General features: G+C 60.1%; 94 protein-coding genes and 4 tRNA genes (1 of these 98 only partly in view). 60 read left to right on the forward strand and 38 right to left on the reverse strand.

Going from position 1 to position 102,088, the window contains the following annotated elements:
- On the reverse strand, positions 1 to 741 hold the 5' end (the start) of the coding sequence (locus M6G53_RS08135) for an ABC transporter substrate-binding protein (protein ID WP_253330380.1). It extends 828 nt beyond the left edge of the window; 741 of the gene's 1,569 nt are visible here — the first part of the coding sequence; it begins with the start codon at positions 739 to 741; its stop codon lies beyond the left edge, outside the window.
- Between the two features lie 195 nt (positions 742 to 936).
- The gene (argF, locus tag M6G53_RS08140; protein WP_253330382.1) at positions 937 to 1,956 is read right to left on the reverse strand and encodes an ornithine carbamoyltransferase; all 1,020 of its coding nucleotides are present in this window, start codon (positions 1,954 to 1,956) and stop codon (positions 937 to 939) included.
- 162 nt (positions 1,957 to 2,118) lie between these two features.
- On the opposite strand from argF, the gene rraB reads away from it, so the two are divergent.
- Together rraB and miaE are read left to right on the forward strand one after the other, a co-directional pair.
- Entirely contained in the window at positions 2,119 to 2,544 is a 426-nt protein-coding gene (gene rraB / locus M6G53_RS08145) for a ribonuclease E inhibitor RraB (RefSeq protein ID WP_253330384.1), read from the forward strand.
- Positions 2,545 to 2,721: 177 nt separating this feature from the next.
- A complete protein-coding gene (miaE, locus tag M6G53_RS08150; protein WP_253330386.1) occupies positions 2,722 to 3,486 on the forward strand; it encodes a tRNA isopentenyl-2-thiomethyl-A-37 hydroxylase MiaE in 765 nt (254 codons plus the stop codon).
- Positions 3,487 to 3,501: 15 nt separating this feature from the next.
- Here the strand turns inward: miaE and M6G53_RS08155 are convergent, their stop codons facing one another.
- From M6G53_RS08155 to pepA, 5 genes are all read right to left on the reverse strand, one after another.
- On the reverse strand, positions 3,502 to 5,109 hold the full coding sequence (locus tag M6G53_RS08155) for a GMC family oxidoreductase (RefSeq protein ID WP_253330387.1): 1,608 nt from the start codon (positions 5,107 to 5,109) through the stop codon (positions 3,502 to 3,504).
- A 226-nt stretch (positions 5,110 to 5,335) separates the two neighbouring features.
- Positions 5,336 to 5,839 carry a GNAT family N-acetyltransferase gene (locus tag M6G53_RS08160; RefSeq protein ID WP_004933360.1) on the reverse strand — a complete coding sequence of 168 codons (504 nt, stop codon included), beginning with the start codon at positions 5,837 to 5,839 and terminating at the stop codon, positions 5,336 to 5,338.
- 200 nt (positions 5,840 to 6,039) lie between these two features.
- Complete coding sequence (locus M6G53_RS08165) at positions 6,040 to 8,916, reverse strand: valine--tRNA ligase (protein WP_253330395.1); 2,877 nt, start codon at positions 8,914 to 8,916, stop codon at positions 6,040 to 6,042.
- Between the two features lie 12 nt (positions 8,917 to 8,928).
- Positions 8,929 to 9,378, reverse strand: coding sequence for a DNA polymerase III subunit chi (locus M6G53_RS08170; RefSeq protein ID WP_025305119.1), 450 nt, complete (start codon positions 9,376 to 9,378; stop codon positions 8,929 to 8,931).
- A gap of 84 nt (positions 9,379 to 9,462) precedes the next feature.
- Positions 9,463 to 10,974, reverse strand: a complete 1,512-nt coding sequence (pepA, locus tag M6G53_RS08175; RefSeq protein ID WP_033636874.1) for a leucyl aminopeptidase — start codon at positions 10,972 to 10,974, stop codon at positions 9,463 to 9,465.
- 282 nt (positions 10,975 to 11,256) lie between these two features.
- Between pepA and lptF the strand changes: the two genes are divergently transcribed.
- From lptF to M6G53_RS08220, 9 genes are all read left to right on the forward strand, one after another.
- A complete protein-coding gene (gene lptF, locus M6G53_RS08180; protein ID WP_253330397.1) occupies positions 11,257 to 12,351 on the forward strand; it encodes an LPS export ABC transporter permease LptF in 1,095 nt (364 codons plus the stop codon).
- Positions 12,351 to 13,421, forward strand: a complete 1,071-nt coding sequence (gene lptG / locus M6G53_RS08185) for an LPS export ABC transporter permease LptG (RefSeq protein WP_253330399.1) — start codon at positions 12,351 to 12,353, stop codon at positions 13,419 to 13,421. Before lptF ends, lptG begins: the two co-directional genes overlap by 1 nt.
- Positions 13,422 to 13,556: 135 nt before the next feature.
- Positions 13,557 to 14,276 carry a LuxR family transcriptional regulator gene (locus M6G53_RS08190; RefSeq protein ID WP_253330403.1) on the forward strand — a complete coding sequence of 240 codons (720 nt, stop codon included), beginning with the start codon at positions 13,557 to 13,559 and terminating at the stop codon, positions 14,274 to 14,276.
- 1,056 nt (positions 14,277 to 15,332) lie between these two features.
- A tRNA-Leu gene (locus M6G53_RS08195) sits at positions 15,333 to 15,417 on the forward strand.
- Between the two features lie 213 nt (positions 15,418 to 15,630).
- The gene (locus M6G53_RS08200) at positions 15,631 to 16,152 is read left to right on the forward strand and encodes a type IV secretion protein Rhs (RefSeq protein WP_253330404.1); all 522 of its coding nucleotides are present in this window, start codon (positions 15,631 to 15,633) and stop codon (positions 16,150 to 16,152) included.
- Positions 16,149 to 16,529 carry a putative T6SS immunity periplasmic lipoprotein gene (locus tag M6G53_RS08205; protein ID WP_253330406.1) on the forward strand — a complete coding sequence of 127 codons (381 nt, stop codon included), beginning with the start codon at positions 16,149 to 16,151 and terminating at the stop codon, positions 16,527 to 16,529. The genes M6G53_RS08200 and M6G53_RS08205 overlap by 4 nt, the downstream gene beginning before the upstream one ends.
- 464 nt (positions 16,530 to 16,993) lie before the next feature.
- On the forward strand, positions 16,994 to 18,154 hold the full coding sequence (locus M6G53_RS08210; protein ID WP_436286518.1) for a DNA cytosine methyltransferase: 1,161 nt from the start codon (positions 16,994 to 16,996) through the stop codon (positions 18,152 to 18,154).
- Complete coding sequence (locus M6G53_RS08215; protein WP_253330410.1) at positions 18,135 to 21,113, forward strand: ATP-binding protein; 2,979 nt, start codon at positions 18,135 to 18,137, stop codon at positions 21,111 to 21,113. The genes M6G53_RS08210 and M6G53_RS08215 overlap by 20 nt, the downstream gene beginning before the upstream one ends.
- Position 21,114: 1 nt before the next feature.
- The gene (locus M6G53_RS08220) at positions 21,115 to 22,860 is read left to right on the forward strand and encodes a response regulator receiver domain (protein WP_253330412.1); all 1,746 of its coding nucleotides are present in this window, start codon (positions 21,115 to 21,117) and stop codon (positions 22,858 to 22,860) included.
- A 90-nt stretch (positions 22,861 to 22,950) separates the two neighbouring features.
- On the opposite strand, the gene M6G53_RS08225 is transcribed toward M6G53_RS08220, so the two are convergent.
- The 9 genes from M6G53_RS08225 to M6G53_RS08265 form a co-directional block, all read right to left on the reverse strand.
- Positions 22,951 to 23,340 (reverse strand): hypothetical protein, encoded by a 390-nt coding sequence (locus tag M6G53_RS08225; protein ID WP_253330414.1) that lies wholly within the window; start codon positions 23,338 to 23,340, stop codon positions 22,951 to 22,953.
- Between the two features lie 450 nt (positions 23,341 to 23,790).
- Positions 23,791 to 24,552, reverse strand: a complete 762-nt coding sequence (locus tag M6G53_RS08230; protein WP_253330416.1) for an HNH endonuclease — start codon at positions 24,550 to 24,552, stop codon at positions 23,791 to 23,793.
- A 168-nt stretch (positions 24,553 to 24,720) separates the two neighbouring features.
- Positions 24,721 to 25,029 carry a hypothetical protein gene (locus tag M6G53_RS08235; RefSeq protein WP_149571010.1) on the reverse strand — a complete coding sequence of 103 codons (309 nt, stop codon included), beginning with the start codon at positions 25,027 to 25,029 and terminating at the stop codon, positions 24,721 to 24,723.
- 534 nt (positions 25,030 to 25,563) lie between these two features.
- Positions 25,564 to 26,526: a GTPase gene (gene yjiA, locus M6G53_RS08240; protein ID WP_253330418.1), complete on the reverse strand. Its 963-nt coding sequence runs from the start codon at positions 26,524 to 26,526 to the stop codon at positions 25,564 to 25,566.
- Between the two features lie 21 nt (positions 26,527 to 26,547).
- Positions 26,548 to 26,751, reverse strand: coding sequence for a YbdD/YjiX family protein (locus M6G53_RS08245; protein WP_004953088.1), 204 nt, complete (start codon positions 26,749 to 26,751; stop codon positions 26,548 to 26,550).
- A 214-nt stretch (positions 26,752 to 26,965) separates the two neighbouring features.
- Positions 26,966 to 29,146, reverse strand: a complete 2,181-nt coding sequence (locus tag M6G53_RS08250; RefSeq protein WP_197781081.1) for a carbon starvation CstA family protein — start codon at positions 29,144 to 29,146, stop codon at positions 26,966 to 26,968.
- A gap of 252 nt (positions 29,147 to 29,398) precedes the next feature.
- Positions 29,399 to 30,088, reverse strand: a complete 690-nt coding sequence (locus M6G53_RS08255; protein WP_253330420.1) for a trehalose-6-phosphate synthase — start codon at positions 30,086 to 30,088, stop codon at positions 29,399 to 29,401.
- 13 nt (positions 30,089 to 30,101) lie between these two features.
- Entirely contained in the window at positions 30,102 to 30,512 is a 411-nt protein-coding gene (locus tag M6G53_RS08260) for a GNAT family N-acetyltransferase (RefSeq protein ID WP_253330423.1), read from the reverse strand.
- A gap of 28 nt (positions 30,513 to 30,540) precedes the next feature.
- Positions 30,541 to 31,911 (reverse strand): glutamine synthetase family protein, encoded by a 1,371-nt coding sequence (locus M6G53_RS08265; RefSeq protein ID WP_253330426.1) that lies wholly within the window; start codon positions 31,909 to 31,911, stop codon positions 30,541 to 30,543.
- A 387-nt stretch (positions 31,912 to 32,298) separates the two neighbouring features.
- Here M6G53_RS08265 and M6G53_RS08270 point away from each other — a divergent pair, with 387 nt between their 5' ends.
- Positions 32,299 to 32,598, forward strand: coding sequence for a helix-turn-helix domain-containing protein (locus M6G53_RS08270; protein WP_019453270.1), 300 nt, complete (start codon positions 32,299 to 32,301; stop codon positions 32,596 to 32,598).
- On the opposite strand, the gene M6G53_RS08275 is transcribed toward M6G53_RS08270, so the two are convergent.
- A complete protein-coding gene (locus M6G53_RS08275; RefSeq protein WP_069100376.1) occupies positions 32,588 to 33,505 on the reverse strand; it encodes a LysR family transcriptional regulator in 918 nt (305 codons plus the stop codon). The two genes, M6G53_RS08270 and M6G53_RS08275, sit on opposite strands and share 11 nt — an antisense overlap.
- A gap of 168 nt (positions 33,506 to 33,673) precedes the next feature.
- Here M6G53_RS08275 and M6G53_RS08280 point away from each other — a divergent pair, with 168 nt between their 5' ends.
- Genes M6G53_RS08280 through M6G53_RS08305 form a run of 6 tightly spaced genes read left to right on the forward strand, consistent with a single transcriptional unit; the run spans position 33,674 to position 39,398 of the window.
- Positions 33,674 to 34,372 carry a CoA transferase subunit A gene (locus M6G53_RS08280; RefSeq protein ID WP_253330428.1) on the forward strand — a complete coding sequence of 233 codons (699 nt, stop codon included), beginning with the start codon at positions 33,674 to 33,676 and terminating at the stop codon, positions 34,370 to 34,372.
- Between the two features lie 11 nt (positions 34,373 to 34,383).
- Positions 34,384 to 35,037, forward strand: a complete 654-nt coding sequence (locus M6G53_RS08285; RefSeq protein ID WP_253330430.1) for a CoA transferase subunit B — start codon at positions 34,384 to 34,386, stop codon at positions 35,035 to 35,037.
- A gap of 14 nt (positions 35,038 to 35,051) precedes the next feature.
- On the forward strand, positions 35,052 to 36,236 hold the full coding sequence (locus M6G53_RS08290; RefSeq protein ID WP_193158641.1) for an acetyl-CoA C-acetyltransferase: 1,185 nt from the start codon (positions 35,052 to 35,054) through the stop codon (positions 36,234 to 36,236).
- A gap of 18 nt (positions 36,237 to 36,254) precedes the next feature.
- Entirely contained in the window at positions 36,255 to 37,178 is a 924-nt protein-coding gene (locus M6G53_RS08295) for a 3-hydroxyacyl-CoA dehydrogenase family protein (RefSeq protein WP_060422138.1), read from the forward strand.
- 45 nt (positions 37,179 to 37,223) lie between these two features.
- Positions 37,224 to 38,615 carry a GntP family permease gene (locus M6G53_RS08300; protein WP_253330432.1) on the forward strand — a complete coding sequence of 464 codons (1,392 nt, stop codon included), beginning with the start codon at positions 37,224 to 37,226 and terminating at the stop codon, positions 38,613 to 38,615.
- Positions 38,616 to 38,627: 12 nt separating this feature from the next.
- Positions 38,628 to 39,398: a 3-hydroxybutyrate dehydrogenase gene (locus M6G53_RS08305; RefSeq protein ID WP_253330433.1), complete on the forward strand. Its 771-nt coding sequence runs from the start codon at positions 38,628 to 38,630 to the stop codon at positions 39,396 to 39,398.
- A gap of 37 nt (positions 39,399 to 39,435) precedes the next feature.
- Here the strand turns inward: M6G53_RS08305 and M6G53_RS08310 are convergent, their stop codons facing one another.
- A complete protein-coding gene (locus tag M6G53_RS08310; protein WP_253330435.1) occupies positions 39,436 to 40,257 on the reverse strand; it encodes an AraC family transcriptional regulator in 822 nt (273 codons plus the stop codon).
- A gap of 120 nt (positions 40,258 to 40,377) precedes the next feature.
- Here M6G53_RS08310 and M6G53_RS08315 point away from each other — a divergent pair, with 120 nt between their 5' ends.
- The 8 genes from M6G53_RS08315 to M6G53_RS08350 all read left to right on the forward strand — a co-directional run bounded on the left by M6G53_RS08315 (position 40,378) and on the right by M6G53_RS08350 (position 48,633).
- Complete coding sequence (locus M6G53_RS08315; RefSeq protein ID WP_253330437.1) at positions 40,378 to 40,755, forward strand: hypothetical protein; 378 nt, start codon at positions 40,378 to 40,380, stop codon at positions 40,753 to 40,755.
- A 10-nt stretch (positions 40,756 to 40,765) separates the two neighbouring features.
- A complete protein-coding gene (locus M6G53_RS08320) occupies positions 40,766 to 41,641 on the forward strand; it encodes a helix-turn-helix domain-containing protein (RefSeq protein ID WP_253330439.1) in 876 nt (291 codons plus the stop codon).
- A gap of 232 nt (positions 41,642 to 41,873) precedes the next feature.
- Complete coding sequence (locus M6G53_RS08325; RefSeq protein WP_366519486.1) at positions 41,874 to 42,794, forward strand: L,D-transpeptidase family protein; 921 nt, start codon at positions 41,874 to 41,876, stop codon at positions 42,792 to 42,794.
- Between the two features lie 463 nt (positions 42,795 to 43,257).
- Complete coding sequence (locus M6G53_RS08330; RefSeq protein ID WP_253330441.1) at positions 43,258 to 43,665, forward strand: ExbD/TolR family protein; 408 nt, start codon at positions 43,258 to 43,260, stop codon at positions 43,663 to 43,665.
- A 1-nt stretch (position 43,666) separates the two neighbouring features.
- A complete protein-coding gene (locus tag M6G53_RS08335; RefSeq protein ID WP_253330443.1) occupies positions 43,667 to 44,413 on the forward strand; it encodes an energy transducer TonB family protein in 747 nt (248 codons plus the stop codon).
- A gap of 39 nt (positions 44,414 to 44,452) precedes the next feature.
- Complete coding sequence (locus tag M6G53_RS08340) at positions 44,453 to 46,693, forward strand: TonB-dependent receptor family protein (protein WP_253330445.1); 2,241 nt, start codon at positions 44,453 to 44,455, stop codon at positions 46,691 to 46,693.
- A 46-nt stretch (positions 46,694 to 46,739) separates the two neighbouring features.
- Positions 46,740 to 47,390, forward strand: coding sequence for a MotA/TolQ/ExbB proton channel family protein (locus tag M6G53_RS08345; protein ID WP_253330447.1), 651 nt, complete (start codon positions 46,740 to 46,742; stop codon positions 47,388 to 47,390).
- The gene (locus tag M6G53_RS08350) at positions 47,383 to 48,633 is read left to right on the forward strand and encodes a phospholipase D-like domain-containing protein (RefSeq protein ID WP_253330449.1); all 1,251 of its coding nucleotides are present in this window, start codon (positions 47,383 to 47,385) and stop codon (positions 48,631 to 48,633) included. The genes M6G53_RS08345 and M6G53_RS08350 overlap by 8 nt, the downstream gene beginning before the upstream one ends.
- A gap of 36 nt (positions 48,634 to 48,669) precedes the next feature.
- Here the strand turns inward: M6G53_RS08350 and M6G53_RS08355 are convergent, their stop codons facing one another.
- The 6 genes from M6G53_RS08355 to aptA all read right to left on the reverse strand — a co-directional run bounded on the left by M6G53_RS08355 (position 48,670) and on the right by aptA (position 56,901).
- Positions 48,670 to 49,779 carry a DmpA family aminopeptidase gene (locus M6G53_RS08355; protein WP_253330451.1) on the reverse strand — a complete coding sequence of 370 codons (1,110 nt, stop codon included), beginning with the start codon at positions 49,777 to 49,779 and terminating at the stop codon, positions 48,670 to 48,672.
- 2 nt (positions 49,780 to 49,781) lie between these two features.
- Positions 49,782 to 51,158, reverse strand: a complete 1,377-nt coding sequence (locus tag M6G53_RS08360; protein WP_253330454.1) for an APC family permease — start codon at positions 51,156 to 51,158, stop codon at positions 49,782 to 49,784.
- A gap of 133 nt (positions 51,159 to 51,291) precedes the next feature.
- Positions 51,292 to 52,470, reverse strand: coding sequence for an amidohydrolase (locus M6G53_RS08365; RefSeq protein ID WP_038878371.1), 1,179 nt, complete (start codon positions 52,468 to 52,470; stop codon positions 51,292 to 51,294).
- Between the two features lie 19 nt (positions 52,471 to 52,489).
- Positions 52,490 to 53,782 (reverse strand): MFS transporter, encoded by a 1,293-nt coding sequence (locus M6G53_RS08370; RefSeq protein WP_197658092.1) that lies wholly within the window; start codon positions 53,780 to 53,782, stop codon positions 52,490 to 52,492.
- Between the two features lie 259 nt (positions 53,783 to 54,041).
- Positions 54,042 to 55,550: a CoA-acylating methylmalonate-semialdehyde dehydrogenase gene (locus M6G53_RS08375; RefSeq protein ID WP_084826892.1), complete on the reverse strand. Its 1,509-nt coding sequence runs from the start codon at positions 55,548 to 55,550 to the stop codon at positions 54,042 to 54,044.
- 10 nt (positions 55,551 to 55,560) lie between these two features.
- On the reverse strand, positions 55,561 to 56,901 hold the full coding sequence (gene aptA, locus M6G53_RS08380; RefSeq protein WP_253330458.1) for an omega-aminotransferase AptA: 1,341 nt from the start codon (positions 56,899 to 56,901) through the stop codon (positions 55,561 to 55,563).
- A gap of 135 nt (positions 56,902 to 57,036) precedes the next feature.
- Between aptA and M6G53_RS08385 the strand changes: the two genes are divergently transcribed.
- Positions 57,037 to 57,966 carry a LysR family transcriptional regulator gene (locus M6G53_RS08385; RefSeq protein ID WP_038878382.1) on the forward strand — a complete coding sequence of 310 codons (930 nt, stop codon included), beginning with the start codon at positions 57,037 to 57,039 and terminating at the stop codon, positions 57,964 to 57,966.
- A 259-nt stretch (positions 57,967 to 58,225) separates the two neighbouring features.
- Here M6G53_RS08385 and M6G53_RS08390 read toward each other — a convergent pair whose 3' ends face one another.
- Entirely contained in the window at positions 58,226 to 59,353 is a 1,128-nt protein-coding gene (locus tag M6G53_RS08390; protein ID WP_253330460.1) for an iron-containing alcohol dehydrogenase, read from the reverse strand.
- A gap of 229 nt (positions 59,354 to 59,582) precedes the next feature.
- Here M6G53_RS08390 and M6G53_RS08395 point away from each other — a divergent pair, with 229 nt between their 5' ends.
- From M6G53_RS08395 to M6G53_RS08405, 3 genes are all read left to right on the forward strand, one after another.
- A complete protein-coding gene (locus M6G53_RS08395) occupies positions 59,583 to 60,341 on the forward strand; it encodes a helix-turn-helix transcriptional regulator (RefSeq protein WP_253330462.1) in 759 nt (252 codons plus the stop codon).
- Between the two features lie 220 nt (positions 60,342 to 60,561).
- Entirely contained in the window at positions 60,562 to 61,863 is a 1,302-nt protein-coding gene (locus tag M6G53_RS08400) for an NAD(P)/FAD-dependent oxidoreductase (protein ID WP_253330464.1), read from the forward strand.
- An 18-nt stretch (positions 61,864 to 61,881) separates the two neighbouring features.
- Positions 61,882 to 62,247, forward strand: coding sequence for a cupin domain-containing protein (locus tag M6G53_RS08405; RefSeq protein WP_015376517.1), 366 nt, complete (start codon positions 61,882 to 61,884; stop codon positions 62,245 to 62,247).
- Positions 62,248 to 62,286: 39 nt separating this feature from the next.
- Here the strand turns inward: M6G53_RS08405 and M6G53_RS08410 are convergent, their stop codons facing one another.
- The 4 genes from M6G53_RS08410 to M6G53_RS08425 form a co-directional block, all read right to left on the reverse strand.
- A complete protein-coding gene (locus M6G53_RS08410) occupies positions 62,287 to 63,093 on the reverse strand; it encodes an alpha/beta hydrolase (RefSeq protein WP_253330466.1) in 807 nt (268 codons plus the stop codon).
- A gap of 94 nt (positions 63,094 to 63,187) precedes the next feature.
- Entirely contained in the window at positions 63,188 to 64,300 is a 1,113-nt protein-coding gene (locus M6G53_RS08415) for a class II histone deacetylase (RefSeq protein WP_253330468.1), read from the reverse strand.
- Positions 64,297 to 65,484: an MFS transporter gene (locus M6G53_RS08420; RefSeq protein WP_253330470.1), complete on the reverse strand. Its 1,188-nt coding sequence runs from the start codon at positions 65,482 to 65,484 to the stop codon at positions 64,297 to 64,299. Before M6G53_RS08420 ends, M6G53_RS08415 begins: the two co-directional genes overlap by 4 nt.
- Positions 65,485 to 65,624: 140 nt before the next feature.
- Positions 65,625 to 66,272 carry a helix-turn-helix transcriptional regulator gene (locus M6G53_RS08425; RefSeq protein ID WP_038878402.1) on the reverse strand — a complete coding sequence of 216 codons (648 nt, stop codon included), beginning with the start codon at positions 66,270 to 66,272 and terminating at the stop codon, positions 65,625 to 65,627.
- Between the two features lie 482 nt (positions 66,273 to 66,754).
- On the opposite strand from M6G53_RS08425, the gene M6G53_RS08430 reads away from it, so the two are divergent.
- The 9 genes from M6G53_RS08430 (at position 66,755) to M6G53_RS08470 (ending at position 75,790) form a co-directional block, all read left to right on the forward strand.
- Positions 66,755 to 68,467 carry an arylsulfatase gene (locus tag M6G53_RS08430; protein ID WP_253330472.1) on the forward strand — a complete coding sequence of 571 codons (1,713 nt, stop codon included), beginning with the start codon at positions 66,755 to 66,757 and terminating at the stop codon, positions 68,465 to 68,467.
- On the forward strand, positions 68,464 to 69,648 hold the full coding sequence (locus tag M6G53_RS08435) for an anaerobic sulfatase maturase (protein WP_060426850.1): 1,185 nt from the start codon (positions 68,464 to 68,466) through the stop codon (positions 69,646 to 69,648). Before M6G53_RS08430 ends, M6G53_RS08435 begins: the two co-directional genes overlap by 4 nt.
- Positions 69,649 to 69,777: 129 nt before the next feature.
- Entirely contained in the window at positions 69,778 to 71,271 is a 1,494-nt protein-coding gene (locus M6G53_RS08440; protein WP_033648536.1) for an APC family permease, read from the forward strand.
- Complete coding sequence (locus tag M6G53_RS08445) at positions 71,246 to 71,836, forward strand: DUF3156 family protein (protein ID WP_253330474.1); 591 nt, start codon at positions 71,246 to 71,248, stop codon at positions 71,834 to 71,836. The genes M6G53_RS08440 and M6G53_RS08445 overlap by 26 nt, the downstream gene beginning before the upstream one ends.
- Entirely contained in the window at positions 71,829 to 72,611 is a 783-nt protein-coding gene (locus M6G53_RS08450; RefSeq protein ID WP_253330477.1) for an SDR family NAD(P)-dependent oxidoreductase, read from the forward strand. Before M6G53_RS08445 ends, M6G53_RS08450 begins: the two co-directional genes overlap by 8 nt.
- Before the next feature lie 11 nt (positions 72,612 to 72,622).
- On the forward strand, positions 72,623 to 73,420 hold the full coding sequence (locus tag M6G53_RS08455) for a molybdenum cofactor biosynthesis F family protein (protein WP_049300740.1): 798 nt from the start codon (positions 72,623 to 72,625) through the stop codon (positions 73,418 to 73,420).
- Positions 73,421 to 73,424: 4 nt separating this feature from the next.
- Positions 73,425 to 74,213 carry an SDR family oxidoreductase gene (locus M6G53_RS08460; RefSeq protein ID WP_253330479.1) on the forward strand — a complete coding sequence of 263 codons (789 nt, stop codon included), beginning with the start codon at positions 73,425 to 73,427 and terminating at the stop codon, positions 74,211 to 74,213.
- Between the two features lie 127 nt (positions 74,214 to 74,340).
- A complete protein-coding gene (gene abiEi, locus M6G53_RS08465) occupies positions 74,341 to 74,874 on the forward strand; it encodes a type IV toxin-antitoxin system AbiEi family antitoxin (RefSeq protein ID WP_253330481.1) in 534 nt (177 codons plus the stop codon).
- A complete protein-coding gene (locus M6G53_RS08470) occupies positions 74,867 to 75,790 on the forward strand; it encodes a nucleotidyl transferase AbiEii/AbiGii toxin family protein (protein WP_253330483.1) in 924 nt (307 codons plus the stop codon). Before abiEi ends, M6G53_RS08470 begins: the two co-directional genes overlap by 8 nt.
- 98 nt (positions 75,791 to 75,888) lie before the next feature.
- On the opposite strand, the gene hpaR is transcribed toward M6G53_RS08470, so the two are convergent.
- Positions 75,889 to 76,341, reverse strand: coding sequence for a homoprotocatechuate degradation operon regulator HpaR (gene hpaR / locus M6G53_RS08475; RefSeq protein ID WP_253330485.1), 453 nt, complete (start codon positions 76,339 to 76,341; stop codon positions 75,889 to 75,891).
- 328 nt (positions 76,342 to 76,669) lie between these two features.
- On the opposite strand from hpaR, the gene M6G53_RS08480 reads away from it, so the two are divergent.
- The 11 genes from M6G53_RS08480 (at position 76,670) to hpaC (ending at position 87,086) form a co-directional block, all read left to right on the forward strand.
- Positions 76,670 to 77,302: a fumarylacetoacetate hydrolase family protein gene (locus M6G53_RS08480; RefSeq protein ID WP_253330489.1), complete on the forward strand. Its 633-nt coding sequence runs from the start codon at positions 76,670 to 76,672 to the stop codon at positions 77,300 to 77,302.
- Positions 77,299 to 78,063, forward strand: a complete 765-nt coding sequence (locus M6G53_RS08485; protein WP_253330496.1) for a fumarylacetoacetate hydrolase family protein — start codon at positions 77,299 to 77,301, stop codon at positions 78,061 to 78,063. The genes M6G53_RS08480 and M6G53_RS08485 overlap by 4 nt, the downstream gene beginning before the upstream one ends.
- Entirely contained in the window at positions 78,060 to 79,514 is a 1,455-nt protein-coding gene (gene hpaE, locus M6G53_RS08490; protein WP_253330498.1) for a 5-carboxymethyl-2-hydroxymuconate semialdehyde dehydrogenase, read from the forward strand. Before M6G53_RS08485 ends, hpaE begins: the two co-directional genes overlap by 4 nt.
- A 50-nt stretch (positions 79,515 to 79,564) precedes the next feature.
- Entirely contained in the window at positions 79,565 to 80,422 is an 858-nt protein-coding gene (gene hpaD / locus M6G53_RS08495; protein WP_049202357.1) for a 3,4-dihydroxyphenylacetate 2,3-dioxygenase, read from the forward strand.
- 9 nt (positions 80,423 to 80,431) lie between these two features.
- Complete coding sequence (locus M6G53_RS08500) at positions 80,432 to 80,818, forward strand: 5-carboxymethyl-2-hydroxymuconate Delta-isomerase (RefSeq protein ID WP_004933172.1); 387 nt, start codon at positions 80,432 to 80,434, stop codon at positions 80,816 to 80,818.
- A gap of 14 nt (positions 80,819 to 80,832) precedes the next feature.
- Positions 80,833 to 81,636: a 2-oxo-hept-4-ene-1,7-dioate hydratase gene (gene hpaH, locus M6G53_RS08505; protein WP_004933170.1), complete on the forward strand. Its 804-nt coding sequence runs from the start codon at positions 80,833 to 80,835 to the stop codon at positions 81,634 to 81,636.
- 77 nt (positions 81,637 to 81,713) lie between these two features.
- Positions 81,714 to 82,508, forward strand: a complete 795-nt coding sequence (gene hpaI / locus M6G53_RS08510) for a 4-hydroxy-2-oxoheptanedioate aldolase (RefSeq protein ID WP_253330500.1) — start codon at positions 81,714 to 81,716, stop codon at positions 82,506 to 82,508.
- Between the two features lie 3 nt (positions 82,509 to 82,511).
- A complete protein-coding gene (hpaX, locus tag M6G53_RS08515; RefSeq protein WP_253330503.1) occupies positions 82,512 to 83,882 on the forward strand; it encodes a 4-hydroxyphenylacetate permease in 1,371 nt (456 codons plus the stop codon).
- A gap of 34 nt (positions 83,883 to 83,916) precedes the next feature.
- Entirely contained in the window at positions 83,917 to 84,813 is an 897-nt protein-coding gene (gene hpaA, locus M6G53_RS08520) for a 4-hydroxyphenylacetate catabolism regulatory protein HpaA (RefSeq protein WP_107226716.1), read from the forward strand.
- A gap of 178 nt (positions 84,814 to 84,991) precedes the next feature.
- Positions 84,992 to 86,554 carry a 4-hydroxyphenylacetate 3-monooxygenase, oxygenase component gene (hpaB, locus tag M6G53_RS08525; RefSeq protein WP_047569441.1) on the forward strand — a complete coding sequence of 521 codons (1,563 nt, stop codon included), beginning with the start codon at positions 84,992 to 84,994 and terminating at the stop codon, positions 86,552 to 86,554.
- Between the two features lie 16 nt (positions 86,555 to 86,570).
- On the forward strand, positions 86,571 to 87,086 hold the full coding sequence (hpaC, locus tag M6G53_RS08530; protein WP_004933156.1) for a 4-hydroxyphenylacetate 3-monooxygenase, reductase component: 516 nt from the start codon (positions 86,571 to 86,573) through the stop codon (positions 87,084 to 87,086).
- Between the two features lie 33 nt (positions 87,087 to 87,119).
- Here the strand turns inward: hpaC and ampH are convergent, their stop codons facing one another.
- Both ampH and M6G53_RS08540 read right to left on the reverse strand, forming a co-directional pair.
- Positions 87,120 to 88,262 (reverse strand): D-alanyl-D-alanine-carboxypeptidase/endopeptidase AmpH, encoded by a 1,143-nt coding sequence (gene ampH / locus M6G53_RS08535; RefSeq protein WP_253330505.1) that lies wholly within the window; start codon positions 88,260 to 88,262, stop codon positions 87,120 to 87,122.
- Positions 88,263 to 88,388: 126 nt separating this feature from the next.
- Positions 88,389 to 89,147 (reverse strand): FadR/GntR family transcriptional regulator, encoded by a 759-nt coding sequence (locus M6G53_RS08540; protein ID WP_253330508.1) that lies wholly within the window; start codon positions 89,145 to 89,147, stop codon positions 88,389 to 88,391.
- A 235-nt stretch (positions 89,148 to 89,382) separates the two neighbouring features.
- Here M6G53_RS08540 and M6G53_RS08545 point away from each other — a divergent pair, with 235 nt between their 5' ends.
- The 7 genes from M6G53_RS08545 to fucP are packed head-to-tail and all read left to right on the forward strand — an operon-like array spanning position 89,383 to position 95,544.
- Positions 89,383 to 90,123 (forward strand): SDR family oxidoreductase, encoded by a 741-nt coding sequence (locus tag M6G53_RS08545; protein WP_253330510.1) that lies wholly within the window; start codon positions 89,383 to 89,385, stop codon positions 90,121 to 90,123.
- A gap of 25 nt (positions 90,124 to 90,148) precedes the next feature.
- Positions 90,149 to 90,994, forward strand: a complete 846-nt coding sequence (locus M6G53_RS08550; protein ID WP_253330511.1) for a fumarylacetoacetate hydrolase family protein — start codon at positions 90,149 to 90,151, stop codon at positions 90,992 to 90,994.
- A gap of 14 nt (positions 90,995 to 91,008) precedes the next feature.
- Positions 91,009 to 92,286 (forward strand): L-fuconate dehydratase, encoded by a 1,278-nt coding sequence (locus tag M6G53_RS08555; RefSeq protein ID WP_253330513.1) that lies wholly within the window; start codon positions 91,009 to 91,011, stop codon positions 92,284 to 92,286.
- A gap of 14 nt (positions 92,287 to 92,300) precedes the next feature.
- Entirely contained in the window at positions 92,301 to 93,164 is an 864-nt protein-coding gene (locus M6G53_RS08560; RefSeq protein WP_253330515.1) for an amidohydrolase family protein, read from the forward strand.
- Complete coding sequence (locus tag M6G53_RS08565; RefSeq protein ID WP_253330518.1) at positions 93,142 to 93,918, forward strand: L-fucose dehydrogenase; 777 nt, start codon at positions 93,142 to 93,144, stop codon at positions 93,916 to 93,918. Before M6G53_RS08560 ends, M6G53_RS08565 begins: the two co-directional genes overlap by 23 nt.
- Positions 93,915 to 94,274 carry an L-rhamnose mutarotase gene (locus M6G53_RS08570; RefSeq protein WP_253330520.1) on the forward strand — a complete coding sequence of 120 codons (360 nt, stop codon included), beginning with the start codon at positions 93,915 to 93,917 and terminating at the stop codon, positions 94,272 to 94,274. Before M6G53_RS08565 ends, M6G53_RS08570 begins: the two co-directional genes overlap by 4 nt.
- 40 nt (positions 94,275 to 94,314) lie before the next feature.
- Complete coding sequence (fucP, locus tag M6G53_RS08575; RefSeq protein WP_253330521.1) at positions 94,315 to 95,544, forward strand: L-fucose:H+ symporter permease; 1,230 nt, start codon at positions 94,315 to 94,317, stop codon at positions 95,542 to 95,544.
- A 1-nt stretch (position 95,545) separates the two neighbouring features.
- Here fucP and M6G53_RS08580 read toward each other — a convergent pair whose 3' ends face one another.
- Positions 95,546 to 96,748, reverse strand: a complete 1,203-nt coding sequence (locus M6G53_RS08580; RefSeq protein ID WP_253330523.1) for an MFS transporter — start codon at positions 96,746 to 96,748, stop codon at positions 95,546 to 95,548.
- Between the two features lie 108 nt (positions 96,749 to 96,856).
- On the opposite strand from M6G53_RS08580, the gene M6G53_RS08585 reads away from it, so the two are divergent.
- On the forward strand, positions 96,857 to 97,768 hold the full coding sequence (locus M6G53_RS08585; protein ID WP_253330534.1) for a LysR family transcriptional regulator: 912 nt from the start codon (positions 96,857 to 96,859) through the stop codon (positions 97,766 to 97,768).
- An 8-nt stretch (positions 97,769 to 97,776) separates the two neighbouring features.
- Here M6G53_RS08585 and M6G53_RS08590 read toward each other — a convergent pair whose 3' ends face one another.
- Positions 97,777 to 98,862 carry a GGDEF domain-containing protein gene (locus tag M6G53_RS08590; RefSeq protein ID WP_253330525.1) on the reverse strand — a complete coding sequence of 362 codons (1,086 nt, stop codon included), beginning with the start codon at positions 98,860 to 98,862 and terminating at the stop codon, positions 97,777 to 97,779.
- A gap of 261 nt (positions 98,863 to 99,123) precedes the next feature.
- On the opposite strand from M6G53_RS08590, the gene M6G53_RS08595 reads away from it, so the two are divergent.
- Positions 99,124 to 99,408, forward strand: a complete 285-nt coding sequence (locus tag M6G53_RS08595; RefSeq protein WP_048233751.1) for a DUF1435 domain-containing protein — start codon at positions 99,124 to 99,126, stop codon at positions 99,406 to 99,408.
- 88 nt (positions 99,409 to 99,496) lie between these two features.
- Here the strand turns inward: M6G53_RS08595 and M6G53_RS08600 are convergent.
- The 4 genes from M6G53_RS08600 to M6G53_RS08615 form a co-directional block, all read right to left on the reverse strand.
- A tRNA-Leu gene (locus M6G53_RS08600) sits at positions 99,497 to 99,583 on the reverse strand.
- Positions 99,584 to 99,625: 42 nt separating this feature from the next.
- Positions 99,626 to 99,712: transfer RNA gene (locus tag M6G53_RS08605), tRNA-Leu, on the reverse strand.
- 36 nt (positions 99,713 to 99,748) lie between these two features.
- Positions 99,749 to 99,835 (reverse strand) — tRNA-Leu (locus M6G53_RS08610).
- Positions 99,836 to 99,907: 72 nt separating this feature from the next.
- Complete coding sequence (locus M6G53_RS08615) at positions 99,908 to 100,852, reverse strand: LysR family transcriptional regulator (RefSeq protein WP_253330527.1); 945 nt, start codon at positions 100,850 to 100,852, stop codon at positions 99,908 to 99,910.
- Positions 100,853 to 100,970: 118 nt separating this feature from the next.
- Between M6G53_RS08615 and M6G53_RS08620 the strand changes: the two genes are divergently transcribed.
- The gene (locus M6G53_RS08620; RefSeq protein WP_253330529.1) at positions 100,971 to 101,963 is read left to right on the forward strand and encodes an aldo/keto reductase; all 993 of its coding nucleotides are present in this window, start codon (positions 100,971 to 100,973) and stop codon (positions 101,961 to 101,963) included.
- The last annotated feature ends 125 nt before the right edge of the window (positions 101,964 to 102,088 follow it).

Consider the following 102,088-nt stretch of genomic DNA (forward strand, 5'->3'; position numbering starts at 1 on the left):
GATCAGCAGGCGGCGGGTGGCCGGATCCGGCACGTTTTTAATGATGATGTTTTTCAGCTGCGGCTTGTCGCCCGGCGCGGTGGGGTTGGCGTCCAGCACGATCGCCTGATGCGGCTGATAGACGCGCATCTTGAACGGGCCGCTGCCGGCGGAGTGCATTTTCAGCCAGGCGTTGCCGAAGTCGCCGTCTTTGACGTTGGCCAGCGTTGCCTTGCTGTCGACGATCGAGGCGATCGGCGTCGAGAGGATATTCAGCGCCACCGCCGGGCTGACGTCCGCCGTCCAGCGCAGCTGCACGGTATGTTCGTCGATCTTCTTCAGCTGCGCGTCGATGTTGTCCGGCTGCCAGCCGAGCACGTTGAGGATGAACGCCGGCGATTTGTTCATTTTGACCGCGCGGCTGTAGGAAAAGATCACGTCGTCGGCGGTTAGCGGGTTGCCGGAGGCGAACGCCGCCTGCGGCCGCAGTTTCACCGTCAGCGTTTTGGCCGCCGCATCGCCCTGCCAGCTTTCCGCCAGCACCGGCGCCACCTTGGCCGGATCGTCGCGATCCGCCTGCACCAATCGTTGATACAGGCTGGGCACCGTCTGGATGCTGGAGAGTTCGTTGGCTTCCGCCGGATCGAGGCTGACGATGTCATCCAGCGATTGCACCACCACCAGCGTATTCGGCGGCGTGGCGGCTAACGCGGCGGCGGGCAGGGCGGCGAGCAGGAACAGCGGCAAGAGTTTGGCTTTCATCGGTGTGTATCCCCTGAAGGCGCCGCCAGGCGGCGCTGAGAACGGTTTGTTATCGTTGGTTTTCACGGCGCGGGCGCCGTCGGCCTGTCACGGTAGAACCTTTGCCGGCGGTGGGCAAAGGCCAATCCGCTATTTGATATTCCAGGAATATATTAGCCGCCCTGGCCGGGGGCGCCAGGGCGGAGGGGAGGACTGTCAGAGGGTTTCGCTCAGCGTGGCGACCAGCACCGCCTTGATGGTGTGCAGCCGGTTTTCCGCCTGATCGAACACCACGCTGTGCGCTGATTCGAACACGTCGTCGGTCACTTCCATGCCGCCGTGCAGATCGTACTGCTGCGCCATCTGCTTGCCGAGCGTGGTTTGATCGTCGTGGAACGCCGGCAGGCAGTGCAGGAACTTCACGTTCGGGTTGCCGGTCAGCTTCAGCATCGCCATGTTGACCTGATACGGCCGCAGCAGCGCGATACGCTCCTGCCAGGTCTCTTTCGGTTCGCCCATCGACACCCACACGTCGGTGTAGAGGAAGTCGGCGTCCTGCACCCCTTCGGCGATGTCTTCGGTCAGGGTGAGTTTCGCGCCGGTTTGCTGCGCCAGCGCCTGGCATTCGGCCACCAGCTCCGGCTGCGGCCAGCAGGCCTTCGGCGCCACCAGCCGCAGATCCATGCCCGCCAGCGCGGCGGCTTCCAGCAGCGTGTTGCCCATGTTGTTGCGCGCGTCGCCGATGTACGCCAGTTTCACTTCGCTCAGCGCCTTGCCCGGCAGGTGCTCCTGCACGGTGAGCAGATCCGCCAGCAGTTGGGTGGGGTGGAACTCGTCGGTCAGGCCGTTCCATACCGGCACGCCGGCGTATTCCGCCAGGGTTTCCACCAGCGCCTGGCCGTAGCCGCGATACTGAATACCGTCGTACAGGCGGCCCAGCACCCGGGCGGTGTCTTTCATCGACTCTTTATGGCCGATCTGGCTGCCGCTCGGGCCGAGGTAAGTGACCTGGGCGCCCTGATCGAATGCGGCAACTTCGAAAGAGCATCGCGTGCGGGTCGAGTCTTTTTCGAAGATGAGCGCAATGTTTTTGCCCTGCAGCCGGCGCTGTTCCTGCCCTTGCTTCTTGGCCTGCTTCAGATCGGCCGAAAGCCGCAGCAGCGCCTGCAGCTCGGCGGGGGTGAAATCCATTAACCTCAGAAAGTGACGTTGGTAGAACGCATTGCCGGTGCTCATAGTCCGATTCCCTGATTGTGTAATTGAATTAAAATTCACTTTATATGTATGAATATTCAATTTCAACCCCGGCGAGGAAATCTTTCACGTTTATCGTGGAAGCAATGTCGGCGGTGTGTGAAAATAGAAGGAATGAAGGCCATTTGACTTGAGGATATAGGCATGGCAAACCGCGAATTGCTGGAAGAACAACGTGAAGAGACCCGCCTGATCATCGAAGAACTGCTGGAAGACGGCAGCGATCCGGACGCGCTCTACACCATCGAGCACCATCTGTCCGCCGAGAAATTTGAGGTTCTGGAGCAGGCCGCCGTTGAAGCCTTCAAGCTGGGCTACGAAGTGACCGACGCCGAAGAGCTGGAAGTGGAAGACGGGTCGATGGTGATGTGCTGCGACGTGATCAGCGAAGTCGGCCTGAACGCCGAGCTGATCGACGCTCAGGTCGAGCAGCTGGTGGCGCTGGCGGAACGCTGCGGCGTCAACTACGACGGCTGGGGCACCTACTTCGAAGATCCGAACGGTGAAGACGGTGAGGATGACGAAGACGACGACTACATCGACGAAGACGACGACGGCAAACGCCACTGATTAACCCCGCTTATTCACATGGGCCGGTTTTCGCCGGCCCCTGATATCCCCGTCGTCTTTCAAGCTGCAGCGTTGTTGGCTGCACTCCCTCACCCCAGTCACTTACCTAAGTAAGCTCCTGGGGATGAGTGAGCTGGCCGCCTAGCTGCAACTTGAAATACATAGGGCAATGACGCCATGACATACCAATCCCTGTTAGCCCCGATTTTAAGCTTCCTGCACTGTGAAACGCCCGAGGCCTGGATCGACGCCGCGCGCCGTCCGGAAAACCTGCAGCTGTTGCTGACTGACCACCTGGTGTGCGAGCTGAAGGCCGCGCAGACCGGCATGTGGCTGATCCGCCGCTACGTGGCGGACAAAGAGAGCGGCGACGCGCTGTTGGCGCTGCTGCGCCCTTACGAGGCGTTTCTGCACGAAGCGCAGGGCGCGCCGGACACGCTGTTTCGCCAGGGCCAGTTCACCCGCAAGATCCTGCCGAAAAACGGCTCGGCCTACGGCCAGGATCTGGCGGATCGCATGGTGCTGTTGATCAAGGAAGAGTTGCATCATTTCTCGCAGGTGCTGGAGATCATGCAGACGCGCGGCATTCCGTATCGCAAGATCACCGCCAGCCGCTACGCCAAGGGCATGATCCGCGAGATCCGCACCCACGATCCGGCGACGCTGATCGACAAACTGATCTGCGGTGCCTACATCGAAGCGCGATCCTGCGAACGCTTCGCCAAACTGGCGCCGCACCTGGACGACGAGCTGAACCGCTTTTACGTCTCGCTGCTGCGATCCGAAGCGCGCCACTATCAGGACTACCTGACGCTGGCCGAGCAGATCGCCGGCGGCGACATCAGCGAACGGGTGGCGCATTTCGGCCGCCTCGAAGCTGAACTGATCCTGTCGCCGGACAGCGAACTGCGCTTCCACAGCGGCGTACCCGCCGCCGCCTGACGTTGAGGGGCGCCCCTACTGCGGCGCGCCCAGCAACAGATCCACCGCCTTTTCCGCCAGCATGATGGTCGGCGCATTGGTGTTGCCGCTGGTGAGCTGCGGCATCACCGAGCAGTCGATCACCCGCAGCTGTTCAAAACCGTGCACTCGCAGCTGCGGATCGGTCACCGCGTCCTGCGGCGACGGCCCCATGCGGCAGCTGCCCACCGGGTGATACACCGTCTTGCAGAAGTTGCGCACGAACGCTTCCAGCTGCGCCTCGTCGCGCGTCCACTCCGGCTGCGGCATCAGCAAATCTTTAATCAGCGGCTTCAGCGCCGCGGTTTGCAGGAAACCCAGACCGAACTTCACCGCGCGCACGCTGCCGGCCAAATCGTCCGGGTGGCCGAGGTAGTTGGCGTGCAGCTTAACCGGATCGCGCGGGTTGCTGCTGCGTAGCAGCACTTCGCCGCGCGCCTTCGGCTGCAGGTAGCCGACCTTGAGCGTGAAGCCGTGAATGTTCGGCAGCGGCTCACCGGGCACGTCGTCCCAGCTGTCGAGCATCGGCAGGAAGTGGATCTGCACGTCCGGCCGGCCGTCGCCCTGGCTGTCGGTGAAGGCGGCGCCTTCCAGCACGTTGGACGAGAGCACGCCGCTGCGAAACGCCAGCCACTGCGCGCCGTGGCTCAGCGCCTGCAGGCCGCGATCGGCGCCGAACAGGCTGATCGGCTCGTGGGTGCTGACGTTGATCGACATGTGCAGGTGGTCGTGGAAGTTTTTGCCCACCGGCAGATCCGCCCGCACCTCGATGCCCAGCTGCTGCAGGTGGTCGCGCGGGCCGATGCCGGAGAGCATCAGCAGCTTCGGCGAACCGACCGCGCCGGCGCTGACAATAACCTCTTTGGTGGCGCGCGCGGTGACTTCCGCGCCGCCGTTCTGGCTGTAGACCACGCCGGTGGCGACGTTGCGCTCGAAGGTCAGCCGATGCGCCAGGGCGTTCAGTTTCACCACCAGCCGCCGTTCGTCGCGCACCGCCTTCAGGTAGGTGCGGGCGGTGCTGGCGCGTTCGCCGTTGTGGGTGGTGGTCTGGTAGAAACCGACGCCGTGCTGGCTGTCGCCGTTGAAGTCGTTGCGATAGGGCAGGTTCAGCTCCTGGCCAGCGCGGATAAACGCCATGCTGAGCGGGTGGCGGTAGCGGTTTTCGCTGACCGGCAGCAGCCCGTCGGCGCCGTGGTAGTCGTCCGACAGGCTTTCGTTGGCCTCGGCGCGTTTGAAGTAGGGCAGCACCTCACGGTAGCTCCAGCCGGTGCAGCCGTAGCGGTCGGCCCAGTCGTCGTAGTCCTGCGGCTGGCCGCGCAGGTAGATCATGCCGTTGACCGAACTGCTGCCGCCCAGCACCTTGCCCTGTGCGATCTGCATGCGGCGGTTGTTGGCGTGCGGTTCCGGTTCCGTCTCGTAGGGCCAGCTCTTTTTGGCGATGATCTTGGCCACCCCGGCCGGCATCTTGATGAACAGGTTATTGTCGTCGCCGCCGGCTTCCAGCAGCAGCACCCGCGCCTGGGTGCGGCGGATCAGCTGCGCCGCCAGCACACAGCCGGCGGAACCGGCGCCGACGATGATGTAATCAAAGGTGTTTTCCGACATGACAGCTCTCCGTGCGCGATTGGGATACTGGCAGAGTAGCGCGGGGGAAAAAACGGTCAATTTGCGATCGTTAATTTATTAACGAACTTCACATTAAATTTACATCGTGGTTTTTAACGTCAGTTAATCTGCTTTAAAAACGGCGTTATAGCGAGTTTTACTGATTGATTGCGATATTAATAAAATGGCGCAGCACGCTGCGCCATGATAGAGAGGCGGGGGGCGATTACAGCGTTTTCAGCATGGTGACTTCGCAATCGACGTGGCCGGTGGCGCCCATCGCGTGGTCGATGTGTTCGAAGCCCAGGTGTTCATACAGCGCAACGGCCTGCGTCAGGCTGGCGGTGGTCTCGAGGTAACAACAGCGGAAGCCGTGCTGGCGGGCGAAATCCAGCGCCTGCAGCGCCAGGCGTTTTGCCAATCCCTTGCCGCGCAACACCGGCAGGAAATACATCTTCTGCAATTCGCAAATATCGTCTGCGCCGCCCTGCAGCGGCGCGATGCCGCCGCCGCCGGCGACCTGGCCGTCCACCTCGATCACCCAGTAAGCGCTGCGCGGCAGGCTGTAGAGCTGATACAGAGCGTCCAGATTGGGATCGGAGACGGTATAGCCTTTATCCGCCGTCAGGCCGTGCTCGGCGGAGACTTCGCGAATGACGTGAGCAATGGCGGGATTGTCTTCCGCCGTGATGGGGCGCACCAGCAGGCGCGCCGGGGTTGCTGTTGTCATGTTTACACTCGCCATTGAAAGAGACCACGTTCGTTTTTCGTTTTTATCGCAGCACGAAACGCGCCGGGGGTTATTTCCCGGCGGCGTCCCTGCAGCAGTAATATCTTGTAATAACATCTAACCCGGCCCGGATGCAACGGCGATAAAAAAACAGCGGGGAAGACCCCGCTGTTTTTCAGGCGTTGGCGTGAGCCGGTGGATTACAGCGCGGCGATGGTCGCCTGCTGTTCCTGCAGCTTCACTTTGCCTTCTTTGCAGGCCGCCAGACGATCGCGTTCTTTGGCGACTACCGCTTCCGGCGCGCGCGCCACGAAGCCTTCGTTCGCCAGCTTGCCTTCGATCGAAGCGATTTCCGCATCCAGCTTGCCCATCTCTTTCGCCAGGCGCGCGATCTCGGCGTCCTTGTCGATGAAACCGGCCATCGGGATCAGCAGCTCGGCGCCGTCCACCAGTTTGGTGACGGAGACCGGGCCTTTATCACCGGCCGGCAGCAGCGCGATGGATTCCAGGCGCGCCAGACGGGCGATAAAGCTTTGGTTCTCCTGCACGCGGCGCTGGGCGTCGGCGCTGCAGTTGCGCAGCAGCACGTCGAGCGCTTTGCTTGGCGCGATGTTCATCTCGGCGCGGATGTTGCGCACGGCGATGATGGTTTGCTTGATCCACTCCAGATCGTTCAGCGCCTGCTCGTCTTCCAGCGCGGCGTCGTAGGCCGGGAACGGCTGCAGCATGATGGTGTCTGCGGTCGTGCCGGTCAGCGGCTTCACACGCTGCCAGATGGTTTCGGTGATGAACGGAATGATCGGGTGCGCCAGGCGCAGCAGCGCTTCCAGCACGGTGATCAGCGTGTGGCGGGTGCCTCGCTGTTCCGCTTCGCTGCCGTTGCTCACCACCGGCTTGGTCAGCTCCAGATACCAGTCGCAGAACTGGTTCCAGGTGAATTCGTACAGGATGTTGGCCGCCAGATCGAAGCGGTAGGTGTCCAGCGCTTCGCGGTAGGCTTTCACCGTGCGATTGAATTCGGCCAGGATCCAGCGATCCGCCAGCGACAGCACTTTCTCGCCGCCGTTGAAGCCGCAGTCGTGCGCTTCGGTGTTCATCAGCACGAAGCGGCTGGCGTTCCACAGCTTGTTACAGAAGTTGCGGTAGCCTTCCAGGCGCTTCATGTCCCAGTTGATGTCGCGGCCGGTCGAGGCCAGCGCCGCCAGGGTGAAGCGCAGGGCGTCGGTGCCGTGCGGCTCGATACCGTTCGGGAACTGCTTCTCGGTGCGCTTGCGGATTTTCTCCGCCAGCTGCGGCTGCATCATGTTGCCGGTGCGTTTTTCCAGCAGATCTTCCAGCGAGATGCCGTCGACCATGTCCAGCGGATCGATCACGTTGCCTTTCGACTTGGACATCTTCTGGCCTTCGTCGTCGCGGATAAGACCGGTCATGTAGACGGTCTTGAACGGCACCTGCGGCTTGCCGTTTTCATCCTTGATGAAGTGCATGGTCAGCATGATCATGCGCGCGATCCAGAAGAAGATGATGTCGAAGCCGCTGACCATCACGCTGGTCGGGTGGAAGGTTTTCAGCGCGTCGGTCTGCTCCGGCCAGCCCAGGGTGGAGAAGGTCCACAGGCCGGACGAGAACCAGGTGTCCAGCACGTCTTCGTCTTGGGTCAGCACCACGTCGGCGCCCAGGTTGTTCTCGCTGCGCACTTCTTCTTCGCTGCGGCCCACGTAGACTTTGCCGTTCACGTCATACCAGGCCGGGATGCGGTGGCCCCACCACAGCTGACGCGAGATGCACCAGTCCTGAATGTCACGCATCCAGCTGAAGTACATGTTTTCGTACTGCTTCGGCACGAACTGGATATCGCCCTGTTCGACCGCTTCCACCGCCACTTTGGCCAGCGGCGCGGTGCGCACGTACCATTGGTCGGTCAGCATCGGCTCGATCACCACGCCGCCGCGGTCGCCGTAAGGCACCGTCAGGTCGTGCGGTTTGATTTCGTCCAGCAGGCCCAACTGATCGAAGGCGGCAACCACCGCTTTACGCGCCGCGAAGCGCTCCAGGCCACGGAACTCGGCCGGGATCTCGTTGCAGTAGTCGGTGCAGACTTCGCCCAGGGTGTTGAACACTTCCGCTTCCTGACGGATGTCACCGTCGAAGGTCAGAATGTTGATCATCGGCAGGCCGTGGCGTTTGCCGACTTCGTAGTCGTTGAAATCGTGCGCCGGGGTGATCTTCACGCAGCCGGTGCCTTTTTCCATATCGGCGTGTTCGTCGCCGACGATGCGAATGCGGCGGCCGACCAGCGGCAGAATGATCTCTTTGCCGATCAGGTCTTTATAGCGCGGATCTTCCGGGTTGACCGCCACGCCGGTATCGCCCAGCACGGTTTCCGGACGGGTGGTGGCGACCACCAGGTAGTCTTTGCCCTCGGCGGTTTTCGCGCCGTCGGCCAGCGGGTAGCGCAGGTGCCACATGGAGCCTTTGGACTCGCGGTTTTCCACTTCCAGATCGGAGATGGCGGTGCGCAGCTTCGGATCCCAGTTCACCAGGCGCTTGCCGCGGTAGATCAGGTCTTCTTTGTGCAGACGGACAAACACTTCGCGCACCGCGTTCGACAGGCCTTCGTCCATGGTGAAGCGCTCGCGCTCCCAGTCCACGGAGTTGCCCAGACGGCGCATCTGACGGGTGATGGTGCCGCCGGACTCCGCCTTCCACTGCCAGATTTTGTCGATGAACGCGTCACGGCCGTAGTCGTGGCGGGTTTTGCCTTCTTCCGCGGCGATCTTGCGCTCCACCACCATCTGGGTGGCGATGCCGGCGTGGTCGGTGCCCGCCTGCCACAGGGTGTTTTTACCCTGCATGCGCTGATAGCGAATCATGGTGTCCATGATGGTCTGCTGGAACGCGTGGCCCATGTGCAGGCTGCCGGTGACGTTCGGCGGCGGGATCATGATGCAGAAGCTTTCCTGGCTGGTGTCGCCGTTCGGCTTGAAGTAACCCTGATTCTCCCAATGATCGTACAGCTTCTGTTCGATCTGTTTTGGGTCGTATGCGGTGTCGAGCTGACTGTTTGTCTTTTCCATTCTTTATCGTATTCAGTGAGTTGGCGGCGTAGCCGTGGTCAAATGGAAGCCGACGCTGCGATAGGCCTTGTAACGGTCGCGCGCCAACTGTTTCAGAGTGTCTTCGTAAGGAACGAAGTCTACCACTTCATGGAAAGCGGTAGCAAAATCGGCAAACTGCGGCAGCAGGGCGATCAGCAGATCGCGCGGGGCATTGCCGCGCTTGCCGGGCCAGCACAGTTCCACCGGCGCACCGTAGTGCGGCCCTTCGCCGGCCAGGTTGTGCGGCACGAATTCATGCGGCTCGCGCTGCCACAGCGCTTCGTCCAGCCGCTGGGCCTGCTCCTGGCTCTCGCAGGCGATCAGCACCCGCTTGCCGGAACGGAAGCCGCTGGCGGCAACGGCGCAGGCCACGGCCTCATGGGCGCTGAGCGCGCCAGACGGTTCCGCGTTGTCGAGCAAATAAAACGTCGCCTGTTTCATTAAGGATCCACCGCTGCCGATAAAAAAATGTAGGGGCACAGCATGCTGTGCCCCTTAGGATTATACCTGAATTACCGCTCAGATTTAATCGTCGCCGTTCAGGCCTGCACGGTTGAGCAAGAACTGCGACAGCAGCGCCACCGGGCGGCCGGTCGCGCCCTTGGCTTTACCGGAGCGCCAGGCGGTGCCGGCGATATCCAGGTGCGCCCAGGTGTACTTGCGGGTGAAGCGCGACAGGAAGCAGGCGGCGGTGATGGCGCCGCCAGGGCGGCCACCGATGTTCGCCATGTCGGCGAAGTTGGAGTCCAGCTGCTCGTAGTACTCGTCGGCCATCGGCAGGCGCCAGGCGCGGTCGCCTGCCTGCTCGGAAGCGCCCAGCAGCTCGTGCGCCAGCGGGTTGTGGTTCGACATCAGGCCGGTGATGTGGTGGCCCAGGGCGATCACGCAGGCGCCGGTCAGGGTGGCGATGTCGATCACCAGCTCCGGCTCGAAGCGCTCGACGTAGGTCAGGGTGTCGCACAGTACCAGACGGCCTTCGGCGTCGGTGTTCAGCACCTCGACGGTCTGGCCGGACATGGTGGTCAGCACGTCGCCCGGACGGTATGCCCGGCCGCCCGGCATGTTTTCACAGCCGGCCAGCACGCCGATCACGTTCAGCGGCAGGTTCAGCTCCGCCACCACGCGCATCACGCCGTACACGGTTGCCGCGCCGCACATGTCGTATTTCATCTCGTCCATGCCGTCGGCCGGCTTGATCGAGATGCCGCCGGAGTCGAAGGTCAGCCCTTTACCGACCAGCACGATCGGCTTAGCGTCCGGATTTGGGTTGCCCTTATATTCCATCACCGACATCAATGATTCGTTCTGCGAACCGGCGCCGACCGCCAGATAGGCGTTCATGCCCAGCTCTTTCATCTGCTGTTCGCCGATGACGCGGGTGGTGATGTGGGTGCTGAAGGCGTCCGCCAGCTGGCGGGCCTGCGAGGCCAGGTAGCCGGCGTTACAGATGTTCGGCGGCATGTTGCCGAGATCTTTGGCCGCCTTGATGCCGGAAGCCACCGCCAGGCCGTGCTGGATAGCGCGCTCGCCGCTGGTGAGCTCACGGCGGGTCGGCACGTTGAACACCATTTTGCGCAGCGGACGGCGCGGCTCCACCTTGTTGCTTTTCAGCTGATCGAAGGTGTAGAGCGTCTCTTTGGCGGTTTCTACCGCCTGACGCACTTTCCAGTAGGTGTTGCGGCCTTTCACGTGCAGCTCGGTCAGGAAGCAGACCGCTTCCATCGAGCCGGTGTCGTTGAGGGTATTGATGGTTTTCTGGATCACCTGCTTGTATTGGCGCTCATCGAGCTCGCGCTCTTTGCCGCAGCCGATCAGCAGGATGCGCTCGGAGAGAATGTTGGGCACATGGTGCAGTAGCAGCGTCTGCCCGACCTTGCCTTCCAGTTCGCCACGGCGCAGCAATGCGCTGATATAACCATCACTGATTTTGTCGAGTTGTTCTGCGATAGGGGACAGGCGGCGCGGTTCGAAAACGCCGACTACAATACAGGCACTGCGCTGTTTTTCCGGGCTACCGCTTTTTACACTGAACTCCATGCACTCTCCTGAATCTTAAAGACAAAGGCGGACGCTACGGCTAGAATAACCGACTCCGTAACGATCTCCTGCCATTTGAGTTAACGAATTATGTTAACCTGAACGGCATAAATTGCTCTGTTTTGGCGACTATAAGCAAGTTCCTATAGGACACCCAAACGGCTTGATGTTGTAATACTATTTTAGCTGTGAAGGTTGCCATATGATGAGAATAAATGGCGGATTAACGATGAAATTATCGATTTTCCTGCAAAAAGACAAGTTTTCACAGGCGTAATAAGCGTGATCATCATAAGATATCTGGTACGGGAAACGCTCAAGAGCCAAATCGCCATCCTGTTCATCCTGCTTCTGATCTTCTTTTGTCAGAACCTGGTCAGGGTGCTGGGCGACGCGGTGGACGGCAATATCCCGACAAACTTAGTTCTCTCTCTGCTCGCGTTGGGCGTGCCGAAAATGGCGCAGCTCATCCTGCCTTTGAGCCTGTTTCTCGGCTTGCTGATGACGCTTGGGCGGTTGTATACCGAGAGCGAAATCACCGTTATGCACGCCTGCGGGCTGGGCAAACGCACCCTGATTATCGCCGCCATGATCCTGGCGCTGTTCACCTCTGCGGTCGCGGCGGTGAACGTGTTTTGGGCCGGCCCCTGGGCCTCGCGCTATCAGGACGTGGTGGTGAACGAAGCCAAGGCCAACCCGAGCATCGCCGGGCTGGCGGAAGGGCAGTTCAAACCCTCGCAGGACGGCAACGCGGTGCTGTTTATCGGCAACGTGAAGGGCAGCACCTTCAACGACGTGTTCCTGGCGCAGCTGCGGCCGAACGGCAACCAACGCCCGTCGGTGGTGGTGGCCGAGCACGGCAACATCGTGCAGCAGAAAGACGGCTCGCAGGTGGTGACGCTCGACAAGGGCACCCGCTTTGAAGGCACCGCGCTGCTGCGCGACTTCCGCATTACCGACTTCACCGACTACAAGGCGGTGATTGGCCATCGCACCGTGGCGGCGGACAACACCGAATCCGAACAGATGTCGATGCAGACGCTGTGGGAATCCGACGATCCGGACGCGCGCGCCGAGCTGCACTGGCGCCTGACGCTGGTGGTATCGGTGGCGCTGATGGCGCTGCTGGTGGTGCCGCTCAGCGCGGTGAACCCGCGCCAGGGCCGTGTGCTGAGCATGCTGCCGGCCATCCTGCTGTATCTGATCTTCTTCCTGCTGCAGACCTCGCTGCGCTCCAACGCCGGCAAGGGCAAGCTGGATCCGATGCTGTGGCTGTGGCTGGTTAACGGCGTTTACTTGGCGATCGCGCTGGCGCTGAACCTGTGGGATACCGTGCCGATGCGCAAGCTGCGCGCACGCCTGAGAGGAGCGGCCTGATGTTTGGCGTATTAGACCGTTATATCGGTAAAACGATTTTCAACACCATCATCATGACGCTGTTCATGCTGGTGTCGCTGTCCGGCATCATCAAGTTTGTCGATCAGCTGCGCAAGGTCGGCCAGGGCGAATACACCGCGCTGAGCGCCGGCATGTACACCCTGCTGAGCGTGCCGAAAGACATCGAGATCTTCTTCCCGATGGCGGCGCTGCTCGGCGCGCTGCTCGGCCTGGGCCAACTGGCGACGCGCAGTGAACTGGTGGTGATGCAGGCTTCCGGCTTCACCCGCCTGCAGATCGCCGGCTCGGTGATGAAAACCGCCATTCCGCTGGTGCTGCTGACCATGGCGATCGGCGAGTGGGTGGCGCCGCAGGGCGAGCAGATGGCGCGCAACTATCGTGCCCAGCAGATGTACGGCGGCTCGCTGCTCTCCACCAAGAGCGGGCTGTGGGCGAAGGACGGCAACGATTTCATCTACATCGAGCGCGTCTCCGGCGATAAAGAACTTTCCGGCGTAAACATCTACCACTTCAACGATCAGCGTCGCCTGGAGACGGTGCGCTATGCCGCCACCGCCAGCTTCGAGAAAGGCCTGTGGCAGCTTTCGCAGGTGGACACCTCGGATCTGACCAACCCGAAACAGGTGACCGGTACCCAGACGCTGACCGGCGAATGGAAAACCAACCTGACCCCGGACAAGCTGGGCGTGGTGGCGCTGGATCCGGATTCGCTCTCCATCAGCGGGCTGCACAACTACGTGAAGTACCTGAAGCAGAGCGGCCAGGAATCCAACAAATACCAGCTCAACATGTGGAGAAAAATCTTCTCGCCGCTGTCGGTGGCGGTGATGATGCTGATGGCGCTGTCGTTCATCTTCGGCCCGCTGCGCAGCGTGCCGATGGGTATCCGCGTGGTGACCGGCATCAGCTTCGGCTTCCTGTTCTACGTGCTGGATCAGATCTTCGGCCCGCTGAGCATGGTCTACAGCATGCCGCCGGTGCTGGGCGCGCTGCTGCCGAGCATGCTGTTCCTGCTGATCAGCGTGTATATGCTGCTCAAACGCAAGTAGCGGGGCGAGCGGTAGTGAAGAAAGGCGTGGCCGCGGGGCCGCGCCTTTTTTGTTGGTGCGGCATGCCCCCGCCTGCGGTTTTTGTCGTGTTATAGTCACTTCAGTGGCAATGCAGGGAGAGGGAGCAGGCAGCCAATGGAAGATGAATATAACCTCAGCAACATTATCGGCAAGCGCCTGGAAGCGGCACTTGGGGAGTTGGGCGATCTCCTGTGGGCGTATGTGGTGTTATCCAAAAAAGACATTGCCTGCATCTTTGGCGTCACCAACTACCCGAGTGAATGGGTAAAAAAGTATCAGGAGCAGGGGTTGCAGTACATTGATCCGGTGGTACTCACCGCCCGCAATCGCCTGACCCCCTTCGCCTGGGACGAGCAAATTATGGCTGACGCAGGGCTGCACTTTCCCGAACTGTTCGAGCAGGCCCGCGAGTTTGGCGTGACGCATGGCTATACCTTCGTGCTGCACGATTACAACGACAATCTCGTCACGCTTTCCTTTGCCTTTAGCGCGGAACAGAAAATGGAAGCCATCCAGGCGCTCACCGAGCGTAAAGGCGACATTTCAGTATTGCTGGCCTCGCTGCATGAGTCCTATCTGGCGCTGTCACCACTGTCAGCAAAAAACGCCGCAGCGCTGGAGAGAAACGCCCGTTTTACCGACAGGGAAAACGAGATCCTCTATTGGGCCAGCGTGGGCAAAACCTACCAGGAAACGGCGATGATCCTGGGCATAAAGACCGGCACCATCAAGTTTCATATGTCCAACGTCGTCAAAAAGCTGGGGGTAACGAATGCCCGACATGCCGTGCGCCTGGGGATGGAGCTGCGGCTGATTAAGCCGGTGGAGTACTAAGGCAACGGCTGCGCAGAACTCATCAGCGGGATACGTCTAAAGGGAGAAAATATCGGCTGGCGAGCAGCGTCTTTCGATTCGGGAAATAGCGAGCGTTAACCGGTATTGATTTGGCGCCGTGGCGATTAACGTGAAGGCCGCAATAGCGTATCGGCGGCTCCGAACTCTGCAATTTGAAATAATCACCAGGTTGAACTGATAAAGGTCTAGTAAGGGACTGTACTTTAGTCTAACTAGTTTCGCACCCCTTGAGGCGATACACTTCTCCGGTAATGTTTTGATAAAAAATACAAAAAAAAACCTGACCGCGTAGGGCCAGGTTGCCAATATTGGCCAACACCAGGGAAAATTTTCTTACACCATCTTAAAGCTATTAACTCTGAAGAGGCAAGCGATCTCAGCTGGTTTTTAGGCATTAACCAGCCATTTTGTTAGGTCTGTACGCTATTTTCTGGTGATTTAAGATAAAACTCATCTAATAGAATTACTCTTTCACCTTTGAGAGCACCATTCCGATTTTTTTATTTCCTACCTGATATCCACCAATGAAAAAATAGTGTTCTCGAAATGTTGCGCAACCTGATTCTTTATTGGCTGACACATGGGTATGCAATTATTTGCAGCATTGCCATTGCGGCTGGGGATTATTTTGTTTTTGACTGGCGCTGGGTGAATCAGTGGTGATGGCGGGAGGAATATGTGCCCTTTCGTGTGGCGGGTTCCTGAACCTGTTTCGCTAGTTGGGCGAGCGGCTCTGGCTAGCGGGAGTGAGTGACGTACGGCACATGAATTATCATTACTCTGTGCAACGATGCTGAAACCTGGGATCGGACGGCATCGCGCGTGACGCCTGTTCCTGGATGCTCGTTGCAACAGCCTGTGGATGTAGCATGCTCATCATCAACAGGGTTGTGAAGGGCGCACAGCGGGAAGGCGGGGCGTGCAAACGCGCGTTGCGGCGGTTTTTTCGACACTTAACTCATTGAACAACGGATAAGTGTTGCGTGCTGGTCGCGGGAAGGTATAATTCACCCGTTTTCCGCATACTACTTCAGTGCCGAAGTGGCGAAATCGGTAGACGCAGTTGATTCAAAATCAACCGTAGAGATACGTGCCGGTTCGAGTCCGGCCTTCGGCACCATTAAGTACCGCGCGAACAAGAAGCCACCGAGAGGTGGTTTTTTTGTGCCTGGAATCTGCCTGCCGCAATTACCTACCCACTTTACTCTGTATTGACGTATTTCCCATTTCAGTAAAAACCGGATCTTCCTGATGCTTTCATAAGGCCTATCTGATTGACCTTAAAGGCTAAAATAGCGTTTCATTGAACCCTTTCGGATCAAGGAATTCCAGGATGGAGCCACAACAGGAAGGGAGCACGCGGGCGTTAACGCCGGGCGAAGTCAATCTGGCGCGTTCAGTGTTTGGCAGCACCATTTTCTATCAGACCGTATTGGTTCACTGCGACAGTTACCTGCCGTTTGGGCTACAGAATCAGTACACGGCGATGAGCCCGAATGGGGAGCTGTATTTTCGCAGGGCTTTATACCGACCTGATTTTACGGTGCATCATTTGGCACAGCACCTGTTTATCCACGAGATGGCACATGTTTGGCAGCATCAAAGAGGCATGTGGGTGCGTACCCGTGGGCTTCTCAGTTGGGCGGCGAGCTATCAATATCGGCTCGATCGGTTGCTGTTGCGTGAGTATAGTATGGAACAGCAAGCATCGATAATTGCAGACTATTTCTATCTCAAGAAGTTTGGTGTTAGCGATTTTATCGGTTTATACGGTAGGAATTACTCAGGGATAGTAGACAGAAGTACATTGTCAAAATTTCAACCCATAATCAGAAGCGCAGGGCTGCCACTATGAAAAAATTCCTCTTACTCTTTATTCCTCTTTTTATCTCTGGTTGTCCTATGGGGGATAAAGTCAATTTACGCCCGGCAAAAGCAACGACTGTAGGCAGCAAGATCTGCGTTTTTGTTGATAAGAATGATATGGAAAGAGAGGAGTCCATTCTCAAGGTAGCCATATGGAAGTATGGCAATGATAATTATGTCTATGAAAGATCATATGCAAACACGCCTATTGGATTGGAACCTGGGAAGTGTGTTCCTGGCATCGATGAGTATGATTTTATCCTTGGTGAAGGATACAGTGTTATTGTCAGTACGCCTTTGCATCCGTATGAAGCCGGGTTTATCGTGTGGAAACGGGGTGAGGAGGTTATGTTGGAGCCGTATTAGGTTTTAATATGGTGATATTAATGATAGGTTTCAGATTTGTTATTCTACCCAAAAAATATTTCATAGCGAATGCATTTTGGAACATGGATAAAGACAACTTGCGACAACTAGCATCCATTAATAATTTTTGTATGCTCGGGAGGCAGGAATCGGTTACTCCTTATTATGACTTAATTATATCCAGGGAGTGAACCAAGGTGCAGTGAGATCTACGTTCTAATCTTGATGAGGTTTCATAGTTCGGATATTAATAATACTATTTATTAGCGGAGGCTTTTTAAAATTTAGAAAATTAAGTAAACCTTTATGCACTCAATAGTACAATGAGATCTATTTATACACCATAGTCGTGCAAGATAATCAATGTCTTGATGTTACCTTTGGATTGTGATAGAAGCCTGCATAATGTAAAATCAGTCACAAGAATATGACTGCTTACAAAAGTGAAGGGTAAATTGAACAAAATCAAGGCAATAGATCTTTTTTCAGGTGCGGGAGGCTTTTCGTTAGCAGCTCTGGATCTGGGTATTGAAATTTTAGCTGCAATAGAACTTGATCAAGATGCATGTGATACGTACAGCAGAAATTTAATTCAAAAAAGAGAAAATAGCATAAAATTAATAAACAAGGATATTATGACTATTTCACCTGATGAGTTAATGGATTGCTTAAAACTCAAAGAAAAAGAATTGGATATAATCATTGGTGGGCCACCTTGCCAAGGTTTTTCATCACATAGAATAAAAAATGCTGGTGTAAATGATCCAAGGAACGAATTGTTAATTCGTTACTATGACTTTGTTAAAATATTTCGACCCAAGATATTCCTTGTTGAAAATGTGCCGGGTTTACTTTGGGAAAAGCATAAAGACTACTTAAATAACTTCAAAATGCTTGCGGCTAATAGTGGTTATAAAATAGTCGGGCCATTAAAGCTGAATGCAAAAGATTATGGAGTTCCTCAAAATAGAGGCCGGGTATTTATCTTGGGTCTTAGAGATGACATTTTTCTCAACGAAGGTGATTGGCCACCACCTCCAACTCATTTTAAAGATAAAACCCCTCATTGGATTAATGCTTCTGAGATTTTTGAAAAACCATCACCATCGGTTTTTGAAAGAATTAGTGTTGTTTTAGGTCAAGATGTCACTCAGACATTAAAGTTCAAAAGTCCTCTTAAAGAGGATAAGAGTGACCCGAATAATGTACACATGAACCATGCCGACTATATGATTGAAAGGTTCAATTTAACACCAATTAATGGTAGTCGGGAAGATGTTGATTTTAGATTACCATGTCATTCTAATGGATATTCAGGTCATACAGATGTTTATGGTCGGATAAGGTTGTCAATGCCAGGCCCAACTATAACTACTGGTTGTTTTAATCCCTCAAAAGGACGTTTCCTGCATCCGTGGGATAATCATGGAATTACCGTGAGACATGCGGCACGATTTCAAACATTCCCCGATGATTACATTTTTTCTGGTGGCATCATTAGTCAAGGTAAACAGGTTGGAAATGCTGTTCCTGTGAATCTAGGGAAAATTCTTCTGAAATCTTGTATTGAAATAATAAGCAATAACTCTGAAAGGGATGATAAAAATGCAGATGAGATCTCTTAGCTTTAAAGCGAGAGCAAGGACAATTGAACATCTCGGTAAGGGGCAGATTGCAGATTGCCCAACTGCTGTAAGCGAGCTTTGGAAAAATGCATATGATGCTTATGCAAGAGATGTGGCATTATACACAATAGATGGCGATTATCCTTGCGGAGCCCTTATAGATAACGGTTGCGGAATGTCCTTGCAACAAATTATTGATAATTGGCTTGTTGTTGGCACCGAATCTAAAACGAGAAAGAACACCTTAGAAGAAAATGAGCGGTTCGGATTAGGTATCCGAAAAACTCAAGGAGAAAAAGGGATTGGGCGATTATCTGCTGCTTTTCTATCTCCCGTAACTTTTCTTGTTACTAAGAAAATGGATAATAATTATGTTGCCTTACTAATTGATTGGAGGCTTTTCGAAAACCCGTATCTCTCATTTGACGATGTCACTGTTCCATTCAGAGAGTTTGAAAATATAGATTCTCTCTCTGATGTTTTATCTGGTTTGCTCATTGAACTTAAGAAGAATGTATCCTTTCCCAGCAAAGATGAAGATGAAGTTCGTCATTTTAATCATCTCCTCACAAAAGCAGCTTGGGAAAAATTCTCAGAAGACGAGAAAACTGTAAATGAAAAAAGTGACTTTATTACTACTCAAGATAAAATAATTAATTTTTGTGATCAATTTAAAATAGATCCTAGTGTCTTCGTTCCTTGGGAAGAAATCTTAATCAAAGTTGAAAAGATAGACGGTGGTAAACATGGTACCGCTCTCTTTTTATTGGAGCTTGGACGAGATTTGTCATTATTAACCAATGCAGGGGATTTAGCTAAGGATAATGCAGAGTTATCTGATGTTGAACAAAGCTTGGTTGACACTTTAAGGGCATTTGTAAATCCTTATATTTTAGAGGATCTATCATTCTCTTATGAGATATATACAGTTAAGGCCAATGGTTACCATCGTCAAATATTAAAGCAATCGGATGTATTTAGTAAAAGCGATTTTGATGCTTTAGAGCACACTGTTGTAGGCTATGTTGATGAGAAAGGTTGGTTTAGAGGTCGCGTAAAAGCTTTTGGTGAGGATAAGGGCGAAGTAGTTATTCCTGCCAGCATAAGTGTTAATTCTGATTCTGGAGTCGGACCATTTGAAATTCAAATTGGGACATTAGAATTTCTGCCGCAAAATACCTCGCACACCGAGCGAGAGCATACACATTTTGACCTCAAGGCAAAAAAATATGCTGGGCTTATGGTGTTTCGGGATAATTTAAGAGTGTTGCCATATGGACGAGTAGATAATGATTTCTTCCAGATCGAGGAAAGACGTTCATGGAATGCTGGACGGTACTATTGGTCTAACCGAAGAATTTTCGGATTTATCAGTATCACACAATCAAATAATAAAGAACTAAAGGATAAATCAGGAAGGGAAGGCTTCATTCGAAACCAAGCTGCTAGAGAATTGAAAACATTAGTTTCAGATTTATTAACATCATTAGCGGATAGATTTTTTGGTAAACATTCCGAAGATCGTAAAGAACTTCTTGAGCAAGTTAAACGTGAAAAGGAATTACGAAAATCAGCACAGCAACAAGCTCGTAAATCTACACAAAAGAGTTTCTCTGAGGCACTAAAAACGCAAACTCCCGTTTTAGATGCTTCGCTTGAAGCTGTAAAAAAATTGAAGACTAAATTAGATAGCAATCAAAACAAGCATGATTTTAATTATATAAAAGAAATAGATGCTGACCTTGCTAATTTAGAATCATTGAGAACAGAAATAAAAACTCCAACTAAGCCACCTAAAATTGGTGTATATGAGGAGAGATATAGAAATTATCGTGATAAATACAATGAATTCTCTGCGTATATATTAGAGATGAAATTAATAGTTAACAAATTGGATTCTGAATTAAATAAGTTAGAACCTTCGTTAGTAGGTAAAAATCATCTTGATAAAAATCAAGGGATCATAAATGCCAGATTAACCAAGTTTAGTAATAATATAGATGAAAAAACAAATGCACTCTTAAAGAAATGGGGAGAAGAAATTAAAAGTGATAGAGCTATATATTACTCTAAAGCTATATCAATAGTTGACTCAATTAATGTCAATACTGAGATCGAGAATGTTTTAAATTTACTCGATAGCATTTATATTGAAACAATTGACTCCCTAACATTCAAATACCAATCTATAAATAAAGGATTAGAAAGGTTATTTGAAGGAGTAAATTTAGACTCCGCTTTTTCGCTATCAGAAGAAGAAAGAGAGTATTTCGAGGATAAAGCTAAGAGTTTAAATGCTTTGGCTCAGTTGGGAATCAGCGTCGAAATACTCTCACACGAGCTTGAAGAAATGGACTCGATGGTTACACGAGGACTAAATTCTTTGCCTTCAACCGCGAAGGAACACCCAGGTTTCACATTGGCTCTGAATGCACATAGATCATTAACACAACAAATCCGGTTTTTATCACCTTTGAAAATATCTGGATATCAGTCAAGGCAAAAAATTTCTGGGAAAAATATAATGGATTATATCCTGAAATTTTTTGGTGATCGTTTTGAAAGACAACGTATTTCCATTGAGTTCGGTGATGATTTTAAGAACATATCTATCAATGATATACCTTCACGAATATATCCGGTTTTTACTAATATTATAAATAACGCAATGTATTGGGTGAGTTTGTCCGATAATCGTCTTATCAAAATAGATTTTGTTAATTATCTAGTTATAATTGCAAATACAGGCCCTGCTATAGACCCAGATGACATTCCTCGTTTATTTGAATTGTTTTATAGCAAAAGAGCTAATGGTCATGGTGTCGGGCTTTATTTATGCAGGGAGAATTTAGCTGTAGCACACCACAAGATTTGGTATTCTGATCCAAATGTTGAAGATGACTATTTAATTAAAGATGGTGCTAATTTCGTAATTAAGTTCAATGGAGTGGAGTCATAACATGACTATAACAACTTATAATTCCCTTGTGCAGAAAACTTTTTGTGATAATGCTATTCGTTCAGTAGTAATGATAGATGACGATTTTATTACTTATTCTGACTCTATCAAAGCACTTAATAGCGAGATAAAATTAGACCCAGCAAAAATTGATTCCTCAAAGCGTGCTGCTACCCTCGAAGAATATTTTCAAACCAAGAATATGATCTGTGATATTGACAACGGTTCAGTAAACTTTGATGTTGACCGGATCCGTAAGTCAGATTTGGTCATAATGGATTATCATTTAGATAACAATGCACCGGATAAAACTATTACAATATTAAAAGAATTAAAAAATTCTGATCATTTGAATATGATTGTTATTTATACGAGAGAGGAGCTCAAAACTGTTTGGATGCAAATTGCTTCTTCTCTAAGAGGGATCGAAAATTGTAATGATAAAATACTTGAAACAGAAAATGATGAATTAATTGAATACTGGCAGAGTGTTATTTTACCTGATTTGAACCACAAAGGAGAAAGGGCATTAACGAGGGATGAAACTGTACTATATATCCAAGATGACTGCCTATGTAAGCGTATTAAGAAAGCAATCCGAAATGATGGAGGCCTTACAGAGCAAAATGATATTAATTTCATTGCTAAGATGATTTCTGAATATGCAGTCGCTGAAAATGCCGTCATTCCAGATTATATGACAAAAAGCATGGTTGTAGGGGATACTGCCGGTAATAAATGGATTCAAAGTGGTAATATATTTATCAGTGTGTTCCATAAGGATAAAGATAATCATGAAAGTGATGGTGAGAGAATTTGGCAAACACTAAATGAATCATTAATTGAATGGAACCCATCTTACTATCAAATTATCAAGTCAGAGATTCAAAATACTATTGAAGCAGAAGCGCTTTCTTTCAATAACCATTTAGCTAATGATGGTTATGGTCAAGCTGGATGGTTGAATCAAATATTAAATTCCGCTTCTGATGAAATTAAAAGGAAAAACATTGAATTTGTTTTTAGTAATTTATCTGAAGAACTCTATGAAAGATTGAAGGGAAATAAATCTTTAGTAGGCTTCATTAATGATGTTTTTGAAACATATACAACTGATTTTAAAAGTAATGGAGAAGCGAAATCATTAGAGTATTGTTCAAAACAAATGAATTTACCTGCAAATGCAAGCTCGTTTAATGAGATGTATCATGCTTTGAACATGAATTTGTCTTCTAGGAATTTTGAAGAAGGACATATTTCAACAGGTACAATTTTCTTCGATACTGAATCTGAAAAATGGTATTTATGTGTTTCTGCTGCTTGCGATCTTGTTCCTACTCAGGGTAATGATCCACATCATAAAAGATTAAGTCCTCATCGTTTAATTAAGGTGTTAGAACTTTTCAATGCTAACCAGAATAAAGCATTACCTAATGCAGAACAATCCAAGTATATTTATGTAATTCATAAGAATACCAGAAAATATTTATCTATATTTGAAGGCGATAAAACTTTACCAGTGGTTGATTATATGGTTGTTTTAAATCACGGTCATACTGTTCCGGGGGAAGAGAAAAATATACTTTCAGCGGTATTCTTGAGTAGCATGGATGACAACGTACAAAATGTACCAGTTAAACTGAAATTAAAATCCCAGCTTCGAAGTGGTTATGCTGAACGATACCAAGCTATTGCGTCGCAATACAGTTCTAGAATTGGTGTGGATTATGTATCTATGATGCCTTAAAACATGAAAAGCCGATATGATATAGGAGTATAGTTATATCGGCTTTTCATAGTACCAAGTTATATTTAATACTCTTCCGAAACTTAATTATTATCTCTGCTTTAATCTCCTAAGTTTCATTGACTCAAGCGAAAATAACAATAAAGTTGTGCTATAAATGAATCCTGAATTAGTTAACAACTTGAGATTTAAGGCATCTGGTTTCTCACTTAAAAAATGAAATGCATAAACCAAATAAACTGCTAATGTTGCCGTTCCAATCGTAGGGCCGATATCGCCCTGATCATGAGGTTCCAATGTGACATTGAACTTAAATATGAGCCATTCATATCCCCCTGTTAAAAAGACTACCATTATCATTGCAGATAAAAGATATAGTATGTTTTCTGTGTTAGGACTTTTTAATGCTGACTCTTTTTGTAAAAGTTCACATACTGATAAACCAAAGAAAATAAAGCGGCCTTGAACTAAATTTTTCAAAAATCTTAAATAATGTATCCAAGTTCACTTCTCCAAGCAATATATTTGTTGCTTTATATTACCATAACTCAAGAATCCTTATAACCTGTATGCAAATTATCCTATTTTTCAATTGGATGAAAAAACAAATATACGAGTTATTTTGGTGTTCTTTAAAAAATTCTTGCTAAAAATACATGAATTAACTTACATTCATAATGTTCGTCATGATTTTTTATAGCGTTCGATTATCACCAATCGGGACTGATGGTATCAATGATGGTATCATCGACAATGTGGATTGCTTTAATTACTAAAGATCAAAAGGATAGTTGCGATGTTCGAGTTCGGCCTTCGCTCAAATGATGGCCGCCGAAAAATGTTTCTTGCGCCCCAAGTCGGTCTTTCGTAACTACCCATTCTGATAATGCTCATTTAGCAACATTGGATCTGTAGTAATGATATGTAAGCCTAATTTCCAATGAAGATATTCTCTCTATGAAAAGCAAGATGAGCTTTATCTGGAGAATGATTTATAGGCGTGCTAATTATTTCACCCTCATATATCTCGAAGTTTTCCACATAGATACTGCTTTTCAATAGCTTGATTTTATTTGATAGTACCAGTCTCAAGTCTTCGTCGAAAGTGATTAGCCCACGGTCAAAAGCCTTGTCATGCAGGCTGGACAGGCACAATCCGTTACTAGGGTTAAGGCGTTGTTCGATTGAGTGGCTCCAAGGCAGGATATGGCTAGCAACGAGTAATGCTGGTTCTTCTAATCCGGTTATGCAGCAACGATATTCGTAAGCTTCCAATACATTTTTGCGAAACAGGTTTTGGTCTACACGTGTTTTGACTGTAGAGAACTTATCTCTGCCACTGAAATCTTTTGGCTCTTCATCAAAATCAGGTGCGGCTGGTTTCTCCAAGTGTTCCATTGCCGTTTGGCATTGCTGATTAAACAAATCCATATCTTGGCTCATTTCTTTCCACAGCTCGCGATCGGCATTGGAAGCGCCTTTCAAACCGCTTCGACCAGATTCGATAATGTATGGATCCAAACTAGCGAGGTTAACCAGTTTCATGGCTAACGCCGACGGCGTACGGTCAATCAATTTTGCATAGTGGATTATTTCGGGATTTCTCGAATGAAGTTTGCCAAACGGTATTTGGCTGTACAGAGTGAAAGCGATCAGTAATTCTTCTCTAGTCCAAAGTTTTGCAGCAGCCATACATCCATACCCAGCAGTTAACTCATCGATTTACCGAATGCGTTAACTATGCCAGGTAGGGGAGGAAATGCCTACCTTGATGAATGCTTTTGTTGTGATATGTCAGTCAGATCTATTGGAAATTGTGGGTGGGAAGGGCGATGAGCATCGCCCTGATTGCCATTTACGTTAGCCGCAGGCTTCCATCTCCCGCAGTGCCCGCCCATAAAGGTTACACAGCGCAGGAACCAGATGCGCCGTAGCGTTGAGGTAGCGATTCATCTGCTCCCAGCCTTCGGTATCCAGCTGTGGGTGCTTTTGCAGTAAATGGCCGAATAGCATCAGGCCGTGGCACAAACCTTCCGCCTGTTCAGCAGAGAGTGCGGCCAGGTCTAAAAGTTCTGAAGGGTTAAAAGCGCTGAGATCGAGGTGGTTAAACAGTTGGCGGTAGAGGGTGAGGGTGCTTGCAACGGATTCTGTAGTGGGAACCTTTGTCATGGGTGCATCTCCGTATGTCATTGATTAATGACTATCACCAGAGACGCTAAACTCGGGTGGTAGCCCAGACGGGGTTAGCGTCACCGGGACATACGAACCGGCGCTTCTTGCGAAGCCCCCGCCTGAGCCACCATTATTTGGAGTGAACTAAAGCTGCTGCATTATTACATAATACAGCGGTAGTATGTCAGATTCGGAACGCTAACTCCGGCTGCGGATTTTTCCGCAGCGGAAAAACTATAGCGTTATCAGCAAAGGGAAAAAATAAGCTGTATAGAATTACAGTTTATTTACTTTTAGGATTGGAATGCATCTCGCAATTTGCCATTCTCTCGGCATTAAATGATTAGTCATAAATCCATAGGCGATATTTATTAGTTAAAGCTAATAAAATGGAATGTGATGGCAGTAGGTTTATTATCGTAAGAAAAAACAAGCAGGAAACACACTACGGCTAATGCCACTCCCTCCACCCCGTTAGCACCATAAGCCCATAAAGGAGCCCACCCACAGGCCCCAATATCTAAACCCTGCTTACCCCAACCCCCCAATCCTTCCCCGAATCTCCTCCTCCGGCAGGTCCACACCAATAAATACCAAGGTGCTCCGGCGTTCCTCACCAGGCAGCCACTCCCGATCCCAGTCGGCGTTATACAGGCGCTGCACGCCCTGGAACAGCAGGCGGCGCGGCTCGTTTTCGATAGACAGAATGCCTTTGTAGCGCAGCAGGTTGTCGGCGTATTCCAGCAGCAGGCCTTCCATCACGTCGGAGATTTGCATCAGCGGCAGCGGGCGCTCCAGCGTCACTACGATCGAGCGGATGTCGCTCTGCGGCTGCGGGATGCGGCGGAACAGCGGGGCGGGCGGCGTCAGGTTGAGCTTGTCGTTCAGCGTAAAGCCTTCGATGTCGAACAGCACGCTCAGATCGATATCGCCGTGTGTCACCTTGTAGACCGGCGCGCGGGCGTTCATCCGCTGCAGCCGCTGGATCAGCGCCTCGCAGTCCGGCGCCACGTCGGTTTTGGTCAGCAGGAGGCGGTCGGCGTAGCCCACCTGCGCCTGGGCGATGCTGAACTGGCTCAGCTGCTGGTCGGCGTGCGCCGCGTCCACCAGGGTGATGATACCGTCCAGCAGGAAGCGCTCGCACAGGATCTCGTGCGAGAAAAAGGTCTGGGTAATCGGGCCGGGATCGGCCATGCCGGTGCATTCGATGATCAGCCGATCGAACACCAGCTGGCCGCTGTCGACGCCGTCCAGCAGATCCAGCAGCGCGTCCGCCAGTTCGTTGGATTTGCTGCAGCAGATGCAGCCGTTACTCAACGTGGTGATGCGGCTGGCGCGATCGCCGATCAGCGCGTCGTCGATCGGCACTTCGCCGAACTCGTTCTCGATGACCGCGATTTTATAGCCGTGTTCGGCGTTCAGGATGTGGCGCAGCAGGGTGGTTTTGCCGGCGCCCAAAAAGCCGGTCAGGATGGTGACTGCAATGGGTTTCATACGGGTCCTTGTGACTGCGGGTTAACAGCAGCGCATGCCGCCTTTGCCGTCGCCGCCGTAGCGCGCTTGCTGGCGCTCGCGGAAAAATTCTTTATAGGTCATCACCGGCTTGTCCGGGTGGTTGTCTTTCATGTGCTGGACGTAGGTATCGTAGTCAGGCACGCCCACCAACATGCGCGCCGCCTGCCCGAGGTACTTCCCCGCCTGGCCGAGATTTCCGAACATAGTTTCTTACTCCCAAATACCCTGCTTACCCTTCGTCTTTCGAACCGCAGCGGTGTTGGCTGCACTCCCGAACCCCAGTCACTTACTTGAGTAAGCTCCTGGGGATTCGCTCACTTGCCGCCTTGCTGCGGCCCGAAATCCTTTGGGTACCGGTTAGCTTTCATGTCGGTACTGCATAACTGATTTCATTATGCAGGGTATCCGTTAAATCACATCAATGCTGGGTCGAAACTTTGACCTCCCCCTCAGTTACGCCGTCGGCGGGCGCGGCCTGCGGCACCGGCACGTAAGGCGTTTCCTGATCGGTGCGTTTCGGGTTTTTGTGCGCCGCCAGCGCGGTTTTCACCCCGTAGAAGATGATGCTGTACACCACCAGCAGGAACAGAATACTCAGCCCGGCGTTGGTGTAGTTGTTCACCACGATGTGGTTCATGTTGGCGATCTGCTGGGCGCTCAGCTCGGCGCCGCCTTCGGCGATCTTGCGCTTGTACTCGCCGGCCAGGAAGAAGAAGCCTTCCAGCTGTGGGTTGTCGCTGAACAGCTTCAGGCCCAGCGCGTAGGTGGTGCAGATCAGCAGCCACACCGCCGGCAGCACGGTCACCCAGATGTATTGGGTGCGCTTCATCTTAATCAGCACCACGGTGCCCAGCACCAGCGCCACGGCGGCCAGCATCTGGTTGGAGATGCCGAACAGCGGCCACAGGCTCTTCACGCCGCCGAGCGGATCCACCACGCCCTGATACAGCAGGTAGCCCCACAGCCCGACGCAGCCGGCGGTGCCGATGATGCCGGCCACCAGCGAGTCGGTTTTCTTCAGGAACGGCACGAAGTTGCCCAGCAGATCCTGCAGCATAAAGCGGCCGGAGCGGGTGCCGGCGTCCAGTGCGGTCAGGATGAACAGCGCCTCAAACAGAATGCCGAAGTGGTACCAGAAGCCCATGTTGGCGCCCGGAATGATCTGGTGGAACACGTGGGCGATGCCCACCGCCAGCGTTGGCGCGCCGCCGGCGCGGTTCAGCACCGAAGGTTCGCCGATGTCGGTGGCGGTCTGCAGGATCTGTTCCGGGCTGATGACGAAGCCCCAGGAGCTGACCGCCGCCGCCGCATGCACGGTCACGTCCTTCAGCGAAGCCATGATCATCGGCGCGTCTTCGGTGCCCAGGCGGTGCAGATCCGGCATGGTGATGCCCAGCGCCGCCGGCGGGGTGTTCATGGCGAAGTACAGGCCCGGCTCGATAATGGAAGCCGCCACCAGCGCCATGATGGCGACGAAGGACTCCATCAGCATCGCGCCGTAGCCGATAAAGCGCGCGTCGGTCTCATTGGCCAACAGCTTCGGCGTGGTGCCGGAGGCGATCAGCGCATGGAAGCCGGAGACCGCGCCGCAGGCGATGGTAATGAACAGGAACGGGAACAGGGTGCCTTTCCACACCGGGCCGGTGCCGTCGACGAACTGGGTGACCGCCGGCATTTTCAGCTCAGGGTTGAGGATCACGATGCCGATCGCCAGCCCGACGATCACGCCGATTTTCAGGAAGGTCGCCAGGTAGTCGCGCGGCGCCAGGATCAGCCACACCGGCAGCAGGGCGGAGACGAACGCGTAGCCGATCAGCGTGAAGGTGATGGTGGTGTCTTTAAAGGTCAGCGCCGGGCCCCAGTACGGGTCGTGCGCCACCACGCCGCCGAACCAGATGGCGGCCACCAGCAGCACGATGCCGATGATTGATACTTCACCCACGCGGCCGGGGCGCAGATAGCGCATGTAGATGCCCATAAACAGCGCGATCGGCACGGTGGAGCAGACGGTGAACACGCCCCACGGGCTTTCCGCCAGCGCTTTCACCACGATCAGTGCCAGCACCGCCAGGATGATGATCATGATCAGGAAGCAGCCGAACAGCGCGATGGTGCCCGGTATCGGCCCCATCTCTTTTTTGATGATCTCACCGAGCGAGGCGCCGTTGCGGCGCGAGGAGATGAACAGCACCATAAAGTCCTGCACTGCCCCCGCCAGCACCACGCCGCCCAGCAGCCACAGCGTGCCGGGCAGGTAGCCGACCTGCGCGGCCAGCACCGGCCCCACCAGCGGCCCGGCGCCGGCGATGGCGGCGAAGTGGTGGCCGAACAGCACGTTCTTGTTGGTCGGCACGTAGTTCAGGCCGTCGTTGTTGACCACCGCCGGGGTGGCGCGGCCGGCGTCCAGTTTCATCACCTTGGTGGCGATGTACAGGCTGTAGTAGCGGTAGGCCACCAGATACACCGCCACCGAAGCGACGACGATCCACAGCGCGCTGATGTGTTCGCCGCGGCGCAGCGCCACCACGCCAAGGCAGGCTGCGCCGAGTATCCCCAGCAGCATCCACGGAATGTGCTTTAAAATCCCCTCTCGTTTCATGAGGTATCCTTAATTCCAGTCTGCAAAATATGAATGAACTCATCCGCTTGTAAGAGATGTCAGAGTGGCGCGGTGAGCCGTAGCGTCTTTCCCGAGGTAAGGCGGGTTTAGGAACAGCTCATCATCGCCGGGGGTAAGGGGGGAAGACAGGCGTATTTCGCTCAGCGGTCAGATTCGCCGGGTGAACGGTTGGATGGACGGGGTGAGCGGTTGGCGGCCTGAACCAGAGAGTCGGCCGCCGGTGGACTGCGGTCAATAAACCTGCCTGCCGTTGATGCCGGCGGGGAAAATGCCGGTGGCGAAAATATGCCCGTTGGCCTGGATCTGATCGTCGGGCAGCATCTCCAGCGGGAACTCGGCCGCCAGGCAACTGAGAAAGGCGTTGCGATCGTCGGTGGTGGTAAAGCCGATCAGATCGTAGAACAGCAGAGAAGCGATCAGCTGGTGATGTTCCGGGATGCGCCGCAGCAGCGCCGCCGACGGGAACGGCAGGTGGAAGAAGAACGCGCAGGCGTTCAGCAGCCCCTGTTCCTTCAGCGCCTGGGCGCAGGGCAGCAGCTGGTAGTCGTCGATGCAGACGATGTCGTCGGGGCACAGGTGCTCGCAGGCAATATCGGCAAACCGGCGGTTCAGTTGCCGGTAGGCGCGGTAGTTTTCCGGCGTGAAGTGCGCCTTCTCCGGCTGGTTGTGGAACACCGGCCACAGGCCGTCGTGGTAGTAGCCCTGATAGTGGCGGCGAAACTCCTCGATCGACAGCGGGAAGGTCACCTGATCGTAACCGGCGCGTTGGCGGCAGCTGATCGGGCGCTGCGCGAAATTCTGCACGTCGCCGTTCCAGCCGAGCCACAGTCCCGGTTCGGCGTCGGCCGCCAGCGTCTGGCCGGCGCAGGCCAGATCCTTACCGTCGCACTGCTTGTTGGAAATCAGCACCAAACGAGACATGGGGGTCTCCTTATCAGTGAAGGGCGCGCAGGGCGTGCGCCGAACCATCGGCGCGCCAGGGCGCTTGCAGCGCGGGCAGCGTGACGCGCAGGCCGCGCAAGGCCGGATGCGCCAGGCAGCAGCGCGTCAGCCAGCTTCCCAGCCCGACGCCGCGGTATTCGGCGCTGACGAACAGTTCACTCACTGACGCGAAGGTGGCGTAATCGGTCACCATGCGGGCGAAACCGAGCAGGTGGCGCTTGCGGTACAGCCCGAAGCACAGGCCGTGGTGCACCAGGCGCTCGGCCGCCGCCCGATCCGGCAGGCTGAGGAAACGCTGGAGCGCCTCGATATCCAACAACTGCCGATCGGTGCTGATATGAAAAACGCCTTTGCGCCAGCAGAGCAGCGGCTGCACGGGCGCCCGTTGCGGTTGCATATTCATGATTATCCTTAGGTTAATGAACCGGGGGTTACAGCATCCAGCCGAGTTCGGCGGCGGTGACCTGTTCCTCGAAGCGGCGCAGTTCGGCGCTTTTACAGGTGTGCCACAGGGTGCAGAACGCCGGGCCGAGCAGCTCACGCAGCGGATCGCTGTGGCGGAACAGCGCCAGTGCCTCCTGTTGGCCGAGCGGCAAGGGCGCGGCGTTGTCGCTCTCGCAGCCGTTGGCGGCGGGCGGCAGCGGCTGCGGGTTTTCCAGCCCGTGCAGCAGGCCGCCGAGCATCACCGCCAGCGCCAGATAGGGGTTGGCGTCGGCGCCGGCCAGGCGGTATTCGATGCGCTGGTTGGCGCTGTCGGCGCAGGGCAGGCGCAGCGCCACCGTGCGGTTGTTGTGGCCCCAGGAGGCGCGCAGCGGCACGTGCATGCCAGGGCGGAAGCGGCGAAACGCGTTGATGTTGGGCGCCAGGATCGCCATCGACGCCGGCATCAGCGCCAGCATGCCCGCCATCGCCTGCTGCATGTTGTCGCTCAGTTCGCCCGGCGCGCCGGTCAGCAGATTCTCGCCGTGCTCGTTCTGCAGGCTGATGTGAAAATGCAGCCCGCTGCCGGCGGCGTGGGCGCAGGGCTTGGCCATAAAGCAGGCGTGCTGGTGGTGTTGCTCGGCAATCTGCCGCGTTAGGCGTTTCAGCGCCATGATCTGGTCGCAGGCTTCCAGCACGCGCCGGCTGTGATGCAGGTTCAGCTCGTACTGGCCGGAGGCGGCTTCGGCCACCACGCCGGTCAACGGCAGGGCTTGCAGGCGGGCGTGCCGTTCGATGTCGCTCAGCAGCGCATGGTGGCGCTCGGGCGCATCCACCGCGAAGCTCTGCGTCGGGCAGGCTTCCGCCTCGGCGGGGTGCTGCGGATCCTGCAGGTAGAACTCCAGTTCGGCCGCCACCACCGGGAAGCAGTTGCGCTCGTGCAGGCGCTTCAGCACCCGTTGCAGCACCACGCGCGGCTCCAGCTCGCAGGCGCCGCCGTCGGCGTTTTGCATCGTCAGCAGCAGCTGGGCGTGGCGTTCGGGATCGCGCGCGCAGGGGCGCAGCGTACCGGGCACCGGCAGGCACAGGCGGTCCGGTTCGCCCGCCCGCTGCCCCAGCCCGCTTTCTTCAATCACCCGGCCGTGCAGATCCAGGGCGTAGATCGACAGCGGAAAGTAGCAGCCTTTTTCCAGCCCAAAGGCTTCGGCGATCGGCAGCCGCTTGCCGCGCAGCTGGCCGTTCAGATCGTGCAGATAAATGTCCAGCTGTTCGGTCTGCGGATAGCGCTGCAGGTAGTGCTCCAGCTCTTTGTGGAAGGTGCGGGTCGTCGAAGCGGGCAGCTCCGCCAGCAGCGGATTGAAGCCGATGATATTAGAATGCATGGCGTGCTCCAGAACGGCGACCGGTCACGGCCAGAGGCAGGGATAAACGCATGAGACAACTCTCTTGTGAAGCCATAGCGGCGATGTGAAAAGGGTATCTGTGGCGGCAAAAACTGTCTGTAAAAACGCCGTAACGTTAATGGGGCGTGGAATAAAAATGCCGTAAAGAGCGCGGCGGCGTTGGAGTGGGGAATAAAACGTCCGCATCCCCTGGCGAAGCCGCAAGACAATTCCCCCCTTCTTTTGCGAGCTGCCAGGCAAAACGCCAATGGCGGTCTGGATAAAATTATAGATTCCGGTCTATCGGCTCTTCATAGATTGTAATCTATAATCAGGCGATGCCATGTGGACGGTAATGACAACGAAAGAGTTTACAAGGAGTCACCCATGAGCACCTTAAAGCAACTGCTGGCCTCCCGCACCCCGGAGAGCCGCCGGCGCATCGAGGAAATGGCCGAAGAGATGCTGTTTGAAGCACACCTGCACCAGCTGCGGGAAGCGCTGAATATTTCCCAACAGGAATTGGCGAAAACGCTGGGCATTTCCCAGCCTTCGGTCGCGGCCATCGAAGGGCGCGGCAATGAGCTGAAGATTTCGACCCTGAAACGCTATGTGGAAGCGATGGGCGGCACGCTGCGCCTGGACGTTGAGCTGCCGGGCGGCAAGCACGTCGGGTTTACGGTTTAAGCGCAGGCTGCGCGCCACTCCCCGCCATTTCCCGTTCGATCACCGTCGCCAGCGCCTGCGCGGCGGAAGAGAGTTGATGCTGCGCCAGGCGGATCAGGCCCACGCGCCGTTCGATGATCGGGCCGATCAGCGGCACGCAGACCGCCCCCAGCTCATCCATCTGTTGCTCGCACAGCGCCGGCACCGCGCTGGCGCCGAGGCCGTTGGCCACCATGCGCCCGACCGTCACCAACTGGTGGCTTTCAAACGCCACCTCCAGCGTTCGTCCGCTGCGGGCCAGTTCCTGCTCCAGCAGCAGCCGCACCGCCGATGGCCGCTGCAGGGTGATGAAATCCAGCGTCAGCAGCTCCTTCCAGCTCACCTGCGCCTTGCGCGCCAGCGCCGAATCTTTCGGCACCACCGCCAGAAAGCGATCGCGGCACAGCGGGGTGAAGTGCAGGGTGTCGCTCGGCTCCGGCTCGAAGGCGATGCCCATCTCCACCCGCCCTTCGCGGATCATTTCAAACACCTGCTCGTTGATGACGTCGTGCACCGCCACGTTGATGCCGGCGTAGCGATCGCGAAACGCCTTGAGGATCGGCGGCAGCGGGTTGCCGGCGAACGACGGCATGGCGGCGATCGCCACCTTGCCCATCTGCAGGGTGAAGCGCTGGCGCATCGCTTCTTCCGCGTTATCCCAATCCGCCAGCAGCTGGCGCGCCATCGGGAAGAAGGTTTCCCCCTCCGGCGTCAGCGTCACCCGGCGGGTGGTGCGCAGCAGCAGCGGCCCGCCCAGCGCGTCTTCCAGCCCACGGATCGCCAGGCTGAGCGCCGGCTGAGAAATATTCAGCCGCTCGCTGGCCTGGGCGAAGTTCAGAGTGTGAGCTACCGCTAAAAACGCGCGTAACTGTTTGATGCTCATTTTCATTTTGGCTGACGTTAACTCTTTGTTAATTGTCGGTTAACGGCTAATTAATAAAAATTCTAAATGAATGCGGCATAAAAACAAAATTAACAAATCATTTTTGTGACCTGAAGATGCCCTCACGCAAGCCAGGGCATTTCGCCCTGCGCCGCAACATGCAGGGGCAACGATATGGCAGGGCTCGACAAACGCGTCGGCAGCTACCAGGAAGCGCTGGCAGGCCTGACGGACAACATGACGGTGCTGGCGGGCGGCTTTGGCCTGTGCGGCATTCCGGAAAACCTGATCGAAGAGATCCGCCGGCGCGGCGTGCGCGGGTTGACGGTGGTCTCCAACAACTGCGGCGTCGACGGGTTCGGCCTCGGGCGGCTGCTGGAAACCCAGCAGATCCGCAAGGTGGTGGGATCTTACGTCGGCGAAAACGCGCTGTTCGAGCAGCAGGCGCTCAGCGGCGAGCTGGAGGTGGATCTCACGCCGCAGGGCACGCTGGCGGAGAAGATCCGCGCCGGCGGCGCCGGTATCCCGGCGTTCTTCACCGCCACCGGTTACGGCACGCCGATCGCCGCAGGCAAAGAGGTGCGCGAGTTCAACGGCCGCCCTTACATCATGGAAACCGCCATCACCGGCGATTTCGCCATCGTTAAAGGCTGGAAGGCCGATCACTTCGGCAACGTCATCTACCGCCACACCGCACAGAACTTCAATCCGCTGATGGCGACCGCCGGGCGCATCACGGTGGTGGAAGTGGAAGAGATCGTCGCGCCGGGCGAGCTGGATCCGGCGGCGATCCACACCCCCGGCATCTACGTCGATCGGCTGATCCAGGGCACCTTCGAGAAGCGTATCGAACAACGCACCCTGCGGGCATAAGGAGAATTTGCATGCTTACCCGTGAACAAATGGCGCAGCGCGTGGCGCAAGAGCTGCGGGACGGTGACTACGTCAACCTGGGCATCGGCATCCCGACGCTGGTGGCCAACTACGTGCCGGCGGGCATGGACGTGATGCTGCAGTCGGAAAACGGCCTGCTGGGGATGGGCGAGTTCCCGACCGAGCAGCAGCTGGACGCAGACATGATCAACGCCGGCAAGCAGACGGTCACCGCACGCCTCGGCGCGTCGATCTTCGATTCGGCGCAGTCGTTCGCCATGATCCGCGGCGGCCACGTCGATCTGACCGTGCTGGGGGCGTTTGAAGTGGACGTCGAGGGCAACATCGCCTCATGGATGATCCCCGGCAAGATGGTCAAGGGCATGGGCGGTGCGATGGATCTGGTGGCGGGGGCGGAGAACATCATCGTGGTGATGACCCACGCCTCGAAAGGCGGCGAGTCCAAGCTGCTGCCGCGCTGCACGCTGCCACTGACCGGCGCCAACTGCATCCGCAAGGTATTGACCGATCTGGCTTATCTGGAAATTGAAGACGGCGCCTTCGTGCTGCGCGAACGCGCGCCGGGCGTCAGCGTGGCGGAGATTGTCGCCAAAACCGCCGGCCGGCTGATCGTGCCGGAGCAAGTGCCGGAAATGCGTTTCTGAAACGGGAGGTGAATGTGCAACAACGTGAAGTGGTGATCGTGGCGGCAACGCGCACGCCGGTCGGCAGTTTTCACGGCGCGCTGGCGCCGTTGACGGCGGTGGAACTGGGCACGGCGGCGGTGCAGGGGCTGCTGGCGCAAAGCGGGGTAGCGCCGCAGCAGATCGATGAAGTGATCCTCGGCCAGGTGCTGAGCGCCGGCTGCGGGCAGAACCCGGCGCGCCAGACCGCGCTGAATGCCGGGCTGCCCGTTACGACGCCGGCGCTGACTATCAACAAGGTGTGCGGCTCCGGTTTGAAGGCGGTGCATCTGGCGGTGCAGGCGATCCGCAGCGGCGACGCCGAGGCGGTGATCGCCGGCGGCCAGGAGAGCATGAGCCAGTCGCCTTACCTGATGGCCGGCGCGCGCGCCGGTCTGCGCCTCGGTCACGCGCAGATGGTGGACAGCGTGATCCACGATGGCCTGTGGGACGCGTTCAACGACTACCACATGGGCATCACCGCCGAGAACCTGGCGGAGAAATACGCCATCAGCCGCGCTGAGCAGGACAGCTTTGCGCTGCGTTCGCAGCAGAAGGCGCAGGCGGCGCAGCAGGCCGGGCGTTTTGCGCAGGAGATCACGCCGGTGACGGTGCCGAAGCCGAAGGGCGAAGCGTTGCTTGTTAAGCACGACGAGCAGCCGCGCGATACCAGCCTGGAGGCGCTGGCGCGGCTGCGCCCGGCGTTTCGCAAGGAGGGCACGGTGACCGCCGGCAACGCCTCGTCGCTCAACGACGGCGCCGCCGTGGTGCTGCTGATGAGCGCGGAAAAAGCCGCCGCGCTGCGCTTGCCGGTGCTGGCGCGCATCGCCGGTTACGCCTCGTCGGGCGTCGATCCGGCGATCATGGGCATCGGCCCGGCGCCGGCCGCGCGCCGCTGCTTGGAGAAAGCCGGCTGGCGGCTGGAGGAGGTCGATCTGATCGAAGCCAACGAAGCCTTCGCCGCGCAGGCGCTGGCGGTGGGCAAAGAACTGGGCTGGGAGGCGGAGCGGGTCAACGTCAACGGCGGGGCGATCGCGCTGGGGCATCCGATCGGCGCGTCCGGCTGCCGCATTTTGGTGTCGCTGCTGTACGAAATGCAGCGCCGCGGGGTGAACAAGGGGCTGGCGATGCTGTGCATCGGCGGCGGGCAGGGTGTGGCGCTGGCGGTAGAGCGCCCGTAAACAACCGAGGAGGGCACGATGCAGTCATCTGACTATGCGGTACTGGGTGCCGGGCTGATGGGGGTGGGCATCGCCACCCACTTTATTCGCCACGGCCATGAGGTGCTGCTGTATGACCCGGATCCGCAGCGCCGGGTGGAGGCGCCGGCGGTGGCGAGCGGCATTCTGGCCGAGCTGAGCGACGTCGGGCAGTTTGATAACGCTGAGCGCGACGCGGCGCTGGCGCGCCTGCGCGTGACCGGCGAGCTGAACGACGTGGCGCGCGCCCGGCTGCTTATTGAGGCGATCCCGGAACGGCTCGAGCTGAAGCACGCGCTGTATGAGCAGTTGGAAGGGCTGATCGCCGACGACGCGGTGATTGCCAGCAACACCAGCGGCCTGCCGCCGGACGAGCTGGCGGCGCGCATGACCCACCCGCAGCGCCTGCTGATCGCCCACTTCTGGCACCCGCCGCACCTGATCCCGCTGGTGGAGATCGTGCCCGGCCGCGCCACCGATCCGCGCCATCTGGCGGCGGTGCAGGCGCTGCTCGGCGGGATGGCGCTGGAGGCGGTGCTGCTGGAGCGCGCCGCGCCGGGGTTTGTCGGCAACCGGCTGCAGTTTGCGGTGCTGCGCGAGGCGCTGCACATCGTCCACAGCGGCATCGCCAGCGCCGAGGTGGTGGATCAGGTGATGCGCGCCTCGCTGGGGCGGCGCTACGCCATGGTCGGCCCGCTGGAGGCCGCCGACATGACCGGGCTGCCGACGGTGGCGGACATCGCCCGCCACCTGTTCCCGGAACTGGCGACCGGCGACGAGATGATGGCGCTGGTGGAGCAGCGGTTGCAGCGCGGCGATACCGGCCAGCGCAGCGGCCGGGGATTTTATCTTTGGGATGACGCACGCAGGGAACGCATTCAACGGCGACGGGCGCATCAGCTGCGCTTTGCGCTGAAACCGTAATTTCGCACTCCGTACCTGACAATAACAACGATACTGAGGTGACCGATGAGCGTTTTGATTGCCCTGGCAGCACTGGGATTACTGATGCTGGCCGCCTACCGCGGCTACAGCGTGATTTTGTTCGCCCCGATCGCCGCGCTGGGCGCGGTGCTGTTGACCGATCCCGGCGCGGTGGCGCCGACCTTCACCGGGCTGTTTATGGAGAAGATGGTCGGCTTCGTGAAGCTCTACTTCCCGGTGTTCCTGCTGGGGGCGGTGTTCGGCAAGCTGATCGAGCTGTCCGGCTTTTCCCGTTCGATCGTCGCGGCGGCGATCCGCATTCTCGGCCGGCGTCACGCCATTCCGGTGATCGTGCTGGTGTGCGCGCTGCTGACCTACGGCGGGGTGTCGCTGTTCGTGGTGGCGTTCGCGGTCTATCCGTTCGCCGCCGAGCTGTTCCGCCAGAGCGGTATCCCCAAGCGGCTGATCCCGGCCACCGTGGCGCTCGGCGCCTTCTCCTTCACCATGGACGCCTTGCCCGGCACGCCGCAGATCCAAAACATCATCCCGACCAGCTTCTTCGGCACCAATGCCTGGGCCGCGCCCTGGCTGGGGTTGATCGGCTCGCTGTTCATCATCGCGATCGGCCTGCTGTATCTTGAACGCCAGCGGCGCAAGGCGCAGCTGAAGGGAGAGGGGTACGGCACCGATCTGCTGAACGAGCCGGAAACCCCGGACGACATCAACCTGCCGAACCCGCTGATCGCCATCCTGCCGTTGATTTTGGTCGGGGTATTCAACCTGGGCTTCACCCATTGGATCCCGCAGTGGTACGGCGCCAGCCATGAGCTGACGCTGCCGGGGCTGGCCAAGCCGATCACCACCGACGTGGCGAAGATCACCGCCATCTGGGCGGTGGAAGCGGCGCTGGTGTCGGGTATTCTGCTGGTGGTGGTGTTCGGCTTTCGCAATATTCGCGGCCGGCTGGCGGAAGGCAGCAAGACGGCGGTCGGCGGCGCGATCCTGGCGGCGATGAACACCGCCTCCGAATACGGCTTCGGCGCGGTGATCGCCGCGCTGCCGGGCTTTTTGGTGCTGTCGCAGGCGCTGGCGGCGATCCCCAACCCGCTGCTGAACGAAGCGATCAGCGTCACCCTGTTGGCCGGCATCACCGGATCGGCCTCCGGCGGCATGAGCATCGCGCTGGCGGCGATGTCCGACAGCTTTATCGCCGCCGCCCACGCGGCACAGATTCCGCTGGAGGTGCTGCACCGGGTGGCCTCGATGGCCAGCGGCGGCATGGACACCTTGCCGCACAACGGCGCGGTGATCACCCTGCTGGCGATCACCGGCCTCAGCCACCGGCAGGCCTATGGCGGCATCTTCGCCATCACCCTGATCAAGAGCGCCGCGGTGCTGTTCGTGATCGGCGTGTTCTACCTGACCGGCATTGTTTAAAGGAGCGATACCATGAGTGTACAAGGCAAAACCGCGCTGGTGACCGGCTCGACCAGCGGCATCGGCCTCGGGATAGCGTCCGTGTTGGCCGCCGCCGGCGCGCGCGTGATCCTCAACGGCTTCGGCGAGGTGGAGCAGGCACAAGCGCAGGTCGCGCGGCTGGGCGCCGCGCCGGGGTATCACGGCGCCGATCTCGGCGATGCGGCCCAGATAGCGGACATGATGCTGTATGCCGAACGCGAGTTCGGCGGCGTGGACATTCTGGTGAACAACGCCGGCATTCAGCACGTGGCGCCGCTGGATCAGTTCCCGGTGGAGAAATGGAACGCCATTCTCGCCATTAACCTGTCGGCGGTGTTCCACACCTGCCGATTGGCGCTGCCGGGGATGCGCGAGCGTAACTGGGGGCGCATCATCAACGTGGCGTCGGTGCACGGGCTGGTGGCGTCGAAAGACAAGTCGGCCTATGTGGCGGCCAAGCACGGCGTGGTGGGGCTGACCAAGACGCTGGCGCTGGAGACCGCGCGCACGCCGGTCACCTGCAACGCCATTTGCCCCGGCTGGGTGCTGACGCCGCTGGTGCAGCAGCAGATCGACAAACGCATTGCCGCCGGGACCGATCCGCAGCGGGCGCGCGATGAGCTGTTGGCGGAGAAGCAGCCTTCGCAAGCGTTCGTCACGCCAGAGCAGCTCGGCGAGCTGGCGCTGTTCCTGTGCAGCGATGCGGCGGCGCAGGTGCGTGGCGCCGCCTGGAACATGGACGGCGGCTGGCTGGCGCAGTAGTGTCTGCCCCTCGGCGCGTTCAGGCGCGCCGGTTTTTTCACATGCTGATCGCGCCGCCCAGGGTTTCTCCGGAGGCGTTGCGTTCCGCCAGGTAGCGCGCCGGCGGTTTGCCCACCGCCTTTCTGAACATGGTGACGAAGCCGCTGGCGCTCTCGTAGCCCAGATCCAGCGCCACCGTCTGTACGCTCTCGCCCTGCGTCAGGCGCTGCAGCGCCAGCATCACGTGCAGCTGGCGCCGCCAGTGGCCGAAGCTCATGCCCATCTGCTGCTGCAAGGTGCGGCTGAGGGAGCGCTCGCTCATGCCGATGCGCTGCGCCCACTGCCCGAGGGTGGATTTGTCCGCCGGGCTGCTCAGCATGCCTTCGGTCAACTGCCGAATGCGCGCGTCGTCGGACACCGGCAGATGCAGGTTCTCGATCGGCGCGGCCGCCAGCTGGTCCAGCAATACCGCCGTCAGGCGCCCCTCGGCGCCCTGTTCGTCGTAGAGCGGTTCGAAGGTGCTGGCCTGCAACAGCAGCTCGCGCAGCAGCGGCGAGACCGACAGCGTGCAGCAGTTTTGCGGCAGACCGGCGGCGGCCTGTTGATCGACGAACAGGCAGTAGGCTTCGGTGGAGCCGGCGCCCTGGGCGTTGTGCAACACGTTGCCCGGCATCCACAGCGCGCACTGCGGCGGCACCAGCCACAGCCCGTTTTCCACTTCGCAGCGGATCATGCCGCGTACCGTGTAGATCAGCTGCGCCTTCTGGTGACGGTGCGGCTCAACTTCCCAATCCTGCTCGAGAGTGGAACCCTGCAAGGCAAACAGCGGGCGTGGCACTTGATCGATATCCAGACAGTGACGGGGGATCTGAACTTTCATGAGAATAATTCTCAATTTGGCGGAATTGGAAAGTATTATGTCCTGATTGCGCAATGCGGTCTAGTGCCGGTGCCGATAAAGTAAGCACCGGTCCTAAACCCTTTCGTGAGGAAACTGATTATGTCTCTAGATACCGCCGATTTTCCGCTGGTGTGGATGCGCCAAAACGGGCGCGATACCCAGGCCGAGCTGGCCGAATTCAGCGCGCTGCTGGCGCGCGCCGAACCCTTCGTCCTGATGACCGATCGCAGCGTCGGCGATGAAGAAGAGCAGCACGATCGCGATGCCCGCACCCAGGTGGCGCTGTGGAAACGCGATAACCGCGAAGCGCTGAAGCTGTGGGTGAAAGGCATGATCATGCTGGAGCCGGACGAGGTCAAACGCGCGGCGGCGGAAGAGTTCGCCGAATACGGCGCCAAATTCTGGGGCTATCCGGTGCTGGTCGCCGCCGATGAAGCCGCTGGCCGGGTACTGGCGCAGACATTACTGGGTAAATAAGGGGAATACCATGCACCAGCAACAGGTGATTGAACAGCTGCTGGCCTGGATTGAACAGAGCCTGGATCAGCCGCTGACGCTGGACGACATCGCCGCCAAGTCCGGTTACTCGAAGTGGCATTTGCAGCGGATGTTCAAGCAGCATACCGGCCACATTCTCGGCACTTACGCCCGCCGCCGCAGGCTGACTGCCGCCGCGCGCGAACTGCGCCTGACCAATACCAGCGTGGCCTGCATCGCCGATACTTACCAGTTCGATTCGCAGCAGACCTTCACCCGTTGCTTTCGCAAACAGTTCGGCCTGCCGCCGGCCAGCTATCGCCGCAGCCAGGACTGGTCCAGCTATGGCCTGCAATCGCCGCTGCGGCTGGCCGAAGCGCCGTTGCCGCAGGCCGATATCGTGACGCTGCCCGCCATGCAGCTGGTGGGATACACTCAGCGCCGCAGCTGCACGTTGGGGCAGCTGGCGGCCTCCAAGTGCGAGCTGCGCCGCCATGCCTGGCGGCAATTGCTGCAGCCGCAGACGCTGCCGGAGGTGGCGTACGGCCTCACCAGCCTGGAGGCCGATCGGCAGCGCCGGGGCAGCCAGCGTATGGCCTACACCGCGGCGTTGCCGGACGAAGGGGCGGTGGGGGAGCGGGTGAGCATCGAACAGGGCGAGTATGCTCGCTTCGCCTATCACGGGCAGGCGGATGGGCTGCAACATTTTATCGCGCGGCTGTATGACACCGCCATGCCGCAGATGAACGCCATTCGCCGGCCGGGGCAGGATATCGAGCGTTTCTACCCGGCGCAGGAGGGCAACTGCCCGCTCGGCGGCGCGGCGATCCGCTGTGAATATCTGATCCCGATCCGGCGTGTGGAGACGTTGGCCGCCGCCAGTTAGGCGGCGGTTCTCGCAAAAAATCCCCTTCGTGGTGCGTCAGGTTACAAAAAATTGCGATATTACATCGGTAATGGTTCACACTTTGATTGATGTGCACATATAATGCGCATCCGGTCAATTCCCCCCTGATTTTCAGGCCGCAGCGCCGTTGGCTGCCGGCAGATTTTCATCGGGGCAAGGTGGCCGTAGAAACCGATATCCATAATCGCCAGTGGCCTTGACCAACACGAAGATGAAAATGAGCATTCGCGCGTTATTAACCCTGTTTACGGCACTGGTTGCATTCAGCCAGGCTGCCTTCGCCGTCGTCTACCCGCTGCCGCCAAAAGACAGCCGTTTGGTGGGCGAAAATATCCAAATCACCGTACCGGAAGACAGCAAACTGCCGCTGGAAAGCTTCGCCGCCCAGTATCAGATGGGGCTGAGCAACATGCTGGAAGCCAATCCGGGCGTGGATCCGTTCCTGCCGAAGGCCGGCAGCACCCTGACCATCCCGCAGCAGCTGATCCTGCCGGACGCGCCGCGTGAAGGCATCATCATCAACAGTGCCGAGATGCGTCTGTACTACTACCCGAAAGGGTCCAACACCGTGGTGGTGCTGCCGATCGGTATCGGCCAGCTGGGTAAAGACACCCCGCTGAACTGGACCACCACCGTGCAGCGCAAGAAAGACGGCCCGACCTGGACGCCGACTGCTAAAATGCGCGCCGAGTACGCGGCCGAAGGCGAGATCCTGCCGGCGGTATTCCCGGCCGGCCCGGATAACCCGATGGGGCTGTATGCGTTGTATGTGGGGCGTTTGTACGCTATCCACGGCACCAACGCCAACTTCGGCATCGGTCTGCGCGTGAGCCACGGCTGCGTGCGTCTGCGCGCCGACGACATCAAGTACCTGTTCGATAACGTGCCGGTCGGCACCCGCGTGCAGTTCATCAACGAACCGATGAAAGCCACCGTCGAGCCGGACGGCTCGCGCTACGTGGAAGTGCACAACCCGCTGTCGGCCAACGAACAGCAGCTGCAATCCAAGGATCCGGTGCCGTTGACCATCTCGGCGCCGGTCGGCAAAGTGCTGATGGACGCCGGTGTCAACCAGAGCGAAGTGGACGCGGCGATCAAGGCCCGTTCCGGCATGCCGGTGAAAGTGAACTGATCGCCTCGGGCTTCAGTGAAAATACCAAGAAGACGCCTGCGGGCGTCTTTTTTTATGCCGGTAAAACAGGTTGTTGCGTGTGTTTTCGCCATGATGCCCTCTGCGCTGTACAGCTGCGCGGTATCAAGCCAACCGGTTTTTGCCCGTTGTCTGAGTGCCAGTCTGTCGCTCAAGCTGCTTGCGATCGTACGTAAACACGGGCTTCAGGTCTTGTTGTCGTGACCGTTTTAGTTGTCACTATTCTCACATTTCCCTCTCTGGCTTTACCCCTCTGAAATGTCCATACCGCAATTATTCCGATAAAAACTATCGCTAATTAATAAGTTATATCCCTACGTTTATCGCCCGCCATTGAAAAAATTCTCGCAAAAAATCCACACTGTGAAAATAAGATCACATAAGCGTAACAAAAGGTAAACAAAGCCCTCCTATATTGGCTGCTTCGCTTTTGGGAGGGAGTGTCATGCGTAACTGGAACGAACCGAAAAAGAATAAAGCGCACATCGAGCTGATCCCGATGATCGACGTGATGATGTTTTTATTGGTGTTTTTCGTCTTGATTAGCCTGAACGTCATTCCGGCGCTTGGGCTGAAAACGCAGCTGCCGTCCGCCGGCAGCGCGCAGCAGCTGAAACCGCAGAAGAAGGCCATCATCACGCTGGGGGCCGACGAACAGCTGCAGCTGGATGGCCAGCCGATCGCGCTCGGCGCGTTGGTCGACACGCTGAAGCAACAGCAGCAGGCCAACCAGACCACCACCATCATCGTTAACAGCGACAAGGGCGTGGCGGTCGAGCGGCTGGTGGCGGTCATGGACAACCTGCGCCAGGGCGGTTTCTTCTCCGTCTCCATCGCGACACGGAAGCTGTGACATGTATCTGCTCTATCGCTCACGTCATCTTTTCAGCTGGTTGCCGGCGCTGATTGTCGCCGGTTGCCTGCTGTTCGCCAGCCAGCAGGCGGCGCTGAAGATCCAGCCGCGCTACGACGAAACCGCCATTGAACTGGCGCTGGTGGAGCCTGAACCGGCGCCTGAACCTCAACCGGAAACGCCGCCGGAACCTCAGCCCGAACCGCCGCCGCCCGAGCCGGAGCCGATCCCCGAACCGGTGGTGCCGGCGCCGGAACCGATCGTCGAGGCCAAACCGGTGCCGAAACCGCAGCCGAAACCCAAACCTAAACCGATGAAAGAGCAAGCCAAACCGGCAGAGAAGCCTAAAGCGACGCCGGCACCCGTCGCCCCGCGCGCGCTGGTCAGCAAACCGGCGGCGCAGCCCGCCCCGGCCGCCCCGGCGGCGCCGAAGGTGAACGCGCAGGCGATCGAAAACGGCTATCTGTTGGCCTTGCGCCGCGAGCTGGAACAGCGCAAGCGCTACCCGAGCGGGCGCCAGGCCTCGCTCGAACGCCCGCAGGGCAACGTGGAGGTGTGGCTGGAAGTCGATCGCAGCGGGCGGGTGCTCTCTTCCGGCATCGCCAACAAAGCCGCCAGCATGCTGCTGAACCGCGCGGCGATGAGCAGCCTGCAAAGCATCAGTTCAGTGAAGCCGTTCCCGAGCGAGGCGTTCGCCGGGCAAACAACCAAAAGATTTACCGCAACGTTCAATTATCAGGCGCCTTAGCGCAAGGGTTAATCGTTTGATTTTTAAGGGAAGCACACAATGAAATCGTTCAATCGTTCTGGGATTTATCTGGCGGTGATGTCGGCGCTGCTGCCGGGCGCCGCGCTGGCGGCCGACGCCACTGATGTCGGCACCATCAGCGTCAAGGGGCAGTCGCTCGGCGGCGGCATGATGGTGCAGGATGACAGTGCCAAGGCGCGCTCCACCGTCACCAAAGAGGCGATGGATAAAATGCCGGCGGCGGGCAACGCCATCGATAAGCTGAAATATACGCCGGGCCTGAACGTCAACAGCAACGACGCCAGCGGCCTGAGCGGCGTGGACTACACCATGCGCGGCATGAACTCCGATCAGATCGGCCTGTCGATGGACGGCATCCCGATCAACGACTCCGGCAACTACGCGGTATACCCGAACCTGCTCGGCGATGCGGAAAACCTGGAGGAAGTGTTCGTCACCCAGGGCTCCTCCGAAGCGGATGGCCCGCACATCGGCTCCAGCGGCGGCAACATCGGCCTGGTGACGCGCCGCCCGGCGAAAGATTTCGGTGGCTTCCTCAAGCAGACGCTGGGCAGCAACAACCTGAGCAAAACCTTCGCCCGCCTCGAGACCGGCGAGTACAACGGCTTCAGCAACTGGCTCTCCTATTCGCACACCGAGGCGAAAAAGTGGCGCGGCGAGGGGCGCCTGTACTCCGACAAGTTTGAGATGAACTCGCTGTACGAAGACGGCAACGGCAACAGCAGCAATCTGGTGATGAAGTACAACCGCCAGAACAACACCAACTACAACACCCTGAGCAAGGCGCAGTTCCAAAACGACGGCCGTGACACCGACTACGCCACTACGCCGGAGTACAACAGCAAGGGGCAGTTGAACAAGTACTACAAGATTGAACGCAACCCGTTCGAGAACTTCACGCTGTCGTTCAGCCAGAAGCTGCAGCTGCGCGACAACCTGTCGCTGACCCTGCAGCCGTATTACTACTGGGGCAACGGCGGCAGCTTCACCGGCCAGACGGCCTCGGTGCTGTCCAACACCTCCAGCAAGGCCGGGCAGTATGACCTCAGCAACCTGAAATCCAACACCTATTATCGCCCGTCGTGGACCCAAACCTGGCGGCCGGGCATCACCACCAAGCTGAAATGGGACATCAACGATCGGCACAGCCTGGATATCGGCTACTGGTATGAGCGCGCGCGTCAGCTGCAGACACAGCCGTTCATCCGCATCAAAGATGACGGCAACCCGGCGCAGATTTGGGGCCAGCCGGGCGGATCCGATCAGGTGAAGGACGCCAACGGCAACACCGTGCAGGGGCGCAACCAATACACGGTGACGCCGGCGCAGAAAGTGTGGCTGCAGGACACCTGGTTCGCCACGCCGGACTGGACCTTCGTCGGCGGGTTGGCCTATCAATACGTCGAGCGCAAGGGGCAGCGGTACGGTAGCCTGACCGAACGGCCGGACAGCAAAAACGCCACTTACCATGAGCTTCTGCCGAACTTCAGCGCCAGCTATAAGGTGAACCAGGAAAACCAGGTGTTCTACAACCTGACGCGCAACATGCGTACGCCGCCGAACTATGTGCTGTACAACGCCGGCGACTCGCTCAGCACCAAACCGGAGTTGAGCTGGAACCACGAGCTGGGCTGGCGTTTCCAGCAGGAAGACATGCTGCTGAGCGCCACGCTGTTCTACATGCGCTACAGCGATCGCCAAATCTCCACCACCAACTCGTCGGGCGACTACGAGATGATGAACATCGGTAACGTGGAGAACAAAGGGCTGGAGCTGGAGTGGAGCGGCCAGCTGCCGCATAACTTCAACTACTACACCTCTTATACCTACACCGAGTCGAAGCAGAAGAACGACATTGTCAGCAACGGGCTGCCGCTGCCGACCTCCGGCAAAGAGGTGCCGAACGTGCCGAAAAACCTGCTGAACATGACGCTGGGTTATGACGATGGGCTGTATTACGGCAGCGTCAGCGGCAAGTACGTCAGCGCGTTCTACGGCGATCTGACCAACGACGAGAAGATTGGCGGCCGCACGGTGTTCGATCTGGCGGCGGGGGTGCATCTGCCGGTGGACAAGAAAATCGTCAAGAGCGCCGCGCTGCGTTTTGGCATCAGCAACCTGTTTGACAAGGAATACCTGACCTCGGCGCGCACCACCACCTTCAACTCGGTGCCTTACGGCGGCGTCAAAGCCAGCACGCCGTATTACAACGTCGGCGAAGAACGCACCTTCAGCGTCTCGCTGGAAGCCACCTTTTAACTGAATACCCCGCCGCCTGCCCGGCGGTGGGGAAGAGGAACCCTGTATGGACGCCAATCTGTTGCACGACATTATTTTCTACGTGATGTACGCCGCGCTGGCGATCGCGCTGGTGATCATCATCGAACGCACGCTGTACTTCGCCTATACCCAGCGCCAGGCGCGCCGGCTGGAGCAGGCGCTGACGCCGGACGTGCGCCGCGCCGCCGATCTGCCGGACGAGCTGACCCAGCGCAACAGCCTGCCGATGGCGGTGATCGCGCCGGTATTGGCGCAGAAGCACCGCGCCGGCGACCGCGAGGCGATCGGCGATCTGATCGACGCCCAGTACCTGCTGAGCAAGCCGCCGATGGCGCGCGGCCTGTGGCTGCTGGAAACCGTGGTCACCGCCGCGCCGCTGCTGGGGCTGCTGGGCACGGTGATGGGGATCATCGAAACCTTCAAGGCGCTGGCCGCTTCGGGGGTGTCCGAGCCGAGCCTGGTCTCGGCCGGGATGGGCACCGCGCTGTACGCCACCGGCCTCGGCATCGCCATCGCGCTGCTGTGCCTGGTGGCCAACAACTTCCTGCAGAGCCGCATGGAACGCATCAACGAGCTGCTGAAGGTGCTGCTGATCCGCGCCGGCCAACCGACCGGCCGCCCGGAGAGCGGCAGCGGCGAACAATGGGTTGACAGCGGGGCGCCGCGCTATGCCTAATGGCCATCCAGTACGGCGGCCGTTCGGCCGCCTTTATACGGCTTTATGGGGCGGTTGTTTGTTGATGTTGAGCCAGAGCGCTGTGGCGCGTTTTGCGATTCCCGGCTACGAGCTGGTGTACACCGCACCGGTGGAAACTGCATTGCAGGCCGATGACCTGCGCAACACCGCCGAGGTGTGGCGCGAAATGTTCGACGCGGCGAAAACCCGCATCGATCTGGGGCAGTTTTACGTGGCGAATCAGGACGGTTCGTTGCTGGACGGCGTGCTGCAGCACCTGAAGGCGGCCGGCGAGCGCGGGGTGAAAATCCGCTTTTTGGTGGAAGAGAAAGGCATCCGCAATTCCACTGCCGAAACGCTGGAACAGCTGAAGGCGATCCCCAATCTGGAGCTGCGCATCATTCCTTACCAGAAGCTGAGCGGCGGCATTCTGCACGCCAAGTATCTGCTGGTGGACGGCGAACAGGCGTTCGTCGGCAGCCAGAACTTCGACTGGCGCGCGCTGGAGCATATTCACGAAACCGGGCTGCGCATCAGCGACGCCAAGGTGGTGGGGCAAATTCAGGCGATCTTCGAACAGGACTGGCAGGCGCAGGCGCTGTTGGCGCAGGATAAGCCGGTGCCGCCGCTGCCCGATTCGCCGGCGACGGCGCCGGCGCAGGGCAACTATCTGGTGGCCAGCCCGCGCGCCTACAACCCGGCGGGGGTGATTGACTCGCAGGCCGAGCTGCCGCGCTTGCTGGCCGGCGCCAAGCGGCGGGTGCGGGTGCAGGTGATGGATTACGCGCCGCTGTCGTTCGGGCCGGAGCGCAGCCGCCCCTTCTATGCGGTGATCGACAACGCGCTGCGCAGCGCGGCGGCGCGCGGGGTGCAGATCGAGCTGATGGTGGCCAACTGGAACACCAAAAAGCCGGATATCGCCTGGCTGAAGAGCCTGGCGCTGGTGCCGAACGTGCAGATCAAAGTGGTGACCATACCACCGGCCAGCAGCGGCTTCATTCCGTTTGCCCGCGTGATCCACAGCAAGCTGATGACCATCGACGATGAGATTGCCTGGGTGGGCACCAGCAACTGGACCGGCGGCTATCTGGACAACTCGCGCAATCTGGAGCTGGTGCTGCACAGCGCGGCGATGAGCGGGCGGTTGGACCAGCTGTACCAACAGCTGTGGAACAGCGTCTACGCCGAACCGTTGCGGCTGGATTACGACTATCCGCCGCCCAAGCCGGGCGGCGAATCCTGATAAGCCGGGCGCGGTTAATCCCCGCGCCCTGTGTTTTTACCGCCGCCAGCCGGCCTTCTCCAGCGCCGTCACCAGCTGTTCGGCGCTCAACCCTTCCGCCCGGTGGCCGTTGCCGCTGACGGTATTGGCCGCCAGCAACGCATTCACGATCGCTTCCTCCACCGCTTCCGCCGCTGCGGCGAACAGCGCCGAAATGTAGTCGTTGTTCACCATGCGCAGCGGCGTGGTGAAGGCGCCTTTATTGGCGTAGTCGGCGGGCGGCAGGCCGTCGTTGCCGGTAGCGAAGGCGATGAAAATGTCGCCGCTCGAGTCCTCGGTGCCGCCGCCGGTGCGGGCGATGCCGATGCCGGCGCGCTGCGCCAGCCGCGCACACTGGTGCGGCAGCAGCGGCGCGTCGGTCGCCAGCGCCACCACGATGGAGCCCATGCCGGGGTGCGGCAACTGCGGCGTGAACGGCGAGGGGAGATGCCCCAGATGCCGGCCTACCGGGTAGCCGCCCACCAGCAGCGACTCGCGCTTGCCGTGGTTGGCCTGCACGATGGCGCCCACCGTCCAGCCGCCCTGATCGGCGGGCAGGCGGCGCGACGCGGTGCCGCTGCCGCCTTTGAATTCATGGCAGATCATGCCGCTGCCGCCGCCGACCGCGCCTTCCTGCGGCAGGCCGCCCCGGGCCGCCTGCTGCGCCTGGCGCACGTGCTCGGCCTTGACGTGAAAGCCGTTGATGTCGTTGAGCAGGCCATCGAAGGTTTCCATCACCACCGGCATATTCCAATACACCGCGTTGTCGCCCGCGGGCAGCGCTTCACGCTCCAGCGCGATCAGCGCATCGCGCACCACGCCCACGCTGTGGGTGTTGGTGAAGGCGATCGGGCTGGTCAGCAGGCCCGCTTCGCGCACCCATTCCAGGCCGGTGGCGTCGCCGTTGCCGTTCAGCACGTGCACGCCGGCGAAGCAGGGCGCATGGCGGGCGGAGCCGGGGCGCGGTTCGATCACCGTCACGCCGGTGCGCACGCTGCGCCCGTCCGCCAAATCGGCATGAATGCTGGCATGGCCAACGCGCACGCCGGGCACGTCGGTGATGGCGTTCAGCGGGCCGGGCGTGCCCTGTCCGATGATGATGCCCAGATCCTGAGCGCGCTGCGTCATGGTTATTCTCCTTCTATTGAGGGGGCGGCGAGGGGCGCCGTCTGGCGGCCGCGCAGATGGTTCAGCGCCAGCCCGAAGCCGATGATGCCGGCAATGATAATAAAGTCTTTCAGGCTGCTGGCGATCAAAATCGTCCACAGCACGTACAGGCAGCACAGCAGCGCCACCACCACCGGCAGCGGCCACAGCGGCATCAGGTACGGGTGGTGGAAGTGGCGGCGACGGCGGCTGATCAGCGCCGCCACCGCCATGATGATGTACACCAGCAGCAGCAGGATCACGGTGAACGAGGTCAGCGATTCGAGATCGGAGCAAAACGCCAGCAGCGCCGAGGGCACGCCGAACAGCAGGGTGGCGATCCAGGGGGTGCCGAAGCGCGGGTGGATGATTTTCAGCGCCCGGTTAAACGCCGGCAGCCAGAAGCCGTCGCGCCCGCTGGCGAACATCATGCGGCTGAACTGCGCCACGATAGCGATGATGGCGTTGAACACCGACAGATAAATCGCGCCGCTTACCACCCGCGCCAGCGTCGGGCCGCCGAGCTGGGTGACCACATAGCCGACCGGATCGGCCTGTTTGGCCATCTCCACCAGCGACGGCGAGCCGATCAGCAGGGCGGTGAACGGCACCAGTTCCACCAATACCACGATGACCAGCGTCAGCATGATCGCCAGCGCCATCGGCTTACCCTGTTCGCGCATGTCTTCCGCCATGTACACCGCCGCGCCGTAGCCGTTGTAGGAGAACAAGGCGACGCCGACCATGGCGACGATCAGCGGCAGCGACACCGGCGCCAGGCCGCCCTGTGCGTCCAGCATCACCGGCGCGGTGAGGATCGCCGCGCTCTGATGCGGGTGGCTGAAGCCGAGCCAGGCGATCAGCGCCAGCACCGCCACTTCCACCACCAGGAAAGCGCCGGTCAGCAGGGCGTTGGCCTTGATGTTGAAAATGGCGCAGGCGCCGCCGATCAGCACGGTGATCATCCCGGCGGTAGAGGCGTCGAACCGGGTGCCCAGCGCGGTGTTCAGGTAGGGCACCGCGCCGGTGGCCAGCACCGCCGGCACGAACAGCGCGGCGCTGAGGATGAACAGGTAGGTCTGCAGCCCGCACAGGGTGCCGAACAGGCGCTTGATGATGCTGTATTCGCCGCCGGCGCTGGGGTGAGCGGCGCCGAGCTCGGCATAGCACAGCGCAATGGCGGCGGCGACGCAGGCGGCGATCAGAAACGACAGAAAGGCGCCGCTGCCGGCGCTGGCGATCGCCAGCGGAGCGATGACGAAGATCGAACTGGCCGGCGTCACGCCGGACGCGGTGATCATCACCACGTCGAGGACGCTGAGATTGCCTTTGAAGGTGTGTTCAGGGGCGGACTCTTTCATGGGATAACGACTCCATTAACGTGTGAGTGAATTATTGTTTTGCTGCACAGGCTGTACGCAGGAATCAAATGGAGCGCGCGGAAATGCCGGGGAAGTCTCGGACGTTTTATAGTGAGCACCCCGGCATGGTGTATCAACGTAATTGCGCCTGTGTCAGATAAACCAATAGACTCCCGGCGACCGGTATCAGCGCATCGTTAAAGTCGTAATGCGTGTTATGCAACGGCGCTGAGTCACCGGCGCCGATGTTGATGTAACAGGCCGGCACTCGTTGAGCCATAAAGGCGAAATCATCAGCGGCGAGGATGGGAGGATGATCTAAAACCACGTTGCCGGCCCCGAAATGCTGCACCGCTACGGCCCGAGCCAGGCGTGTCGGCTCCTCGTGGTTGATCTGTGACGGATAACTTATGGCCGCTTCGCTGATTTTTGCGTTGACGCCGAAGCAGGCGGCCTGATGCTGCACGATGTCATTGACGCGGGTGACTATCAGTTGCCGCTGTTGCTTATCGAAGCTACGCAACGAAAGCTTCATTTCCAATTCGCCGGGGATCACATTGAAATTGGTACCGGCATGAATGCTGGTAATGCTGACGGCGGCACAGTCAAATGGATTGACGTTGCGTGCAATGATGGTTTGTAACGCCTGGATCATGGCGCCGGCCGCAACGATCGGATCGCAGGTAAAATGCGGTGAGGCGGCGTGACCGCCTTTGCCTGTGATATGGATGTGCAGGCTGTCTACTGAGGCCATGACAGCCCCCATGCCGATACTCATCTGACCGAATTGCAGCGTGGGGGAAGGGTAGTTATGCCAGGCGAACAGCATGTCGCAAGGGGCGATGTCCATTAGCCCATCTTGCAACATCGCTTCTGCGCCGGCACCGCTCTCCTCGGACGGCTGGAAGATAAGATTAAGCGTGCCCGAAAAGCTGCGGGTTTGTGCCAAATGCCTGGCAACGGCCAGTAGGGTCGCCGTATGCCCATCATGGCCGCAGGCATGCATGACGCCAGCGTGGCGACTGACATACGGACATCCCTCGGCTTCGCTCATCGGCAACGCATCCATATCGGCTCGCAGCCCGAGGGATTTCTCTCCTTTTCCCACCTTGAGCGTGCCGACCACACCGGTACCGCCAAGGCCGCAGGTCACTTTATATCCCCACTGCGCCAGGTAATCTGCGACTATCTTACTGGTGCGATGTTCCTGGTAACCTAATTCAGGATGTTGATGAATATCCTGCCGTATGCGCCGCATTTCTTCAAAAGAATCAAGCAGGCCGGGAACGCAATGTTGTTTCCAATCGATCATTCTGCCAACTCCTTATTTATCATTGTTCATAGTCACGTTGCTTGAATAAGCAGGTGGCGATCAGGCTGATGGCCAACATACCGATCAGGTACCATGCCGGTGCCATGGGGTTGCCGGTGACACTGAGCAGCCAGGTCACCGCGACCTGTGCTGTGCCGCCAAACAGCGTCACGCCCAGTGCGTAGATCATTGACATACCGGTCGCCCTGACTGGCCGAGGTAGCGCTTCGACGATCAGGAGGGTGCTGGTAAGCATATTGATGCCCAATGCGACAATCAGCAGCAGACGGCATGCGACGGCCAGCCAGAGTGAATCGGCCATGCCGAGAAACCAAAAGGTGGGATAGGCCATGACGATGCCCACCACAATGGAGAAAATCATGGCGTTTTTATGATTCTTGAACCGATCGACATAGCGTCCTGCGAAGTAAACCGAAATCACCTGGATGACGGCGGCGAGGCAACTGAACAAATAAGCGATGGGAGCGGCAATGTGGTGGGTTTGGATCATGTAAGTCGGCATGTAGAAAAGTACGATATAAACCATCGCCGTACCGGACATGATTATCATCACGCCGAGAATTAAATCGCGGCGGTAGCTCGTCAGCATTTGCTGCGCGGGGTGGGCAACATTCCTTTCGTTCTGTTGGGCACCAATAAAGGTTTCTTCAACATGGCGACGAATATAGACCCCGACAGGGATGATGAGCAGGCCGATGATGAAGGGAACACGCCAACCCCAACTGTAAAGCGATTCCTCAGATAAACTGGAGGTTAATAACAAGCCTAGTGAAGCGCCAAACAGGGCGGCAATCCCTTGGCTGATAGACTGCCAGCTAACAAAGAATCCGCGCTGATTGGCGCCGGCGGACTCCAGCAACAGCGTGGTCGCTGACCCGACCTCACCCCCGGCGGCAAACCCCTGTAAAAGACGGCCAAGGACGATAAGCACCGGCGCCAACCAGCCGATTTGCTCGTGAGTCGGCGCGAACGCGATGAGTGCGGTACCGATGCCCATGAGCATGATAGTCACCAGCATCGCGGCTTTGCGGCCCTGGCGGTCGGCATAACCGCCCAGTAACACGCTGCCCAAAGGCCTCATGACAAAACCCACACCAAAGACGGCAACTGCCATCAGCAATGAGCCGTAGGCGGTATCGCTGGGGAAATATAATTTGCCGATGACCATGGCAAAAAAGCTGTAAACCGTGAAGTCGAAGATTTCCAGCCCGTTCCCCAGGCTGGCTGCCATGATCAATCGATAGTTATTGGGTTGGGTTGTCAGCTCAATCTGAGCATGAGCACACGGCATGGCGCGGCTCCCTGCAGCATCGTGAATACCCATGCTATTTTTAAACTGCGGAGGGTCAGGTTGCTGGTGCATGATGAAAGTCTCCATTAACACATCAGTAAATTATTGTTAGTCGCCAAGACATCACGCAGGAGCAACGGCGATGGCATGTGTTTGGCGACTCGGTTCTTATGACACTGCGCTAGTGGAAGTCAGGGGTTCCCTGGTATTGGTGTTTGTATCCTTCTTATGTATTTGAATTCACAAATGGGAGAACAGGTTACCCCTGCCCCGACGGGAAGCTGAAGCTGGCGCGCCGGGCATCGCCGGAGGCCGGCCAGCGCTGGGTCACGGTCTTGCGTTTGGTGTAGAACCTGACGGCGTCCGGGCCGTAGGCGTGCAGATCGCCGAACAGCGAGCGCTTCCAGCCGCCGAACGAGTGGTAGGCCACCGGCACCGGCAGCGCCACGTTGATCCCCACCATGCCGACCTGAATGCGGCTGGAGAAGTAGCGCGCCGCTTCGCCGTCGCGGGTGAACAGACAGGTGCCGTTGCCGTATTCGTGGGCGTCGATCAAGGCCATCGCCTCCGGCAGCGACGCCGCGCGCACCACGCCGAGCACCGGGCCGAAGATCTCCTCCTGATAGATGCGCATGCCGGGCGTCACGCGATCGAACAGCGTCGGGCCGAGGAAATACCCCTGGCTGGGGCGGCCGTCGGCGCCGATCACGCTCAGTTCGCGGCCGTCCACCAGCAGCTCGGCGCCTTCGGCCACGCCCTGATCGATATAGCCTTTTACCTTCTGATAATGCTGTTGGGTCACCAGCGGCCCCATGTCGTTGCGGTTGTCGCTGCCGGGGCCGACGCGCATGGCGGCCATCTGTTGCCGCAGCCCGGCGATCAGCGCTTCGGCGGTGCCGTCGCCCACCGCCACCACCAGCGGGATGGCCATGCAACGCTGGCCGCAGGAGCCGAAGGCGGCGCCCATCAGCGCGCCGACCGCGCCGGGGATATCGGCGTCCGGCAGCACCACCGCGTGGTTCTTGGCGCCGCCCAGCGCCTGCACCCGTTTGTTCTGCCCACAGCCGGTGTGATAGATGTGCTCCGCCACCGGCGTCGAACCGACGAAGCTTATCGCTTTGACGCGCCCGTCATGCAGCAGCGTCTCCACCGCTTCGCGATCGCCGTTGACCACGTTGAGCACCCCCGGCGGCAGCCCGGCTTCCGCTGCCAGCCGTGCGATATACAGCGCGGCGGAAGGCACGCGCTCGGAAGGCTTCAGCACGAAGGTGTTGCCGCACGCCACCGCCATCGGCCACATCCACAGCGGCACCATCGCCGGGAAGTTGAACGGCGTGATGCCCGCCACCACCCCCAGCGGTTGAAACTCGCTCCAGCTGTCGATGCCCGGGCCGGCCTCTTTGCTGTGTTCGCCCTTCAGCAGTTCCGGCACATAGCCGGCATATTCGATATTCTCGATGCCGCGCTGCAGTTCGCCCAGGGCGTCGCTGAGCACCTTGCCGTGCTCGGCGGTGATCAGCTGGCAGATGGCGTCGGCGTGCTGCTCCAGCAGATCCTTGAGCTTCATCATGATGCGCGCGCGCTTCAGCGGCGGGGTGTCGCGCCAGGCGGGATAGGCCTGTTCGGCGGCGGCGATGGCGCGCTCCACCGTGGCGCGGTCGGCCAGCTGCACCTCCTGCGCCGATTGGCCGGTGGCCGGGTCGTAAACCGGCTGGCTGCGTTCGCCGCCGGCGGCGGGCTCGCCGTTGATCCAATGGGTAATGGTCATGATTCTCTCCTTATTCGGTGGCGTTGAGGGCGTCGCCCACGGCGTTGATCAGCGCATCGATCTGCGCTTCGCTGCTGATGAACGGCGGCGCCAGCTGCAGGGTGTCGCCGCCGTAGCGCACGTAAAATCCGCTTTCCCAGCAGCGCATCGCCGCCTCGAAGGGGCGCCGCGCCGGTTCGCCCGGCCGCGCCGCCAGCGTGATGCCGGCCGCCAGGCCGATGTTGCGAATGTCGGCGACGTGTTTGGCCCCTTGCAGGCTGTGTACCGCGCGCTCGAAGTAGGGCGCCAGCGCCTGTACGCGCTCCACCATCTGTTCGCGCTGCAGGATGTCCAGCGTCGCCAGCGCGACCGCGCAGCTGACCGGGTGGGCGGAGTAGGTGTAGCCGTGCGGGAATTCGAGCTGGTAGTCCGGCTCGCCGCCGTTCATGAAGGTGTGGTAGATCTCCGGCCGCACCACCACCGCGCCCATCGGCTGCGCGCCGTTGGTCACCTGTTTGGCGATGTTCATGATGTCCGGCGTGACGCCGAACGCCTCGGCGCCGGTCATCGCGCCGCAGCGGCCGAAGGCGGTGATCACTTCGTCGAAGATCAGCAGGATGTCATGCTGGGTACAGATTTCGCGCAGGCGCTGCAGGTAGCCGACCGGCGGCACGATCACCCCGGCGGAGCCGGAGAAGGGTTCGACGATCACCGCGGCGATCGTTGAGGCGTCGCGCAGCGCGATGATGCGGTTGAGCTCTTCCGCCAGCTCTGCCCCCTGTTGCGGCATGCCGCGTGAAAAGGCGTTGCCGGCCAGCAGGGTGTGCGGCAGGTGGTCTGCCTCGGCGCCGGCGCCGAACGTCTTGCGGTTGCCGGCGATGCCGCCGACCGAGATACCGCCGAAGTTAACGCCGTGATAGCCCTTTTCCCGGCCGATAAAGCAGGTTTTGGCCGCCTGGCCTTTGGCGCGCCAGTAAGCGCGCGCCATTTTCAGCGCGGTGTCCGCCGCTTCCGATCCGGAGCCGGTGAAGAACACGTAATCCAGCCCTGCCGGCGTCAGTGCCTTGATCTTGTTGGCCAGTTCGAACGACAGCGGGTGGCCGAATTGAAACGCCGGCGAGTAATCCAGCGTCGCCAGCTGGCGCTGGGCGGCGTCGGTGATTTCCTGCCGGCCGTGCCCCAATCCGCAGCACCACAATCCGGACAGGCCGTCGAAAATCTTTCTGCCGTCATGGCTGGTGTAATACGCCCCCGCGGCCTGAGTAATGATGCGCGGCTGCGCTTTAAAATTACGGTTACCGGTAAAAGGCATCCAATGGGCCTCTAACCCTTCGGCATCGAGACTATTTAGCGGGTGATTTTCAGCGGCCATGTTTTCCTCCGAACAGGAAAATAAGAGCGATTAATAAAATAAACCGAGTTGTTAACGAATTGTTGTGCGAAATTGACTATGTACCGCTTGTTCTCTACTGTGAATAATCATATGTCGAAACTTACTTAAGGTTTTATGCAAGTAAAAAAGCGCGCGCTGTTAGGGCAATTGTCGGATATGGATCTGCGTTTGCTGCGGGTATTCAAGGCCGTGGTCGACTGCGGCGGCATGAGCGCCGCCGAACTGGAGCTGAACATCAGCCTGTCGACCATCAGCAAGCACATCAAGGATCTGGAGCAGCGGCTGGGCCTGACGCTGTGCCAGCGCGGGCGCGAGGGCTTTGCGGTCACCGACGAGGGGCTGCTTATCTACCAGGAAACGGTCAACCTGCTGGCGGCCACCGAGGCGTTCCGGCGCGGGGTGGACGAGGTGCACCAGCGCATGGGCGGGCAGCTGCACGTGGCGATATTCGACCATACGGTCAGCAATCCGCAGGCGCAGATCGGCCGGGCCATCGCGTTATTCAGCGAGCGTGCGCCGGAGGTTTCTTTGCAAATGTACGTGGAGCCGATTAATACCATTGAACGCGGCGTCATTGACGGGCAATTTCAGGTTGGCGTTATTCCCATGCACCGCAGCGCGGAAAGTTTATCTTATCATTCGTTATTCAGTGAGAGGATGTTCTTATATTGCGGCGCGCAGCATGAATTATTTTCCGCCCCCCATGAAACATTAAATTGGGATCTGCTGCACAATTATGCCTTCGCCGGATTAGGCTACCATTCGCCGAATATGGAACTGAGCCTGCAGCAACATTTGCATCGCAAAGCGACGGGGTTCGCGCAGGAGTCGATCGCCACGCTGATCCTGTCCGGCAAATACGTCGGCTTTTTGCCGGATCACTACGCGGCGTTTTTCGTGGCGCAGAATATGATGCGGGCGATCAAGCCGGCGCTGTTCCGCTATCACTGCGAATACTCCAGCGTGCTGCGCCGCTCGCCGGTGCCGCAGCGGGTGGTGAAGCTGTTCCATGAGTGCCTGCTGGCGGCCCACGGAACAGCGTGACGCTTACTGCTCTTTCTTCTTGCCGAAGATTCTGATCAGCGCGCCGACCAGGATGCCGACCGCGATGCCGGCGAAGATCCAGCCGATGATGCCCATTTCCTTAACTCCTGCTAGTGCGTTGATCTGATTATACCCGTCATACTTGAAACTGCATCTGTGTTGGCTGCGAGTGCGTACGCCAGTCACTGACTTGAGTAAGCTCCTGGCGAGCCACCTCTTGCCGCCGGGATGCCGCTCCAACTATTTAGGGTAGATATCATCATTCGACGCGAAACGCCTCTTCGATCATCCGCTGCCGCTGTGCCGGCGCATAGTCGATCCAGGCATTCTTGCTGTTGGATTTTTCCAGCGCCACCGCCAATTCCTGGCCGGAAATCGGCAAATCGTCCTGCCAGAACGGCGCGATAGCGTGGCGGGTGATGAAATCGGTCAGGTAGCTCTCCGGGCTGCCCTGCCAGTGCGGGTACAGGCGCGCGGCCAGCTCGGCCATCAGCGCGCGTTGCTGCGGCTGTTCGCTGTTTTCCAGCAGGGCGAGGAACGGCAGCAGCAGGCGGCCGCAGACCTGGCCGTGGTGGTAATCGCGCAGCGCGCCGATCTCGCCGGCGATGCCGTGGATCACCCCCAGCCCGGCGGCGCTCAGCGTCAGCCCCCCGAGGTAGGAAGCTTGCATAATCGCTTCGCGCGCCGCGTCGCTGCGGTTGAGCGCCGGCCAGGCCGCAAGAAAGTGGCGGATGCCGCTCAGCGACAGGTCGCGCGTCATGGCGCCGGCGGTTTTCGACAGATAGGCCTCGAACAGGTGGGTGAAGGCGTCGATGGCGCAGTAGGCCAGCACCTTGTCCGGTGCGCCCGCCAGCAGCTGCGGATCGAGAATGGCGGTGTGCGGCACGAAGTTATTGTGGCGCAGCGAGGCCTTCACTTTGCTGACCTGGGTGTCGGTGATCACCGCGTTCTGCGTCACCTCGCTGCCGGTGCCGGCGGTGGTGGGAATGGCGATCAGCGGCAGGGTGGCGCCGCTGATTTTGCTGTCGCCCACCTTTTCCATATAGCGCAGCGTCGGCAGCGGATGCTCCACCAGCGCGGAGAACGCCTTGGCGGCGTCCAGCACGCTGCCGCCGCCGATGGCCACCACGCGCCGCGCCTGGCCGCGCCAGCGCGCCACCCAGGCGTCTATTTCCTGCGGCGACGCCTCGTGGCTGACGATCTCGGTGCCGATGAGCAGCGGCGCCAGCGATTCGCGCAGGCCAGCGTACACCGGGCCGTTGAGAAAAGATCGGCAGCTGAACAGCAGCGTCGGCTGCGGATCGGCAAGCAGCAGCGGCGGCAGTTGCTGGATGCTGCCGTGGCCGAACCAGGTCTGGCGGTTGGCTATGATGTGGCTGACGGACATGAGGTCTCCTTGACGGCGTGGCAGGGCGCGATGCCACAGCATAAGCCAGCGGGCGCGGAGCGGCCACCGCTTTCCCCGCTGCGGCAACTTGTGAGTTGTTTAACATGTAAACGATCGCGTTCTTGCATTTCGGCGCGCCGGATGCTTTTTTTAACAGTACTGGCCGCCATGCGGCTAACCCCATCCGAAATCGGTAGATTGTTAATGTATTAATAATGGCGAGGCGGGTATGGATATTCAGGTTGAACGCTTGTCTGCGGTGATCGATGCGGTGGCCAGCCCGCGCTTTTATCCCAGCCTGTTGAATTGGCTGGAAGGGTTTTTCGCCTTCGACAACGCCATCGTCTATGCCTTCGAACGCGGCCGGCCGCCGCGCTGCCTGATCAAAACCGAGCGGGAAAACAGCGATGCGGTTAACCAGATCTACCAACAGGGCGCCTATCTGCAGGATCCGTTTTACCGCGCGCTGAACGCCGGCGGCGAAGGCGAGGTGCTCACGCTGCGCCAGCTGGCGCCCTGCGGGTTTTATCACAGCGACTATTACCGTAATTTTTATCGCAAGACCGGCTGGCACGATGAGGCCGGCGTGCTGCTGCAGCTGACGCCTGAGCGCGGGCTGGGGGTGTTCTTCGGCTCGGCGTGCCGCACGGTGGCGGTGCGCTACCCGCAGCGGGCGGAGCTGCGCAGCGCGCTGACGCTGGTGAAAAGCGTGGCGCGGCTGCACGGCGAAGTGGTGGCGGCTCCGGCCGAGGCCGACACGGGGAACGACGATGGCGCGCAGGCGCGTTATCTGCTGACGCCGCGCGAGCGCGAGATCGTCGATCTGATCCTCGCCGGCTGCGGTTCGCAGCAGATTGCCGACCGGCTGTTCATCAGCCTCGGCACGGTAAAAAATCACCGCAAGAACATCTACGGCAAGCTGAACATCGGCTCGCAGGCCGAGCTGTTCAGCCTGTTGCTGACCGCCCCGCAGCGCCGCAGCGCGTGAATGCATCGATCTATCCCCTATAGCTTTCGAACTACAGCTAGGCGGCAAGGACGAGAGTCCCCAGGAGCTTACTTAGGTAAGTGACTGGGGTGAACGTCAGCAGCCAACAACGCTGTAGTTTGAAAGATGAAGGGGAAAAATGTCCCTAAGGGGACATAGCGGCACGGCTGCCGCCTCCCGATAATCCGATGTCATGGCATAGGCAATCGGGAGTGCGGCAGTGAACAACGAAATCGAGTCCTTAACCTACTACGCGGCGACCAAAAAATACGATCTGCGCTTCCCGACGCTGGAAGAGGATCTGGACGTCGACGTGGTGATCATCGGCGGCGGCTTCTCCGGCATCAACACCGCGCTGGAGCTGGCGGAGAAGGGCATCACCAACATCGCCATTCTCGAAGGGCGCTATCTGGGTTACGGCGGCACCGGGCGCAACGGCGGCCAGGTGATGGCCGGCATCGGTCACGATCTGGAGAAGATCAAGCGCCACGTTGGCCCAGCCGGGCTGGAAACCATCTTCAAAATCAGCAACCTCGGCGCCGGCATTATCCGCGAGCGCATCAAGAAATATGACATCGACGCCGACTTCTGCTTCGGCTACGGCTATCTCGGCAGCAACGCGCGCCAGGAGAAGACCCTGCGCGGCTGGCTGAAGGAGTTCAAGGCGGTAGCGCCGCAGGAGGAGATTGAGCTCTACACCGGGGCGGAGGTGAAGCAGGTGGTGGGCTCCGACGCTTACACCTGCGCGCTGAAACACATGGGCGGCGGCCACGTGCATTCGCTCAATCTGCTGCTGGGCGAGGCCAGGGCGCTGAGCGGCTACGGGGTGAAAATCTTCGAGAACAGCAGCGTGCTCAACGTGGAGTATGGCCCGCGCATCACGGTGCGCACCGCCATGGGCTCGGTGCGCGCCAACAAGATGCTGTGGGCCTGCAACGGCTTCCTCAACGGCATGGAGCCGCAGATCTACCGCAAGACCATCAATACCTACGCTTTCCAGCTGGCCACCGAGCCGCTGTCTGACGATCTGATCCGCCAGATCAGCCCGATCCGCGGCGCCTACAGCGACATCCGCCCGGTGATCGACTATTACCGGGTGACCAACGAAAACCGGCTGCTGTTCGGCAGCGCCACCCGCCTGATCGAATATTTCCCGTCGGATCTCAAGGCCTGGAACCGCAACCTGATGCTGAAGGTGTTCCCGTACCTGAAAGACGTGAAGATCGATCTGGCCTGGGGCGGCCCGCTGTGCTGCAGCGCCAACCTGTTCCCGCAGATCGGCACGCTGCCGGATCGCGACAACGTGTTTTACGTGCAGGGCTACTCCGGCTTCGGCGTGACGCCGAGCCACATCGTGTGCAAGGTGCTGGCGGAGGGCATGAGCGAAGGATCCGATCGTTACGATCTGATGAGCTCGATCCCGCACGTCAACATCTTCGGCAAGGACAAGCTGCGGCGGGTGATGACCACCGCCGGTAAGGTTTGGCACCAGACATCCGGCTACTGGAAAGGCCGCCGTTAACCCTCAGAGGAGAATGACATGAAACCGTTACTGCTTAAACAACCGCTGCCGGAACTGCTGGAGATCGGCAGCGTCAGCAACCTGGGCGCCACGGTGATCGCCGGCACGCCAAACGTCGGCGTGGCCAGCATCTTCGGCGAGCCGACCGACAACCTGAACTGCGGCGTGTTCAGCTGCACCCGCGGCAGCTTCGTGATGGAGTATCCGTTCGCCGAGCACGCCACGGTGTGGGAAGGCAGCGCGACCCTGACCAACGAACGCACCGGCGAATCGGTGCAGTATCAGGCCGGCGATTCCTGGTTCGTCGAGAAGGGTACCCCGGTGCGCTGGGACATCACCTCGGATCGCTTCGTCAAACACTACCTCGCCATCGTCGAAGGCTGACGCCGTCATGCCCCCCTCGGCCCGCTGAGGGGGAGCGCCTTAGCCTAACACCCGCGCAATAAAATCGGTCACCCGCTTGAGGATCTGATCCTTATTGGTTTCGTTAAAGTTCTCGTGCCGCCCGCCGGCATTGATCATCCGTTCGACATCGTCGCCGCGCAGACGATCGAGCGCGGTTTGCGTTTCGCTCATCAGCACCAGCCGATCGTCGTCGCCGTGGATCCATAGCGTGGGCAGCGCGCCGAAGCCCGGCCCGGCGTTGATGGCGGCGAGGATCCGCTGCATGGCGCGCAGGGTGGGGCGCTTGAACGGCCCGTGCCACACCAAAGGATCTTCCTGATACGCCGCGCCGACCGCCGGATCGCGCGCCAGGGTGGCGGTATCCAGCGGCGCGTCGGGGATCGTCGGCAGTTCGGCCAGATCGGAGATCGCCGTTCTGTCGCCGAGCAGCGGGCCGGACAGCACCAGCGCGCGCACCTCCTCGCCGTAGCGCTGCACGTAGCGGGTGGCGATCATGCCGCCCATCGAGTGGCCGATCACCACCAGCGGCAAGGCGGGGTATTGCTGCCGGAAATGGCTGACCACGCGCTGCACGTCGTCGACCACGGCGTCATAATCTTCGATCAGCACGCGTTCGCCCTGCGACAGGCCGTGGCCGAGATGGTCGGGGCCGAACACCCGCGCGCCCTGTGCCTGCAGCGTGCGCGCCACGTATTGGTAACGGCCGAGATGCTCGCCGTAGCCGTGTATCAGCAGCGCCAGATAGCGCGGCTGGTCGTTTCCCCAGTCGTGCACGGCGATGTCGCCGTGCCGGCCTTTGATAAAGCTGACGGTTTGTTCGGGCATCTTATTGTTCTCATGGTGACAGGGTTGCCCTTCAGCGTAGCGGCTGGCGGCGAGGTTGTCAGGGGCGCCGGGTGCGGCGCCCGCAAAGAGGGGATTACAGGCCGAACTGGCGCGCCAGCGCGTCGAGCGCCTCGTGCTGGAAGCGGTTGAAGGCGTCGCGCGGCTGCTGTTGCTGGATGAACGCCAGCAGCGGATCCTGCACTTCAGTACGCACGCCGCTCAGCTGTTCCATCACCGCCAGCCCGCAGAACGGCACGTAGGATTCGGCGTAGCCACCTTCGTGCACCATCACCAGCTTGCCGCCGCACAGCCGGTCGGCGGCGTCCTGCACCAGCGCGGTCATGGCACGGAAGCTGTCGCTGTGCAGCTGCATGCGCGCCAGCGGATCGAGGGCGTTGGCGTCGTAGCCGCAGGCGACGATGATCAGCTCCGGCTCGAATTTTTCCAGCGCCGGGATGATGATGCGCCGCATGGCGTGCAGGTAGCCGTCGTCGCCGGCGCCGGCCAGCATCGGCACGTTAACGTTGCAGCCCGCCCCGGCGCCTTCGCCGCGATCCCGTTCGCCGGCATAGCCCGCCGGGAAGCAGCCATCCTGATGCAGCGACAGCGTCAGCACGTCGCCGCGCTGCCAATAGATGTGCTGGGTGCCGTTGCCGTGGTGCACGTCCCAGTCGAGTACCGCCACCTTGCCGAGGCCATGGCGGGCCTTGGCGCGCTCGATGGCGATGGGAATATTGGCCAGGAAGCAGAAGCCCATCGATTGATCCGGCAGGCAGTGGTGGCCCGGCGGGCGCGACAGCGCATAGGCGTTATCCAGCTCGCCCTGCAGCACCGCTTCCACCGCCGCGCAGGCCAGCCCGGCGGAGAGTTTGGCGATTTCATAGCTGCCCGGCCCCAGCGGCGCCTCTTCCCCCAGCAGGCCGCCGCCGCTGTCGCTCACCTGTTTGAAACGCTGCAGGTAGTGGGCGGGGTGAATGCGCAGCAGGTCTTCTTCCGTCGCCGGTTCGGCGCTCAGCAGGGTGAGTTGGCGCGACAGGCCGGACACGTCCATCAGGTTCTTCATGCGCCGTTTGGTTTCCGGCGACTCGGCGTGGCCGGCGCCCGAAGGCGGTTGCACCCAGCCGCCGACCGGCAGGGTGGTGGCGTGCAGGCCGGTGCTGTGCCAGAAACAGCGTTCATCAAACAAGAAACCGGTTGTTCTTTTCACCTTTCTCCTCCTGTTATACGGCGCGGTGCGCGCGGTGAAGCCAGCGAAATCAACAGCAGCGACAGCAGCGCGCAGCCCAGCGCGCCGAACAGCAAAGCGTTGAAACCGCCGAAAGATTCGATCAGAGAGCCGGCCAGCGTCGGGCCGATGGCCATGCCGCCGCCGATCACCAGGTTGATGCCGTTCATCAGTTTGCCGTCGTTATCCAACCCGGCGACCCGCGCCAGAATGAACGGCAGCACGAAGGTCCAGGTGAATTTGAACAGCAGGGCCGCCAGGGCGAAACGCAGCAGCAGGGGCTGGCCCGTCAGCAGCGCCACGCTGGCCAGCAGCAGGGCGTACCCCAGCACGATCAGGCATCCGCCGCCGAAGCGCGCGCCGATCAGCGCCGCGGCCCCCGCGCCGACGATGCCGAGCAAGGTGGCGACGGCCAGCACCTGGCCGCTGTGGGCCGGCGACAGCCCGGCGCCGGCGGCGATGCCGCCGATAAAGGTCCAGACCGCACTCAGGCTGATGTAAAAGGTCAGCACCGCCAGCACGGCGCACAGCTTGCGTGCCAGCGAGGCGGCGGGGCCGCTGCGGGCGGCGCGGGCGGCGGTGAAACCGTTGGGGAACGCCGGGATCAGCGGCAGGCAGCACAGCATAATGGCCGCCAGAATCAGGTAGACCGCCATCAGGCCGACGTGCGCGAACAGCGGCGGCAGCACCAGCAGCCCGACCGCGCCCAGCACCAGCTGGCCGAGCACCCAGAAGGCATAGACCCGACTGGGATTGGCGGTGCCGGCGGCACAGGTGATGCACAGGATCATCAGGGTGCCGCCCGCCAGCGAGGCGATAAAGCGCAGCGGCAGCAGCAGGGTAAAATCCTGTACCAGCGCCGAAGCCAGGTTGCCGACGATAAACACCAGCGCCGACAGCGTCGCGACCCGCCGCCAGTTGATGCGCCCGATCCACCACCACGCCGGCAGCGTGGCCAGGCTCATGGCGCCGAGTTCGGTGGAGAACAGGTGGCCGATCTGCGACGGGCCGAGCTGCCATTGTGCGGCGAGCTGGGCGGCCACGGCGGGGGCGGTCATCAGAATGCCCGGCGCGATGGCGGCGAAGACGATAATGGCGGTCAGCAGCCGCGGCGGGCAGGGGAGCGCCGCGCCGACGGCGGGCGCGGAAACCGAATCACTGGACATAAACCTTATTCCCCAAGCGTTAAGTGACGATGAAATATCCCGCCCGGCCCGATTGCGGGCAGGGGGAAGCCGCGCCATAAATGGCGAATACGTTCTGGCGTTATTTTCCGGCCGCCGTCAGCGGTGGCCGTTATCGGGCGTTAACCGTGGGCGAGAAAGCCGCCGGCGACCAGTTCGGTGCGGTTCACCACGTCGGTTTTGGCGAAAATATTGCGCATATGGGTTTTCACCGTGGACAGCGAAATGCCCAGCTTCAGGGCGATGCGCTTATTGCTGGCGCCTTCGCGCACCATGTTGACGATCTCTTGCTCTTTGGCGGTTAGCAGCTGCGCCTCGCCGTCGGGCAACAGATCGCGCGTCGCCAGCTCGATCAGCGGCAGCACCGCGCGCAGGCGGCCGCGCTCCACTTCAGTGAACGGCGTATCGCGGATCAGCGATACCCCGGCGACGATGCGCTTGCGCTGGCGGATGAAGATCTCCGTCATGTCGCGCATGTCGTTCGGCAGCATAAAGTCGTGGTAATAGCGGCGGTTGCCGGCGATCGCCGCCGGGCTCATGCCGACCATGGTGATGTCCTGGCGATGGAAATTGGCCGGCTGCAGCGGGTCTATCTGCTGGAAGTGGTTCAGATACTGCTGATGCGTTTTATCGGGCATGCCGTGCAGGATGTAGTGATCCGGCCGCAGGTCGCGATCGACCAGATAAAACACCCCGGCGGACACCGGGATCAGGTGCGTGATGGTCGCCAAACAACTGTTGATAAAGGCATCGGATGCGGTGCTGTGCATGATTCGTGTTCCTCCCTTTATCATTCAATCTGGAGAAGGTTGGCGGTCAATATATGAACGATACAAGCATAGTTGTAGCAATTTGGCAACACAATAAAAACATATTAACAACGTGAGGCCGATTACAATAAAACACATAAATAACAAGATGACACTGCGTTAATCAGGGCTTTTTGGGGCAGATTTTCCGTGATTTTCATTAATAGGTTAATGAAATCATTCACCGCTTTTCCCGCTGAATTTATAGCGCTTTTCAATGCTTGCCCGGCCGAAGCCCTCGCCGCCCCGCGCGTGCTACAACCGGCACGACTGGAGCCGTTCCTCGTTCTTAAGAACGATAGCCAGGCTTTTCCGCCGCTTCCTACACTGCGAATTGAAGATAGCGCCAGGCGGCGCCAAACGTATAAGACGAAAAAATGATGACCTTTCTCGGGCTGAGGCGTCGGGTTGTTCAGTCCGCATGACCATACGGGGAACGAACGATGCAGAAAACAACGTTGGCGGTGGCGCTGAGCGGCGCCTTATCGGGCCTGGCGCAGGGGGCGGACGCCGATCGCCCCAATGTGCTGATCATTCTGGTGGACGACATGGGCTACTCCGACATCAGCCCGTTCGGCGGCGAGATACCGACGCCCAACCTGCAGGCGCTGGCCGAACGGGGCGTGCGCATGAGCCAGTACTACACCTCGCCGATGTCGGCGCCGGCGCGGTCGATGTTGATGACCGGCAACACCAACCAGCAGGCCGGCATGGGCGGCATGTGGTGGTATGAGAGCACCGCCGCGCAGCCGGGCTATGAAATGCGGCTGACCGACCGCGTGACCACATTGCCGGAGCGTTTTCGCGACGCGGGTTACGCCACCATGATGGCGGGCAAATGGCACCTGGGCTATGTTGACGGTGCCAAGCCGACCGATCGCGGCTTCGAGCGCGCCTTCGCCTTTATGGGCGGCGGCACCAGCCATTTCGACGATGCGAAACCGCTGGGCACCGTGGAGGCGTTCCATACCTTCTACACCCTGAACGGCAAACGCGTCTCGTTGCCCAAAGATTTCTATTCCAGCAAGGCCTATGCCGATCAGCTGGAACAGTGGATCCGCGATACGCCGCAGAGCAAGCCCGTCTTCGCCTACCTGGCGTTTACCGCGCCGCACGATCCGCTGCAGGCGCCGGATGACTGGATCGCCAAATTCGACGGCAAATACGACGCCGGTTACCAGCAGGCCTATCAGCGGCGCATTCAGCGCCTGAAGGCGCTGGGGTTGATTTCCGATCGCACGCCGATGCCGACGCTGGCGCTGGATAAGGCCTGGAACGCGCTGACGCCCGAGCAGCAAAAATATGAAGCCAAGACCATGCAGGTGTACGCCGCGATGATCGCTTACATGGACGATCAGGTCGGCGCGGTGCTGCATACCCTCAAGCAGACCGGCCGTGACCAAAATACGGTGATTGTGTTCGCCACCGACAACGGTGCCAACCCGGCCAGCGGCTTCTACTACGGCTCGAAGCCGGAGTATTGGCGGCAGTTCGACAACAGCTACGCCAATCTCGGCCGCAAGGGATCTTTCATTTCCTACGGGCCGCACTGGGCCAACGTCAGCAACGCGCCATACGCCAACTACCATAAAACCACCAGCGCGCAGGGCGGCATCAATACCGATTTCATCATCTCCGCGCCGCGGCTGAAGGGGCGCGGCGGCATCGACCGCACGCCGATGGCGGTGTATGACATCGCGCCGACGCTGTATGACTATGCCGGCATCGACGCCAACAAACCGCTGAAGGCGAAACCAACGCTGCCGATGGTCGGCGTCAGCTTCAAGCGCTATTTCAGCGGCGAGGCCGACGGCGTGCCGCGCGCGACCTACGGCGTGGAGCTGCATAACCAGGCCGCCTACGTGGAGGGCGTCTGGAAGCTGCGGCGGTTGGTGAAGACCGGGCCGACGGCGCAGATGGCGCCGTGGGGGCTGTTCAACCTGCATGACGATCCGCTGGAGACGCGCGATCTGGCCGCCGCCAACCCGGAGCGAGTCAAACGGCTGAGCGAGGCGTATCGCCGCTTTGCGCAGCAGGGCATGGTCATTGAAGCCAAAGGCGCAGCGATCGACTACCTCGGCGTCGACGCCAGCACCGGCGACTACATCGGCCTGGATCCGCTGACCCACAAACCGTTGCCGCAGGCGGCGCCGTGAACCTGGCCCAGCTGCGTGCGCAGCAGATCCCGGTGGAGAGCGAACCGCGCGCGGCGGCGCCTTTTCATTTGCTGGTGAAGCCGATCGGCGCCGGCTGCAACCTGGGCTGCCGCTACTGCTACTACCCGCAGCGCCAGCAAGAGCGGACGCGCAAGATGGACGATGACCTGCTGGCGGAATTTATCCGCGGCTACATCGCCGCCCAGCCGCGTTACAGCCGCGAGATCAACTTCGTCTGGCAGGGGGGGGAGCCGCTGCTGGCGGGGATCGGTTTTTACAAGCGGGCGCTGGCGTTGCAACGCCGCTACGCGCCGCCGGGCGTGCGCATCAGCAACAGCCTGCAGACCAACGGTACCCTGCTGAACGACGCCTGGTGCCGGCTGTTCCGGCAGCATCACTTTATCCTCGGCGTCAGCCTGGACGGCGACCGCGAGGTGCAGGACGCCCACCGGCCGGACAAGCGCGGCGGCGCCAGCTATGACGCGGCGCTGCGCGGCATTGCGCTGTTGCAGCGCTATCAGATCGACTTCAACCTGCTGATGGTGGTGCACGACGGCGTCGCGGATCGCGCCGAGGCGATCTACGATCATGCGGTGGCGATCGGGGCGCGCTATTTGCAGTTCCAGCCGCTGATGCTGGAAGGGGACGCGCCCACTGCCGGCTATGGGCTGAGCGCCGCCAACTGGGGGCGCTTCATGCTGGCGGTATACCGCCGCTGGCGCAGCCGCGGGCACGTCGGCCAGGTCTTCGTGATGAACATCGAGCAGGTCTACGCGCAGTATTTCACCCACGTCAGCCCCAGCTGCGTGCACGCCGAACGCTGCGGCGGCAATCTGGTGATGGAGCCGGACGGGCGGCTTTACGCCTGCGATCATCTGATCAACGCGCAGCACCTGCTCGGCCATGCCGATCGCCACACGCCGCTCGCCACGCTGGCGGCAAGGGCGGCGGAGATGCCGTTCGGTAAAAACAAGAGCCTGCGCCGCGAGTGCCAACGCTGCAGCGTGAAAAGCGTCTGCCAGGGCGGCTGCCCGGCGCATGTGGGCGAAGATCGCTACAACCGGCTGTGCGCCGGCTATTACGCCTTCTTTTCCGCGCTGCTGGCGCCGCTGCGCGCCTACCCGCGCAGCCCGCAGGGGGCGATGCAGTGGCGCGCCGCCGTGAGCGCGGCCGCAGGTTGAAAGCGTCTCGTCCTTAAGGACGATAGTCAGCATTTTCCTTTCCTCTCTATAGTGAGATTACCGTCGCTGGCGGTGAAAAACCTGCAAGCACCTGCATGCATCAGGCCAAAACTATAAGAGGAAATAACCATGAACCTGTCGTCGCGGTTGCACGCCCACCTGGCTCGAGGCAAGGTCGGCTTTCCCACCACCCTGGCCAGTTCGGTCGGGGTGATCATGGCCAGCCCGGTGATCCTGACGGTCACCAGCGGCTTCGGCATCGGCGGCGACACCTTCGCGCTGGCGATGCTGATCGCCTTCATCATGATGCAGGCGCAGCTCACCACCTTCTCCGAAGCGGCGGCGCTGCTGCCGACCTCAGGTTCGGTTTACGACTACATTTCCTGCGGCATGGGACGCTTTTTCGCCATCACCGGCGCGCTGTCGGCCTACCTGATCGTGCACATCTTCGCCGGCACCGCCGAGACCATTCTCTCCGGCATCATGGCGCTGGTGAACTTCGAGCACCTCAACACCCTGATGGAAAGCCACAACGCCTCCTGGATGGTCGGCGTCGGGCTGGTAATCGTGTTCGGCCTGCTCAACGCGTTCGGCATCGAGGCCTTCGGCAAGGCGGAGATCGTGCTGACCTTCGCCATGTGGAGCACGCTGGTGATTTTCGGCATCGTCGGGCTGCTGTCGCCGCATGCGGTGCCGCTCGAGGGCTGGTTCGGCAGCACGCTGAGCCTGAACGATCCGTTCGCGGTGTTCAGCCTGATCGGCATGGCGATGTTCATGTTCGTCGGCTGTGAGCTGGTGACGCCGATGGCGCCGGAGATCAAACGCTGCGATCGGGTGATCCCGCGCGCGATGGCGCTGGGGCTGTGCGGCGTGGCGGTGTGCATGGCGCTGTACGGCGCGGCGCTCAGCCACCAGGTGGAAAACGTGGTGATCGACGCCGCCAGCGGCACGCGCCTGCTGGAAACGCCGATGGCCATCCCGGCGTTCGCCGGCCAGGTGATGGGCCAGTTCGGCAAATACTGGCTGGGCGTCGGCCTGCTGCTGGCGGGCGCCGCGACCATCAACACGCTGATGGCGGCGGTGCCGCGCATTCTGTACGGCATGGCGCTGGACGGCGCGCTGCCGCGCATGTTCGCTTATCTGCACCCACGCTTTAAGACGCCGGTGGTCGGCATTCTGGTGGCGGTACTGATCCCCTGCGTACACGCCTTCGCCATCCAGGGCAACCTCGACAGGATCATTCCGCTGGTGCTGGCGGCGGTGTGCGCCTGGGGCGTGGCCTACCTGCTGGTGACCTGCTCGGTGGTGATCCTGCGCGTACGCCGCCCCGATCTGCCGCGCGCCTATAAATCGCCGTGGTTCCCGCTGCCGCAGATCGTTTCCAGCGTTGGCATCGTGCTGGCCATCGTTTACATCACGCCGCCGGGAATGAACCCGAGCGATATCTACATTCCCTTCGGCTGGATGATCGGCCTGACCGCCGCCTATGCGCTGTTCTGGACGCTGTGCGTGCAGAAAGTGAATCCGTTCAAGCCGGTGCCGGTCGAGCAGGTGCTGGAGAACGCGTTCGCCAAGGGTGAAAACGAGGAGGCGCAGTTTGATCGGCTTACTTCCCTCACTTAATCGCGCCTGGCGGCGAGCGCCGTCGGGCTATCGGCCGGGCGCCGCGCTGGATCGTCTGGCGCGCAACCTGGAACCCTACGCGTGCGAACGCCTGGCGCCGGGCCTGCTGCGGCTGACGCTGCCGCAGGGGCCGCAGATCGAGGTCAGCGAACAGGTGCAGGGGCTGTTTATGGCGCATATCGTCAGCCACCGCTTTCGGTTGCAGGGCCCGTGCGCGATGCAGCTTCCGCTGACGCTGGACGTGGTGACCGGTGGCTGGCTGCGGCGGCGCGGGGTGCGTTATCTGCTGCGCCAGCGCCATGCGGCCGCGCAACGGGTGCTGGACGGCCTGCAGCGCTACCCGCAGATCGGCGAGACGCTGGCGCAGCTGGATTTTCGCCGCGTGCGGCTGACGGTGAACGACGGGCGTTGGCAGGTGGATATCGAGCATTTCGCCGCATCGGAGGTGGTCAGCCGTTTGCCGGCCGGCCGCCGCTACCTGCGGCTGGATGCCGAACAGCGGCGGCTGCTGTTGAGCAGCCTGCTGATGATCGGCCAACTGATGGAGAAGCTGAATCATGAATAGAGTGGTTGTGATTACCGGCGGCGGCACCGGCGTCGGCGCCGCCTGCGCCCGTCTGCTGGCGGCGCAGGGCGATCGGGTGTTCATCATCGGCCGCCGCCCGGCACCGCTGGCGGCGCTGGCGCAAGAGATCGGCGCGCAGGCGCTGGTGGGCGATGCCGCCAGCGGCGAGAGCTGGAACCACGCGCTGCTGCCGGCCATTCTGCGCGAAGCCGGGCGCATCGACTGCCTGATCGGCAGCGCCGGCGGCATGGGCTTCAAGCGCATTACCGAGATGACCGACGCGCAGTGGCAAGGGGCGCTGGACAGCAACCTCAACAGCGCTTTCGCCAGCGCGCGCGCCTGCCTGCCGGAGCTGATTAAAAGCGGCGGCAACCTGCTGTTCGTGGCCTCGATAGCCTCGCTGGCCGCCGGGCCGGAGGTCTGCGGCTACGTCACCGCCAAGCACGCGCTGATCGGGCTGATGCGCTCCATCGCCCGCGACTATGGCCCGCTGGGCGTGCGCGCCAACGCGGTGTGCCCGGGCTGGGTGACCACGCCGATGGCGGACGAAGAGATGCAGCTGCTGATGGACGCCCATCAGATTTCGCTGGAGCAGGCTTACCAGATGGTCTGCCGCGACGTGCCGCTGCGCCGCCCGGCCAGCGCCGAGGAGATCGCCCGCGTCTGCCGTTTCCTGTGTTCCAGCGAGGCTTCAATCATTACCGGCGCGGCGCTGGTGGCCGACGGCGGCTCCACCATCGTCGATGTGCCGACCCTGGCTTTCACTTCCCTGTAAGGAGCATTTCCATGAGTTCAGAAGCGGTATTCATTCAGGTTGGCGCGCTGGCGGAAGGCTTTGCGCCGCACAGCAATACGCTGGAACGCCAGCACGGGCTGGCGGGCACCACGCTGACGCTGCGTTTTCGCGACGGCGCGACGCAGCGTTGCCGGTTTACCGACGAACAGACGCTGGAGTGGGGCGAACGGCGCGGCGTCGCCTATCGCGCCACCAGCATTCGCCCCGGCGTGCTGTTCATCGATTTTCTCGATCCTGCCCGCGCCAACGCCAGCATTACGCTGGTATGCGACCGCAATCAGGGCAACTTCACTGCGGTATACGGCCAGCTGCCGGACGAAGCGCAGGCGCGGCTCGACGCCTTCAGCCGGGTGGAGCAGGGGCTGCCGCTGACCGCGGTCGAAGCCGAATTCCGCTTCGGCACGCTGGACGACGCCGACGTGGCGCCACCGGGCTTTACCGATGAGCTGATCGGCATGCGCAACATGTACACCTACAGCCCGACCGAACGGTACGAGCACATCTACCTGAACGATAACTTCTACGCCTGGCAGTGTCTGGACGGGGTGGAGAAAGGGCTGGCGGACGTCGATCGCTGCCACTACGTGAAGGTGGCGGAGCAGCTTTATCTGTTCGTCTGGCGCGAGAAGATCATCCCGACGCTGGGCGTGGTGATGATCGATCTGCAGGGTATGCGCACCGACGGCAAGATCCTCGGTTATCAGGGCAGCGATTTCAGCGCGCTGAGCAACTTTGCGGTCGGCGCCCATGCGCAGGTGCTGAACACCACGCGCCACCCGCGAGGATAGGGCGATGAGCGCAACCTATGCGGCCGACGCCTTCGCGGGGCAGGCGGTGCTGGTGACCGGCGGCGCTCAGGGCATTGGGCTGGCGATCGTCAGCGCCTTTGCCCGGCTGGGCGCCGAGGTGACGATCGTGGACGTGCAGCTGCCGCAGGCGCAGGCGGCGGCGCAGGCGCTGCGGGACGAAGGGCTGAGCGTGCGGGCGCTGGCTTGCGATCTGGCCGATCCGGGGCAGATCGCCGAGGGGGTGACGGCGGTAGGTGAGTGGCATCAACGGCTGGACGTGGTGATCCACAACGCCGCTTACTTTCCGCTGACGCCGTTCGCCGCTATCGACGCGGCCCTGCTGCAACGCACGCTGAGCGTCAATCTGATGGCGCCGTTCTTTCTGGCGCAGGCGGCGCTGCCGTGGATGCGCCGCCGGGGCGGCGGCTGCATTCTGGTGACCTCATCGGTGACCGGCCCACGGGTGGCCTACCCGGGGCTGGCGCACTACGCCGCCTCCAAGGCTGGGGTGAACGGCTTTATTCGCGCGGCGGCGCTGGAGCTGGCGGCGGAGAACATTCGCGTCAACGGCGTGGAGCCGGGGATGATCCGCACGCCGGCGATGGCCAACCTGGGCGACGCGCAGGTGAATCAGGCGATCGCCGCCTCGGTGCCGCTCGGGCGGCTGGGGGAACCGGAAGACATCGCCGCGGCGATGGTGTTTCTCGCCTCGCCGGCGGCGGCCTACATCACCGGCCAGACGCTGGTGGTGGACGGCGGCGCGCTGCTGCCGGAAACGAGCTCTCAAGTCTGATTCAGACGCGTTTCTATGCTCAACAAATAAACCCCTTATAAGGGGTTTATTTGTTGAGATATCGTTGTTATCGTATCCATCTATACATAATCACCCCAAATAAGGGGGTATTAGTAGGAATGATGCCGTGGATAAAATGACAGCCATCAATACGCTGGATAAATTCAGCAGGTTGGGAAAGCACATTTTTCTTACTCAAGATCTCGCCACCCTTTTCCCTGCCGAATCACCAAAAACATTACAAAAATCAGTCGATCGCTTAGTGGCCGCCGGTATCCTTAAACGGGTGGCGAAGGGGGTTTATGCGAACGCTCGGGCTTCTCTGGGGGGGTACCCTTTGGAGAGCATCGCGATCAATCTTCGGCGGGGAGAATACAACTACATCAGCCTGGAATCTGCTTTATCTCAGTATGGCGTCATGTCACAAATTCCTATCGATAGGCTAACCATCATGTCTACCGGCCGTTCTGGTGAATTCATCACCCCATGGGGAGTTATCGAGATTACCCATACCAGCAAGAAACCTATCGATATTCTACGTGGAAGCCTTGAAGGTCGGGGCCCATTGCGCATTGCAACGAAAGAAACGGCGATAAAAGATCTGTTCCGGGTAGGGAGAAATACGCATCTCATTCAACAGGGAGAGCTCGCTGATGTCTGATTTCGTCGATTTTAATCAGCTGGTCGATGACATCGTCGGGTCAGATAATCTGGCGTCCGTCAGGCCCGTGGTGGAAAAGGAACTGTTGCATTATGACATTTTGTACGCACTCTCGAATGCAGGATTGTTAAAGTCTCTGATATTTCAGGGGGGCACGTCGCTGCGCCTGTGCTACGGGTCTAACCGTTTCAGTGAGGACTTGGACTTTGCGGGAGGCCGTCTTTTTTGCTCTGCAAACATGAAGGAAATCAAAACGTGCATTGAGCGCTATGTTGGCAGTCGGTATGGTCTGGAGGTGACGGTTAAAGAGCCTGCGGAACTGAGACGGGAGCCCGACTACGTTGATGTTACCGTGGACAAATGGCAAATGTCGGTGACGACGTTCCCGGAGCGTAAAGAATTACCGAAGCAACGCATCAAAATCGAGATTGCCAATATTCCAGCCTATACGAGCGAACCGCGGATGCTGATAAGGAATTATTCTCAGTTGCCGGACGGATATTCTGATTTGATTGTCCAGGTTGAGACGCTGAATGAAATTATGGCTGACAAACTCGTTTCCCTGCCTGCGACTACGCGCCGCATCCGCTATCGGGATGTTTGGGATCTAGCCTGGTTAAAGCAGCAAAATGCGGATGTCGATGCTGATTTGGTGGCGAAAAAGCTGATCGATTACGGCCTGGATCGCAAATTTGAAGCGTTGCTGCAGGCTCGAATCGAAACTTTACATGCCGTTGTCACAAGCCGGGAATTTAATGCTGAAATGAGGCGATTCCTGCCCGTTGAAGTTTATGAGCGCACCATCAATCAGCCGCTGTTTATGCAATATCTTGAGACTGCGTTAAGTGAATTGCTGACTACAGTGCAAAGGCAACTCTACGGTAAGCCTGCGGCCGTCCCGCCGTTCAAAATGTAGCGGCAATTTATCCCTCTAAGCCCGACGAGTTCGGGCTTTTTCTTGGGTACAGGTTAGCCGCAAAGTCAGTTGTCAATGGAATATCTCGGCCAGCGGCCTCACTGCTTGGCAGGATGCGCGGTGACGTTGGCGGGCAGGCTGTTGCCCAGCGTGATCAGCTCGTCCAGCAGCGTCATCAACTGGTCCATTTTCTGCCGCGAGAAAGCGGCTTCAATCTCGGCGTAGCCCTGTTCCACCTGGTGGCGCGCCACTTCATACAGATCCTGGCCCTGCTGGGTCAGCGACACGTACAGCTTGCGCTGATCGTTGACCGGCTTGAGGCGAAAGATCAGCTTGTCACGCTCCATGCGCGACAGAATGCCGGTCAGGCTGGGGCGCAGAATGCAGGTTTCCGCCGCCAGCTCGTGGAATTCGATCGAGCGGCTGTTGGCCAGCACGCGGATGATGCGCCACTGCTGTTCGGTCAAATTGTGGCTTTTCAGGATCGGGCGGAAGAACCCCATGGCGGTTTCACGCGCCTGCAGCAGGGCGATGGTTAACGATTCATGCATAAGTTTGGCCTTAGCTATCAAGGTGTTCGTTGTTACGGCGCTCGTTAATGGGGGCGCCTGCCCCGCAAAGCCCGATTTTGTTAATAACTTAATAGTAGCCAAAGTTACCCGTAGGGATAAAGCAAAAATGCGGGGTGCAGCGAAAAATGGCGATAAAAATGGTTAATACGTTGAATAATCACGCTAATGTTCATTGTTTGTGAATATTTTGTTATAACGATCACAAATCACTCCAAGCGCGTTGCGTAAAAGCTGCACAGCGTATAAAACTAATCATTAATATATTAATGAATGCCGGTTGTCATGTTTTGCCATTGGAGGAGTTCGCATGAAAGGCACCGTATTTTCCGTTGCGCTGAATCACCGCAGCCAACTGGACGCCTGGGATCAGGCGTTTCACCAGCCGCCGTATCAGACCCCGCCCAAAACCCCGGTCTGGTTTATCAAACCGCGCAACACCCACCTCGCCAACGGCGGGGCGATCCCGTTTCCGGCCGGTGAAACCGTGCACAGCGGCGGCACGCTGGCGGTGATCATCGGCGATACCGCACGCAAGGTGCCGGCGGCGCAGGTGAGCCGTTATCTGGCCGGTTACGCGCTGGCCAACGACGTCAGCCTGCCGGAAAGCAGCTTCTACCGCCCGGCGATCAAGGCCAAATGCCGCGACGGGTTCTGCCCGCTGGGGGAGATCGGCCAGCTGGCGAATGCCGATCGGCTGGAGATCGTCACCGAAGTCAACGGCGTGGAGCAGGATCGCTGGTCCACCGCCGATCTGGTGCGCTCGGTGCCGGAGCTGATCGCCGCCATCAGCGACTTCATCACCCTGCAACCGGGCGATGCGGTGCTGATCGGCACCCCGTACCAGCGGGTGGAGATCAAACCGGGGGATGAGGTGACGGTGCGCGCCGCCGGCCTGCCCACGTTGACCAACCGTGTCACCCAGGCAGGAGCCGCATCATGAAACATGCCCGTATTCGCCATCATGGCCAGGTCTTCAACGTGCAGGTGGACGACCAACTGCGTGTCACGCTGCCGAACGGCGAGGTGCTGCAGGAGCGCGAAGTGGAATGGCTGCCGCCGGCGCAGGGCACGGTGTTCGCCCTGGGGCTGAACTATGCCGACCACGCCAGCGAGCTGGAATTCAAGGCGCCGGAAGAACCGCTGGTGTTCCTCAAGGCGCCGAACACCCTGACCGGCCACCGCCAGGTGTCGGTGCGCCCGGCCGGCGTGGAGTACATGCACTACGAAGCCGAGCTGGTGGCGGTGATCGGCAAGACCGCGCGCCACGTCAGCCGCGAGGACGCCATGGAGTATGTGGCGGGCTACACCCTGTGCAACGACTACGCCATCCGCGATTACCTGGAGAATTATTACCGGCCGAATCTGCGGGTGAAGAGCCGCGACACCCTGACGCCGATTGGGCCGTATATCGTCGATCGCGATGACGTCGCCGATCCGCACCGGCTGGCGCTCAGCACCTACGTCAACGGCGAACTGCGCCAGCGCGGCAGCACTGCCGACATGATTTTCGACATTCCGTTCCTGATTGCCTACCTGAGCGAATTCATGACGCTGCAGCCGGGCGACATGATCGCCACCGGCACGCCGAAAGGGCTGGCCGACGTGCAGCCGGGCGACGAAGTGGTGGTGGAGATCGAGGGCATCGGCCGCTTGGTTAACCACATTATCAGTGAAAAAGATTACGAGGAGAGCCTGCGATGAAAACCATCAACCACTGGATCAACGGCAAGAACGTCGCCAGCAAAGAGTACTTCACCACCACCAACCCGGCGAACGGCGAGGTGCTGGCGGAGGTGGCCTCCGGCGGCCAACGGGAGATAGACCAGGCGGTGGCGGCAGCGAAAGAGGCATTCCCCAAATGGGCCAACACGCCGATGAAAGAGCGCGCGCGCCTGATGCGCCGCCTGGGCGAGCTGATCGACCAGAACGTGCCGCAGATCGCCGAACTGGAAACCGCCGACACCGGCCTGCCGATCCACCAGACCAAAAACGTGCTGATCCCGCGCGCTTCGCACAACTTCGAGTTTTTCGCCGAGGTGTGCCAGCAGATGAACGGCAAGACCTACCCGGTGGACGACAAGATGCTCAACTACACGCTGGTACAGCCGGTGGGGGTATGCGCGCTGGTGTCGCCGTGGAACGTGCCGTTCATGACCGCCACCTGGAAAACCGCGCCTTGCCTGGCGCTGGGCAACACCGCGGTGCTGAAGATGTCCGAACTGTCGCCGCTGACCGCCGATCGTCTGGGCGAGCTGGCGCTGGAAGCCGGCATTCCGGCCGGGGTGCTGAACGTGGTGCAGGGCTACGGCGCCACCGCCGGCGACGCGCTGGTGCGCCATAAAGACGTGCGCGCGGTCTCCTTCACCGGCGGCACCGCCACCGGCCGCCGCATCATCGAAAGCGCCGGGCTGAAGAAATTCTCCATGGAACTGGGCGGCAAGTCGCCGGTGCTGATCTTTGAAGACGCCGACATCGAGCGGGCGCTCGACGCCGCGCTGTTCACCATCTTCTCGATCAACGGCGAACGCTGCACCGCCGGTTCGCGCATCTTCATTCAGGAGAGCATCTACCCGGAATTCGTCAAACGCTTTGCCGAGCGCGCCAACCGCCTGCGCGTGGGCGATCCGCAAGATCCCAACACCCAGGTGGGGGCGCTGATCAGCCCGCAGCACTGGGAAAAAGTCTCCGGCTATATCCGCCTCGGGGTGGAAGAAGGGGCGACCCTGCTGGCCGGCGGCCCGGACAAACCGGCCGGCTTGAGCCACGGCAACTTCCTGCGCCCGACGGTGCTGGCGGATGTCGACAACCGGATGCGCGTGGCGCAGGAGGAGATCTTCGGGCCGGTGGCCTGCCTGTTGCCGTTCAAATCAGAAGAAGACGGCCTGCGCATGGCCAACGACGTGGAGTACGGCCTGGCGTCGTACATCTGGACGCAGGATGTGAGCAAGGTTCTGCGCCTGGCCCGCGGCATTGAAGCGGGCATGGTTTTCGTCAACACCCAAAACGTACGCGATCTGCGCCAGCCGTTCGGCGGCGTGAAAGCCTCCGGCACCGGCCGCGAAGGCGGCGAATACAGCTTCGAAGTGTTCGCCGAAATGAAGAACGTGTGCATTTCCATGGGTGATCACCCGATCCCGCGTTGGGGCGTTTAGTCAGGCCCCGGCATCGTTCACGGAATCATTTTTGTTTCATGTGAGGACTTATGGGTAAGTTAGCGTTAGCCGCCAAGATTACACATGTTCCATCGATGTATCTGTCGGAAATCCCTGGGAAAAACTTTGGCTGCCGGCAGGCGGCCATCGACGGCCATAAAGAGATCGGCGCGCGTTGCCGCGAGATGGGCGTCGACACCATCGTGGTGTTCGACACCCACTGGCTGGTGAACAGCGCCTATCACATTAACTGCAGCGCGCATTTCTCCGGCGTGTACACCAGCAATGAGCTGCCGCACTTCATCCGCGACATGACCTACGACTACGACGGCAACCCGGCGCTGGGGCAGTTGATCGCCGATGAGGCGTGCAAGCTTGGCGTGCGCGCCAAGGCGCACGACATCCCGAGCCTGAAGCTGGAATACGGCACGCTGGTGCCGATGCGCTACATGAACGCCGACAAGCATTTCAAGGTGGTATCGATTTCGGCGTTTTGCACCGTGCATGACTTTGCCGACAGCCGCCGGCTGGGCGAGGCGCTGAAAAGCGCCATCGAGAAATACGACGGCACCGTGGCGGTGCTGGCCAGCGGTTCGCTGTCGCACCGCTTCATCGACGATCAGCGCGCCGAAGAGGGCATGAACAGCTACACCCGCCAGTTCGATCAGCAAATGGACGAACGGGTGGTCAAGCTGTGGGAAGAGGGGCGCTTTCGCGAGTTCTGCGAAATGCTGCCGGAGTATGCCGATTACTGCTACGGCGAAGGCAACATGCACGACACCGTGATGCTGCTGGGCCTGCTCGGTTGGGACAAGTACGACGGCAAGGTGGAGTTCATCACCCCGCTGTTCGCCAGTTCCGGCACCGGGCAGGTTAACGCCGTGTTCCCTTTGCCCGCTGAAGCCTGAGGTGTGTGAATGCCCCATTTTTACGCTGAATGTACCGACAACATCCGCCGCGAGGCGGATTTGCCCACCCTGTTCGCCAAGGTCAACGAGGCGCTGGCGGCGACCGGCATCTTTCCGCTGGCCGGCGTGCGCAGCCGCGCCATCTGGCTCGATACCTGGCAGATGGCCGACGGCAAGCAGGACTACGCCTTCGTGCACATGACGCTGAAGATCGGCCACGGCCGCAGTCTGGAAAGCCGGCAGCAGGTGGGCGAGATGCTGTTTGCGCTGATCAAGGAACACTTCGCCGCGCTGATGGCGCAGCGTTACCTGGCGCTCTCTTTCACCATGGAAGAGCTGGATCCGGTGCTGAATTACAAACAGAACAATGTCCACGCGCTGTTCAACAAGGCGTGAATAAGGGGTCGTAAATGCTGGATAAAGAGCAGGTTAACCGCGCCGTGCAGCGCCTGCATCAGGCGGAAAAGAGTCGTGAACAGATCCGCGCGCTGTCGCTCGATCATCCTGAGATCACCATCGAAGACGCCTATGCCATTCAGCGGCAGTGGGTGGAGCTGAAGATCGCCGAGGGGCGCACGCTCAAAGGCCACAAGATCGGCCTGACCTCGCGCGCCATGCAGGTCAGTTCGCAGATCACCGAGCCGGATTACGGCGCGCTGCTGGACGACATGTTCTTCAACGACGGCAGCGACATTCCGATCGATCGCTTTATCGTGCCGCGGGTGGAGGTGGAGCTGGCGTTCGTGCTGGCCAAGCCGCTGCGCGGGCCGAACTGCACGCTGTTCGACGTTTACAACGCCACCGACTACGTCATTCCGGCGCTGGAGATTATCGACGCGCGCAGCCACAACGTCGATCCCGAGACTCAGCGGCCGCGCAAGGTGTTCGACACCATCTCCGACAACGCCGCCAACGCCGGTGTGGTGATGGGCGGGCGGCCGATTAAGCCGGATGCGCTGGATCTGCGCTGGATCTCCGCGCTGCTGTACCGCAACGGCGTGATTGAAGAGTCCGGCGTGGCGGCGGCGGTGCTCAACCACCCGGCCAACGGCGTGGCCTGGTTGGCCAACAAGCTGGCGCCGTATGAGGTGGAGCTGGAGGCGGGGCAGGTGATCCTCGGCGGCTCTTTCACCCGGCCAGTGCCGGCGCGGCGCGGTGATACCTTCCACGTCGACTACGGCCCGATGGGCTGTATCAGCTGCCGCTTCGTCTAATAAGCAGGCTCGGCGAACCGAGCCGCAATAAACCGGGCGGGGGCCATGCGCTACGCCCGCTTGTCAGGGAGAATGCGATGTTAACCAACCACTTCAAGCGTGCGCTGCAGGAAAAACGCCCGCAGATCGGGCTGTGGCTCGGCCTGTGCAGCAGCTACAGCGCCGAGCTGCTGGCCGGCGCCGGTTTCGACTGGCTGCTGATCGACGGCGAACATGCGCCCAACAACGTGCAAACGGTGCTGGGGCAACTGCAGGCGGTCGCGCCTTACCCGAGCCAGCCGGTGGTGCGGCCACCGTGGAACGACGCGGTGATCATCAAGCAGCTGCTGGACGTCGGCGCGCAAACCCTGCTTATCCCGATGATTCAAAACGCCGAACAGGCGCGCGACGCGGTGCGCGCCACGCGCTATCCGCCGCAGGGCGTGCGCGGCGTCGGCAGCGCCCTGGCGCGCGCTTCGCGCTGGAATCGGGTGCCCGATTACCTGCAGCAGGCCGATGAGCAGATGTGCGTGCTGGTGCAGATTGAAACCCGCGAAGCGGTGAAAAACCTCGACGCCATTTTGCAGGTGGAAGGGGTAGACGGCGTGTTTATCGGCCCGGCGGATCTCAGCGCCGACATGGGCTTTGCCGGTAATCCGCAGCACCCGGAGGTGCAGCGCACCATCGACGACGCCATCGCGCGCATCCGTGCCGCCGGCAAGGCGCCGGGCATTTTGATGGCCAACAAGGCACTGGCGCAGCGCTATCTGGAGGCCGGCGCGCTGTTCGTTGCGGTGGGGGTGGACACCACCCTGCTGGCGCGGGCGGCGGAAGCCCTGGCGGACGAATTCAAACGGGGCGGGGCGCAGGCGCCTTCATCGGGAGTCTACTGAACCATGAACCACGTCGATTCGCTGCCGCCGGCCAACCCGGCGCAGCAACATAAAGCGTTAACCGCCGCCGAGCAATCGGTGATTAAAAAGTTGTTTCGGCGCCTGATCATTTTCCTGTTCGTGTTGTTTGTTTTCTCTTTCCTCGATCGCATCAACATCGGCTTCGCCGGGCTGACGATGGGCAAAGATCTCGGCCTCAGCTCGACCATGTTCGGGCTGGCGGCGACGTTGTTCTATGTCACCTACGTGATCTTCGGCATTCCGAGCAACATGATGCTGAGCCGGGTGGGCGCGCGGCGCTGGATCGCCACCATCATGGTGCTGTGGGGCATCGCCTCCACCTGCACCCTGTTCGCCACCGGGCCGACCAGCCTGTACGTGCTGCGCATGATCGTCGGCATCACCGAGGCCGGTTTCCTGCCGGGCATTCTGGTGTACCTCACCTACTGGTTCCCGGCGTTCTACCGCGCCCGCGCCAACGCGCTGTTCATGATCGCCATGCCGGTGACCATGGCGATCGGCTCGCTGGTCTCCGGTTATATCCTGGCGCTGGACGGGGTGATGAACCTGAAGGGCTGGCAGTGGCTGTTCCTGCTGGAAGGCATTCCGTCGGTGCTGCTGGGCGTGGGGGTCTGGTTCTACCTCGACGATACGCCGGCCAAGGCCAAGTGGCTGACCGACGAGGAGAAAGCCAGCCTGCAGGCGATGATGGAGGCCGACAAGCTGCAGCTGGTGCAGCCCAACGGGCCGAGCAGCCACCGCGCGCTGCAACAGCGCAGCCTGTGGCGCGAGATTTTCACGCCGATCGTGCTGATGTATACGCTGGCCTATTTCTGCCTGACCAACACCCTGAGCGCGATCAACATCTGGACGCCGCAGATCCTGCAAAGCTTTAACCAGGGCAGCAGCAACGTGATGATCGGCATTTTGGCGGCGATCCCGCAGATCTGCACCATCGCCGGCATGGTGTGGTGGAGTAAACGATCCGACAGGCTGCAGGAGCGCAAGCATCACACCGCGCTACCGTACCTGTTCGCCGCCGCCGGCTGGCTGCTGGCGTCCGCCACCGATCACAGCCTGATCCAATTGCTCGGGATCGTGATGGCCTCGGTCGGCTCCTTTACCGCCATGGCGATCTTTTGGACCACGCCGGATCAGTCGATCAGTCTGGAAGCGCGGGCGGTGGGGATCGCGGTGATCAACGCCACCGGCAACATCGGATCGGCGCTCAGCCCGCTGTTGATCGGTTGGTTTAAAGACATGACCGGTAGCTTCAACTCCGGGCTGTATTTTGTCTCGGCGCTGTTGATCGTCGGCGCCGTGCTGGTGTGGCGCATCCCGATGAAGGATTCGCGCCCGAGAGCGACGCCTTGATACGCAAGTGGGCATGATTGCAGGAGGTAATGGGGTGCGGAAAAGTACCGGTTTTATCGCCAACATCGATATTTGCAAAGAGTATGACGCGCGCTACGCCGCCGACGAGGTGCACTACGAAACCTTCGCCGGGCTGGCGGCGTTCTTCGGCCGCGACATGCAGGTGCACTGGCACGACTGCTTCTTCCAGGTGCATTTCCTGGAGACCGGCAAGATAGAGCTGCAGCTCGACGATCAGCACTATTCGGTGCAGGCGCCGCTGTTCATCCTCACGCCGCCGTCGGTGCCGCATGCGTTCTTCACCGAACCGGACAGCGACGGCCACGTGCTGACGGTGCGCCAGGAGCTGATTTGGCCGCTGCTGGAGCGCCTGTATCCCGGCAGCAACCTGGCGCTGGACATGCCGGGCATCTGCCTGTCGCTGGCCGACGCGCCGCAGGAGCTGACGGCGCTCAGCCACTACTGGGCACTGATCCGCCGTGAGTTCGGGCAGAGCCTGGCCGGGCGCGAACAGACGCTGGCGCTGCTGGCGCAGGCGGTGTTCACGCTGCTGCTGCGCAACACCGCGCTGGAAGACAGCGCCAACAGCGGCGTGCGCGGCGAACTGCAGCTGTTCCAGCGCTTCAACAAGATGGTGGACGAGCGTTTTCGCGAGCACCTGCCGGTGCCGGAGTATGCGCAGGCGCTGGGGGTGACCGAATCGCGGCTCAACGACCTGTGCCGGCGCTTCGCCAACCGGCCGCCCAAGCGGCTGATCTTCGATCGGCTGCTGCGCGAGGCCAAGCGCATGCTGCTGTTCAGCGCCTGTACGGTGCATGAAACCGCCTACAGCCTCGGCTTCAAGGATCCGGCCTATTTCGCCCGTTTTTTCAATCGGCTGGAAGGCTGTTCCCCCTCGACCTACCGCGCGGCGCAACACGCCCTTTCGTAACCGCGATCACAGTTTGCCGCGAAAGCGGCAAACTGACCTGAAAAGTACCGGCGATTGCCGCAAAAGTCTCTTCTCGAAACCGGCTTTGGCAGCTTCAATTAAGCAACCAAAAGAAAACATTATTTTAACAAATGGCCGATTGCACGGCCTGAAAAATGCCGATGACGAGGAAGACCCGATGAAACCAGAAGACTTTCGTGCCGACAGCAAACGCCCGTTCACCGGCGCCGAATACCTGAAAAGTTTGCAGGACAGCCGCGAAATCTACATTTACGGCGAGCGCGTGAAAGACGTCACCACGCACCCGGCGTTCCGCAACGCGGCGGCGTCAGTCGGCCAGCTGTACGACGCGCTGCACGATCCGGCCAGCCAGGATCGCCTGTGCTGGAATACCGACACCGGCAACGGCGGCTATACCCACAAATTCTTCCGCTACGCCCGCAGCCCGGAAGAGATGCGCCAGCAGCGCGATGCCATCGCCGACTGGTCGCGCCAAAGCTACGGCTGGATGGGGCGTACGCCGGACTACAAGGCGGCCTTCGGCTGCGCCCTGGGCGCTTATCCGGAGTTCTACGGCCAGTTCGCCGACAACGCGCGCCACTGGTACAAACGCATTCAGGAAACCGGGCTCTATTTCAACCACGCCATCGTCAACCCGCCGATCGACCGCCACAAGCCGGTCAACGAGGTGAAGGACGTCTACATTCAGGTGGAGAAAGAGACCGACGCCGGCATCGTGGTCAGCGGGGCCAAAGTGGTGGCCACCAACTCGGCGTTGACCCACTACAACTTCATCGGCTTCGGTTCGGCGCAGGTGATGGGCGATAACCCGGACTTCGCGCTGATGTTCGTGGCGCCGATGGACGCCGAAGGGGTGAAGCTGATTTCGCGCGCCTCCTACGAGCTGGTGGCCGGCGCCACCGGATCGCCGTTCGACTACCCGCTCACCAGCCGCTTCGACGAGAACGACGCGATCCTGATCATGGATCATGTGCTGATCCCGTGGGAAAACGTGCTGATCTACCGCGACTTCGACCGCTGCCGCCGCTGGAGCACCCAGGGCGGTTTCGCCCGGCTGTTCCCGCTGCAGGCCTGCGTGCGCCTGGCGGTGAAGATGGACTTTATCACCGCGCTGCTGCAAAAGAGCCTCTCGTGCACCGGCGTGCTGGAGTTCCGCGGCGTGCAGGCGGATCTGGGCGAAGTGGTGGCCTGGCGCAACCTGTTCTGGTCGCTGAGCGACGCGATGTGCGCCGAAGCCACAAAATGGGAAAACGGCGCCTACCTGCCGGATTCCGCCGCGCTGCAAACCTACCGCGTGATGGCGCCGATGGCCTACACCAAGGTGAAACACATCATCGAGAAGAACGTCACCAGCGGTCTTATCTACCTGCCGTCCAGCGTGCGCGACATGAACAACCCGGAGATCGACAAGTATTTGGCGCGCTACGTGCGCGGATCGGACGGTATGGATCACGTCGAGCGCATCAAGATCCTCAAGCTGATGTGGGATGCGATCGGCAGCGAATTCGGCGGCCGTCACGAGCTGTATGAGATCAACTACGCCGGCAGCCAGGATGAGATCCGCCTGCAGTGCCTGCGCCACGCTCAGGGATCCGGCAACATGGATCGCATGATGCAGATGGTCGACAAGTGCCTGGCCGATTACGATCAGCACGGCTGGAAGGTGCCGCACCTGCGGAACAATGACGATATTAATCAGTTGGATAATCTGCTGAAGTAATTCAGGAGGAGGGGGTATGTCTCAGGAAAATGAACAGCGCCTGCGCTTTCGCGACGCCATGGCCAGCCTGTCGGCGGCGGTGAATATCGTCACCACCGACGGCCCGGCGGGGCGCTGCGGCATCACCGCCACGGCGGTGTGCTCGGTAACCGATACGCCGCCGACGCTGCTGGTGTGCATCAACCGCAATAGCGCGATGAACCCGGTGTTTCAGGAAAACCGCAGGCTGTGCGTCAATGTGCTCAACCACGAGCAGGAGCTGATGGCGCGCCACTTCGCCGGCATGACCGGCGTCAGCATGGAAGATCGTTTCCGGCTGGAAGAGTGGCAGCTCGGCGCGCTGGGGCAGCCGGTGCTGCGCAATACCCTGGCCAGCCTGGAAGGGGAGATCGAGCAGATCCAGAGCATCGGCACCCACCAGATGTACCTGGTGCAGATCAAGCAGATCGCGCTGAGCGAAGCCGGCAACGGGCTGATCTACTTCAAGCGCAATTTCCATTCGGTGATCCACCAGATGGCGGTGCCGGCCTGAGGCGTTGGGGCGCAGCCTGCTGCGCCCCGCGTTTCAACTCTTGTTGGCCGCCAGATCGCCCACCAGGCGGTTGACCGGATCGCTCATGTTGGTGAACTTGCTCAGCTCCGAGCGGGTCACCACCACGAACACCCCGACGTTTTTCGCCGGGATCATCGCCATGTAGGTGATGAATCCGCCGCCGCCGCCGGTTTTCTGAATGATGCCCGGCAGCCCGTCCTTCGGCGCCATATACACCCAACCCAACCCCAGCGCATCCGCTTGCCCCGGCACGTCCATGCCCTTCAGCGACACCAGATCGTGACGCTGGAAGTACATGGTTTGCTCGCTGGCGGCGGTGGCCTTGCGCGGGCCGCTGGCGCTGGAGGAGAGGAACTGCTGCATCCAGCGCTGCATGTCGCGCGGGGTGGAGTAGACGCCGCCGCTGCCGGCCGCGGCGGTGGTGTCGCGGCAGGCGCTCGGGCCGGCCGCCGCCACCATCAGGCGCGAGCACTGTTCGGGGCTCGGCGTCAGCGTGGTGTCGACCATGCCGAGCGGCGCGGTGATTTTCTCTTTCAGCAGCGCGTTGTAAGGCTTGCCCGCAGCGCGCGACAGCGCGTCGGCCAGCAGGTCATACGCCAGGTTGGAGTAGGCGGCGCGCGCGCCCGGCGGCACCGTGACGTTGGCATGCGCCAGCCACTGCCAGCGCTGGGCCTTGGTCGGCCAGGTGAACACCGGCGTTTTCGGCGGCTTCTTGCCCGGCTGCTCGCGCGGCAGCGAGCTGGTGTGCGTCGCCAGGTTCAGCAGGGTGATCGGCTGGCCGGCGTTGTAAGCCGGCACATAGGCGCCTTTGGGCGCGTACTTGCGCAGCGGGTCGGTCAGTTTGACCTGGCCTTCCGCCGCCATTTTCACCATCACTTCGCTGGTCATCAGCTTGGTGATCGAAGCGATGCGGATCAGCGAATCCGGGCGCGGGCGCAGGTTGTTGCCGGGTTTGGTATCACCAAAGCTGCGGTTAACCACCTGATTGCCGTCGATCACCACCAGCGCCATGCCGGTGGCGCCGCTGTTGTAGAAAATATGTTCGGCATACTGGTCGACGATTTGCGAAGCCAGCTGCGGGGACGCGGCCTGCACGGCCAGCGGCGCGGCGCACAGGCCCAGCGCCAGTAATAAAGCGGAGACAGAGTTCTTCAACGGTTGTTATCCATTTAACAATGCAGCGGGGAAAGGGCTCATCCGCCGTCCAGTGTAATGCGCCCGGGCCCCGGCTGCATGTAGAAAAAAGAGCGGTGACGATAAAATTATTTAACCGCCGGCGGCCTACTGCGCGCGGGCGAAAATGGCGATCACTGCGTCGAGGTGCGCCTTCATCGCCTTGCGGGCGCCGCGCACGTCGCGCGCTTCGATCGCCGCCAGGATCGCCCGGTGTTCCAGTTCGGAACGGTGCGGCATGTCGTCCGGCGTATAGTGGCGCTGCAGCACGCGGAACATGCTGCCGTAGCGGTGGCCGAGCAGGTGGCCGATGATGAACGCATAGGCCGGGTTGCCGCTGGCCTGGGCGATGCGGATGTGGAACAGCCGATCGCCGGGGTGGGTGGCGGAACCGGCGCGGTTATCGCGGCAGTTCTGCTCATAGGCGGCGCGGATGCCCGCCAGCTCTTCGTCGGTGGCGTGGCGCGCGGCCAGCGCGGCGGTCTCCGGTTCGATCAGCAGGCGGGTTTGCAGCAGTGAAAACGGCGGCAGCTCGGCGTTGAAATCCAGCTCGATGTTCAGTTCGTCGTCGATCTCCGCCCACTGGTTGCGGCCGGCCTGGGCCATCACCGGCTCCTGCGACGGCGCCAGCGGCGTTTGCGAGCGCACGATCACCCCGTTGCCAACCTTGACGTCCACCAGGCCGATCACTTCCAACGCGATAAGCGCCTCGCGCACCGACGCGCGGCTGACCTGCAACTGCTGCGCGAGATCGCGCTCCGAGGGCAGGCGGCTGCCCGGCGGAAATTCGTTATTTTCGATCAGACGTTTGAGCTGGTCAGCTATCTGTCTGTAAATTCTTGGGTTTTCCAGTCGGGTAATCGGCATTTTTGACCTTTGACGATTCGGCGCTCAGTGATTTGGCGCACAATTATGCGACAAGGCGCTTGAGTAATCGTTATTCAAGTGTAAAAAAATGGTTAATCAAAATGCGGTTTTAAGGCTGTTTTATTAACTTCTTCCCCCAACGATAACGCGTAAAGCGTCTTTTGTCATGTTAGAGGCCTGACCTTTAATCGCCTTTAGTGGCCTGACCATTAGACCTTTAGGCCGAGGAGTCAAGATGGATTTAACCGGGAAACGCGTACTGATCACCGCCGCCGGGCAAGGGATCGGTTTTACCACCGCCAGGCTGTTCGCCGCCGCCGGTGCCGAAGTGATCGCCAGCGACATCAACCTCGAGCGCCTGCAGGGCTCCGCCGGGATCCGCGCGCTGACGCTGAACGTCACCGATCCGGCCGCCATCGCGGCGGCGGCGGAAGCGATCGGCCCGATCGACGTGCTGTTCAACTGCGCCGGCGTGGTGCACAGCGGATCGATCCTCGATTGCAGCGAAGATCAGTGGGCGTTCGCGCTCAATCTCAACGTCACCGCGATGTTCCGCATGATCCGCGCCTTCCTGCCGGGCATGTTGGCGCGCGGCAAAGGCTCGATCATCAACATGTCCTCGGTGGCCTCGAGCGTGAAAGGGGTGCCGAACCGCTTCGCTTACAGCGCCAGCAAGGCGGCGGTGATCGGCCTGACGCGCTCGGTGGCGGCGGACTACGTCACCCAGGGCATCCGCTGCAACGCCATCTGCCCCGGCACGGTGGAGTCGCCGTCGCTGCGCCAGCGCATTGCTGAGCAGGCGCGCGAGCAGGGGCGCAGCGAGCAAGAGGTGTATCAGGCGTTCGTCGCCCGTCAGCCGATCGGGCGCATCGGCACCACCGAGGAAATCGCCCAATTGGCGCTGTATCTGGCCTCCGACGCCAGTTCATACACCACCGGCACGGTGCAGATCATCGACGGCGGCTGGAGCAACTGAGCCGCCATTTTTGAGAGAGGAAGGCATGAAACTTTTACGTTACGGGCAACCCGGGCAAGAGCGCCCCGGCATGTTGGATGCGCAAGGCCGCCTGCGCGATCTGTCGCAGCATATCGCCGACGTGGGGGGCGCCGCGTTATTGCCGGCGTCGCTCGCCAAACTGCGTGCGCTGGACAGCGCCATGCTGCCGCTGGTCGAAGGGCAGCCGCGCCTCGGCGCCTGCGTCGGCGGCATCGGCAAGTTTATCTGCATCGGCCTGAACTATGCCGATCACGCGGCGGAGACCGGTGCGGCCATTCCTGAGGAACCGGTGGTATTCAACAAATGGACCAGCGCGGTGGTCGGCCCCCACGATCGGGTGGAGATCCCACGCGGCTCGCAGAAAACCGACTGGGAAGTGGAGCTGGGCGTGGTGATCGGCCAGGGCGGACGCTACATCAGCGAAGCAGACGCGATGCGCCACGTCGCCGGCTACTGCGTGATCAACGACGTCTCAGAACGCGAATATCAAATTGAGCGCGGCGGCACCTGGGACAAGGGCAAAGGCTGCGACACCTTCGGGCCGATCGGCCCCTGGCTGGTGACCGCCGATGAGATCGCCGATCCGCACAGCCTGAACCTGTGGCTGGAGGTGGACGGCAAGCGCTATCAGGACGGCAACACCCGCACCATGATCTTCCGCATTCCGCAGATCGTCAGCTACCTCAGCCGCTTTATGAGCCTGCAGCCGGGCGATGTGATCTCCACCGGCACGCCGCCGGGCGTCGGCATGGGGCAGAAACCGCAGCCTATCTATCTGCGGGCGGGCCAGACGATGCGTCTGGGCATCGAAGGGCTGGGCGAACAGCGCCAGCAAACCGTACAGGCTTAACCGGGAGCGCCGCCATGACCACCATTACCGCACTGCGGGTTGAAGACATTCGTTTCCCCACGTCGCAGGGGCTGGACGGATCCGATGCCATGAATCCGGACCCCGACTATTCCGCCGCCTACGTGATCCTGGAGACCGATCGCGCGGATCTCAGCGGCCACGGGCTGACGTTCACCATCGGCCGCGGCAACGAGATCTGCTGCGCGGCGATCCGCGCGCTGGAACACCAGATCGTCGGCGAGCGGCTGGAGGATATCGCCGCCGACATGGGCGCCTTCTGGCGGCGCTTCACCAGCGACAGCCAGCTGCGCTGGATCGGGCCGGACAAAGGCGCTATTCACCTGGCGACCGGCGCGGTGGTTAACGCGGTGTGGGATCTGTGGGCCAAATCGGCCGGCAAACCGGTGTGGCGGCTGGTGGCGGAGATGACGCCGGAGGCGCTGGTGCGCTGCATCGACTTCCGTTACATCACCGACTGCATCACGCCGCAGGAAGCGCTGGCGCTGCTCAAGCAGCGGGCCGAGGGCAAAGAACGCCGCCTGGAACGGCTGCTGCAGGAAGGGTATCCCTGCTACACCACTTCGGCAGGGTGGTTGGGTTATCCGGACGACAAGCTGCGCCGCCTGTGCCAGGAAGCGGTCGACGCCGGTTTCTCCTACCTGAAACTGAAGGTCGGGCGCGATCTGGAAGACGACATCCGCCGGGTGCGCATCGCCCGCGAGGTGATCGGCCCGGATCGCCGGCTGATGATCGACGCCAACCAGGTGTGGGAGGTGGATGAAGCCATTCCGTGGGTGAAGCATCTGGCGTTCGCCAACCCCTGGTTTATCGAAGAGCCGACCAGCCCGGACGACGTGGAAGGGCACCGCCGCATCCGCGAAGGGGTGGCGCCGGTCAAGGTGGCCACCGGTGAGATGTGCCAGAACCGCATCATGTTCAAGCAGTTCATCATGCGCGGCGCGGTAGACGTGGTGCAGATCGACGCCTGCCGCCTCGGCGGCGTCAACGAAGTGCTGGCGGTGATGCTGATGGCGGCCAAATACCGGCTGCCGGTCTGCCCGCACGCCGGCGGCGTCGGGCTGTGCGAGTACGTGCAGCACCTGTCGATGATCGACTATCTGTGCATGGCCGGCACCCACGAAGGCCGGGTGATCGAGTATGTCGATCATTTGCATGAACACTTTGTCGATCCCTGCGTGATCAACGGTGCGGCCTACATGCCGCCGAGCCGTCCCGGCTATTCGATCGAGATGCATCCGTCGTCGATCGAACAGTATCGGTTCCGCGGGTGAAGCGGGAGGATCGCATGCCGCGTATCGACGCTCACCAGCACTACTGGCGCTATCACCCACGGCACTACCCGTGGATCGATGAGCGGATGCGCGTGCTGCGACAGGATTTCGATCCGCCCCGGCTGCGGCCGCTGCTGCAGGAACACGGTTTCGACGGCGCGCTGGCGGTGCAGGCACGCCCCAGCGAGGAAGAGACGCTGGCCCTGCTGGCGCTGGCTGAGCAGGGCAAGGGCGTATGCGGCGTGGTGGGCTGGCTGGACATCGCCGCGCCGCAGCTGGTGCAGCGTCTGGAGACTTTGCGGCCGCGTACCGCGCTGCGCGGGGTGCGCCATCAGGTGCAGGACGAAGCGGATCCGGCGGCCTGGCTGGCGCGGCCGGAGGTGGAACGCGGCATGCAAACGCTGCAGCGCGCCGGGTATGTGTACGAGATCCTGGTGACGCACCGGCATCTGGCGGCCGCGGCGGCGTTCGCCGCCCGCCACGATGAGCATTGGCTGGTGTTGGATCATTTCGGCAAACCGGACATCGCGCGCGGCGCGCGGCACTGGGCGCAGCAAATCCGGCCGCTGGCGGCGCTGCCGCACGTGGCCTGCAAGCTGTCGGGGTTGATCACCGAGGCACCGGGTGGCCGGTGGCGGGCGGAAGAACTGCTGCCGTTCTTCGACGCCGCGCTGGAGGCGTTCGGCCCGCAGCGGCTGATGTTCGGCTCCGACTGGCCGGTGTGCCTGCTGGCCGGCGACTACCGCCAGGTGGTGCAACTGGGCGAACGGGCGCTGTCGGCGCTGGGGGCCGCCGAGCAGGCGGCGATTTGGGGCGACACCGCCTGGCGAATTTACGGTTTAACGGAGTCTGGGTATGGATCTGTATCTGCAAGATAAGGTGGTGCTGGTCACCGGCGGCGGTGCCGGCATCGGCGCGGCGATTGCTCATGTGCTGGCCGAAGAAGGGGCGATCCCGGTGCTGGTCACCAACGCCGCGCCGGAGGCGGCGCTGCTGGCCGATTTGCAGCGGCTGCAGCCGCGCACCGAGGTGATCCTCACCGAACTGTGCGACGAGGCGGCCTGCCGCCATGCGGTCAGCCAGACGCTGGCGGCCTTCGGCCGCATCGACGGGCTGGTGAATAACGCCGGGGTCAACGACGGCGTCGGGCTGGAGGCAGGGCGCGAAGCGTTCGTCGGCTCGCTGGAAAAGAACCTGGTGCACTACTACCTGATGGCGCACCTGTGCCAGGCGGCGCTGCAGGAGAGCCGGGGCGCCATCGTCAACATCGCCTCCAAGACCGCGCTCAGCGGCCAGGGTGGTACCAGCGGCTACACCGCCGCCAAGGGCGCGGTGCTGGCGCTGACGCGCGAATGGGCGGTGTCGCTGCGTCACGACGGCGTGCGGGTGAACGCGGTGGTGCCGGCGGAGGTGATCACCCCGCAGTACCAGCGCTGGCTCAACACCTTCGCCGAGCCGCAGCGGCAGATGGCGAAAATCACCGCGCGCATTCCGCTCGGGCAGCGCATGACCACGCCGCAGGAGATCGCCGACACCGTGGCGTTCCTGTTGTCGTCGCGGTCGTCGCACACCACCGGGCAGTGGCTGTCGGTGGACGGCGGCTACCTGCATCTCGATCGGGCGCTGACGTGAGCGGCGTGGCGGCAGGGCGGCGCCGTTTCTGCCAGGCGCTCGATCTGATTGACTCACCGGCGCTGATTGCGGAGTACCAGCAGCATCATCAGCGCATCTGGCCGGGCATCGCCGCGCATTTGCGTGAGCACGGCATTCTGGACATGGAGATTTACCGGTTGGGCACCCGGCTGTTCATGATCGTGGAGGTCAGCGCCGATTTCGACGCTGCGCGCTTTGACGCCGCCGGCCTGAACAACCCCGAAGTACAGCGATGGGAAGCGCTGATGTGGCACTACCAGGCCGCCACTCCCTGGACGCCGCAGGGCGAAAAATGGGTGGAAATGGCGCGGATATTTTCTCTGCAACAGCAATAACGCCAACATCATCATCGCCAGACGATACGAGGGTATCACCATGCTTGCTGAAAAAAGTGCGGCTTCCGCGCAGCCGGGCGTCGCCGTGACCGCCAATCTGCGCTGGGCCTTTATCCTGGTCACCAGCCTGTTCTTCATGTGGGGGCTGTCCTATGGCCTGCTGGACGTATTAAACAAACATTTTCAGGAGACGTTGCACGTCACCAAGGCGCAGTCGGGGCTGCTGCAGGCGGCCTATTTCGGCGCCTATTTCCTGGTGGCGCTGCCCGCCGGGTACTTTATGGATCGCAAGGGCTACAAGGCGGGCATTCTGGTCGGGCTGTGCCTGTATGCGCTGGGGGCGCTGCTGTTCGTGCCGGCGGCGTCGGCCAACAGCTTCGGCGTGTTCCTGTTCGCGCTGTTCGTTATCGCCAGCGGTTTGGGCTGCCTGGAAACGGCCGCCAACCCGTACGCCACGGTGCTGGGCGACGCGCAGGGCGCCGAACGGCGGCTCAACCTGGCCCAGTCGTTCAACGGCCTCGGGCAGTTTATCGGCCCGTTGATCGGCGGCACGCTGTTCTTCTCCGCCAGCCAGTCCGCCGGCGGCAGCGATCAGAGCGCGGTGAAGATGACCTATGTGGCGATCGCCGTGCTGGTGCTGCTGATCGCGCTGTTGTTCAGCCGCACCCGGCTGCCGGCGATCCGCGAAGAGGAAAAACCGGTGCACGGCGTGATAGCGCAGGGATTGTGGCAGCATCCGCATTTTGTCGGCGGGGTTATCACGCAGTTCTTCTACGTGGCGGCGCAGGTGGGCGTAGGGGCGTTCTTCATCAACTATGCCACCGAACACTGGCGCGAGGTGTCTAACCAGAGCGCTTCTTACCTGCTGTCGATCGCCATGATCTGCTTTATGGTCGGGCGCTTCTTCAGCACCTGGTTGATGGGGCGAATCAAACCGGCGACGCTGCTGGCGGCCTATGCGCTGATCAACATCGCGCTGTGCGGCGTGGTGATGCTGAGCGTCGACGGCGTGTCGGTGGTGGCGCTGATCGCGGTATTCTTCTTTATGTCGATCATGTTCCCGACCATTTTCGCCCTGGGGGTGAAAAACCTGGGTAAACACACCAAACGCGCCAGCTCCTTTATGATCATGGCGATCGTCGGTGGCGCCATCATGCCGTACTTCATGGGGGCGCTGGCCGACCGTTACAGCACCGCGCTCTCTTATCTGCTGCCGCTGCTGTGCTTCGCGGTGGTGCTGGTTTACGGCCTGCGGCAGCGCCGCGCCTGATTCAACCCGGCGGCGAATCGGCCTTCGCCGCCGTTGTCAGCGCCTGCGGGCGGGTTCGCATCAGGATCGCCAACGCCAGCAGCAGCACGATGCCGGACAGCACGCCGTTTATCGTCAGGCCCCCGGCGTCCACCGCCAGCCCGCCCGCCAGTGAACCGCAGGAAATCGCCAGGTTAAACAGCGTGATATACAACGAAGAGGCGACCTCGACCGCGTCGGGAGCCGCCTTGAGCATCCACGCCATCAGCGAAACGGAAACGCCGCCGTAGGCGATGCCCCACAGCAGCAGGAAGGCGGCGCCGCTCAGCGGCGCGTGGCCCAGCAGCGGCAGCAGCAGGACGGCGAGCGCCAGCCCGAAGGCGATCAGCGCCAGGGTGCGGCGCAGCCGTTTGGCGGCGGCCTGGCCGGCGATGAAATTCCCGGCGATACCGGCGACGCCGTAGGCGAACAGCAGCGGCCCCACCCAGCGGCCTTCGATGCCGGCGACCGTCTGCAGCAGCGGGCGGACAAAGGTGTAAGCCATAAAGTGGCCGGCGACCAGCAGAAACGTCAGCAGCAGCCCGAGGAGCAGCCGGCGATTCGCGCGCTGCGCGGTGAACAAGCGCCAGCTCACCGCCTGCGTGACCGGCAGCGGCGGCAGCACCCACAGCAGCAGGAGCAGGGTCAGCGCCGCCAGGACGGCGACGGCCAAAAACGCCATGCGCCAGCCCAGCGTTTCGCCGAGGAGCACCCCGAGCGGCACGCCGAATACCGAGGCCGCCGCCACGCCGCCGAAGATGACGGACAACGCCAATCCGACGGAGGCCGGCGGTACCAGACGTTCCGCCAACCCACCCGCGATGGCCCAGATGCCGCCGATGCAAAAGCCCAGCAGGATGCGCGCAGCGAACAGCAGCGCCAGGGAGGTGGCGGCGGCGGCCAGCAGGTTGGCGGCGATCAGCAGCAGCAGGAAGGCGATCAGCAGGCTGCGGCGATCCGTGCGCCGGGCGCCCAGCACCACCAGCGGGGCGAACAGCGCGGCAAACAGGGCAGGCAGGGAAATCAGCAGCCCGGCACGGCCTATCGATGCGTTCAGGGTGCTGACGATCGGAGTCAGCAGCCCGACGGGCAGCATTTCTGCGGTGACGACGGTGAAGGTGGCCAGGCCGATGGCGAAGGTCGCCAGCCAGGGTTTTGCGCCGCCGCCGGCGTGTAAGGCGCTCATAATGACTCTCCCAACAGATGAAGAACCTCAGTGTATCCGCGCCAAAATGGCTGATAAACTGGCCTGAATGCGCAATATTGGGGACAAATCGTGGCCAATTTACCGGCTATGCCGCTGGATAACCTGACCGACCTGCTGGTGTTCATTCGCGTCGCCGACGCCTGCAGCTTCACGCTGGCGGCCGAGAGGCTGGGCATCTCCCGATCGGCGGCGGGCAAATGCGTGAACCGGTTGGAGGAGCGATTGGCCACCCGGCTGCTGCAGCGCACCACGCGCAGCGTCAGCCTGACCGAAGACGGCTCGGTGTTTTACGAGTATGCACAGCGCATCCTGTCGCAGGCCGAAGAGGCGGAAACGGCGCTCAATACGCGGCGGCAAACCCCGCGCGGGCGGCTGCGGTTGGATCTGCCGGTTTCGTTGGGGCGATTGCATATCCTGCCGATTCTACGGGAGTTTTTGGCGCAGTGGCCGGAGGTGGACGCCGACGTCAGCTTCTCCGATGAGTACAGCGATCTGGTGCGCGACGGCATCGACGTGGCTGTCCGCGTCGGCGGCAGCGACGACAGCCGGCTGGTGCGGCGGGTGCTTGCGCCACATCGCCTGATCACCTGCGCGGCACCGGATTATCTGGCGCGGCACGGTACGCCGGCAAAACCGGAGGCGCTGGGCGAGCACGAGACGCTGGTCTTCAGCCATCAGGGGCTGCCGGCGCCCTGGCGCTATTTGGTCAACGGCCAACTGCACGAACAGCCGGTGCGCGGTCGGATGCGTTTCAACAACGTCGAGGCCCTGCGGGATGCGGCCGTCGCCGGAGCAGGCCTGTGCCAGGTAGGGGCGTTTCTGGTCGGCGAGCAGATTGCGGCCGGCACGCTGGTGCCGGTGCTGGAGCGCTATTGTCGCCCGGGGCCGCCGATCTGCGCCGTCTATCCCAGCCGGCGCCATCTCTCCCCCAAGGTGAAACTGTTCCTGGCGGCGATCGAACGGCGCTGGCAGGGCAAGGCGATTTGGGAAGTCGATTAGCGAACGTGTTACTCCTGCGGCTGCAGCAGGGCGGGCTGGACGTTTTGCGCCAGCTGGATATTGTTGCGGCCGCTGTGCTTCGCCAGATAGAGCGCGGCGTCGGCCGCGCCGATCGCTGATTCGACGTCCAGCTTTTCCAACGCCGAGATGCCGGCGCTGAGCGTCAGCGTGCCGCTGTGCTGCGGGCTGGCGCCGTGCGGGATGTTCAGTTCCGCCACCCGTTGGCGCACCCGCTCGGCCAGCTGCGCCGCGTAGCCTTCGTGCACGTTGGTCAGCAGCACCAAAAACTCTTCCCCGCCGTAGCGCACCACGATGTCGCGCGAACGCACCGCGTCGCGGATAGCGACCGCCACCTGCACCAGCGCCCGATCGCCCATCGCGTGGCCGTAGCTGTCGTTGTAGATCTTGAAGTGGTCGATATCCAGCAGCAGCACGTAGTGGCGGCCGGTTTGCGGCTCCAGCAGCAGGTTGATCTTATTCTCCAGCCCGCGGCGGTTATAAAGGCCGGTCAGGGGATCGAGCATGCTCAAATTATTGAATTTGTCCCGCTCGTTATACAGATTGGCCACCAGCGCGTGAGTAAAGATTTCACTGCGTTTCAACATCAGGTGATGGATGGAGAAAGCGATAATAGGCAATAGCGTGGTGAATAATATCCGCAGGGTATTATGCATGCCGTCCAAAGCCAGGATCACCATTGCGGAAGGCACGGCGTGTAAACAAAAGGCGGTAAAGTTATCCGTCAGGGAAATAGCGCTGATAAAAAAGATGCTGAACAAACTAATTAATAAAAAATCTTGGTTGTTCGGCAGGCAATATTGACTTTTAACGTAAATATGTGCGGCCCACAGCAGGCCGAGCACGCTGGCGAACAGGTTGAGTTTGCATAAGTATTTCCGCGGCGTTTGCAGGGAGAATAGCGCCGCTGCCAGACAAAATAGCGGTATACATAATAAAGGTAGGGTAAAGGAGGGCGTATCCCTAAAAGGGAACAATAACGTAAATACGGAAGAGGCGGCATTCATCACCAAAAAAAGAAATAATGCCAGGCGCTGCTTGCTGTTCAGTAATTCCTGATAAGAACGGGCGTTCATACGGAGGTCACTCTTTGCAAAGTCGTTCTGTCGAATAATTAAGGTTGAGAAGCATTCCCTCGGCGCGAAATATCCACGGAAGTTGCATGGTTGATGGTTGTGATTATTATCATGCAAACAGGACTAGGAATTTTCTTATGTCAAATTATCATTTTTTCATGCTGGTGTCATCTGGGTTTGATTGCCGTAGCGAAAATGATGCGGCAGCCAAAAAAGTGTTATATGATATTGGTTATCATTATCACTTGTGGGAGGGGTGTCATGCTCACCGCCATGATTGCCGCATGCGGGCTGTGGGGCGTCAGTTGGTGCCTCGGCGATCGCCTGGCCAGCGCCTGGGGCGTTTTGCTGCCGTGCGCGCTGATGCCGCTGCTGGCCTTGATCGATCTGAATATGATGCAGCTGCGCACCCTGATTGTGATAGCGATGCTGGCGACGCTGGTGATGCTGTTCAACAGCCGGCTGCGCCACTATCTGCTGCTGCCTTCCTGCATGGCGCTGGCGGGCGGCCTGGCGGCAATCAGCCTCAACTTCAGCTTCGCGTAAACGCCGGAAACGGCAAAACCACGCTTAGGCGTGTTTATCATCAATGCGTTGGGATTTTTTCGAGGGAACTGCCGGAGAGATCATCAATTGGTGCGAAGAGAGGGACTTGAACCCTCACGTCCGTAAGGACACTAACACCTGAAGCTAGCGCGTCTACCAATTCCGCCACCTTCGCACAGTCGATGTTGTTGCTTTGATTTATATTACGTCGCCAGCTTGGTGCGAAGAGAGGGACTTGAACCCTCACGTCCGTAAGAACACTAACACCTGAAGCTAGCGCGTCTACCAATTCCGCCACCTTCGCATCGATGCTGAGTGCAATATAAATCATGTGGTTATTTGGTGCGAAGAGAGGGACTTGAACCCTCACGTCCGTAAGGACACTAACACCTGAAGCTAGCGCGTCTACCAATTCCGCCACCTTCGCGTACCAGAAACATTACCGGAGTAACGTTACCACGGAGGCGAATTCTAGAGATTTTGGCGGGCACGTCAACAGTTATTTCCCCGCTTTGCGGGCGTTTGCTGGAAAAACAGCCATATCGCCGCTTTTCTGCTGGTCAAACAGCCAAATCAGCCAATCAATCAACACCCTGACCCGTGGCGCCAGGAAACGGCCGGGTGGATACATGATGTAAATCGGCATCGGCGGGGGCGGCGTTTCCGCCAACACTTCCACCAGTTCGCCCCGTTCCAGCCAGGGAGCAAGCGAATAGCGCGCCGCCTGAATCAATCCCATGCCGGCACGCGCGCCGGCGATGTAGGCGTCGGCGCCGCTGACGCTCAGCCGGGCGGAGAGTTCGCGCTGTTCCACCTTGCCGCCGCGGCAGAATTCCAGCGGGTAATCACGGTTGCTGGCCAGGGAAAAATAACCCACTGCGCGGTGCGGCGCCAGGCTATCGATGTCCAGCGGCGTGCCGCAGGCCTGCAGGTAAGCGGGAGAAGCGCAGGTGATCTGCGGCAGCTGGGCGATGCGCCGCGCCACCAGGCTGTCGTCTTCGGTTTCCCAGGCGCGCAGCACGCAGTCTACGCCTTCGCGCAACAGATCGACGTGGGTGTCATTGGCGCCCAGCGCCAGCGTGATGTCGGGATAGCGCCGGTAAAAGTCGCCCAGCGCCGGAATGACGATCTCGCGCGCCAGCGAATGGGGCATATCGATGCGCACCTTGCCGGACGGCTGCAGCTTATGGCGGCTGAACAGCGTGTCCGCTTCCTCCAGCGCCCCCAGCAGCTGCACGCAGCGTTGGTAGTAAAGGCTGCCTTCGCTGGTCACCTGCACCTGGCGGGTGGTGCGGATCAGCAGGCGCACGCCCAGCCGCTGCTCCAGCCGTTTCAGCGCGTTGCTGACCGTGGCGCGCGGCAGCTGCAGGCGCTCGGCCGCCCGGCTGAAGCTGCCCAGTTCGACGATGCGGGTAAAAATGCGCATGGCTTGAACCTGATCCATGTCCACTCCGGATTGTTGGTGATTTTTGAACAGTGGTGTGCGATCTGCATTATTTATCTTTGTAGCGTAAACAACCAGACTTTGCTGCGTTATCCGTTCATCGCATGAGGGCAGCACAATGCAACAACGTAAACTGGGTACCCACGGTCCCGTCGTCTCCGCCCTGGGGCTGGGATGCATGGGCATGAGCGACTTTTACTCCACCGGCGCCGATCGGCAGGAGGCCATCGCTACGCTGCATCGGGCGCTGGAGCTGGGCGTCACGCTGCTCGACACCGCCGATATGTATGGCCCGCACACCAACGAAGAGTTGGTGGGGGAAGCTATCAAGGGTAAACGGCAACAGGTGTTCCTGGCCACCAAGTTCGGCATCCTGCGCGATCCGGCAGATCCTTCGGCGCGCGGCGTCAGCAGCCGGCCCGAGTATATCCGGCGCTCGGTGGAGGGCAGCCTGCGGCGCTTGGGCGTGGAGGAGATCGATCTTTATTATCAGCATCGGGTCGATCCGCAGGTGCCGATCGAAGACGTCGTGGGCACGATGGCGGATCTGATCCGCGAAGGCAAGATCCGCCATATCGGCCTGAGCGAGGCGTCGGTCGCCACGCTGGAGCGGGCGCACAAGGTGCATCCGATCACGGCGCTGCAGACCGAGTATTCGCTGTGGACGCGCGATGCCGAGCAGGGCGTGCTGGCGGCCTGTGAGCGCCTGGGCATCGGCTTTGTGCCTTACAGCCCGTTAGGGCGCGGTTTCCTTACCGGCGCTATCCGGCGGCCGGAGGATCTGGCCGAGGACGATTTCCGCCGCGGCAACCCGCGCTTCCAGGGCGAAAACTTCGCCCGCAACCTGGCGCTGGTGGAGAAGGTGGGTGAGCTGGCGGCGCAGAAGGGCGTCAAGCCTTCACAGCTGGCGCTGGCCTGGGTGTTGGCGCAGGGCGAGCACATCGTGCCGATCCCCGGCACCAAACGCCGTCGCTATCTGGAAGAGAACGTCGCGGCGGCGGAGATAACGCTGAGCGCGGCCGAACTGGCGGCGATCGAAGCGGTGTTTCCGCTGAGTGCGGCGGCCGGCGATCGCTACGGCGCCGAGTCGATGGCCTATATCAACGGCTAAAAAAAAGGTTCATCGCGTCTTAGCGTGAACCAATAGAAAACGGCAGTCAGAACGTTTAGGTTTGTATTCGCCAAAACACACCCTAAACCTTCAAAACTGCCGTCACTATGAATGCTAACCTTTGC

The sequence above is a fragment of the Serratia nevei genome (assembly GCF_024160145.1).
Classification (GTDB): Bacteria; Pseudomonadota; Gammaproteobacteria; order Enterobacterales; family Enterobacteriaceae; genus Serratia; species Serratia nevei_A.

Bases quoted from the DNA above. Each gene is read 5' to 3' on its own strand.
- argF (WP_253330382.1), bottom strand. From the start codon at position 1,956: ATGAGCACCGGCAATGCGTTCTACCAACGTCACTTTCTGAGGTTAATG.
- rraB (WP_253330384.1), top strand. From the start codon at position 2,119: ATGGCAAACCGCGAATTGCTGGAAGAACAACGTGAAGAGACCCGCCTG.
- miaE (WP_253330386.1), top strand. From the start codon at position 2,722: ATGACATACCAATCCCTGTTAGCCCCGATTTTAAGCTTCCTGCACTGT.
- M6G53_RS08155 (WP_253330387.1), bottom strand. From the start codon at position 5,109: ATGTCGGAAAACACCTTTGATTACATCATCGTCGGCGCCGGTTCCGCC.
- M6G53_RS08160 (WP_004933360.1), bottom strand. From the start codon at position 5,839: ATGACAACAGCAACCCCGGCGCGCCTGCTGGTGCGCCCCATCACGGCG.
- M6G53_RS08165 (WP_253330395.1), bottom strand. From the start codon at position 8,916: ATGGAAAAGACAAACAGTCAGCTCGACACCGCATACGACCCAAAACAG.
- M6G53_RS08170 (WP_025305119.1), bottom strand. From the start codon at position 9,378: ATGAAACAGGCGACGTTTTATTTGCTCGACAACGCGGAACCGTCTGGC.
- pepA (WP_033636874.1), bottom strand. From the start codon at position 10,974: ATGGAGTTCAGTGTAAAAAGCGGTAGCCCGGAAAAACAGCGCAGTGCC.
- lptG (WP_253330399.1), top strand. From the start codon at position 12,351: ATGTTTGGCGTATTAGACCGTTATATCGGTAAAACGATTTTCAACACC.
- M6G53_RS08190 (WP_253330403.1), top strand. From the start codon at position 13,557: ATGGAAGATGAATATAACCTCAGCAACATTATCGGCAAGCGCCTGGAA.
- M6G53_RS08200 (WP_253330404.1), top strand. From the start codon at position 15,631: ATGGAGCCACAACAGGAAGGGAGCACGCGGGCGTTAACGCCGGGCGAA.
- M6G53_RS08205 (WP_253330406.1), top strand. From the start codon at position 16,149: ATGAAAAAATTCCTCTTACTCTTTATTCCTCTTTTTATCTCTGGTTGT.
- M6G53_RS08215 (WP_253330410.1), top strand. From the start codon at position 18,135: ATGCAGATGAGATCTCTTAGCTTTAAAGCGAGAGCAAGGACAATTGAA.
- M6G53_RS08220 (WP_253330412.1), top strand. From the start codon at position 21,115: ATGACTATAACAACTTATAATTCCCTTGTGCAGAAAACTTTTTGTGAT.
- M6G53_RS08230 (WP_253330416.1), bottom strand. From the start codon at position 24,552: ATGGCTGCTGCAAAACTTTGGACTAGAGAAGAATTACTGATCGCTTTC.
- M6G53_RS08235 (WP_149571010.1), bottom strand. From the start codon at position 25,029: ATGACAAAGGTTCCCACTACAGAATCCGTTGCAAGCACCCTCACCCTC.
- yjiA (WP_253330418.1), bottom strand. From the start codon at position 26,526: ATGAAACCCATTGCAGTCACCATCCTGACCGGCTTTTTGGGCGCCGGC.
- M6G53_RS08245 (WP_004953088.1), bottom strand. From the start codon at position 26,751: ATGTTCGGAAATCTCGGCCAGGCGGGGAAGTACCTCGGGCAGGCGGCG.
- M6G53_RS08250 (WP_197781081.1), bottom strand. From the start codon at position 29,146: ATGAAACGAGAGGGGATTTTAAAGCACATTCCGTGGATGCTGCTGGGG.
- M6G53_RS08255 (WP_253330420.1), bottom strand. From the start codon at position 30,088: ATGTCTCGTTTGGTGCTGATTTCCAACAAGCAGTGCGACGGTAAGGAT.
- M6G53_RS08260 (WP_253330423.1), bottom strand. From the start codon at position 30,512: ATGAATATGCAACCGCAACGGGCGCCCGTGCAGCCGCTGCTCTGCTGG.
- M6G53_RS08265 (WP_253330426.1), bottom strand. From the start codon at position 31,911: ATGCATTCTAATATCATCGGCTTCAATCCGCTGCTGGCGGAGCTGCCC.
- M6G53_RS08270 (WP_019453270.1), top strand. From the start codon at position 32,299: ATGAGCACCTTAAAGCAACTGCTGGCCTCCCGCACCCCGGAGAGCCGC.
- M6G53_RS08275 (WP_069100376.1), bottom strand. From the start codon at position 33,505: ATGAAAATGAGCATCAAACAGTTACGCGCGTTTTTAGCGGTAGCTCAC.
- M6G53_RS08280 (WP_253330428.1), top strand. From the start codon at position 33,674: ATGGCAGGGCTCGACAAACGCGTCGGCAGCTACCAGGAAGCGCTGGCA.
- M6G53_RS08285 (WP_253330430.1), top strand. From the start codon at position 34,384: ATGCTTACCCGTGAACAAATGGCGCAGCGCGTGGCGCAAGAGCTGCGG.
- M6G53_RS08295 (WP_060422138.1), top strand. From the start codon at position 36,255: ATGCAGTCATCTGACTATGCGGTACTGGGTGCCGGGCTGATGGGGGTG.
- M6G53_RS08300 (WP_253330432.1), top strand. From the start codon at position 37,224: ATGAGCGTTTTGATTGCCCTGGCAGCACTGGGATTACTGATGCTGGCC.
- M6G53_RS08305 (WP_253330433.1), top strand. From the start codon at position 38,628: ATGAGTGTACAAGGCAAAACCGCGCTGGTGACCGGCTCGACCAGCGGC.
- M6G53_RS08310 (WP_253330435.1), bottom strand. From the start codon at position 40,257: ATGAAAGTTCAGATCCCCCGTCACTGTCTGGATATCGATCAAGTGCCA.
- M6G53_RS08315 (WP_253330437.1), top strand. From the start codon at position 40,378: ATGTCTCTAGATACCGCCGATTTTCCGCTGGTGTGGATGCGCCAAAAC.
- M6G53_RS08320 (WP_253330439.1), top strand. From the start codon at position 40,766: ATGCACCAGCAACAGGTGATTGAACAGCTGCTGGCCTGGATTGAACAG.
- M6G53_RS08325 (WP_366519486.1), top strand. From the start codon at position 41,874: ATGAAAATGAGCATTCGCGCGTTATTAACCCTGTTTACGGCACTGGTT.
- M6G53_RS08330 (WP_253330441.1), top strand. From the start codon at position 43,258: ATGCGTAACTGGAACGAACCGAAAAAGAATAAAGCGCACATCGAGCTG.
- M6G53_RS08335 (WP_253330443.1), top strand. From the start codon at position 43,667: ATGTATCTGCTCTATCGCTCACGTCATCTTTTCAGCTGGTTGCCGGCG.
- M6G53_RS08340 (WP_253330445.1), top strand. From the start codon at position 44,453: ATGAAATCGTTCAATCGTTCTGGGATTTATCTGGCGGTGATGTCGGCG.
- M6G53_RS08345 (WP_253330447.1), top strand. From the start codon at position 46,740: ATGGACGCCAATCTGTTGCACGACATTATTTTCTACGTGATGTACGCC.
- M6G53_RS08350 (WP_253330449.1), top strand. From the start codon at position 47,383: ATGCCTAATGGCCATCCAGTACGGCGGCCGTTCGGCCGCCTTTATACG.
- M6G53_RS08355 (WP_253330451.1), bottom strand. From the start codon at position 49,779: ATGACGCAGCGCGCTCAGGATCTGGGCATCATCATCGGACAGGGCACG.
- M6G53_RS08360 (WP_253330454.1), bottom strand. From the start codon at position 51,158: ATGAAAGAGTCCGCCCCTGAACACACCTTCAAAGGCAATCTCAGCGTC.
- M6G53_RS08365 (WP_038878371.1), bottom strand. From the start codon at position 52,470: ATGATCGATTGGAAACAACATTGCGTTCCCGGCCTGCTTGATTCTTTT.
- M6G53_RS08370 (WP_197658092.1), bottom strand. From the start codon at position 53,782: ATGCCGTGTGCTCATGCTCAGATTGAGCTGACAACCCAACCCAATAAC.
- M6G53_RS08375 (WP_084826892.1), bottom strand. From the start codon at position 55,550: ATGACCATTACCCATTGGATCAACGGCGAGCCCGCCGCCGGCGGCGAA.
- aptA (WP_253330458.1), bottom strand. From the start codon at position 56,901: ATGGCCGCTGAAAATCACCCGCTAAATAGTCTCGATGCCGAAGGGTTA.
- M6G53_RS08385 (WP_038878382.1), top strand. From the start codon at position 57,037: ATGCAAGTAAAAAAGCGCGCGCTGTTAGGGCAATTGTCGGATATGGAT.
- M6G53_RS08390 (WP_253330460.1), bottom strand. From the start codon at position 59,353: ATGTCCGTCAGCCACATCATAGCCAACCGCCAGACCTGGTTCGGCCAC.
- M6G53_RS08395 (WP_253330462.1), top strand. From the start codon at position 59,583: ATGGATATTCAGGTTGAACGCTTGTCTGCGGTGATCGATGCGGTGGCC.
- M6G53_RS08405 (WP_015376517.1), top strand. From the start codon at position 61,882: ATGAAACCGTTACTGCTTAAACAACCGCTGCCGGAACTGCTGGAGATC.
- M6G53_RS08410 (WP_253330466.1), bottom strand. From the start codon at position 63,093: ATGCCCGAACAAACCGTCAGCTTTATCAAAGGCCGGCACGGCGACATC.
- M6G53_RS08420 (WP_253330470.1), bottom strand. From the start codon at position 65,484: ATGTCCAGTGATTCGGTTTCCGCGCCCGCCGTCGGCGCGGCGCTCCCC.
- M6G53_RS08425 (WP_038878402.1), bottom strand. From the start codon at position 66,272: ATGCACAGCACCGCATCCGATGCCTTTATCAACAGTTGTTTGGCGACC.
- M6G53_RS08430 (WP_253330472.1), top strand. From the start codon at position 66,755: ATGCAGAAAACAACGTTGGCGGTGGCGCTGAGCGGCGCCTTATCGGGC.
- M6G53_RS08440 (WP_033648536.1), top strand. From the start codon at position 69,778: ATGAACCTGTCGTCGCGGTTGCACGCCCACCTGGCTCGAGGCAAGGTC.
- M6G53_RS08450 (WP_253330477.1), top strand. From the start codon at position 71,829: ATGAATAGAGTGGTTGTGATTACCGGCGGCGGCACCGGCGTCGGCGCC.
- M6G53_RS08455 (WP_049300740.1), top strand. From the start codon at position 72,623: ATGAGTTCAGAAGCGGTATTCATTCAGGTTGGCGCGCTGGCGGAAGGC.
- M6G53_RS08460 (WP_253330479.1), top strand. From the start codon at position 73,425: ATGAGCGCAACCTATGCGGCCGACGCCTTCGCGGGGCAGGCGGTGCTG.
- M6G53_RS08470 (WP_253330483.1), top strand. From the start codon at position 74,867: ATGTCTGATTTCGTCGATTTTAATCAGCTGGTCGATGACATCGTCGGG.
- hpaR (WP_253330485.1), bottom strand. From the start codon at position 76,341: ATGCATGAATCGTTAACCATCGCCCTGCTGCAGGCGCGTGAAACCGCC.
- M6G53_RS08480 (WP_253330489.1), top strand. From the start codon at position 76,670: ATGAAAGGCACCGTATTTTCCGTTGCGCTGAATCACCGCAGCCAACTG.
- M6G53_RS08485 (WP_253330496.1), top strand. From the start codon at position 77,299: ATGAAACATGCCCGTATTCGCCATCATGGCCAGGTCTTCAACGTGCAG.
- hpaE (WP_253330498.1), top strand. From the start codon at position 78,060: ATGAAAACCATCAACCACTGGATCAACGGCAAGAACGTCGCCAGCAAA.
- hpaD (WP_049202357.1), top strand. From the start codon at position 79,565: ATGGGTAAGTTAGCGTTAGCCGCCAAGATTACACATGTTCCATCGATG.
- M6G53_RS08500 (WP_004933172.1), top strand. From the start codon at position 80,432: ATGCCCCATTTTTACGCTGAATGTACCGACAACATCCGCCGCGAGGCG.
- hpaH (WP_004933170.1), top strand. From the start codon at position 80,833: ATGCTGGATAAAGAGCAGGTTAACCGCGCCGTGCAGCGCCTGCATCAG.
- hpaI (WP_253330500.1), top strand. From the start codon at position 81,714: ATGTTAACCAACCACTTCAAGCGTGCGCTGCAGGAAAAACGCCCGCAG.
- hpaX (WP_253330503.1), top strand. From the start codon at position 82,512: ATGAACCACGTCGATTCGCTGCCGCCGGCCAACCCGGCGCAGCAACAT.
- hpaB (WP_047569441.1), top strand. From the start codon at position 84,992: ATGAAACCAGAAGACTTTCGTGCCGACAGCAAACGCCCGTTCACCGGC.
- hpaC (WP_004933156.1), top strand. From the start codon at position 86,571: ATGTCTCAGGAAAATGAACAGCGCCTGCGCTTTCGCGACGCCATGGCC.
- M6G53_RS08540 (WP_253330508.1), bottom strand. From the start codon at position 89,147: ATGCCGATTACCCGACTGGAAAACCCAAGAATTTACAGACAGATAGCT.
- M6G53_RS08545 (WP_253330510.1), top strand. From the start codon at position 89,383: ATGGATTTAACCGGGAAACGCGTACTGATCACCGCCGCCGGGCAAGGG.
- M6G53_RS08550 (WP_253330511.1), top strand. From the start codon at position 90,149: ATGAAACTTTTACGTTACGGGCAACCCGGGCAAGAGCGCCCCGGCATG.
- M6G53_RS08555 (WP_253330513.1), top strand. From the start codon at position 91,009: ATGACCACCATTACCGCACTGCGGGTTGAAGACATTCGTTTCCCCACG.
- M6G53_RS08560 (WP_253330515.1), top strand. From the start codon at position 92,301: ATGCCGCGTATCGACGCTCACCAGCACTACTGGCGCTATCACCCACGG.
- M6G53_RS08565 (WP_253330518.1), top strand. From the start codon at position 93,142: ATGGATCTGTATCTGCAAGATAAGGTGGTGCTGGTCACCGGCGGCGGT.
- fucP (WP_253330521.1), top strand. From the start codon at position 94,315: ATGCTTGCTGAAAAAAGTGCGGCTTCCGCGCAGCCGGGCGTCGCCGTG.
- M6G53_RS08580 (WP_253330523.1), bottom strand. From the start codon at position 96,748: ATGAGCGCCTTACACGCCGGCGGCGGCGCAAAACCCTGGCTGGCGACC.
- M6G53_RS08585 (WP_253330534.1), top strand. From the start codon at position 96,857: ATGCCGCTGGATAACCTGACCGACCTGCTGGTGTTCATTCGCGTCGCC.
- M6G53_RS08590 (WP_253330525.1), bottom strand. From the start codon at position 98,862: ATGAACGCCCGTTCTTATCAGGAATTACTGAACAGCAAGCAGCGCCTG.
- M6G53_RS08595 (WP_048233751.1), top strand. From the start codon at position 99,124: ATGCTCACCGCCATGATTGCCGCATGCGGGCTGTGGGGCGTCAGTTGG.
- M6G53_RS08615 (WP_253330527.1), bottom strand. From the start codon at position 100,852: ATGGATCAGGTTCAAGCCATGCGCATTTTTACCCGCATCGTCGAACTG.
- M6G53_RS08620 (WP_253330529.1), top strand. From the start codon at position 100,971: ATGCAACAACGTAAACTGGGTACCCACGGTCCCGTCGTCTCCGCCCTG.